We start from the raw sequence: 115,343 nt of genomic DNA on the forward strand, positions 1-115,343 counted from the left end.
CTGCAACTTATTATCACTCTGTTCTATTGCAGATTTGAGTTTAGAAATCTGCTGATCTTTCTCAGCCAAAGCAATCATCATCTCACTCTTTTTCTGAGTGGCAATATTCTCTAATTGCGTCTTGAGAACTTCGATTTCAGCCGAGAATGCACTCCTCAACTTTGTAAGTTCACTTTCCTTCTCACTCTTCAGCCGGTCAATCTCAGCGTCTTTGGCACCAAGTTCAAGTTCTTTCTTGGAGAGCTGGTGTTGGAAGGATTGTTCTGTCTTAGCAGTTGCTAAGGCTTGCTCTGCTTTATGCTGCTCGTGAAGTTCAGCTATACGCCGATCAATCTCCTCATTAAACTCCGTATTCTTAACCTGATTAACAATAGAAGCATAGTCTGCCTCGTCTACAGTAAAAACCTTGTGGCAGTTAGGGCATATTAATTCTTTCATGAATGTGATGTCTTTTGATATCTAAAAAGTCTACTTACAGAACTCAGAACTTAACTCTTTACTGTCATTCTTTGTCGCTCGTTATCTATCGACTTTCATTTTAGCATAGAATAAATAAGTCAAATGCGAATATACAAAATATTTTGCTTATTTTAGATGAATAAACAAGAAAAAACACAAACTGACTATTAATTTCTATAGTTTATTATCACTTTACGAATTAAAGTTCAATATTTATTACTCAGCTCCCCTTGTTTAATAAGAATGAAGAAGAGAATAACACAAAAGAATGACCATAAAATACGTTTTCTTAAAAGAATGGTACCCATGTGTATCCTCCTTCTTTTGAGAGACCAAAACGTGCAGAGGTGACATTTAGGCTCCCACAAAGATTTTGATTCAAAATCATAATAATCAAAGAAACCATTTTAATAATGTTTTATATAATAATTGAAGTCTGCTTTATTTTTAGGAGCTATATCACGCATTATAACCCCATACATTCCACTTGGAATTGGTGATTTCCAATAATCTAATCCCTTTTTCTTCAAGAAATTAACGACTTTCATTTTGTCTGTATATTCTTTAGAACCAATTGGATATATGCATTTACGTAGTTTATATAGAATGTCTACTTCAAAAGTGGAATAATCAGGCTTATCCAAGTCTATTTCTGTAAACTTTCTGCGATACTCTGCTCCTTTTTGCAGAAGATATAACATAATATCCATCCTACCATGAATCATACAATTTTCTATTGCACAACTTTCAGTAGTTGTTTCATAATTAATGTTTGCTCCTGCATCAACTAATAATTTAACTTTCTCAAAGGAGGAAAAAACAGCAGCACTTAAAGCAAATTCTCTCATTGGTACAATCTCTCCCAAACCATTCTCCTGAACTCCACAAGCTGTTGAATTTGGATTTCCTCCATATTTCAGTAATAAAGCAAGTATTTTACTTGAGGGTCTAGTAAAGCGACAAGCTAGTAACACAGCACTTTGTCCAAAGTATTTAGTGGAGTCATTATGTGCATTAGGATCAGCTCCCAGCTCTAATAATTTTTTAACGGATTCTATTTTATTAGTACGTGTTGCTAACATCAAAAGAGTCTGCTTGTACTTTGGATCTCGATAATCTACAGAAATATGCATCTGTAAAACTTGTTTAGAAATTTCTGTAGTATCTTCATCCTCAACAGCCTTTGCTAAAGACCATGCAGGCGTATATTTATACAACCTAAAATCATCTCCTAACATGTCGTTCACGTTAGGCTCGGTACACGAAGAACAAACAAACAATACTAAGAATAAAAGATGCCTCATATTTATAATAATTTATTGTGGGAAACCATGAAAGGAGTCTATGTACATACGTTGGTATAACTCATTTTTAGCTTTTATCTCATCTTTCATTAATTCAATGTCAGTCCGATAAAAATTTTGGATGCTATGCCCTAGAATCGCCCTTCTATTGAATCTATAGTGTGGAAAACCATCTGCACGGAGCCCAACTGACCGCTGAACCTTATGAAGTTCATCTTGCCAGTTTATATAAGCATCAATTCTTGGAAACTTTCTATTGAAAATAGTAAATGGACTTACCCATGCAGCATTAAATGTCATGGCACTACGTCCTGTTTTATATGCATTAGCTGCTGCTAGCCCCCCACCTAAACTGTGCCCCGTAAATGTAAGTTCGGAGTTACCAATCACTTGGGATATCTTTTCCGCATTCCTCATGGAAATATCATACTGCTCTGACTTTCCGATAATCTGCTTTATATTATTTTTCCAATCGTTCATTTCAGTAAAATCTGTTCCTGCAGTAGCATAAACATATTCCGTCTTCCCTTTATAAGTCCTTTCGTATATTGCAGACTTAAAACCAGAATCTTTATCTCTCAAAGTAATACCACTAATTGTCTTATTATATTTCGATAGATGCCAGCCACCTGTCAAGGTTACTTTCTCTGTACCATAAACATGTGCAGAAATTCTAGCAGCCTCTTCTTCTGTCGGTCTTTCTCCATTAGGGTCTATCAGTTTAATGGGATTCCCAAAACAATATGAATAAGAACCATCTTTTGGCATTTTTTCTATTTGTGGATCCACCCCATACCACAGACTCGTGACTGGGTTCATGTATCTTGCACCGTAATAGTACAGACCTGTTTCTTCATCGAACTCTTTGCCATTGAACTTATATGGCAGGTCTTCGGAGCTGCTATGCTCGTCAATCAACAGCTCACCATACGGCAGGTAAGCATCATACTGTGTGATGTTACCCTTATCATCGGTGATGTAAGATGTTGAGCCGAGGTGGTCACTGTGATAGAAGAAGGTTTCCTCCTTCGTTGTGTCATTAGGAATATAGCCATAACCAGCCTGTGGGTCATCAGGGTTGCTCGGGTCATTCCAGCTTACAGGTGGACCGGGGTTAGTATTCGGTGTGGTGTTGGGGCGTGGAGTCTGAATCCAACCCTGTGGCACATCGTGGTTACCGAGTGTGTCAATGATAGAGTTATATCCTCGCTTGGTATTCTCTGGATCACCATACGCACCCTTCATTGTAGGTACACCAGGGGCAATGCCCTGCTGCTTGTAATACGCTTCCTTCTGACGTTGGATTTGGTTCATACGTTCAGCATAGTCCTGCTGACCAGCCGTTACGTATGAGCCATTACGTCCATAAACGTTGTTGAACAGACCTGTTCCTATCCTTGAAGCAACTCGTTTGTCACCAATGAAGTAATGCTTCGTAAATCTGTTCTTGTTGACAGAGAGGATACTTGCAGGATAAAGTGTGAAGTTGTCTGTCTCGTGGAAGGTAATACCCTGTGGTGCACCATTGATATACACACCCTCCATCGTTCCGTAACTCTTCATGATACGTTCACCAGCAGCGTTGTAAGTATATCGACTTGTCTTGCCATTATCAGAAAGAACCATCAACCGATTATCCTCGTCCCAGTACATCTCACGGGTCGTATTGGTTGAGTCATTTGTTACCAGTGTTGGATTGCCGTTGGCATCATACGTGTAATGATCGTGACCAATCTGTGTTGGGGCCGTCGGGTGGTTACTGTCCTCATACTTATAAGCAAAGTTATAAGACTTAGCAGTTGTTGTTGAGTCCACTTTCTGTACCTTAGTGAGTGGTTCACTCATCCGTCCGAACGACATCACCATATCATACGATGCACGCTTAGCCTTACCGCTGGCATGAATAAGACGGTTCAGCTCATCATACTCATACGTATGCGAACTCCTTCCTCCCAGCTTCGCCTTGTTGAGCTTCGTCAGCGATGTTGGGTTGGCAGCATTCGTGATGCCGAGGATATTATCCACAGCATCATAACTATATCTGTTCTCCATCACAGTCTGACCATCCGCTGTAAGGTTCATCACCTGCAGACGTTCACGCTGCTTGTCGTAGGCATAGGTAGTCTCCGTGCCATTACCGAGTTTCGTATAGACCGTATAACCCTCCTTATCGTAACCTATCTTATCAACAATAAAACTTTCATGCCCACTTATTGCTCGCAAATCGATAAAAATCTATGACTTTCTTATAGAGGAAGATCAGGAGTTAGGATTATTGATTTATGCTTCGATACGAGTTTTATGTCAAAACTATTTCTTTTTTTTATTAAACTATCTCCTACCTGAACTGTATGTAGATCCCACTTTGAAGAAATACCTAATTTAAGAATCTGTCCCTTTCTATCGATACCATAAACATAATATTTGCGTGCTTCTTTCTTTATGCTCAAGACTTTCACACAATATGATTGCCCTTTAACGTATTGATTATAAGAGTTATTACTCAGATCATCTTGTTTAATAAAAATAAAAAAGAGAATAACACAGAACATTGGCCATAAAATACGTCTTCTTAAAAAAATGGTATCCATGTGCGTCCTCCTCCTTTTGACATATCAAACCTTGCTGGATTGGCATTTAGACTCACTCCATACGACCTTGAAAAATCAGTTTTATTATATCCATTTTCACCCTGTTCAGCACTTGTCCCATATAAAAGTCCCAAGTTTCCTACAGATAAACCTTTTGATATCCCAAGACCTCTATAACTATTAAATGAGTTTAAATCATTTTTATTTAGATTCTCATACATAACAAAATTTCCATATGCATTTGCATTGAGTATCTTTAAAGGATTTATACGACCTTTTTGGCTGAAAAAATCATATATATTTTCGGCATCTATCCCTCCAGAAATAGTTAAATATGGCGAGATTGCGCCTCCTCTCATTATGATTCCTACTTCAATCCCTACAGTTGAGCCTATAAAGGTTACATTGCCACCTACACCAAAGCTAATAGCATCAGCTTGTATAGGACCATATCCACCATCTGAATGTCTAAAATCACCGAAGAGATAATAACCGAAACTGTGATGGAACTTATAGTCTTTATCGCCAGTAACAATTACATCCTCCATTGGATGAGCAGAAAGAATATTCCCCTGATTATCACCAAACTTATAAATACCCTGTTCATCAAATAAATCCGCTGTATTTCCTAAGAATCTGCCACCTTTAGGAATAAACTCTATGTCTTCAGCCGAACTAACCCTTTCATCCCAATAAGTTTTCTTATCTACGGTTTCAACCCAGCCCATTCCATTTGGGTCAATTATTCTAATTGGATTTCCACCACCATATAGATAAGGGCTGGTCCACACATATTTTTCTGCCAAAGGATCCACACACATCCATCTTCCCAGCACAGCATCATAGTGGCGTGCACCATAATCATACCAATCCAATCCGTGCATACGGTCAAGTTCCTTACCGTTGTACTTGTAAGATTGTGCGCCTCCGCCTGTACTCTCACCCATCAGTCCACCAAAGGCATAGTAATGATTCACTTGCTCCACTTGTCCATGCTCATCTATCACTACACGGTTGTTTCCAAGGTGGTCCTGCAAGTAGTAATGGTATGTTGGAGTAGAATTTGCAAGTGTAATGTATCCCACGTCAGTAAGAATCTTGCTTAATTGTCCATTCTCATAAATCATATTTCCACAGTAATCGGTTTTCAGCGTTAAAGCCACATTAGTAGATTGAGGCGGAACGATGCTGCCCATAGGTACAAAGAGGTTAGTCTTCGAGGTTTTATAAGTGACAGAGAGTTTACGTCCTATCCGTCAAAAGAGTAATTGTTCTATTTGTTTGTATTTTAAATTATTAGTTTCTGCAAATATAAAAAACTAATTTTACAAATCAAAGTTTAAGACCTACTTTTATATTGCTATTTATTATTGACAGCCGACATACACTCCAACTAAATATTGCAAGTTAGTTTGGATTTACACTACTAATGTCTGAAATTGAAGGAGTTTATCAATTTATCATTTTACACATAGTATTATAACACGCAAATAATAAAACAACAAGAGGAATACCCTTGCGATATTCCTCTTGTTTCAGTGATTCGCATGGGGCTCGAACCCATGACCCCAACATTAAAAGTGTTGTGCTCTACCAACTGAGCTAGCGAATCTCCCTATGCTTTGATAAAAGCGAGTGCAAAGGTAACAAGATTTTCTGATAATTCCAAATTATTTATAACTTTTCTTGTATCTTTTTAGTTGAGAGATGCGTAAACTATGAAAAATATAAGTTTCTATATGATAGCTATGCGCTCTATGATAACATAAGGAGAAATAAAACTTCTCCTTATTTATGTCGCATTTATCAACTTTATTTCTAACTTTGTACTCTATCTAAGAACCCAATCCATAATTCTTTATAACAATGCACATCTATACACTCTATAAATCAAAATATTCATCTACCCTATTAGCTACTGCTTCTATGGCTACTTTTGGAGTATCGCTCCCAGTCAAGGCACAAAGAGAAAACCCACAACCCAACATTATCTTCTTCATGGTAGACGATATGGGGTGGCAAGACACATCCCTTCCTTTTGCAGACTCAATTACTGCCAATAATCGAAAGTACGACACACCAAATATGAAAAGACTCGCTGCAGAGGGTATGATGTTTACTGATGCTTATGCAACTCCTATCAGTTCACCATCAAGATGTAGCCTGATGACTGGCATGAACATGTCACGACACCGCGTAACGAATTGGACTTTACATCGTGACAAAATGACGGATGGGAAGCGAGAAGGTGTAACGCTACCAGATTGGAATTATAATGGCATTGCACAGAGCGGTAATGTGCCACACACAGCAAAAGCCACATCCTTTGTGCAACTACTGAAAGATGCGGGTTATCACACCATACATTGTGGGAAAGCACATTGGGGAGCTATTGACACACCAGGTGAGAATCCGCATCACTTCGGCTTTGACATAAATATTACGGGTACAGCAGCAGGAGGCTTAGCAACCTATTTAAGCGAACGTAATTATGGCTTCACAAAGGATGGGAAAGCCACATCACCATTTGCAATCCCAGGTTTAGAACGTTATTGGGGTACTGGAACCTTTGCAACAGAAGCTCTAACACAAGAGGCTATTGCATCCTTAGAGAAGGCAAAGAAATACAATCAACCTTTCTATCTCTATATGTCTCATTACGCTGTACACGTCCCCATCGACCGAGATATGCGTTTTTATCCTACCTATAGAGCACGTGGTCTTTCTGAGAAGGAAGCTGCTTATGCTTCGTTGGTTGCAGGAATGGATAAAAGTTTAGGAGACCTCATGGATTGGGTAGCTCAGGCTGGACTCGAGCGAGAAACGATTATCATCTTTATGAGTGATAATGGTGGACTTGCCTCGTCGTCGTATTGGCGAGATGGGGAACTTTACACACAAAATGCACCTCTCAAGAGTGGTAAAGGCTCGCTGTATGAAGGAGGTATAAGGGTACCCTTTATCGTAAAATGGAACAATGTAGTAAAACCAAATTCACGCTCTCATGCACCTATAATCATAGAGGACCTTTATCCGACTTTGCTCTCTATGGCAGGCATCAAAAACTACCGTGTACCACAGACTATCGATGGGCAGGATATCACATCTATCCTTCGTGGTAAACAACGAGGCTTTGAGAAGCGACAATTGATATGGAACTATCCTAATATATGGGATGGAGAAGGACTCGGTATCAGCCTTAATTGTGCTATTCGTGAGGGACAATGGAAATTGATTTATTCGTATCTTACAGGAAAGAAAGAGCTTTACAATCTATCAAGCGACCTATCAGAAAAGAATGATCTTAGTGCTTCACAGCCTCGACTCGTTACTCGACTCTTCCGACACCTAACATCTCGATTGCGTAAAATGAATGCACAAAAGCCTATTGTGGAGTATGAAAAGATAAAATAGGGGTTATGAATTTCCGCAGACACAAATTGTCTGTTACCTTAAAATTCATATTAACGAGTTGATTCTTATTGGTTTCCTGCTTGTTTTACCCAGATAAGTTAGTCAATATTTTATTATTATAAGAATCCTCTCATTCCATGTTTTGCTTTTGTGCCAATGCCCAACACCATTGGTGTTCATAGTAAACACCAATGGTGTTGAGCGTTAAACACAATGTAGTATACTATCAGTGTGAAAGTAACTTATTGTTTAAAAGAGGTTACACTACCAAATATTAGTAAATTAAAAACACTTACTTCCTAAGCTTCCATTGGAATGTACTACATGGTAATCCCACTTCGTTCACGAGATTAGCACGTGTGAAAGGTTGCCAGCCATAACGAACATAGAGTGGACGTGTTACAGACGACGACCTAACATGAATTGTGTTAGACGATGTTATCTGTGCTTCGGCTGGATAAAAGATACCATCAGCACCTGCTACCTCAAAGCCTATAAGACGACCACCCTTAGCAGACAATGATTTTGCATGCACAAACTGCAGTTCAAGTCCATTATCTTTCACAGAAACAGAATGACAGACAGGTCCCTCTGACTCTATCTTGTAATCATAACTATGACACAAAGCTTGTAAGCCAAGACGCTCGCCAACAGGCTTCTTATTTCTGTAATGCACGTCCAAAGAATCACCCACATCCGTTGTTACAGCCATCCAAGTATTACGCAACCTTGATGCCATACGACGTTGAGAGTCACGGAAACGTGGCCATGAAGGACGATTCAAGCTGGAGAGCTGTACAAAATAAAACGGCAGTTCAGCGTTATGGAAGAAATTGCGCCAACTCTTCTGCAACATAGGGAAGAGTCTTTCGTGAAGTTCTATATTGTGCGCATTAGACTCACCTTGATACCACACAACGCCCTTAATGCCATAACCCTTCAAAGGAAGCATGCCCGCCTCAAACATATAAGTAGGAGCATAAGGATGACGCTGCAATGGGTTCTTACTCACACTGATGTTCTGCAATGCTCGTTCACGTGCCCACTTCATACCGAAGTCGCCACGATACCAATCACGAAGAATGGCTGGCATACGCTGTTCCAAAGTCTGACGGTCAATCCATGACTCTGTTGTCGTTCCACCAACAGCATTACAGATAATACCTACAGGTACTTGTAAGCTGTCTGCTAACATCTTTCCAAAGTGATAAGCCACAGCTGAGAAGCCGCTCAATGACTCACGAGAGCAGTTACGCCACGGTCCAATACGGAGGTACTGATGACGATTTATTGAGTCGCAAGCACCAGCCGACCATGCTACAGCATTCGTTGGATAGATTGCAGACATATTAAAAAGATGTAAGCGAGTCTGACTGTCAGCCTCATCCAAGTCTTGCTCTTTGTTCAATGAAGCATTCACTGGCCATTCCATATTCGACTGACCAGAACAAAGCCATACCTCACCGACATATATTTCCTTAATAGTAAGTTTCTCCTTCTTCGTGCTAACCATTGCTTTATAAGGCCCTCCAGCCTTCTCAGCAGGAAAAGAAACCCTCCATTTTCCAGTTCCATCAGCCACAGATGAAAGCGTACGACCATTGAAGTTCACCTTAACAGTTTCGCCAGTATTTGCCTTTCCACGGAAAACAATAGGCTTGTTGCGCTGAACAACCATTCCGTCTGTGTACAACGGAGAAAGAGCAAGACCACCATAATTGCCTGTCAAGGCTCCATATACCGTATCAGCGATAATCTTCGCACCTTCAGCATTTGGATGAATAGCATCAGCAAGAAGGTCAGGACGGCTGTATAAAGGCGTATTCAAATCAATCAGTGAAACGCGCGTAGCTGTAGCCACTTGTCGTATATGCTTCTGAATCTGTGCATGCCAATCACGTGTACCACTCTCAAAACGAGGGTGACGATCAAAGATTGGCGTCATAAGACATATCCAAATCTTCGCCTTTGGATTTGCCTGACGAAAACTATCAATCAAACGAATATAATCTGCATTGAACTCCTCACTGTATTCTGGCCAATTACGTGGGTCGGTATCATTGAGTCCAAGATGGATAATAACAAGATCTGCCTTAAAATCCAATGCCTCCTTATACTCCTTCTGATTAACATAAGGACGATGTCCACGACGAAGCAACGTCGAACCAGAGTGTCCGAAGTTTCTGACTTCATAACTATCTCCTAACATCAACTGCAGTTGTGCTGGATAACAATTCTTCTCTCTGTCGACAATTGTCATTCCCCATGTCACACTATTTCCTACACATGCCACCTTAATTTTACCACCTGCAACAGCAGTTAAAACCATAAGGAGCAGTCCAAACAACAAGATTGTTCTTTTCTTCATAATCATTTATAAATGTAGTAATGGAAGATTTTGCTTTTTATTTAAAACTTAACTCACAGATAAGCTCCTTGCAAAGTTAACTATAATCTATGAATAAAGGAAATACTTTGGATAACAAAAGCCATTTCAACAATTAATATATCATACAAAAAAACAAAGAACAAGATAAATAATAATAGCTCACAACAATTCACATAACATTACAAACACACCTTAATTCAATATAAGAAAATTCTAAATTACTGAACCTTCAAACATCAAAAAATCGCTTTAAAACAAGAATATAGCATCCTTTTTCTTCAAAAAAAGATTTAATACAAACATGTGTTCGCACACATTTCAACAATGAAAAAAAAATCTACTAAAAGTTTGCATGGAATATGAAAATAACATATCTTTGTGGCTGTTATCCTGAAAACAATCTTTTACCTTTAAAAGACTAATACCTATTGAGTAAATAAAGCGATTCCCTGTGAAGGTCATCGCTTTTTCTTTTTATATCCCCTTACCATTGAAATAAGTTACCTTTACATACGATTAGCATATCAAGATGTTCCAAACATTGATATCTTTATCTTTAGTAAAGCCTAAAGAGAATTTCTATATAGTTGTTTATTGCATCGTATTTAGCCTCAACACCAGTGGTGCTTACCATGAGCACGATATGTGCGGGGCATTGACACAATATGTGCGGAACATTAGTACATCAGCAGAAAAGAATAAGAAAAGGATATGATAATATATAGTAATGAGCTAACCTATACAGTAAATGTTTGCCGAACAGCACTAATTGCTATCAACAAAAAAAGGAAGACATCTGTCCTGATGCCTTCCTTTTATTATATATAATGTATCTGAGAATATGCTTATTACATCATACCGCCCATACCTGGAGCAGCTGGCATAACTGGAGTATCCTCAACCTTGTCTACAATAAGACACTCAGTTGTCAAGAACATACCTGCAATTGAAGCTGCATTCTCAAGTGCAACACGAGATACCTTAGCAGGGTCGATAACACCTGCAGCACGAAGGTCCTCATAAACATCCTTGCGAGCATTGTAACCATAGTCACCCTTACCCTCACGAACATTATTAACTACTACGGCACCTTCACCACCAGCATTAGCGATAATCTGACGAAGAGGCTCCTCAATAGCACGACAAACGATATTGATACCTGTCTGCTCATCTGCATTCTCACCCTTAAGGTCCTTCAATGCTTCCTGAGCACGGATGTAAGTGGTACCACCACCAACAACTACACCCTCTTCCATTGCAGCACGAGTAGCGCAGAGTGCATCGTCAACGCGGTCCTTCTTCTCCTTCATCTCCACCTCAGAGTTAGCACCAACGTAGAGAACAGCAACACCACCAGAGAGCTTAGCCAAACGCTCCTGCAACTTCTCCTTATCGTATGAACTTGTTGAAGTCGCAATTTCGTTCTTAATCTGAGCTACACGATCCTTGATAGCTTCCTTCTCACCAGCACCATCAACGATAGTGGTGTTGTCCTTAGAGATAGTAACTTTCTTAGCTGTACCCAACATCTCAAGAGTTGCTTTATCCAAAGAAAGACCCTTCTCCTCGCTGATTACCACACCACCTGTCAACACAGCGATATCCTCAAGCATTGCTTTACGACGGTCGCCAAAGCCTGGAGCCTTAACAGCACAAATCTTCAAACCTGCACGAAGACGGTTTACAACCAATGTTGTCAATGCCTCAGAGTCTACGTCCTCAGCAATTACCAACAATGGACGACCACTCTCAGCAGCTGGCTGTAGAATTGGGAGGAAGTCCTTAACGTTTGAAATCTTCTTATCGTAGATGAGGATATATGGGTTCTCCATATCACATTCCATCTTATCTGTATCTGTTACAAAGTAACCAGAGAGATAGCCACGATCGAACTGCATACCCTCAACAACGCCGATACTTGTCTCACGAGTCTTGCTCTCTTCAATAGTGATAACGCCATCCTTAGATACCTTGCGCATAGCATCTGCAAGCAACTTACCGATTTCAGGATCGTTATTTGCACTTACAGTAGCAACCTGCTCAATCTTGTCGTAGTTATCACCAACAACTTCTGCTGTAGCTTTGATATGCTCAACCACCTTAGCTACAGCCTTGTCGATACCACGCTTGAGGTCCATTGGGTTTGCACCAGCTGTAACGTTCTTCAATCCTTCAGTAACAATAGCCTGTGTGAGGATAGTTGCTGTTGTTGTACCATCACCTGCATCGTCACCAGTCTTGCTTGCAACGCTCTTAACAAGCTGTGCACCTGCATTCTCAAAATTGTCCTCGAGCTCTACTTCCTTTGCAACGGTAACACCGTCCTTAGTAATCTGTGGAGCACCAAACTTCTTACCGATAACTACATTACGACCCTTAGGACCGAGCGTTACCTTCACTGCATTTGCCAACTGGTCTACACCACTCTTCAAGAGTTCACGTGCATCTGAATCGAATCTTATCTCTTTTGCCATTTTATATATTCCTTATTATGATTGTTTAATTATGCGTTGTTAGCTGTTCTTTTTTATCTTTTCTATGTATATATAGTTCTACAAGATACAATAGAATAGCCAAACTACAGCTATTTTAAGACCTTTTGATAGGAGAAGTGTTACTCAACAATTGCCAATACGTCGCTCTGGCGCATCATCAAATATTTCTCACCCTCATTCTCAAGCTCCGTACCAGCGTACTTACCATAGAGCACCTCATCGCCAACCTTGAGAATCATCTCCTCATCCTTGGTACCATTACCAACAGCAACCACCTTACCACGTTGTGGTTTTTCCTTGGCTGTGTCTGGGATGATAATACCACCAACTTTCTCTTCTGCCTGTGCTGGAAGCACGAGGACTCTGTCTGCTAAAGGTTTAATTGTCATAATTGTATATGTTTTAAGATTTTAATTATCAATTTGTTTACGACCTGCTAAGAAGTCGTTTCGCCTTACTTTATACGAAAACTATGCCAAACAGACTTACTGACAACTATAAGAATATTATCTGACAACCTGTCAGTTCTTCTTCTCAATTAGTCCATAAAACAAAATAAAGAATTATCTTTGCAAGAGATAAAGAAGTTGGTAAAACAAAAAAGGATTTACTATGAAGCAACTTACCAAGACTATAACAAATAAACTTCAAGCACTATCAGATGCGGAGAAGCGAGAGATATTCCCTAAGTTCTTTAAGGCTGGCAAAGGAGAATATGGTGAAGGCGACCGTTTTTTAGGTGTCACCGTACCCAATATTAGAGCTATTGCGAAGCAGCACAAAGACATTTCCTTAGCCGAGATACAAGAACTAATACAGTCTGAATGGCATGAAGTGCGCCTTTGCGCCTTAATCATTATGGTAGAGAAAAGTAAGAAGAAAGACTTGGCATTACACAAAGAGCTTTTCGATCTCTACCTCTCTCAAACCAAGCATATCAACAACTGGGACCTTGTTGACCTATCCTGTCGCTTCATCATAGGCGAATACTTGCTCGACAAGTCACGTGACATTCTTTACCAATTAGCTCAAAGTCCACTACTATGGGATAATCGTATCGCAATCGTATCAACATACGCATTTATTCGTAAAGGTCAATTAGAAGACACATACGCACTAAGCGACCTGATGATGCACCACCCACACGACCTCATGCACAAGGCTATTGGATGGATGCTTCGTGAAGCAGGGAAACGAGATTCAAAGCGTCTTTATGACTACGTTATGAGCCATCGAGCAGACATGCCCCGTACCATGCTACGTTATGCAATAGAGAAGTTCTCACCCAAAGAACGCGCTATTCTCATGAAACGTGCCTAACACTTCCCCACTCTATTACTCCCATTTGGATGCTAATCATACGGTCAGAGAGAGAGTAAAAACAACTCTTTTGTCATATTTTTTCACATACTCATTTTTAAAAGAGCACAAATTGCATTCAAATTAACGCCCAATTGACTTGCAAAAGATGCCCTTTTGAAGCCTAACTAACGCCCTTTTCAAACCCAAGTAAGCACCTTTTAAAATCCAACCCTGTAACTATCTAATAACAAGACAGTTATAAGAGCACTCAAAACAGTGTTTTTTGCTTATTTATAAAGATATAAGACAAGAAATAATGTAAACAAAATTCAAAACACCAAGAACATTATTACCTTTCAGAAAGCTAAAAAATAAGGGTACCTTTATATGACATAACACTTTGCAATATATACGATGCAGAGTACGAAAAGTTAGAAAGATAGACGAAGCATTGATAAGAAAATGAAAGATAGTATCAAGCATTACTATTCTGAATAAGAATGATAAATGTTAGAGTTTAACGAGTGATTTGAATTAAACTTGAAAAAGATAAAAACGAACAACATATTTAACTCTCATAATTCATAACACAAAATAATAATATATCCCATATTTTTCTTACCTTTGCATTCAGAACATAATATATAGTTTAACGATATAAAAAAGAAAATGAAACCTACGTTATTACTCCTTGCGGCAGGTATGGGAAGCCGCTACGGCGGGCTAAAGCAGCTCGACGAATTGGGTCCTAATGGCGAGACCATTATGGACTACTCTATCTATGATGCAATCCAAGCAGGATTTGGTAAGATTGTCTTTGTTATCCGTAAGGATTTCGAAGAGCAGTTCCGCAGCCAAGTTCTCTCAAAGTATGAGGGTCATATCCCTGCAGAACTTGTTTTCCAGAGCATCGATGCATTGCCAGAAGGATTCTCTGTACCAGAAGGTCGTGAGAAGCCATGGGGTACAAACCATGCTGTTTTGATGGCAAAGGATGTTATCAAAGAGCCTTTCTGCGTTATCAACTGTGACGACTTCTACAACCGTGACTGCTTCAAGGTTATTGGTAAGTTCCTTGCTGACCTCCCAGAGGGTGCAAGAGATAAATACGCAATGGTTGGTTTCCGCGTAGGTAACACACTGAGCGAGAATGGTACTGTTGCTCGTGGTATCTGCTCTACAGATGCTGAAGGAAACTTGACAACTGTTGTTGAGCGTACAGAGATTGAGCGTCGCGATGGCGAAATCAAGTATAAAGACGACAATGGTGAGTGGGTTGCTGTTAGTGAGAACACTCCTGTATCTATGAATGTATGGGGTTTCACACCAGACTACTTCGAGTACAGCGAGGCATACTTCAAGGAGTTCCTCTCTGATCCAAAGAATATGGAGAATAAGAAGTCTGAATATTTCATCCCATTGATGGTAAACAAGCTCATCAACGATGGTACATCTACCGTGAAGGTGCTTGACACTACCAGCAAGTGGTTTGGCGTAACATACGCTGCCGATCGTCAGAGCGTGGTTGACAAGATTCAGTCACTGGTCGACGATGGAACCTATCCAGCTAAATTGTTCTAATTCACAACCCCTGCCTGGGTATTATCTCCGCATACATTCTTCGGCATTTCAAGATGTAAGACGGGTATCCAGGCAGGGCTTTTTATTTCTCTCATCTCTACACACATCGGGTATAACAACCCAAACACCTTTCAAACACACACCAAAGCTGACAGCTATAATGGAATTAAACCTACTGAATCAAGAAGAAATTGCAACACTTCGCAATCTTCTCTCCAATGCAACAAACATCGTAATCTGTGCTCATAAGTCACCTGATGGCGACGCGACAGGTTCGTCACTGGCATGGATGCACTTTCTAAAACAGATTGGCAAGACCAACGTTAAGGTGTGTATGCCTGACGCTACACCCGACTTTCTGCATTGGCTACCGGGACATAATTCCGTTATTCGTTATGACAGACGACCAAAGGAGGTTGAGAAGGCGTTTAAGGAAGCAGACCTCGTTTGCTGTCTTGATTTCAACCAAAACTCACGTGTAGATGCAATGCAAGAGGTTTTGGAGTTCTCCACAGCCCCTCGCCTACTCATCGACCACCACTTAGAACCTGAAACAAACAACGCATTGACGGTTTCACATCCAGAAATGTCAAGTACATGTGAGATTGTCTTCCGCCTGATTAGTCAGTTAGATGGCTACGAGAAGATGACAACCCAATGTGCGTCCTGCATTTATTGTGGTATGATGACAGACACAGGTGGCTTCACCTATAATTCATCACGCCCAGAGATATTCTATATTATCGGTCAGCTTCTTGCAAAGAATATTGACAAGGACGAGATTTATAACCGTGTATTCCACAACTACTCCACCAATGCCCTCCGCCTCCGTGCACACATCATCCTCAACAAGATGAAGGTGATTGAGGAGTTGCACGCATCCTATTATACCGTAACAAAAGAAGAGATGGCACAGTTCCATTTTATCAAGGGAGATATGGAGGGACTTGTGAATATTCCACAGCAGATTAAAGGGCTCAAACTAAGTATCTCATTGCGAGAAGATACAGAGAAACCTAAGACCGTACTCGTGAGTCTTCGTTCTTGCAATGGGTTCCACTGTCAACCAATGGCAGCAAAGTTCTTCAATGGTGGCGGTCATGCTGACGCATCAGGTGGAAGACTAAATTGCACCATCGAGGAAGCTGAACAGATTGCCATTAAGGCGATACTATACTATAAAGAGGAGTTACAATAAGTAAAATCCTTTATTGTGAGAGTATAAACAACAATACACTTCATAGCTAAATCCACATTGGAAAGCTTATATTTATCAGGTTATGAATATATTAGAACTATCCCAAAAGCGTTTTTCAGTACGCAAATATAGTGACACACCAGTATCAGAAGAAGACTTACAATATATTCTTGAAGTGACACGTATGGCTCCATCAGCTGTCAATAAACAGCCATGGAAGTTTGTTGTTGTGAAGTCGGATGAGGCACGCAAGCAACTACAAGAATGCTACAACCGCGAATGGTTCAAGTCTGCACCACTCTACATCATTTGTATGCGCGAGGTTGACAAAAACTGGATACGCCAGGAAGATAACAAACAACATGGTGACATTGATGTTGCAATTGCTACAGAACACCTCTGCTTAGCTGCAACAGAGCGAGGCTTAGGCAGTTGTTGGGTTTGTAACTTTAATGTAGCCAAACTGAAGGAGACCTTTCCATATACAGGTTTTGAGCCTGTTGCCATCATTCCTATCGGTCACATAGCAGATGACTGCCCAACGAATGAGAAGAAACGGAAGACTTTGGAAGAAATTACAGACATCATATAATCTTTATAAAAGATTTCTGTTGTCTATTGAACATAAGCTGTATAGGTTGTTATTAGCATCTTATTCATATAATGTAATGACCATAACGAATCATTCTCCTTACTTTTAACTGATGTGCTAAGGCTCCGCACCTATGGTGCTAATGGTTCGCACCAATAGTGCTGACGCTCTGCACAACTCAATATGACGCCAGCATGAAAGTAAGATACTATTGACTTCTGGTTCAAAACTTAGCTTATAACATTCAAGCAGAGGGATTATCTGCATATAAACATCTTAATTCAACAATAAATTATGCGTATTTTTGGAAACATCATTTGGTGGATATTCGGCGGATTAGAGGCTGCTATCGGTTATTTTACAGGTAGTTTAGCACTTGCCATCACCATTATCGGCATACCAGCTGCAGTACAAACATTCAAGCTCGGACTCCTGTGCCTATGGCCTTTTGGCGCAGAAGTGAGAGAAGGAGAAAGTCTTTCAGGCTGTATCACCATTCCACTCAATATCATTTGGATTATCTTTGGTGGTTTATGGGCATGCTTAGCCCACATTCTCTTTGGTATCCTCCTTGCCATTACAATTATAGGTATTCCATTTGCCAAGCAACACTTCAAAATGGCTGGACTATCCCTTACACCTTTTGGCAAAGATGTTGAGCTTCATCTTTAAGTCTAAAGCCGAAAATAAAGACATTTCAAAATCATTTAAATTAAAATCATTTAAATTCTTGGTAGAACTATCAAAAGTCAGTATCTTTGGCAAAAACAAAAGAGAAAAGCCCATGATTACGCAAGACAATTTCAATCAGGAATACGCTGACCCTATAGAGGAACAGCAGATTCGACATTTCGTGTGCATGGAAATGGGGCGTCAGATACATAGATACATCAAAGCCATGCACGGCAGTAAACAACAGATGCTACGTTTTGAGGAGCATCTGAAAGACCTACCTATGAAGGAAAAGGAGGCTGCTATTGCACGATATATTGACTTAAACCGCAAGGCTATCAAGGGATTAGACATGAAGATTGTCTTAGCTCGTGCGATGGCAAACTACTCTGACACATTCGATTACCTCGTTACATTGGTCAACGATAAGAGAAAGATGGTGAAATATTTGAATCTTATCCGTGAGATATACATTCAGTATCATGAGGTAATCGAACGAAAAGGAAAGTTTGGTATCCTTGACCACAGAGGACGTACACTCGTTGAACCGAAGTATGAGTTCCTTCGTACTTGTTATGTCTATGTTGATGATTTGCGAACAATGCCACTCATAGCCCAATTGGATGGTAAGCTTGGCTTGATACTTCCTGATGGGAAAGACACCATTGTAGCACCTTTCATCTATGACAGTATAACGTTAAGGGACGAACCACCTTACTTCGAAGCAAAGAAAGGAAGCAAGAAGATTCTGCTTAACACAGATGGAGAAGAGCAATAAAACAAAGAAAAGAGCTGTAACTGCCAATGCCGTTACAGCTCTTTTAATATTACAATAAAATATGATTTAAATCTTCTTCAGCAAAGCAGCCAAACCCTGAAGTTGCTCCTGCCACATAGCAATCTTGCTATTCACCTTGTCAATATCAACCCCCTGATTCAGTTCTGGAGAATCACGCTGCTGCTGCAATAGGCTGATATACTGATTAACCAGTGCCATCTTCGCCTTAACAGTCTTCTTCTTTGGATAGCCACGCTTGTCAACTTCGCGCTGATACTGCTCAGATATATCGTTGATACGCTGACCACACTCTTCATACTGGCTCAACCACTGCTGGTAAGCTGCGCTATTCTGCTTGTTCTCAAACTGTGTACTGTTTGCAGATTCACCTATCTGCTCGTATGAGCTCTGTGCCATACTCATCATTGGGAGGGCCATCAGAGCAATAACCAATAATTTCTTAACTCTCATAATTGTGTTCTTTTAAAATATAATATCGGCTGCAAATATAAAGTAAATATCAGAAAGAACCAAAGTTTTTTTGTAATTTTGCATATTACTATTCGTCCTTTAAATCTCTTTTAAGAGTCTGTAAGGATAAATGTAGAATAAAGTTGATAATTATGAATAAATATATTGAGGTAAAAGGGGCTAAGGTTAACAACCTAAAGGATATAGATGTAAAAATCCCTCAAGGCCAGTTTGTTGCCGTTACTGGTGTATCAGGTTCGGGCAAGTCATCGCTTGCTTTCGACACACTTTATGCTGAAGGGCAACGCAGATATGTGGAAAGTCTTTCAGCTTATGCCCGTCAGTTCTTAGGCAGAATGTCTAAGCCTGAGGTCGATTTCATCAAAGGACTCCCCCCTGCTATCGCTATTGAGCAAAAGGTTATCTCACGTAATCCACGCTCAACGGTGGGTACTTCTACCGAAATATACGAATACCTCCGTCTTCTCTATGCTCGTATAGGTAGGACTTTTAGTCCTGTTTCTGGCGAAGAGGTAAAGCATCATTCTGTTGAAGATGTCATTGAGAAAGTGATGTCGTACTCAGAAGGTACAAAATTCTGTATTCTTGCTCCTCTACACATCGTTGAAGGACGAAGCGTACAGAACCAACTTGAGATGGAGATGCAGGAAGGTTATGCACGTATCTATGTAGATAATGACTTTATCCGCATAGAAGACTGGCTTGAACAAAACCCTGCTAATGATGACAATAAAAGCACGGCAAAGGATAAAGCAAAGAATATCTATCTCGTTATTGACCGTTTGTCAGTTGACAACTCCAAAGATACACTGACCCGACTCACTGACTCTTGCGAGACAGCTTTCTATGAGGGTGACGGCTATATGCAACTGATGATTCTACCAGCCAAGCTTACTTATGACTTTTCAACACGCTTTGAAGCTGACGGCATACGCTTTGAAGAACCGAACGATAATATGTTTTCGTTCAATTCTCCCCTCGGTGCTTGCCCTACTTGTGAGGGTTTTGGTCGCGTCATCGGTGTCGATGAGAAATTAGTTATCCCAGACTCCTCTCTTTCTGTCTATGATGGTTGCGTACAATGTTGGCATGGTGAGAAGATGGCAACATGGAAAGATGAGTTCTGCAGACGTGCAGCAAAAGACAACTTCCCTATCTTCAAGCCTTATTTTGAACTAACTAAAGCTGAGAAGGAAAGCCTTTGGAAGGGTCTACCAAGCGACAGAAAGAAAGACATTCACGATCGTATCTGCATTGATACTTTCTTCCAAATGTTGAAAGAAAACCAATACAAGATTCAATACCGCGTCATGCTCAGTCGTTATCGTGGTAAAACTGTTTGTCCTGACTGCCACGGTACGAAGCTAAAGAAGGAGGCAACTTGGGTCAAGATAGGCGGTATGGCTATTACCGAGCTCGTTGATATGTCAGTCATTAATCTTAAGCAATGGTTTGACAAACTGGAATTAACAGAGCATGAACAGGAAGTTAGTAAGCGATTGATGACCGAAATAACAAGTCGTCTGCAGTTCCTTTTAGACGTAGGATTGGGCTATCTCACTCTTAACCGCCAATCAAACTCATTGAGTGGTGGTGAGAGTCAACGCATCAATCTCACAACTTCCCTTGGTTCTTCCCTCGTTGGTTCACTCTATATACTTGACGAACCTTCCATTGGTTTGCACAGTCGAGATACCGACCGCCTCATTCATGTACTGAAGGAACTTCAAGCATTAGGAAACACGGTGGTTGTTGTGGAACATGATGAGGAAATCATGCGTGCTGCTGACTACCTGATTGACGTTGGACCAGATGCAGGTCGACTTGGTGGTGAGATTGTGTTCGAAGGTAAAGTATCTGATATCAAGCGAATAGAGGGAGATATTAAAGAGAAGAAAAATACTCAATCACTGCAATTACTGGAGCAGTATCCTCATTCATATACCATCAAATATCTCACAGGAACGGAAGTTATCAACACACCTACAAGTCGACGTCCTTGGAATATGGCAATAGAATTGAAAGGGGCACGCATGAACAACCTTAAAGGTGTTGACGTAAAGTTCCCTCTGAATGTCTTTACTGTAGTGACAGGAGTCAGTGGTAGCGGAAAGTCTTCCCTTGTGAAAGGTATTCTCTACCCTGCTCTCAAACGTCATTTGGATGAGGTTGCCGACACACCAGGTGAATATTCTTCTATCGGTGGTGACTGGAAACAGATTAAACACGTGGAGTTTGTAGATCAGAACCCTATCGGTAAGAGTACACGCTCTAATCCTGCAACCTACGTGAAAGCATACGACGAAATCAGAAAGCTATTTGCAGATCAGCAATTATCTAAGCAGATGGGCTTCACACCACAATATTTCTCATTCAACACAGAAGGTGGTCGCTGTGAAGAATGTAAGGGTGCAGGTGTCATTACGGTAGAGATGCAATTTATGGCAGACCTCGTTCTTGAATGTGAAGAATGTCACGGACAACGCTTTAAGCGTGAGATACTCGACGTGCAGTTCCAAGGAAAGAATATCAACGACATTCTGAATATGACCGTATCTGAGGCTATTCAATTCTTCGGTGAGCATAAGCGCAAAGCAATTATAAACAGATTGAAGCCTTTAGAGGATGTAGGTCTTGGTTATATCAAGCTCGGACAAAGTTCTTCTACCCTATCTGGCGGTGAGAATCAGCGTGTGAAACTCGCTTACTTCATCGGACAGGAACAGCAAGAACCAACGCTTTTCATCTTTGACGAGCCAACAACGGGTCTGCATTTCCACGATATCCAGCGTCTACTCCATGCTTTCAATGCGCTCATTGAACGTGGACATACGATATTGGTTATTGAACATAATCTCGATGTCATCAAATGTGCTGACCATGTCATCGACCTTGGTCCTGATGGTGGAGACAAGGGTGGAAGCCTCGTAATAGCTGCTACACCAGAAGAGGTGGCTCGCTGCAAGGAGAGTTTGACGGGTAAGTATTTAGCTGAAAAACTAAAGTAAGTAAACCTTATAGACTGGAAGGGTAAGTCCCTTAACAAAATACGCTATCCTTGTTTAGGGTAGCGTAACTCTTTTCTAACAATAAACGTCACTCGTTCTAACAATATATTGTTAGGCGTTTAGTGCTTAGCACCATTAGTGCGAACGCTCCGCACAACATGTGCGGAGCGTTCGCACATTATGTGTTAGGCTACAACACGTTGATAAGAGGATAAAAAGAAGGAAGGATTATCACCCTTATAATAAAAGAGTAAGACGCTAAACAACTTACTTATATGGTAGAGATATTGGTCATTCAAATATGATTACATGATAAAAGGCTGAACTCAAAGAAAGAGTTCAGCCTTTTATTATATTATAAAATCTTATTCCGTGAGGGGCTACCTTTATGCAACCTTCTCCAAACGCTTCATCATAAGGAACATGAAGCCAGCAGAGAGAAGACAAAGTACAATAAAGACAGACCATACAATTGTCAGAGGTATGTCGTTCCACAAGAAACCACCAACGCTGACAAGCAGGTTACCGATAGCTGTAGCAACAAACCATCCACCCATCATTGTACCCTTATACTTTGGAGGAGCAACCTTACTAACGAAGCTGATACCCATAGGACTAAGCAACAACTCACCAAAAGTAAGAATAAGATAGGTGCCAATCAACCAGTTACCAGAAGCAAATGGAACAGTCTCGCCTGCAGCCTTTGCAGCATCCTGCTCGTTAGGAGTAAGCAAACCACGTGATGCCAAAACCATAAGCAAGTAAGCACTACCTGCGATAATCATACCGTAAGCAATCTTACGAGGCGCTGTTGGTTCCTTACCTTTAGCTGCTAAAGCACCAAAGATTGCCATACTGACAGGTGTCAAAGCTACTACATAGAATGGATTAAACTGCTGGAAAATAGGAGCACTAACATCAACAGGACCACCGATGTTATGATACTTATAAACCAATACTCCTACGGCTGCAAGGAATACAACAGTAGAAATCAGCTTAGCCTTAGAAGTTTTACTCTGGAAGAATGACATTAGACTGTAAATCATGAAGATAATCATCACAAGGTTGATTACATCAAATGCCATTGTTTGCACACCCTCTGACTTTGGACTAACAAACTCATCGGCGAAGAAAGTCAGTGTTAGACCATTCTGATGGAACGACATCCAGAAGAAGATAACGACAGCAAAAACAAGACAAAGAGCAACAATACGCTCCTTAGTTTGCTGTGGAGTAAGCTCTTCTGCTGCAACTGTTGTATCAGTTTTCTTACTCTTACCTGCACCAGCTTCTACATGCTTAAAAGTGCTACGGAAAGCGTAGTAAATCATCATTGACACGATCAATGACACACAAGCAACTGCAAAAGAGAAATGGTAGGCATCATTACCAGAATAACCAAGCGAATGCTCAGCCCATTCCTTAATTCTCACAGCTGCTGTAGGAGCAAAGAGTGCACCAATGTTGATTGCCATGTAGAAGATAGAGAAACCTGAATCGCGCTTTGCTGACAGTTCTGGTGCATCATAAAGATTACCCACCATCACCTGTAGGTTACCCTTGAACAAGCCTGTTCCAAGACTAACAAGTAGCAAAGCACCAAACATTGCTGCATAGCCCATTACTCCTCCACCCAATGGGATAGACAAGAATAGATAGCCCGCAAACATGACGATAATACCAATAGTCACCATCTTTCCATAGCCAAACTTGTCGGCCATGATACCACCGACCAATGGCAAGAAGTAAACTAAGGCAAGGAAAACACCATAAATCAAGCCAGCTGTATCACCAGATAACCCGAAATTGGCTCTTAAAAATAAAGAAAAAACAGCTATCATGGTATAATAGCCGAAACGCTCACCAGTATTGGCTAATGCCAATGCGTACAGTGCTTTAGGTTGGTTCTCAAACATAATGATAAAATTATAGGTTAATTATTACTTTGTTTTTACAATGTCAAAAAGGTAGGTAGCCTTGACAACAATATTGCTATAATTAGACTTACCGAAATAGTCTTTCTTTGAACTTCCATAGATATTACCCAATCCATAGTAATAGCGGGCTTCAAGTAAGAAATGACCTACATGACGATTACTATACTCCATACCTAAGCCAGCGGCAATACCATAGTCTAACTTTTTCTCAACAGGCATTGACTCCTGTGCTATTATTGGATTACTGCGCCCTGTTCCATCAGTAGCAAGGTTAGGAATATCATAGTTTTTAGAAGTAGACTCTCCAAGATAGAGTCCTAATTGTGGACCAGCTTGAAAGAAAAAGTTAAAGCCATTCTGCTCACGTCCCCATGCAAGGTGTGCAAAGACAGGAATCTGAACGTAGTTAACAGTACGTGAATACTCTTCAGTCAACCCATTAGAATTAATTACTGGCTGATCTGTTCCTGTCAAAATCTTCTCCTTCCATCCAACGGAAGCATAGTTCACCTCACCATAGATAGAACAGATAGTATTGAAATACTTTTCACACACATAACGTATACTTAATCCTCCCGTGAAGTCACCATGCATGGATTGTCTTACACTCGGAGTGAAACCTACGTTAGAGAGTACGTAACCACCATTTACACCAATGGCAAAGTCGTTACGATGGTCACCTACTTGCGCAGCTACTGTCAATGGCAACGCAAGTAGGATAATAGCTAATATTCTTGAGATTTTATTCTTCATCTTTTGGATAAGATACTCTTCTTCTGTTTAATAGACAAGATTCTCCATTGTCTGGTCTGTCTTGAAGTGAACCAGTTGGAAGTTGTCATTGATATATCCGCCCTGTCCTACACGTATAAAGTTATAACGTGTCTGCAATGGACGATACTTAACTTCTGCAGCAGTACCCTTGAAATTCTTGCCGTTTGCCTTCAAACCACGTACGAAGAACTGTGCTTGATCATAACCAGTAAGTGCCATACGAGGGATATACTGTCTTGACATAGGCTCACCATACTGCTCTGTGTACTTTTCTTCTAACTCCTTTGTCTTATCCGCAGCCTTATTATAATAATAGGTAGATGGGATATAAGTGTTATACTTGAAGTACTGGTCAAGGTTATAATCTTGGTAAACAAACCACTGGTTGTAACCATAAAGGCTGATAGCTAAGCCTGGACGGGCCTTCTTCAGCTGAGCCAACTTAGCGAAAACCTCATTCAACTGTGGGCTTTTCTCAGAATTAAGAATCACAACATTTGGTCGAGTTGCATCAAAATGCTTAGAGAAATCAGCATTAGATGACTTTGAACTTGTAAGACTATACTTAATCTTCTGTAAGTCAAGTTGCTTTCTCAAACTTGTAGTAAAGTCGCCTACCTGACTTGTTTCATCCTTACAATTAACAAAAATAGGGTGATGTGATTTCTGGAAACGCTCCAAGAAAGCAGCTATAGCCTTATTTGTCAGCGAAGCCTCTGTCTGATATACTTGGAAAATATTAGGATTTGTTTCTACATCATTGCCTGATATTGAGAAAGGAATAACAAGTTTAATATCATACGCACGACAAAAATCAGCCAATGGCTTTACCTGCTCTGAATAAAGAGGACCAAAGATAACATCTAACTTTGAAGCATTTGGCTCAAGCAAGGTATTACGAATATCAGCACCCTTAGGTACATTCCAAGCGTGTACTTCTGTATTAATCCCCTCAGTCTTCATCTGATTAAGAGCTAATAATACACCACGATAGAACTCTACCATACGTTTTCCATCACCATCTTGGTTATGCAAAGGTAGCATGATACCAACACGAATAGCGTTCACAGTCTTTGCAGGAGCCTGAGCAGCAGTAGGCTTTGACGCAGCCTTCTTATCCGTCTTACCTTTTACAGAACCATCTGGAAGGAAGTCGCCCTCCTTTGAGTAAGGAACAAAGATTAGGTCACCTTTCTTCAGTTCATAACCTGCCTGCTTCATTGTTGGGTTAGCATCAAGAAGCTGTGGGATTGTTACACCATATTCTTTAGCAATACCAAAGATAGTTTCTTTACGTTTTACTTTATGTTGATCACGCCATTGAACACTTTGTGCCAATACGCTATAACTAAAAGTCATAGCAAAAAATAACATAAGGTATTTTAAATAATTTCTCATAAACATACTTTTGTTTTCAATCAGTAACAAATTACAACTGCAAATATACAAAAGAAATCTGTAATCAAAAGATGTAGAATGATAAAAAACACAAAAACGCTTATAGCATATCATTTATTATTGCCAAATAAAGCATTCCTATATATGTTTTCTATAATCTCTTATTATATATTAATTTACAGTATCTATTACCATTTCCTACCATTATGTTTCATGGTGATAGTGCTTAGCACCAGTGGTGCGGAGGGCAAACACCAATGGTGCGAAGGGTAAGCACCAATAGTGCGGACTATAAACAAAAAGCTATTATGAGTTGCATTTCACCTTAATATTAGATTATCTGGAAGAAGAAAAATTCCTACTCCCAAATCTTTGCAGCAAGTTTAACAAATTCAACCTTACCATCTATATAATCAGCAAAATACTCTACAGCAGGTACACCATCAGGAAGATTACATGAACCACAACCACCACATGCAGGTGATTTACAATGAAAACGTTCTTGAATGAACTCAATACGCTCCTCTCGATCTGAAAATTCAATTTGTGGTGCTAACATTTAATCAATGATTAGTTTAATATGTATTTTATATCCTTATTGTTTTTGTGATGCAAACTTACATAAAATAATCGACATATAATGAAATTATTACAAAAGATTCACCAACAGTTTACAAAGCCGTTTAATAAAACATGCTTTAACTGTGTAAAGAACTCCAATTTCAACAAATGAGGGTGATCATATTCCTCAACGACTTCGTGCTGCCATACAGTATGAAAAGGGATATGAGCAGCCCAGCCACCAAGTTTTAACACAGGTTCTATGTCCGAACGAAAAGAGTTTCCCACCATCAATAGTTGGTCAACATCAATAGAATATCGATCACACAACTGATGATAAGACTTTTCTGTCTTATCTGAAACAACAATAATATTATCAAAGTATGGACTTAAGCCAGAACGATGAAACTTATTCTCTTGATCAAGTAGTTCACCTTTCGTAAAGACAACTAAATGATACTTTCCTGTATCATGCAAGACTTTCAATGTTTCTTCAACGCCATCCATTGGCCTTCCTGGTAACTCGAGAAGTCCTTTGCCTAAATCTATAATCTTCTTAACCTCCTTTGCTTTTAGCTTTCCTTCACTTACCTCTATTGCATTCTCCAATAGTGACAACAAAAAAGCCTTACTACCGTAACCCAAAAGTGGCATATTTGCCGTTTCAACAGCAAAAAGAGCTTTGGAGACTTCATCAGCCGAAGCATAAGGCTTAAGAACCTCACAATACTCTTTCTCTACTGCCTCAAAATATGTTTGACACTCCCATAAGGTATCGTCTGCATCAAAGGCTATCAATGATATATCTTTCATAACTTTATTATTTCCACCTGCAAAATTACATTATTTATATATGTGAAGCAAATAACAATCATAAAATAACTTTATATATTTAACCAAGTATCTCATCCCTAAAAAACTTCTTCACAAACATATCTTAGTAGATGTAATAAAAGAATAGTTTAGTAAACATCTTAAATGATTCTTTTTTTAGGTACAAGAACATCTAAATAAAAAAAATATTTCATCGAGTGAAATAAACTTCAACACCTTATGCCACCAACGTTTCACAATTAAAAGCACAGATAATTAGTAATTTATCCAATATTTTTTAGCTCAATTATTCTTTGCCAAATGAATAGTTTTATATAAATTTGCATCAGAAAGTTTATCAAAATGGAAAACTTTATAAACAACAAATTAAAAAAAGTTATCCAAAACTGAAAACTTTTGCTTTACTTTAGTGTATTAGAATCACACTCTCTAAAAATAATATCGTAAGAAAATTAAACTCCTAAAAATATTAATTCAACAATGGAAATAAAGAATTTTACAATCACAAAACGTGATGGGTCAAAGGATCGATTCTCCCTCGACAAAATTATGAATGCAATCCTCAAGGCATTCGAAAGTGTCAACGAGCCTACCGACTTGGGTACATTATCAAAAATCATTGCTAACTTGAATATCCAAAACGACATCAAGGTAGAGGATATTCAAAATCAGGTAGAGTTAGCACTTATGAAAGAAGGATATTATCATGTAGCAAAGAGTTTCATTGTCTATCGCCAGCAGCACACAGAAGATCGTGAGACACTTGAAAAGATGAAATTCCTCTCAGACTATTGTGTAGCCTCTAACGCAGCAACGGGCTCAAAATTTGATGCTAACGCCAATGTTGAACACAAGAATATTGCTACCCTTATCGGCGAACTTCCAAAGCAAGGCTTTATTCGTCTCAACCGTAGACTACTTGTTGATCGTATTAAGAAAATGTATGGTAAAGACTTGGCTGATGAATACATCGACCTCCTTAACCACCATTTTATATATAAGAATGATGAGACTAACCTCGCAAACTATTGCGCTTCAATCACCATGTATCCTTGGCTGATTGGCGGTACAACCTCTATTGGAGGCAACTCTACAGCACCAACCAATCTTAAGAGTTTCTGTGGAGGATTTATCAACATGGTATTCATGGTTTCTTCTATGCTTGCTGGTGCCTGCGCAACACCAGAGTTCCTTATGTATATGAATTACTTTATACAAAAAGAATATGGTGAAGACTACTGGAAGCGTGCTAATGAAGTAGTTGATCTCAGCCTTAGAAAACGTTCAATAGACAAGGTAATTACTGATTATTTTGAGCAAATAGTCTATTCGCTCAACCAGCCTACAGGTGCTCGCAACTATCAAGCTGTATTCTGGAACATATCATATTACGACCGACCATACTTCGAGTCTCTCTTTGGAAACTTCTATTTCCCAGATGGTTCACAGCCTGACTGGGAGAGTCTTTCTTGGTTACAAAAACGCTTTATGACTTGGTTCAATCAAGAGCGTCTGAAGACTGTTCTCACTTTCCCTGTTGAAACAATGGCATTATTAGCCGAGGATGGTGATTGTAAGGATAAGGAATGGGGTGACTTTACTGCTAAGATGTATTCTGAAGGACATAGTTTCTTCACATATATGAGCAATAATGCTGACTCACTCAGTTCATGCTGCCGTCTGCGTAACGAGATTCAAGACAATGGTTTCTCTTATACGCTCGGTGCTGGTGGCGTCTCAACAGGCTCGAAGAGTGTATTGACTATCAATCTCAACCGCTGTATTCAGTATGCAGTCAATAATAACCTTGATTATAAGGAGTATCTAACCCACATCATCGAATTGTGCCATAAGGTTCAATTAGCATACAATGAAAACCTTAAGGAGTTGCTGCGTAATCACATGTTACCACTCTTTGATGCTGGATATATTAACATTGACCGCCAATACCTCACAATTGGTATCAATGGTCTTGTAGAAGCAGCAGAGTTCATGGGACTTGACATCACACCTAATGAGGAGTATAAGAAGTTTGTACAGACCGTACTTGGATTGATAGAAACACAGAATAAGGCCTTCCGTACAAAGGAAGCTATGTTCAACTGCGAGATGATTCCTGCAGAGAATGTAGGTGTAAAGCATGCTAAATGGGACTCCGAAGATGGGTATTTTGTTCCACGCAGCTGCTATAACAGCTATTTCTATCGCGTTGAGGATAACTCGCTGACAATTCTCGACAAGTTCAAACTGCACGGAGCACCTTATATAGAACACCTAACGGGTGGTTCTGCTCTTCACATGAACCTTGAGGAGCACCTCTCTGAAACACAGTATCGACAGTTGCTGCGTGTAGCTGCACAAGAGGGGTGTAACTACTTCACATTCAACATTCCTAACACGGTATGCAACGACTGTGGTCATATTGACAAACGATATATACACGAATGTCCACATTGCCAGTCTAAAAATGTTGATTACCTCACCCGTATCATCGGCTACATGAAACGTGTTAGCAACTTCTCAGCACCTCGCCAAGAAGAAGCACACCGCCGTTTCTATGCTGGAGAAGATAAATATACAGTTAAGACCACAAAGGAGAAATTATATAAGGAAGTGATTACTGAAACCAAGAACGCATAACAGACATTATAGTAAAAACGCTTTAACTTACGAATAGGATTGACAGACTTCACGTCTAATACCTTAGAATCATTTACGGACACACGCTTATGTGTGTCCGTATTTGTTTAAATTCCTCTTCATAGATTTCATACTGCAACATTCAAAAATAAATCCAGGTATCCACAAAACCACTTATTTGACACACAACACTGTTAAAAAACTCACCCTAAAATGGGATGAGGTATATGGACACACTGCATAACTTCAGTTAGTCATGTGTTAAAAGTCAATGGATATGAGAACGACAAGCAAAAGGAAATGAGAAAAGGCCCGTGCTTTAAGGGGGGGATTTCAGTTATTTACTATTTCTGGTTTCTTGGATTCCCATCTATGATGATGTCATCGTTTGATATGCTCTTCGATGTGCGTTTCACCTTATCATGCAGCTTTCCTATACGCAGGCTGACGTTTATACCGAAGCTGCGATAGTCACGTCTTACATTCGTAAAGCGATTTGTAAAGTCGGCAGTTTCGGTAAGCTGTTCTATACGCAAATCATTTTGGAACAGATTATTTCCATAGACGGTCACCGTCAGCCTGTCGTCTTTCAAGAAAGAACGAATCAGCATAAGACGGTACATCATGGAGCCTTCGGTATACCCTTGCAGATTTAAGCTTCGGCTGTTCAGCGAACAACCTGCCACCATTCTCAACCTCCACGGTAGGTTCTTCTGTAAATTGACCGAAAGACTGCTTGAATATCCATTATTATGCTGTCCCAGCTGTGAACTTTTAAGATTGGTATATGCTCCGTTTGCATTGACATTCAAGGTGGCGCTCCCAGAGAGTGCCCACCGGATGTAAAGGTTCAGATAAACATTACTTCTCTTGAGCAGATTGCCATACGTGGAGATAAGGGTGGCATCTTCTCCTGTTATTATATTGTCGGTCAGGGAGACAGGATTACCCCAATAGGAGTAGCCGATGATGCCACGATCCTGTAAGTCGAGTCCTGCCGTCATGTTTATTCCAAAGCGCCGGGCAAACGAGTTGAACGAGAGGCTCAGGTTATGCGAGGATGATGTGGTCAGGTCAGGGTTTCCTGTCTTGATGACTGTAGGATTCGTCCGGTCTACATAGGGATTCAGATTCCAGATGTTGGGGCGTGATATGCGCATGGCATAAGAGAACGTGAGCATCCGTGTCTCCCCTATACGGTAGCCGATTGACAAGGAAGGGACCACGTTATCGAATTGCGCACCGAAACTTTCATAACGCGTCAGGAGGTTATCTTCAGGATAGCTTACTTTCTGCGAAGAATGCTCATAACGCAATCCCATCTTTCCTGATATTTGCTTGTGCTGTATGGCATATTCCGCATATGCGGATGAAATGTCGGTCTTCTGCCTGTAAGAAAGAGACGGACTCTGGTCTTCCGCAAAAGGTTCTTCCGTACCTGCCGTTCTTGTAGCTTCGACATTGTCACTCTTATGGTTGCGATGGATGTATTTAGCCCCCACACTCCATGTATGCTTTCCACCTCTGGTTACGGTATAGTCTATCTGACTGGTATGTTCGTCCATATGCAGATCGGACGTGGTACACAGGTCCTTGAAACTTAAATCCGGTGTCTGGCCTTTTTGCCAGTAATAAAGGCTGGAGGACATAACGGTGGAAGGTACTGCTGAAAAGCGATACGACAGCGTTATGACACCGCCATGTCTGCCAAACGTGTGCTGGTAATCGATTCCTGCGTACAGGCTATTAATTCGATTGCGTGACGCATGCTCATTATCGAAGCTGTATCTATGCCCACCATTGCCGTCGTACATATCAGTGTGCATGTCCGTCCGGCTTTTCCCTGTGTAGTTCTCTACTCCTGCCGTCATACTGATCAAGTGGCGGCTGTCAAACTCATAGCTGCCGCCCAATTCCATGAAATGGGCGGGTGCCTTGACCTGATAATCAGAGTAGGAGTGCATCTGTCCTGCTGCCGACAGCGTTTTACCTGTGCGTTCCGTCTCCTGCCATGCCTTGGGTGGTTTGGAATAGCTTACTCCGTCCGTGAATGAAAAAGTTAATTTCCCGACCTTAGCCAGTCCTGACACGTTTGCACTTTGTGCTATATTCATTACTCCCACGCCCAGACTGACGTTGTAGCCTTCCAGCTTCGAACTGCCTAACGTAATGATGTTGAGTATCCCTGCCACGCCCTCCGCATCATATTTGGCACCGGGATTCGTAATGACTTCTATCTTCCTGACGGTCGAAGCGGGGATGGTCCTCATCATCTCCGTGGGCTTGTTGCTCATCATGGTGTTTGGCTTTCCGTTCACATATACCTTAAAATCAGTACTGCCCTTTACTTTCACGACATCATTCCCCTCTACCGTAACCATAGGCACCTTCCGCAGCATTTCCAACAGCGTCATGCTCCTGCTGTCGGGATCATCGGCTGCATGATAGATTATCCTATCGAGCTCTGCCTTTATCAGCGGACGTGAGGCACTGACCTGTACCTCCTTCAGATGTACGATAGAGTCTCTCATCTGACTGAGGGTGTCATTGCGAGTCTGTGCAGAGGCACCCCCCGTACTGGCTATGTACAGCAGCATGAATATCAGCCCTACTGTCCGGCTTTCAAATATTCTCGTCTTCATTCTTCCATGGTTTTTGATACATGAAACTCAAAAGTGTTACTGCCTAATAGTCCCAGACCATCGGTACCCTCCACGACTCCTATAAACTGCGTATTGATGTCAGATGTCCAAAATGGCACGATGGCATCTCCGTTCTTGTCAGTCAGAACAGAGGGACTCCATAGCAATGTATTCCGCGCATCGGGTAGCGAGGACAGCATCTCCACGGAATCGGGCGTATAGAACTCGCGTTGGCCATAGTAGCCCTTGACACGCGTGATGTTATTCATACGGAGCAATTCCTCATCGGTGTAGATAGGACCCTCATACTTTATGTCCTCGACATCTTTGACGATCCATATTCCCTGTGTATTAGGTTCGTATTTTATAATCCGATACATCTTTCCGATAACGGGTTTCCTCCGAACATTTAAAGTATCTCTACTATGTTGAGCACATTGGACAGGTGCTCTTTCATCTCCCATTAAGTGGGAATATCCCTCTTTGTAGTTTTCTAAAAAGCCGTGTTTGCAGACCCATGGGCCTAAATTTATATTTACCAGGCTATCCAGCCTCCCCATGAACTTATCCCTGAAGGGAATCCTGCGCTTCCTGGTGACAAGTACCTCGTTCAGCAGCACTGTCCCTGTCTGGGTTGTGACAAGCTCCGCGTCTTTCTTTTCTTTCTCGACATTGTTCAAATAAGATTGGTATGATTTTTTCGACTTCCTTATGGAGTCTATCAGTACCGTACCATCCGAGAGCGTCAGATGTGGCTTGAACTCTTTTCCCAGAAGTGGCTTGATATAGACATATCCACCCCGAAGTGTATTCATGACAGACACGGGAACAGAGAAGTTGCCCACGGAATCGGTCCATAGGAACTGACTATCCCCGGAAGGTCCGAACACCTGAATCACCTGCTCACCTCCGTTGGTGGTATTTCTTTTCATCTTACGACTTCCCACGGTTTCTCTTCCGATGATGCTGTCACATAGGAATGGTTTCCCATGATAGTCCTTCCGACTTTCCTGCCAGGTATACCGCCGCCACCCTTGCGTAAGAAGCAACAGGTCCAAAGCATGCAATCTGTCCGGGTTATTCCGGTCGAAGTAGTAGGCGGGGTGATGAATATTACCACGTATCTGGGTTGAGAGTAAATTATAGGACAGCATCGTTTCCCGGTAGGCTTGGCTCATGTAAGCTTTGTCAAAGATACTCACGCATATTTCTGCCTGTACCGGTTTTCCCTCGGAATCGGTCACATGTATCCTTACTTTACCTTTATCACGGCGTGAATAGACTTCTTTCGACGGACGAGCTGTTATCGCCAGCTGTTTATCAGGCAAGACATAGAACAACCTTTCAGCTACCGGACGCTGCTGCTCATCGTAAAGGGTTGCCTCGGCAATTCCCTGTCCGATAAACTCGCTCGTAGGCAAAGTGATGATGAGGCTATCCCGAAGTATGCCTTTGGCCCGACAACAGGGCACATTACGCATCTGCACAAATAGAGTTATACGACGGGGCATGCTTCCCTTGGGCTGCCTCACCGAGAACACAACATTTTTCCTGTCTGTGTGTTCCAAATGCATTACCATGCCCGAACGGAGAGATGTGGGAAGAGGAAACTCTTGCCCATTGGTTAGTTGTACCGTGTAGCGGATTCCTTCTTGAGGGACGAACGAAAAGAGCCCCATTCCGTCATGATAGCTTTCTATGTCCAATATCCTCGCTCCATTTTCACATAGCCAGCCATTCAAGGGGGCAGGCATACCTTGGTTGTCTGTTGTCTTAAATGCAACATAGTTTTTTATACCCTGAACCAGATAGCCCCCCTCTGGATACAAGCCAAGTCTGATGTTATCTCTCTGCTGTATAGCTTTCGTGTCTTGTGGTTTCTGTTTGTCGATTCGGTCAACAACCCATATTTTTTGAGGAAAGATGGCTTCTGTGCTGTCTGCATAGAACGAAGACTGAGTATATCCTTCCACCCGGTATTCCCCAGTATTCCATTTCTCCCCGATGAAAACGTGTCCCTCAGCCCGCCCACCGGAAATCGGATATTTCTCATTCCACACAAGACTGTCGGTGGAATCATAGATTCTCAGAAAGAGAGTCCGGCTCCTATTCGACAGTGTTAAAAAGGAGCGGTCGAACAGCCATGCTTTGAACCACATATCTTCACCTGTCTCATAGACTCCCTTGCTAAAGAGCATGTATGGCTGGTCCTGAGGCAGTACCGAATGGATTACCTCCAAGTCTTGTGCAGTATCCGGTTGATTCTGACCGAATACAGTTAGGAAGAACGGACCAAACAGGAGAAATACTCCAAGATTTCTACAGGTTCTCATAGGATGCTTCTTACAATTATGAAGCAGGGAGGGCGAACGCACCCCCTGCTAAAATAAGATTACTTGTATGGATCGCATTCACGATACTCCACTGCGAACACACAGATTCCAGGACCATTCAGACATTTTCCGCTTGCAGAACAGTCTGAGCCTTGAACACACTCTGCATTCACCTCGGTCGTACTTACAAGATCATCCAGGCTAATTCCTGAATAAGACTTTACCTTCCCATTTAGGGTAGCTAAGGATATTGCCACTATTGAACAGAATGCAATACCAAGACTTAGAAGTTTTTTCTTCATAATTAATTGTCTAAAGTTTCCCATCATAATAAATAGATAGAGAAATAACAGTTTATCGAATTTTCTTTGTAAATTAGTAATCGCTAAACAACTGATTTTAAAGACAAGACAACAAAATTATTATGGAAGCAAAAATAAAGAAAATAAGTGAGTTATCCAAACGTTTGAGTGTTAAAACTCGAGTAAGTGATGATTTATTTCATCTTTTTGGCAAGTTTAGCATCGGTCACCTGTTATCTCGCCTGTCATTACAGATGACACCATGCTTAGGAAGAGTGGCGTGAGAAAGGAAGATATCAGTCGTGTTTTCGACAATATAAAAGACAGGTGCGTATTGAGCTACAAACTGCTATTTCGTGCATTCTTTGACAGCAAGACAACTATACCCTGTGATTTTTCACTGCATCAAGAAAAGGGGAAAAGGGAAACTAAGCAGTAGCTCGGATTAGGAGATTTTCAAGCTTGCTACTTTAATAGCCAGATAGTCGATGCAACGCAGTGTTACCTTATATATACTGTCATGTTTTGGAAAAGAGATTCACAGAATATCAAACCATGGAAGAACTCTTTTCGGATATGGAGGTTCAGAGCATTTATGTTACGATTCAATTTGATAATCTCGGCATACTGCTGGCTGACAGTTTCACGCAACAATCGCATCTCTTCCTTCATGTCTTGTAATACTTTTGATATGTCCGTAACTTGCTCTTTCATAGGTATAAAGGTACAAAGAAAATCTGAAATACGCAAGAAAAATGAACATCTTTATAGTCTTTATACGAAGATTTTAGAGGAAAAAAATATAACCAGGTTAATACCGCTGAATAGTTACTTATCCCCTTAAAGCTTCTAACTGTGGAACTGTAATAACTCCCCTACTCATTGTCAGCAGCCCATCACGTTGTAAAGCGTTAAGCATACGAGAAACATTTAGACGGCTTTGATGTAATTCTTGAGCAAGATCTTCCATCCTTATTTTCAAAACCTTATGACCAGCTTGTGTGAGACAACGAAGACGAAGAAAGTTAATAAATTGTTGACGAATATCACTGGGTTGTTGCCTCCACGGAATATGACTCATTCGCTGTGCCTGCATGGAAATACTATTAAGAAGATTAAGTCGGAATATCAGATAATAATCAAGTAGCCGTAAGACCTCTGACTTATCCAACGATAGCAGGCTACAATCTGTCTGTGCGATAAAATCTTTTGTATAACGCTGCATAAGTCCAAAGAGGTGTTCTGGCTGAATCACAGCCGGCGCAGACATTTCTTCTTCTATACGATACCGATAGTTATCTGCATGACTAACTACGCGAAGTGTACCACTCATAAGGAAAAAAAGTTGTGTACATTTATCTTCAGTGCTCACAAGCGGTTTATCAGCTACCAACTTATGAAAACCAAACTTCGTTTGCCCCACAATATCAGACAATTCATCCGTACTAATACCGATGAAGAGTGGCAGTTCAAGAAGTTTATCGTAGAGCTGAAGCATAACATATAAAAATATTATATAGCCGCCTTTTTAAAAAGAAAGCGGCTATATAGTTTATTCTACTATCTTGCCTTCCATCGAAGCACTATACCATACACGTAAATTACCTTTCGCATCAGAATAAATGAAGTATGCCATCAACTCTGGATGACGATCAAGTAGTTTACGTGCTTTCTCGATACCCATTACCATAAACGAGGTTGCATAAGCATCTGCTGTAGCACAATTATTTGCTAAGACTGTTGCAGAAAGAAGTGAATGCTGCACAGGATAACCTGTTTTAGGGTCAATAGTATGAGCATATTTCTTTCCACCCTTGTAATAGAAATTACGGTAGTTACCACTCGTTGCCATTGCCTTATCTGTAACATTCAAAACCGTCTGTATCTCTTGATTAACCTTCACACTATCATCCGTTGGCTTTGTTACGCCTATCTTCCAAGGCAGTCGCTGCTCACTATTTCCCATCGTAACAATCTCACCACCAATCTCAACCATGAAGTTTTTAATACCATTACGACGTAAGAAACGTGCAACAATATCTGAGCCATAACCTTTAGCTATAGCGGAACAATCGAGCATAACGCGTTTATCTGTCTTTTGAATTGTATTACCAACAAGCTTTACTTTATTATATCCTACAACTTGACGTAAGCTATCTATTGCTTGCTTAGAAGGATGTTGCCCCGTCTTAAAACCAAAGCCCCACATATTGACCATTGGAGCAACTGTGATATCAAAAGCACCATCAGTTTCCTTTGAGATTGTTTCAGCAAGTGTAAATACCTCTCTAAACATTTCATTCACTTTCACCGGCTTGTTTTGATTAATCTGTGAAATCAACGAATTAGCTTCAAAAGTTGAGAAAGTCTGATTTACCTTCATCAACTCTGCCTCAATCTGCGGCTGAAGGTCTTCATTACTTTGATAGGTAATATTATAAACTGTACCAAAGATAAATCCCTTATTATGCTGATAAGGCATTGAGTGCTGACAACGGACAATAGCTATTGAACCGATAATCAACACAAGAAGAAAAGGTATTTGCCAATATAGTTTTTTCTTATTCATATAATATTTTAATTTATTAAGAGTTAAGAGTAAGTTAGAATCAGAAGATATTAGTATTTACAATTGGGACGCTCAAGTAATACGTCCGTAAGTTATAACTATTAAAAGGTACTACAACAAGTATCTCTCTATCTTCTAAACAACTATCTCATTATAGTTCAAAGAGTACATTAAAGGTTGCTCCAAGTTGTGACGAACCGCCACGACCATATCCAGGAACATACCAAGCTTCACCTATTTCGCCCATCTTATGAGCTATGCGGAGTTTGTACCGAACGCTCCATCCCATACGAATAGGTCCTAAAATCTTTGCATCAACACTGCCAACGAGTTCTGCCCATAGTTGACTTCCTTTATTACCAATAGCACCATAAGAGCTTTGTGTTCCCCAAATAGGATCAGCAAGTCCAGGACTAAGAACATCATACTTGAACGAAGTATAGCCTACTCTACCACCCACTAAAAAGCGATAATCGTCATGCTTATTCTTAAGCATATTGAAGTCACAGCCTACTCGTCCATAAGGTGCACTCGTCTTAAAGTTTGTTCCAGTTGTTTCATCAGTCTTATCAGCCTGTCCTACACCTGCTTCAACGACAGGAAAGTATCTATCCTTAATATTTACACGCAGCAAAGCTTCATACTGACCGTATGACGCAAGCCAACGCATAGCTGGTCCGACGAGATCTGTACCCACTGCCACTCCCTTAAAGAAAGGGATGCTATCCTCCTTCATCTTTGACAAAGAAGGTTGGCGTTGCGCATTAGCTGTAGCTGGATACAGCAGGAATAATGCATTAAGGATTAGTAAAAGTGATAAGTATATGTTCTTTCGTACCATCATAATCAACGTTAGGATTATTGATTTCAACCTGACTCACACGTGTACCCTTTGCCGATACGGCCGTAAGGGTATGAAAGAATGTTGGCGGACAGTCAACACTCTCAAAATGACTAATATTCGTTTTTGATACTGTAACTGTATCAACTGTTGTTACCCCCGCCTTACTTGTGAAGACAAAGCGCAACTTGTCACTATCTCCACTATAGCTCATTGGCAAAGTAAACTTCGTGGTATTAACTTGCTTATTCAGTAACACTGTATCGGTTTTATTCTCACGTATTGCCGAGATAGTAAGTGTGTCGCGTAAGGTATCACCTTGTACAACATAGTTTGCCCATACACCATTAGTCACAGGACAGTCAATGTCTGAACAAGAACCCATCCAAGTTACTCCACCAAGAAGAAGAGTAAACAAGAAGGTTTTACTTACTATATGTCTAATCTTGCTATAGTTCATTTTCCTATTGATTTCTATAAATAAAGCAACGTCCGTAGATAATATCTACACAAGTATTTATATCTCCCCCATCAAACATAATGTACAAAGAAACACCTTTATAGCCTTTATCCATCATAGGCTATAGAGGGAGAATATTCCCTTAGAATTCTTTCTCAACCTGATAGTCATTCCTTCGCGGATTACTACGACTAATAAGGTCGCCAATAAAACCAGCAAGGAAGAGCTGTGTACCCAGTACCATCGCAACAAGTGCAATAAAGAAGGATGCATGGTTAGAAAGCAAGTCACCATAAACACCATTCACGAGCATAATAATCTTCTCTACAATCAGCCAAAGGAAGGCTATAAAACCAATGAAGAACATAAACGACCCCATCAATCCAAAGACATGCATTGGTTTCTTACCAAAGTTCGTGAGGAACCAAAGCGTCAACAAGTCAAGATAACCATTGAAGAAACGATTGATACCAAACTTTGACGTACCATACTTACGTGCCTGATGCTGTACGACCTTCTCACCTATGCGTGCAAAACCTGCCTCTTTAGCAAGATAAGGGATATAACGGTGCATCTCACCATACACTTCAATATTCTTCACTACATCACGACGATAGGCTTTCAAACCACAGTTGAAATCATGCAAATTGTGTACACCACTAATCTTACGTGCCGTAGCATTGAAAAGCTTTGTAGGTATAGTCTTCGTCAATGGGTCATAACGTTTCTGCTTATAACCACTGACAAGGTCATACTTCTCCTCCATTATCATACGATAAAGCTCTGGTATCTCGTCAGGAGAATCCTGTAAATCAGCATCCATCGTAATAACAACATCTCCCTGAGCAGCATTAAAGCCACAATAGAGCGCAGGACTCTTACCGTAGTTACGACGGAACTTAATAGCATGAACATGCTCAGCATCCTTATGATGTAACTCTTCAATAACATCCCAGCTCCTGTCTTTAGAGCCGTCATTGACAAAGATAATTTCATACGTGAAACCGTTGGCGTTCATCACGCGCTGAATCCACGCGTGTAATTCTGGTAGACTTTCTTCCTCATTGTAAAGAGGAATAATTACTGATATATCCATATTCTGAATTAGGAGTTTTCAATTAGAGATGAGAAGTTTATTAAATTCAAGTTTATAACGTCTGCCTCTTGACTTTCTTAGACATAATAGCTGCAATAAACAGTGAGCACAAACCACCTAACATTACAGCAGTAACAAAAGTACTTGAAGCCAATGAATATGGCTGAAAAGCCTCTGGCAATGCAGTAATAAACTGGTCGTATGAAACACCTATAGCCGCAAGAGTACTTTTACCCTCATTGGTGGAATAGATATTAGTAACCATCATGACTAATTTCCCATTATCAAGATAGTGCATATAGAGCCATTGCAACAAACTAAAAATAATTGCTGCATTAAAAAACACACGTACACAATAGAAAAGACTACGACGGAAAGAGATAACTCCGTTACGTCCTTCCTCACGAAATATCTTCAGTCGATAAGCAACAAAAAAAGGTGTTGATAGTGAGAGTAGAAAACTAAATTGTGCCAAAACTGGCAGAACGGTTATACCCAACAAGCAAGCGAAACTTGCTGCCCAAATAATAGCAAGATAAATACCATCATAACGAGTATAAGCTGTCAACTGTTTAAAATCTTCATAAATCATGATACAAAAGTACGGATTATTTATTATAAATAATGTAGTACTCCGTCAAATTTATGATTTTTTGTTAAAAACAGAAAAAGTTTTGATTTCTCTTTGCTGGTATTAAATTAATTCTGTATCTTTGCACTCGCTTTAACAGAAATGGTAAAGTATTAGACGGGCAAGTCTCTTACGACCAGCTCCCTTTGAATCCCCCAGGACGGGAACGTAGCAAGGGCAGAAGGTTGTAGCGGTGCGATAGGAATCGCTTGTCCACCCCGCCTCTTTAGCTCAGTTGGCCAGAGCACGTGATTTGTAATCTCGGGGTCGTTGGTTCGAATCCGACAAGAGGCTCGAATTAATAGAATGACTAAGAACACAGAAGAAGGTATGTCGTGAGGCATACCTTTTTGCGTTTTAGGCTATTACATAGTTTATATATTTACAAAGAGAAAACATCTAACAAATTACCATGTGCAGTATGACTATCTTGTCTCACATACAAAAATACAACTATATCACTATGATAATTCTAATTTCTTTTTGCTGTCACATTTAACACTTCTTGTAAATGCACTAAGAATCAGCAATTTAAGAGTAATATTCACATGACAGAAGTGACAGGAGTTCATGTCTCTTAAACAACATGTAGCAGTTATCAATAGTGCTTGTAGCAGTGTTTGCTATCCTTTAAATTCTACAAACTCAATTTAAATAAATATAAAAGAATAATAAATTTACTTTTTTTTCTGCAGAACTCTATCGCAATCTACGAAAAATTAGTAGATTTACGGCGCATTTGAAATATTGCAGTATGTTATTATGTAACAAACAACATTTGTGAAAGTAAAACAAAAAAAAAGCATTATAAATTTTATATGAAAAAATTATCTATTCAAGAAGAAGCAATTATGCAAAAAGTGTGGAAGCTAAAAAAATGTACGGTAACAGAGATTCTAAAGGAACTCCCTGAACCTACACCTCCTTACACCACAGTAGCTTCTGTTATGAGGAATCTTAAACAAAAAGGGTACATATCCCAAGAAAAGCAGGGCATTGCATACAGTTATTTACCAGCCATAGAGGAAGAGGAGTATAAGCATCGTTTTATGAGAGGATTTGTACATGACTACTTCAAAGATTCATTTAAAGAGATGGTATGTTTCTTTGCCAAGGAGGAGGATCTATCGTTTAAAGATTTGGTAGACATTATTCGTGAAATAGAGAAAGGAAAAGAGTAATACTATGATATTATAGCTATCTGTATTAAAGATAATGTATAAAAAATATTTGGATTATGCTTTCATACCTTGTTGAAATAAACATTATTACCATCTTTTTGTATGGTTTTTATCGCCTATTCTTTACTAATGACACTTTCTTTAGCTGGCGAAGATTTATGTTGTTGAATATATACCTTATAGCTTTATTAGTCCCTTTTGCTGATTTTAGTAATTGGATTAGTATTCGCGAGGCTACTCAAAATATGGCTAATACGTATGCAGAAACAGTCTTGTCAGAAGCTCCTGCTCCTCCATCCAAAGTCACGGTGCTGTCATGGAACACTATACTTTTGTGGATATATATGGGTGGTGTTTGTACCTTTCTATTACGCTTTATAATTCAACTCATTGGAATATACAGATTAGCAAAAAAAACAGAGATAAGTATCATTAAAGGGCTTAAGATACACATTATCGAGAAAAATGGGAGCCCCTTTTCTTTCTTCCAGTGGATTTTTGTTAATCGAGAAGTACTGTATGAATCACAACTACAAGAGATATTAATTCACGAACAGTGTCATGTAGAACAGAAGCATTCCATAGATGTAATGCTATCAGAATTATTTACTATCTTATGTTGGTTCAATCCTTTTGCATGGTTGTTAAAAAGAGAAATCAGACTCAATCTTGAATACCTTGCAGATTTTCATGTTGTGCAAGTAGGATATAATCAAAAAAGCTACCAATATCACTTGTTGGGGATGACTTATCATAAAAAGACACCTACTATTCTAAATAATTTCAATGTTTTACTTCTTAAAAAGCGTATAAAAATGATGAACAAACGTAGATCAAGAGCAATAGTAAAGGCAAAATATACCCTTCTTATTCCAGTAATAGCTACACTATTAGTCGTCAAAAATATTGAGAGTGTAGCGCACTCATTAGTATCAAACAAAATTGTAAATAATGAAGTAATTGTACCTGTTAATACAAAAGCATACAATGTACATCAAAAGAAACTAATTTTCACATCAAAGACCTCAAAAGGAAATACTATTAAGAAAGACAAAAAACAAGCACATAAGGTGTCACATGATAGAATAAATACGATTATCGAACAAAAAGCTATAAATAATACTGCTCCGAGTAATGTAATCAAAGATTCTCATGTTGACATAAAAGATTCAGAATTACCAGAGAAGAATAGTACTAATGTGCGTATATATAATGTCTCTTTTGTTATTGATGCAAAGGGTTCAGTTTCGTCCCAGAGTGTAACGCATACAAAAGACACTTTATATAATCAGAAGGATTTACAAGAAATAGAAAGAATGTCAAAAGACAAACCTGATAACACCAAAAATAAGACTATAAAAGCTGTATATAATCTTCCTATTTCTTTTAAGTTATAGTAACTATTATATCGATCCTCTTTAGCCCAATTTACATTGGTCTAAAGAGGTGATTAAAATAATCAAACATACTCTTCTATTATAAAAACATGAATATGAAAAACCTAAAATGGGCACAAGTTGTCTTACTTGCTTTATTAATATTACTACCAAAACAAATATTAGCTTATCAAAAAGCAATATTGCTTCCCCCAACGCGAAATTATACTATTCATGGTCGTATTGTAGACTCTTTTACAAACCTCCCTATATCAAATGTTAAACTAACTTTACTATCAGCAGATAGTACAGTAATAGATACATGTCGCACCTTTATATGGAACGACAAAGCTGTTCATCCCGACTCCTATTTCTATATGCAAAAGAATTTGAGTGAGGGAAAATACATTTTTAAAATAGAACATCCTGATTATTTTACAACTTTTGTCGACAAAGAACTACTATTCAAAAGTAGAAATACAAGCATTGACATGCAAGACATTCCCATCAAGAGAAAAGGAATGGAAAATAAAGAGCATATGTTAGGCGAGATTGTTGTTAAGAGTACAAAAATTAAGATGGTTATGAAGGGTGATACTATTATATATAATGCAGATGCCTTCAATCTCCCTCAGGGAAGTATGCTTGATGCGCTAATCAGACAATTACCAGGCGCTACACTTAATAGTAATGGCGAAATATTCATTAATGGTCGAAAATTAGATTATCTTACACTTAACGGCAAAGATTTCTTCAAGGGAAATAACAAACAATTAATAGACAATTTGCCAAACTATACTGTTAAAAATCTAAAGGTTTTTGAAAAAAGTACTGATAGAAGTCAGGCTATGGGTGTTGATATTGATAAGAAAGACTACATCATGGATATCTCACTAAAGAAAAAATATGAAAAAACTTTTATAGCTAACTTTGATATAGCTGGTGGTACGAACAGCAGGTATGCAACCAAAGCTTTCGGATTATATTTCACTCCACGATTGCAGTTATCTATTTTCTCAAATATTAATAATGTGAATGAAGACCGCAAACCTGGAGAAAAGGGAGATTGGGATCCAACTAAACTACCAAACGGTCAGGTTATACAAAAAACAGTAGGTCTTAACGCTGCTGTTAGCAATGAAAAAAACACATTTGAAAATAATATATCTACAAGTTTCTCGTGGAGAGATACACATAATATCAGTCAAATTATAGCTGAATCTTTCTTAAATGGGGGAAACAACTTTAGTCGTAGCATCTCAGATGTTAAATCCAAGAACTTTATTTATGACTTTCAAAATAATTTAAAGATTTCAAAACCCATTTTCCTAAAATCAACTATAAGATTAAATTACAATAAATTTGATAATTGGGGATCTGTCCGTTCAGCACGCTTCAATGCAGACCCATCACCAATAGGTAGTACAGAAGCAATATTAGATACAATATTTTCCTCTTCCAGAAACAGACTTGTAAATGATTTTGGCGTAAACCGATTGTCTTCTAAAACATATGGATTCGGTCATTCACTTACAACTTTCGCCAATGTTAATGCATATAAACAGTTGCCATCTGGTGATCGTATATCAGCATTGATAGAAGGTGACTATTTAAATACTGCAAATTCAATGTTCAACAATTACCAGTTGAAGTACTTAAAAAGCAATGCTATAAATGATTATCGCAATCGATATGACAACACTCCATCTTATTCCTACAATTATCGTGTAGGACCACAATATACATTCGTGATTCCTAATGGATTTAGACTTTTCACAGGATATCAATATCAGCAAAAAGGAAGTTACCGAAACAACCAAAAATACAGATTAGACAAACTATACAAATGGCAGGAAGAAAATCACGCTCTTGGCAGTTTACCTTCTTCACGTGATTCACTCCTACTCGCATTAGATGCTAACAATAGTTACAAAGGATATTATATAAGTAAACAAAATTCGGTTTCACTCGGATTTGGTTGTTCAAAATCTAAGAATCACAACAATGTTTTTTTCAATACAAACGTGTTTGTTGGTTACAAAAGTGAAAAACTTGACTATCGCAATTCATTGCTAAACACTTCTATCCAACAATATAATTGGGTTTCAGAATTGTCTCTAAATATGGGATTTACAATAAACAAATACAGTTTTTACGGAACTATGACTTCGAAAATGGAAACTCCAAACCTTTACTCAAAAATTACCCGATCTGACAATTCCAATCCTTTAGCTATCTCTTTAGGTAATCCGAATTTGAAAAATAGTAGAAAAACAGATATATCTTTAACCTTTAGTGATAACAACAATAGGCGATTTAAGCTGCCAATGGCATTTATAAATATCAATATTAATCAGAATGCTGTTGCTAATGGATTTACTTACAATCCTACAACGGGTGTATATACATATAAACCACAGAATGTTAAGGGAAACTGGTATGGCAATATTGGATTATATGATACTTTTCCATTAGATAATAAAAACAACTTCACATTAGTAAACGCTATTGTCTATAGTTACAACCACAATGTAGACTTCACAGGAGTAACAGGTCAAACAGAAAGTATGTTGAGTAAAGTGAATAACCATTGGTTAGAGGATAACCTATCGTTAAATTATCAAAAAGGTGGATTGACCTGTAGCTTGGTTGGCGAAATGAAATGGAGATATGCTAATAGCAGACGTGAAAATTTCTCAACTATTCGTACCTTGGATTTTAATTATGGTATGTTAGGTTCATACAAATTTAATTTTGGATTAGAAACAGGTATGGATCTTAAGATGTTTAGCCGCCACGGTTATTCAGATTCTCTTATAAATGCGAATGATTTAATTTGTAACGTATACATTAGTAAGAGTTTCGCTAAAGGGAAACTGGCAGCCAAACTTGAAGGGTACGATATATTTCATCAACTCAAGAACATAAGTTATGAGATAAATGGGCAAGGAAAAACCGAGACAAGATTTAATGCTATTCCAAATTACTTAATGTTGCATCTCATTTATAAAATGAACATAAGTGGGAAAAAATGAAATTAGTCGTTACTTAAAAAATATATTTCAGCGTGAAGTTTCTAAAAATAACTTCACGCTGTTTTTTTGATAAACCAAGACCTCTACAAAAGTCTTCATTAACTTCTTTCTCACATACAAAAATACAACTATATCACTATGATAATTTTAATTTCTTTTTGCTGTCACTTTTAACACTTCGCATAAACATACTACAAATCAATGGATTAGAAGTATATTTCGTATGACAGGAGTGACAGGAAATGTTATTTTAAAGAAATTACGTTATTATACAAAACAGAAATATAATCTGGAAATGAGAATCCAAAATTATACCACAGAATCATGCTCGTTAAAATATTAAGGAACTGGCTCCACATTGACTATAAAGCTTATCCATAAACCCATTACACTCCTTATTGAGAATGGAACACAATAATCCTCTTTATAAACATGCGAAGGGTAAACACATATTGTGCGGAGGCTCAACACACATGGTGTGAACAGCAAGTACCAATCGCTTGGAAAGCTTATAGTCTTCCGTCCAACCTACTATACTTAAAGTAGAAAGAACTGTTTACATATTACTCTGTTGTAAAAGAAAAAACAAACCACAACTGATGATATACTGACAAAGTTATAGGAATAAAAAAGACTCTCAAGATTGAGAGTCTTTTGAGGTGCCTAGCGGAATCGAACCGCTCTCCATGGTTTTGCAGACCATTGCCTAACCTCCCGGCCCAAGCACCATTCTATTACAAACCATTATTGTGATTTGCGAGTGCAAAGATAATCAAATAATTCGGTTTAACCAAACAATTCAGAAACTTTTTTCAATAAACATTGTGTAAACTCTTCTCTATAAAAGAATCTAATAAGTTTTCACAAATATTGGGTGAAAAGATGATATAAACAATTCTATTGACAAATTTCTTCCTTGAAACTATTTAAAGCAAACAGGCTTTTTACGTCCTGCCAGTTTCTGCTTTTCCTTCAATTGGTCGTGCATAGCACATCCAGAGCATCCATGACACGGGTCACCTGCTGCTCGAAACGATTGCCATGTACGATAAACCACATAACCGATAGCTGATAGTAGCACTACAGCTAATACAATATATTGCCACATAAATTCCTCCTTTATACTTTTCAAACAGGCGTATCGGTAGTATCTTCAGTAAAAAGATCTTCTGCCACGTTCATCTCGTCATCATCAAACCACTTTGACAACTTCTCATGTGCCTGCTTCTTCATATCATCATCAACAGAAGACCACACTTTGTTTAACGCATAAAGTAAAACACCAAGGTCGTCTGAAAGTCCTGCAATAGGAATTGCATCAGGTACTGCGTCAAGTGGTGAGATAAGATAACCCAGCGCACCAATGATAATAGCCTTATCCTTAAGCGATACTTTATCACTCTGCATCAAATAATACAAAAGCAATGCCACATATACCAACTTAGCACCAGCACGCTTTGCAATACGCTGTATTTTATCAAAGAAACCCTGTTGGGTAAACTTATCTTTATATTTCTGTAAATCAGATAATTCCATATTACAATTAAGTTATTAATAAAATTTACTTGAAAGCCATCACACGGTCCACATAAGCCTTCGCTTCAGGATAATCTTGATTAGCTCGACGAATCTTCTTACGCACCAAGATCTTCATCATTATTCTATAAAGAAGGAAGAGTACCAAGCCAATACCAATAGCTACCAGAACATTCAAAAAGCCCTTAAAAGGGAGTGAATCGTCTGGAAATGCCGACATAATTAATATTGGTAAACACAAAAGGAAACCGGCAATCGTATAGCGTGAACGCTCAGTACCCTCACTATCCAAGGCCGCCTGATAATCGAAGAGATAATTAGAAAGGTCTTCTTCACTAACATTATCTGGCAACTGAGGGAATCCAGCCTCATCCTTATGATTTCTGATTCTATTTTCTACTCTGTGTTGAAAATCGTCCAACACGGTTACATATCGTTCTTCTAAATCTTTCATGACTATCCAAAGTTTTTTTATTAGTAAAGGCCACACCCTAATTCCCTTCATAATTCTAAAGAGAATGTGAGAAGGTGAGCGTGTATGAAAGAAAAATAAAACAGTGTTCCTATAAGCCGGGTTCTGTTTCTTCCTCATCTTTCGATAATAGGAAGATGCCTGTCATTTATCTATATTACAAGTCACCTTGCAATTAAAGCATTCTACCCTCCGTTGTGCTTACGCTTGGGCGGGCTACCCTCAAACAACGGTATACATGAACTTGCAGCTCCTGAACGGCACAGCCAGACGATTACCCGCCTGCTGGTAGTCTCTTACACCACCTTCTCATCCTTACCACACATTACTGTGTGGCGGTTATTTTCTTCTACCTACATCTACTGTCACCAATAGCTTCTATTTTCGGAAGCAGGATGCCCTATGCTGCCCGGACTTTCCTCTCGCACCCATTACAGATGCCAGCGACAGAGCCGGAACACTGCCTTATCAAAATGCAAAGATAATGGAAAACATGGAAAAGCCAAAATATTTCATTGATAATCTAAACTTAGCAAAGAAAAGAGATAATATAAGAGGTATGAAAGAAGTTATAATGTAAACGTAAACACATCGACATAAAATAGCTAAGACAACATAGACACGTATCAAGCAATAAAACAAGATTCTTATAGTTACCTTTAAACCTAATAAACCTATACTTATCAGGTTATAAAACAATACTTTACACATACCAGAGAACACTTTCACAAAATTATTTTCATGAAAAGAAATAATTATTATCATGAAAATAAATATTTCCACTCGTGAAAATAATTATTTCTTTTCATGAAAATAAGTACAGCATATAGTAGATTTAAAGCCTCTGCCGCACCTTTAAGAGTTTTAAATATTAAATAACACCATCAATAAAAGGCTCCAACACAGAGTGAGAGAACATAATCCACATGACATTATGACTTATGTTTTCTTTCATTTTGTCAGTTTGAAAAAATATAAAAGCTACAAATAGAAATAAAAGGCATTTACGAACTAAACAAATGTAAAACTTTTCTCGTTTAAGACTAATAGTCGTTAAGGATTAATTTTCAAATGTTAAAATCGGATAAAGATAACTGACAAAATGTCGGTTTTAGGAAATTTGCACCTATATTTGCATCTGAGAATATGTCAGCGAGACATTTACAAATAATGACGGCTTGACACATATAAACGTAATTAACGAACAAATAATTAAGAATATGAAGAATTTATCAAAGTATTTGGCAGGCGCAGCGTGTGTTACAGCCCTCGCCTTTTCTACTGGAGCCTTCATCAAAGTGTATGCTGCTGAAGCACCTGTTGTAGCTCCTGGTCAGCCTGTTGACCTTACATACGCAGCTGAGAAAGCCCTTCCTGCTGTCGTTCACATTAAGTATGTACAGAATTCTAAGACACAGACCGTTGAAGTTCAAGATGACCCATTTGGTGGTTTCTTCGATCCATTTGGCTTCTTTGGAAATCCTAACCAAGGTAATGGCTCACGTCGCCAGCAAGTTCAGACTCCTAAGAAGGAGGCTACAGGTAGTGGTGTAATCATTTCATCTGATGGTTATATCGTAACAAATAATCACGTTGTTGAGGGTGCTGACGAGTTAACTATCACACTGAATGACAACCGTGAGTTCTCTGCTCGCATCGTTGGAACAGACAAGCAGACTGACCTTGCACTTTTGAAGGTTAATGCAACCAACCTCCCTACCCTCCCTGTAGGTGACTCAGACAAATTAAAGGTAGGTGAATGGGTAATTGCTGTAGGTAACCCTTATAACCTCAATAACACAGTAACTGCTGGTATCGTTAGTGCTAAGTCACGTGGCTTAGGTGCTACACGCAATGGTATCGAGAGTTTTATTCAGACCGACGCAGCTATCAACCAGGGTAACTCTGGTGGTGCATTGGTTAACACTCAGGGCGAGTTGGTTGGTATCAATGCAATGCTTTACTCGCAGACTGGTGCATATAGTGGTTACGGATTTGCTATCCCTACAACTATCATGAACAAGGTTGTTGATGATATTAAGAAGTATGGTAGCGTACAGCGTGTAATGCTCGGCATCCAAGGTGGTGACGTTTTGAACTTCATCAACGCACAGAAGGAAGAAGGCAAGAACGTTGACCTCGGTACAAACGAAGGTGTTTACGTTAGTGAGGTATCTGAGGAAGGCAATGGTGCAGCCTTAGGTTTGGCAAAGGGTGATGTTATCACTAAGTTCGACGGACAGAAGGTAACACGTATGTCTGAGCTTCAGCAGGCACTCAACAGCAAGCGTCCTGGAGATAAGGCTACAGTAACCTTCATCCGTAACAAGAAGGAAGTTTCAAAGACTATCACGCTGAAAAATGCTCAGGGTACGACAAAGGTAATTGAACAAGCAGACATTGATGTTCTCGGTGGTCAGTTCCGTCCAGTACAAGATGCCCTTAAGAAGCAGCTGAACATTAACTATGGTCTTGAAGTACTGAAGGTTAACAATGGAGCTTTGAAGGCTGCTGGAATCAATCGTGGTTTCATCATCCAGAATGTAAATGAGACCATGGTGAAGAGTATTGACGACCTGCAGAATATCGTTAAGAAGGCATCAACCAGCAAAGACCCAGTTCTCTATGTTCAGGGTATCTATCCAACTGGTAAGAAGGCTTACTTCGCTATCCCTCTTGCGGACTAATAGCTAATATCTTTCAGCAAAGAAGCTGACATCATAAAAATCCTCCATTCTTGGTTTTCACACACAAGAATGGGGGATTTTCTTTTGATAAATACTCCTATTTCTGCCCTATAAACACGACATCATAACCATTGAAAAATCGAAATAAACCTCATCTAATCAAACTAAAAGACATTGTATAAACATGGAGGGAAGACGCAACCATGACGAAACTATAAACCACCTATCAATTAAGAAGAAACAGTCAAAAGACTAAAAACTTAATACACAACACAAAATCATTATAGATTCTTATGTGAGTTTTTTACTTTTTTATTTGTTTAACTCATTGAATTTGTGTAAATTTGCCATCACTTAAAATAATGCTAAGCACATGAGACAATTGAAAATCACAAAATCGATTACGAATCGAGAGAGTGCTTCTCTCGATAAGTATCTGCAGGAGATCGGTCACGAAGAAATGATCAGTATTGAAGAAGAAGTTGAGCTCGCTCAAAAAATCCGAAATGGTGATCGAAAAGCTTTAGAACGTCTGACAAAAGCTAACCTGCGCTTCGTTGTCTCTGTCGCAAAGCAGTATCAAAACCAGGGACTATCTCTGCCTGACCTTATCAACGAAGGTAACGTTGGATTAATCAAAGCAGCAGAGAAGTTTGACGAGACCCGTGGATTCAAGTTTATCTCATACGCTGTATGGTGGATAAGACAAAGTATCTTGCAAGCAATAGCAGAACAAAGTCGTATCATTAGGCTACCACTCAATCAAGTAAGTTCTGTCAACAAAATCAATAAGATATTGACACAGTTTGAACAAGAGAATGAACGCCGCCCAAGTATTGATGAGATAGCACAGAACACTGATATACCAGAAGACAAGATTGTTGATGCAATGAAGGTTAATTCACATCATGTCTCGGTAGATGCTCCGTTCTATGACGACGAACAAAGTAGCTTGCTGGATGTCATCCCTAATGATAACACGCCATCAACCGACAAGGAGCTGGTTGAAGAGAGTCTACGTGAAGAAATCGGAAGAGCCTTACAGATTCTTGAAGATAGAGAGAAGATGGTAATCGAGGCTTATTTCGGAATAAACCAACGCGAAATGACGCTGGAAGAGATAGGAAGTAAATACAATCTCACACGTGAACGGGTAAGACAGATTAAAGAAAAAGCAATAAGACGCCTACGCCAACAAACCAACAGTAAGGTATTGAAGGCTTATTTAGGACAATAACATTAACATTGTAAGATATTAATTTAAGATGAAATTACGTCAGGTATTAATCATAGCAGTACTCCTGCTGGGATGGGTAAATAGTGGTAACGCAAAAGGATACAAGCCTGCAAAGGTTTATATGTTTGGTTTTGCAGCCTCTTTTAATGATTCAACGGTTTATATGACCAATATTCAGAAAGTGGATGCCTACCTTGCCAACGATCGTACAAACTTCCTTGCTAATCGCGAGGACTATTCATACCAGCTCCGCTATTATCTTCAGAATAATGGTTTAGTAAGCTACCCAACCTGCGTTACGATGTATGCTGAGAATGAGAATAAGGCTATGAAGAAGTTCGTAGCTTTGAAAAATAAATACGAAAAGGGTAAGAAGAAGTATGTTGTTAAGTCTATCTCTGATGCAGAGTTTAGCTATAAGACGATAACACCAGACAGTTATACTTCAAGCGAAGAGACACAAGAGAATACAAAAACTGCAGTGAAGTCAAAGTAAGCAGAGAAACTAAAGATGGAAATAAATAACTTCAGAATAGCTGACTTTGATATACAGATTATCTTCCGCGAGACAGATGTCAACGGAATGCACTTGCTGAGTTCTTTCGAACCTTTTAGAATCAAGGAGGTTTCGGAGAATATCTTTTTTCGATTAACAGTTGACGATACGCTTCGTCCTATCCCAAAGGAAAGGAGACAGCGTATCCGTGCTTTTGATACAGGCAATGGTGATACGATCGTTGATCGTGTTGACGATGGTAGCTATCAATATATTATCAAAGACATCAATGGCTCTGACTGCTGTCTACTACAGAGCAATAAGGATTTTTCCGATTGTCGTTGTGCACTCAATGGCAACACAAATATGCGTACCTTTGGACTAAACAATGCATTGATGCTCATCTTTGCCTTTGCTGGTGCACTTAAACAAACTTTGCTAATTCATGCTTCTCTTGTTCGTAACAACGGGTATGGCTATGCCTTCATTGCCAAGAGTGGAACAGGTAAGTCAACACAGGTTAGTATGTGGTTACGTTATATTCCTGGTAGTGACCTCATGAATGATGATAATCCTATCGTCAGAATCATTGATGGTGAAACATGGATATATGGTAGTCCATGGAGTGGCAAAACTCCATGTTATCGTAATGTCAAGGCCCGATTAGGTGCTATCACACGTATTGACCGTGCCACAACAAACTCCATTGAGAAGCCTAATCCTATTGCAGCGTTCGCTTCACTCCTCCCCTCTTGCTCCAGCATGAAGTGGGATTCTGATATTTACAATGGCGTTTGTAATACGATTACAAAGATTGTAGAAACTGGAAGAATATTTACGTTACATTGTCTACCTAATCAGGAAGCGGCAGAAGTCTGCTATCAAACCGTAACGAAAAGATAAGACTTATGTCAAAGACTGTACTTACTACTTCTGAAATCCAGTTTGCTAATGCTGAGTTTCTACCAGAAGTTGTCAAGATGTTGAATGAAGGACATACTGTAACATTACGCCTTCGTGGCTATTCTATGCGCCCTTTCCTTGAAAACGACCGAGACAAGGCTTTGTTGGTAAAGCCTACAACGATAAAGGTTGGCGACCCTGTCTTAGCAGAGATAACTCCCCGACACTTCGTCTTACATCGTATAGACAGAATAGAGGGTGACAACGTAACTTTAAGAGGCGATGGCAACCTTGGTGTTGAGTATTGCAAGAAGGAGAATATTGTTGGAGCAGTCATTGGTTTCTACCGGAAAGGACGGAAAGAAATAGATGCTACAGATGCTTGGAAATGGAAGATTTATAGTTTTATTTGGACTCGACTTCTCCCTCTCCGAAGATATCTATTAGGCATTTACAGACGTATTTGGATTCCAATCTTTGGTACCATCTAATGGAACATTAAAAGAAAGATAACAATATAAACTATCAATAAGAATGAAAGTAAAGAATGGTTTCAACCTCCGTGAAGTATGCGGAGAACGTATCATCGTTGCAGAAGGAGATGAAAATATTGACTTCAGCAATATAATTTCTATGAACGAAAGTTCTGCATACTTATGGGAAGAGGTGCAGAAGATGGATTCTTTTACAGTAGATAACCTCGTAGAGTTAATCTGCAATCAATATGAAATTGACGAGGATACAGCTCGCAAGGATGCAACAATGCTTGCTGCTCAATGGGGCACTGCAGGTATCATTGAGGGTGAGGACATTCCTGCAGACGCTTCTGCTCTTAAAAAAGAAACGGTCTCTGAGGAAGATAAATCTACACACCTCGAAACAGCTACAAGTGAGGAGAAGCCTAAAAAGAAAGGCTTCTTTGAGCGTCTCTTTGGTTAAGGAGCATGATAAAATGAGGTTCTTCCGTTAAATGTGTGGATGCTTTTCGTATAGCTTTAACGGAAAAACCGAGGTTATTCATTAAACAAAAATAAAGTCAAAACTGTCAATTGTCTATTCTATTATCATCCTCCAACACCGCACCTTTTTTTCATTTTAATACTTCAAAAATGTAGATAAGATTCTGAAAAATCATTACATAATTTAGAATAAAATATGGTTCATCCGACATTTCGAGTGATACGGCAGTTATGCAGTGCATAGAGTCTTAGTGTAAAGTACCTCTCATCCCTGAATCCATACGCATTTCGTTTCATTACTTTAATCTTGTTATTGATGCCTTCGACTTTTCCTGTTGATAGATGGCAATCGTACCAGGCAAGGATTCCTTTCTTATAGGTTTTCACAATAACAGCCATTTTCTGTAGTTGGGCTATCTTACTTTGTTCAGCCTGCCTTATCCAGTCATCAAGCACTTTTTCTGCCATGTCTTTCGTGGGTTGCGACCATATCTGACGCAGTTGTTCCTTCAAATAGTATGCTTTTGACAATGGCTCATTCATAGCTAAAGCATTCTCAAGCCTTGTCTTGTGCTGTTTATCAAAGATGTCCTCACCATTGCCGAGTAGCAGATACCTTGTTCCTTTGAGTACTTTACGCTTATTTATATCTATAAACCTTACGTCTGATATCGTCAAGTTTCTCGTTCATTAACTTCACTACATGGAAATGATCAAACAGATGTACTGCATCGGGACAGTTCTCCATAACAGAGGCTATGAAAGCCGCAGACAGGTCTGTTGCCACATGTTTTATCTTTATATTCTTACGTTTGACTTTCCGCCAGAATTTCTTCAGAGCTTTCGTACCCTTTCCTTCGCCAACATAGATTACCCTGCCACTGTCCAAATCCACGACTATTGTCTTATAGACATGTCCTTTTTTAACAGCAAACTCATCTATACCAATATTCTCTACACCATCTAAAGATGGAGGGCTATAATGACGCTCAAGGTAAGAGGAGTGTATTTCCTTTACCGTATCCCATGATACACCCAGATGATTCGATACATCCTGAAGCGTCATACCACGAAGTAAATCTACTACATACTTGGCAAAGCGATGAGTATAGCTGCGACTGCCGGTAGCAAAGGGAATATTCTCCTGCTGGTCGAAATCACATTCCTTACATTTATAGCGTTGCACCTTCATGCGGATAGTTACTCGCTTGCCACCTATGGGAAGTCCAATAAAGTCCCGCAGGCGATATCCGTTTTTCACAACAGAGCGAGCCCCACAACAAGGGCAACATCTTATTCGCTCTTTTGCTTGTACATGCAAAATAATTCTATTACCTTTGTATTCTTCACAAGTGCATTCGTGGGTGTAAAGACCCCCAAGCATGATATAGGAAACTGCTGTTCATCTTTGTACATTTGTTTGTGCTTATTCAAATATACAATATTTACAGCGGTTTCTTTTTTATTTTATCTATTTTATCACTCCAAATTCCTGAAGAACCACTAATTGGTACAATCTCTCCCAAACCATTCTCCTGAACTCCACAAGCTATTAAATTTGGGTCTCCTCCATACTTCAGTAATAAAGCAAGTATTTTACTTGAAGGTCTAGTAAAGCGACAAGCCAGTAACACAGCACTTTGTCCAAAGTATTTAGTGGAGTCATCATGTGCATTAGGATCAGCTCCCAGCTCTAATAATTTTTTAACGGATTCTATTTTATTAGTACTTGTTGCTAACATCAAAAGAGTCTGCTTGTACTTTGGATCTCGATAATCTACAGAAATATGCATCTGTAAAACTTGTTTAGAAATCTCTGTAGTATCTTCATCTTCAACAGCCTTTGCTAAAGACCATGCAGGCGTATATTTATACAACCTAAAATCATCTCCTAACATGTCGTTCACGTTAGGCTCGGTACACGAAGAACAAACAAACAATACTAAGAATAAAAGATGCTTCATATTTATAATAATTTTATTCTTTATATCTTAAAATACTTCCTATAAGTAAAATGAAAAAGCTTTCCATCTGTAGTTTTTTGAGAGTACTTATTTATAAGTTATACGTACGCTATCTACATAATATACATGGGGAAAAGGTTCCTTTATCAAGCATCGTACTACGATATGATTAATAACGGAGTCCCCGTAAATCTGATATAGGCTATCTGATTCTTGAGATGTTGGGATTCTTTGCTTACTTCCTTTACATTCTATTCTAAATCCACTACTTGCCCCCCTTCCTCCAGAACCCGTTGGAATATAATACAATACTGGGAGTTGTTTGGTGAGATAACCTTTCAAACTTCTGCTTCTCAAATCGCATATGCTATAAAAGACAAACCAGACTGCAAAAAACGCACAACCTACAACATAAGAGTAGTAATGCAGTTTATTCTTTATTTTAAGTATTATATAAGAAAATAAAAGAATCAAAATGTTTAATGATATCATATAGAAATATGTATCTATAATGACATTCGCTCCCATATAGAGTAGTATCCACAGCCCTGCTAAGGCCAAGAAACACCAAGTAGCTTCTTCCTTTAATATTTTTTTTAGATTCATCATCTCTTATTTTTTTTATAAATTACACTTCCTACCTTTGATCCTGCATTCGTCCCTATACTATTAAAGAACCTTCTGGTATAGACTTTTCTCCTCATAAAACCTGCATGGATTGTAGCCTTTTTCAAATTGGCTTCGTAATTCGGACGCATAAAATTACTACCACGATGAGCCTTATGTCTATTCAACGTAACCTTAGCATCCTTAACAGCCTTCTTAGCACTTGAAAAAGAATCTTCCAGTTTTTTTGATAATTTACCCAATCCTGCTTCTGCTAGAGAACCAACAAGTGCTGAGAAAAAAACGTCTTTAAAATCAACTTCGCTTAGAGATTTTTCCTTCCATGCTTCAGCAGTGACGCCCGATACCATATTAACAGCTGTATTTACCAAATTCTTGGCAAGATTAGAATTTCCAATTTTAATAGATGATAGTTTCTTTATTAATTTTGTTGTAGAAGCACCAGAGACAACGAGGGACATAACTCCAACAACAACTGTATCTTTTCCCGCACCTTCCCAATCAATCTGGCTATAGGCTCGTTGTACATTTCCACCATTATTAATTAAGTTCTCAACAAAATTTGCACCTGCTGAAAAAACAAAAGTACCTACACCTTCTGTTATTGCGGACACAAAGTCTTGTCCATCTGTGTCCACCAATTTTATTGGGTTATTCAACGTATGTACAAATCCGCTCGTTGTGACATAGTTTTCCGCCAACGGATCCACTCCATACCAAAGACTTGTAATAGGGTTCAAGTACATTACACCATAATAGTACAAGCTAGTTTCATCATCGAACTGCTTGCCATTGAACTTATACGGCAGGTCTTCACTGCTGCTGTACTCATCAACTAACAGTTCACCATACGGCAAGTAAGCATCATATTGTGTGATATTGGCTTTATCATCTGTGATGTAGGACGTTGAGCCGAGGTGATCACTGTGATAGAAGAAGGTCTCTTCTTTCGTTGTGTCGTTTGGAATATATCCATAACCAGCCTGCGGGTCATCAGGGTTACTTGGTGCGTCTATCACCAACAACTTATGTAATGATGATTGGTATAGTTTAGTTATACAATGAGAATCAAGGGTGTTTAGCACCCTTAATCAATAGTATTAAACACCTTTGGGTGACAGTGTTAAACACCCTTGGAATGAGGTGCGATATACCAACGAAAGAAATTTATTTGACGCTGTACTATTCATACACATAACGGTTGATGTAGCTATTGAAGTCCAATTTTCGGTAGCCATCTGACCGGAAGGTAGGCATAGTTGAGATAATACTTATTTATATTCAGCAAAGCAAAAATTCTTATTTATGTGGTATTGCTTTTTATATTTCTTTCCTTTGTATTATGGAAGAAAAATACCTATATCAATTAGCCAAATTCGTTTTACTAGGCGATGTCTTACATTATTTCTCTATTGTTAATATAGAGTCTAATAGTTCTTTGTTACGCATTTATCTTGATGAGAAGATGGAGAAAGAACTTTCCGATGATCTTCATTTTGAATCAAAAGGCTTTATGGAAGCTGTCGAGGTGACAGACTTTCCGATTCGTGACCATAAGGTTATTTTGGTTCTTCGTCGACGTCGCTGGATAGATATTCGTACAGGTAAGAGTTTCTCTCTTCCCTTGCAGATTGATATTACAGCCTCCGGCACTCGTTATTCCAAAGAGTTCGGAGCTTTTTTAAAAGAAACGTATGGAGACATCCCCAGTGACCTGCCGTACGCTTGAGGAATTCTATCATATCAATGGACGTAGTTTTGAGAAACAATACAAGGAAACACTAAGTGGTTACAGGTCCTGGGATCAGGTGTCTCATGCTCAGAAGTGGCTTCTCTTTGAGGATAATATTGGTAAGAATATAGCAATAGACGAGACATCCTTGTCCAATGGTGAACTCTATACGATTATCACTAATAGGGACAAACACGGCAAGCAAGGATGTCTTGTAGCCATTGTTGCTGGAACCAAATCCTTGGATGTCTGCAAGGTATTGGATAAGATAGATGAAAAGAAACGGGAAACCGTAGAAGAGGTCACCTTGGACTTATCCGATAGTATGCGTAAGATTGTAAGGCATTGTTTTCCAAAGGCTAAACGAGTGATTGATCGCTTTCATATACAGAAACTTGCAAGTGATGCCGTGCAACAGATGAGAATAGAGTATCGCTGGGCAGCTTTACAGCAAGCAAATGACGAGAAAGAGAATGCGAAGTTAGAAAAGATAGCATATCAACCACTGACTTTTGAAAATGGAGATACACGTAGTGAACTGCTGGTAAGAAGTAGGTACCTGTTGTTCAAATCATCAGAGAAATGGACTGATGAATAGAAGCTAAGAGCCAAAATACTGTTCAGAGAATATCCTGACATTAAGAAGGCTTACGGTTTATCACATTCGCTAAGAATGATTTTTGCTAAGAATACTATCAAAGATGCAGCCAGACTATCATTGGCAAAATGGTATAATAACGTCGCAGAAGCTGGCTTTCATTCCTTTAATGTCATTGCTGCAACTTTCTACGAGCATTACGAAGACATACTTAACTTTTATATTAACAGATCTACAAACGCTGCTGCGGAATCCTTCAATGCAAAAATAAAACTATTTAGGGCTAACTTAAGAGGAGTTGTAGATAAAAGTTTCTTTCTTTTTAGGCTTGCTAAACTATATGCGTATCCACACTGAATATCTACTGACCCGGTTTCTTTTTTATTTTATCTATTTTATCACTCCAAATTCTTGAAGAACCTAAAATATTTATAAATAAAGACAAAAATACGTGTAAAAAGTAAGTTTACAACTGACAGAAAATCAGTTGGTTATAAAGTCGTGCAAGAAAAGGTGCTTAATTGGACTTCAAAAGGGCGTTAGTAACACTCCAAAAGAGCATCTATTGCAAGCCTATTAGGCGTCTTTTAGAAGCCAAAAGAGCATATAATGATTTTGAGTTGCGCAAAAATAGTTTACAAATATCGGCTGATAAGGGAACAAGTTGTTTGTAGAAGACAGAAAGGCATGCTAATGGATAGACATCTTTTTATTTGGCTTTTCTACATTATATCTTGTAGTTTATCCCTTTTATATATACCTAATGGATATATCTATCCATTTAACGCAAGAACCTAAAAAGGGAGGGCATCAAATGATACACTCCCTTTTATATTAATTTCTGAATACTAAGCCCTCACCGAAGCTGTCGATGATGACAGGCTTGTCACGATTAACAGTACCTGCAAGTAATGACTTACTGAGGTCGTTCAATACGTAACGTTGGATAGCTCGCTTGACAGGACGCGCACCGAACTCTGGGTCGTAGCCAACATCTGAAAGATAATTGATGGCTGGGTCGGTCCACTGAAGTGCAATACCCTGTGGCTCTAACATATCCTTAACTCTCTCAAGCTGCAGACGAACAACATCGCCAATTTGCTCTTTTGTCAATGGCAAGAACATGATAGTCTCATCGATACGGTTGAGGAACTCAGGACGAATAGTCTTCTTCAGCATATCCATTACCGCAACTTTTGCCTTGTCGATTACTTCCTCACGATTAGTATCGTTAAGATGTTCAAACTGTTGCTGGATATATTGTGAACCAAGATTAGACGTCATGATGATAATCGTATTCTTGAAGTTCACTGTTCGTCCCTTATTATCTGTCAGATGACCATCGTCCAACACCTGCAAAAGAATGTTGAATACGTCTGGATGTGCCTTCTCAATCTCATCAAAGAGTACGACAGAGTAAGGCTTGCGACGTACAGCTTCGGTCAACTGACCACCCTCGTCATAGCCTACATATCCAGGAGGAGCACCGATGAGTCGAGTTACACTGAACTTCTCTTGATACTCACTCATATCAATTCGGGTCATCATAGACTCGTCATTGAAGAGATAATCAGCCAATGCCTTTGCCAACTCAGTCTTACCAGTACCCGTTGTACCTAAGAAGATGAAGGAAGCAATAGGCTTCTTTGGGTCTTGCAAGCCAGCACGTGAGCGACGAACAGCATCTGCCACGGCAGTGATAGCCTCGTCTTGACCGATGACACGCTTGTGCAATTCATCCTCCAAGTGGAGCAGTTTATCCTTCTCACTCTGTAACATTCGTGTGACAGGAATACCTGTCCAACGGCTCACAACCTCAGCGATATCATCTGCTGTAACCTCCTCGCGCACCATTGCTTGCCCATCTTGCGTAGCTTGCAACTGCTGTTGGATGTTCTTGATATCATCTTCTAATTGCTTTAGTCGTGAGTATCTAATCTCGGCAACACGCTCGTAATTACCCTCACGTTCAGCACGATCAGCCTCGTATTTGAGCTGTTCGATCTCTTGTTTGTCCTGCTGAATCTTGTTTACCAATCCACGTTCTCCTTCCCACTTAGCGCGGAAGCCATGTTCCTGCTCTTTGAGTTCAGCAATCTCCTTGTCGAGTTGTGCAATCTTTTCTGTGTCGTTCTCGCGCTTGATAGCCTCACGCTCAATCTCAAGCTGCTTCAATCTACGACTGATTTCATCCAACTCCTCTGGTACAGAGTCACGTTCCATACGCAGTTTTGCAGCAGCCTCATCCATCAAGTCGATAGCCTTATCTGGCAAGAAACGGTCTGAAATATAACGCTCAGAAAGCTTAACAGCTGCGATACAAGCATCGTCCTGAATACGTACCTTGTGATGGTTCTCATAACGTTCCTTCAATCCACGAAGGATAGAGATAGCATCCAACTCGTCTGGTTCATCTACTAATACGGTTTGGAAACGACGTTCAAGCGCCTTATCTTTCTCAAAATACTTCTGATATTCATTCAGTGTTGTTGCACCGATAGCTCTCAATTCGCCACGTGCTAAAGCTGGTTTAAGGATGTTTGCAGCATCCATGGCACCTTCGCCACCACCTGCACCAACAAGTGTGTGAATCTCGTCAATGAAGAGAATGATATTACCATCAGCCTGCATTACTTCCTTAACAACACTCTTAAGACGCTCTTCGAACTCACCTTTATATTTAGCACCAGCCAACATCGCACCCATATCCAGCGAGTAGAGTTGCTTGTCCTTTAAGTTTTCTGGTACATCACCACGAACGATTCTCTCTGCTAAACCCTCAACGATAGCCGTCTTACCAGTACCTGGCTCACCAATGAGAATAGGGTTATTCTTTGTACGACGAGAAAGAATCTGTAATACTCTACGAATCTCCTCATCACGACCAATCACTGGGTCAAGTTTTCCAGCACGAGCATCTTCTATAAGATTACGTGCATATTTCTGTAATGACTGATAGTTTTCATCACCGCTTTGCGACTGTACCTTCTGACCTTGTCTAAGATCATTGATTGCAGCTGTCATTTCTTTCTCTGTACATCCCGCATCTTTCAATATACGGCTTGCAGTTGAGTTCACTGCAAGTAGGGCAAGCAGCATTGGCTCGATACTAACGAATTCATCCCCCATCTTCTGCGAGATATCCAATGTACGCTGCATCACCTGATTGGTCTCAGAAGAGAGGTAAGGCTCACCACCAGATACTTTTGGTAAGTGGCTCATCTCATTCTGGATAGCACTCTCCACAGCTTGTGCATTGACACCAATCTTCTGGAAAACGTAATTTGTTACGTCCTTTCCTTTATCCAATACACCAGCTAATATGTGTATTGGCTCAATGGTCTGCTGTCCATTTCGCTGTGCTATGTTTATCGCACTTTGAACAGCTTCTTGTGCTTTAATTGTAAATTTCTCAAATGTCATATTCAAATCTCCTTCCTATAGCTCCTTTACCCTTATAATAGGCTTCGGAACTTGTTCTTATTTTTTGTTTCTATTGCCTATATCTCAAACCTTGTGCCTATATGTGTTTTATGTCAATTTGTCGCTTATTTCGGACAAATTGTCAGCTGCATGCTTCTTAAAAAGGGAGGTGGGGAGGTGGGGAACGTGTTTTTCAATGTTCAGTTCTCTTGGTGTTTACAGTTTATAAATGCGCAGATATAAATAAGTATGCCCCAAAGAATATAGAAAAACCTTTCGTAAGGCATATCTGTTTGTTGCTTCCAAAGATAAAGCAAGGATATAATTATAACTAAAAGACTGAATCTATTGTTTGTTCATTTTTACATAAGCTTCACTGTTGCTGGGGTTACTTCTTTGATAATAAACGGTGATAGTGTCACCAATCTGCAGACTTTTATATTCTCCATATTGTTTACTCTTACCTTCATAGGTCTTCTCATCTACGTTATATGAATAGGAGTAGTAAGGAGTTGCGCGAATTTTATAAAGCTTGTTGACTACACCTTTAGTGTAAGCTGGGTCTTCAGTTATCTTGCTACTCGTCCATAAATGGTATAATGAGATTCCTAACAGTGCGATAACAATATAGGCTATTGATAGTTGATACTTTCTTTTCATTTGTCAGATTGAGCTTTATTATTCAACTTCTCCTTCATATAGTTATGAAGACGATGTGTAAACTCATAGTTTTTTAGTCCCCATTTTGGTGCTATGAGGAGGTCGGGAGGACTCTGGCTGACAAAGCGTTCGAGTACAAGGTCGGGGCGGAGAAGGCTAATGTAGTCTGCAATGAGCTTGATATACTCTTCAACCGTATAAAGATGAAATGGCTTTTCTGCGTACATCTTTGCAAGACGAGTTCCACGAATAATCTGTAACTGATGAATCTTCAGTGTTGTTAAAGGGAGAGATGAAATGATAGGTGCTTGTCTTAAACTCTCTTTTGCATCTTCGCCAGGTAGTCCGAGTATGATATGTGCACCGACACGAATACCACGTCGGGCAGTCTCTTCAATAGCTTTACGTGCACAAGCAAAGTCATGCCCACGATTAACCAGTCGTAATGTCTCATCATTGCAGGTCTCTACACCATACTCAACGATGAGGAATGTTCGGTGATTCAGTTCTTCAAAGTAGTCTAAGAGGTCGTCATTAATACAATCGGGACGTGTACCGATAACGAGTCCAACCACATCCTCCACAGCAAGTGCTTCCTCATAGAGCTTTTTAATATGGTCATTAGTGCCGTAAGTGTTGGTGTATGCTTGGAAATAAGCAAGATATTTCATTTCAGGATACTTACCCGAGAAGAATCTTTTGCCATCCTCAAGCTGTTGGGTTACACTCTTTCCATTATCGCAATAGGCTGGGTTGAACGTCTGGTTGTTACAGTAGAAACAACCGCCACGCCCAATCCTTCCGTCTCGGTTAGGACAGGTAAAGCCAGCGTTAACCGATATCTTCTGTACTTTATAAGGGAACTGAGAGCGCAACCAGTTCCCGAAATCGCAATAATATTGTTCCATTCTTTTGCAAATATACGGAATATTTTATATTTTTGTGCTGTTAAAACTTGAATTTATGAAACGTATATTACTTCTGTGTGCAACAGTGCTAACCGCACTTCAGTTGATGGCTGGAGAACCTATCTCTTTGAAAGACATTACCAATGGCACTTTTGCAACTAAGCGTATCTCGGGTGTTAATCCTCTAAAAGGAACTTCGGAGTATGCACAAATCTCGTCTGATGGTCGTCAGGTGGTTAAGTATTCTTTTCAAACTGGTAACTCTACAGGGGTTATCTTTGACCTTGCTGATGCAAAAGGCGAGCAATTAAGTTCCTTTGATGATTATCAGATTTCTGCTGATGGTAGCCGACTACTGTTACAGACAAATACTAATCGTATTTACCGTCGTTCGTTCACAGCAAACTTTTATCTCTATGATGTAAAGACAAAACAGTTGAAGAAACTGTCAAAAGATGGCTCTGAGCAGATTCCTACCTTCTCTCCAGATGGTCGTCAGATTGCTTATGTTTATCAGAATAACATCTATATTACAGATGGAGAGAATGTAAAGCAGGTTACTACGGACGGCGAGTTTAATAAGATTATCAATGGTTTACCTGACTGGGTAAACGAAGAGGAGTTCGGCTTTAATAATGCGCTTGCTTGGAGTGCAGATAGTAAGACGCTAAGTTGGATTAGATATGACGAAAGTGAGGTAAAGAGTTTTACCTTACAGTTCTATAAAGGTGCTTATCCTACATTTGATATGTTTGATACCTATCCTGGTGATTACAGCTACAAATATCCAAAGGCTGGTGAAGCAAACTCAAAGGTGAGTGCATGGTCTTACAATTTGAGCGATGGTGCTGTACGTAAGTATGATTTACCATTAGCGGCAGATGGATATATTCCACGCATTAAGTCTACCTTTGATGCAAATCGTATTATCCTTTATACAATGAATCGTCATCAGGACGAGTTGAACCTCTATGCAGCTAACCCTCTTACAGGTGCTTGTAAGTTGCTGATTAAGGAGAGTGTGCCTAAGTATGTAAAGGAAGAAGCTATGGAAGGTATCAGCATCATGAAGGATTATATTCTTGTTCCTTCTGATCGTGATGGCTATATGCATCTTTACTTGTATAATAAGGATGGAAAGCTTTTACGTCAGATTGACAAGGGTAATTATGACGTAACAGAAATCTATGGTTATGATGAGAAGACAGGAAATACCTACTTCCAAGCAGCAGCACGTAAGCCAATGCAGCGTGAGATATATGTTGCAGATAAGTCGGGTAAGTTGACTTGTCTTTCTACTCGTGCGGGATGGAATGTTGCTTCGTTCTCTGGTGATTATAAGTATTTCCTCAATACATGGAGTGATAGCAACCACCCATACGTATTTGCTATCTATGATAACAAAGGTAAGGAGGTGCGTGAGGTGCTTAATAATAATGAACTGCAGGAAAAGTTGGCAAAGTATGGCAACACTGGTGTTGAGTTCTTTACATTTACAACCTCTGAGGGTGTGAAACTTAATGGCTGGATGGTGAAACCTGCTAACTTCGATGCAACGAAGAAGTATCCTGTTATTATGCACCAATATAGTGGTCCGGGTAGTCAGCAGGTCGTTGACAACTGGAGCGTTGGCTCTATGGGTAGTGGTGCGATGTATGATTACTACTTGACACAGAAAGGCTATATCGTCGTTACTGTTGATGGTCGTGGTACTGGTGCACGTGGTGCAGAGTTTGAGAAGTGTACTTATTTGAAGCTTGGCGATTTGGAATCAAAGGACCAGACCGAAGCTGCATTGTGGTTGGGCAAGCAAAGTTATGTTGATGCTTCACGTATTGGTATATGGGGGTGGAGCTTTGGTGGCTTCAATACATTGATGAGTATGAGTGAGGGACGTAATGCCTTTAAGGCTGGTGTGGCAATTGCTCCACCAACAGATTGGCGCTATTACGATACTGTTTATACAGAGCGCTATATGCGTACGCCACAAGAGAATGCTGCGGGTTATGCTATTAATCCAATTAACCGTGCAGAGAAGCTTCATGGTAAGCTTTTAGTATGTCATGGTTTGGTAGATGATAATGTTCATCCACAGAATGCTTTTGAATACTCTGAGGCTTTAGTACAAGCAGATAAGGACTTCAAGGAGAACCTCTATACTAATCGTAACCATGGTATTTATGGTGGTAACACACGTAATCACCTACTGAGACAGGTTGCTGAATGGTTTATTGAGAATCTGTAATAGGCGTTGATAAAAGACCTATGCTGTTTACGAAGCACTCTCATGTATAAGTGAATCATGCGTGTCTTACTACATATTATTATGATGATAAGGGTCTTTTAACTCATCTTTTACTGATGTGTTAATACCCAGCACATAGTGTGCGGATGCTTAACACGTCATGTGCGGATGGTAAACACCAATGGTGTTGAATGCTTAGTGCAGTGAAATATGTTGTTAGTATGTAACAAATTATTGGTAGAAACGAGTTGTTCTATCAAAGATTTGTAAATTAAAGGTGATGTCGTATGAGCGAGTATATTATACAAAGTTCTATCAGATAGTACTAATAAAGAAAAAACTCGGACACTGAATTGATATAATCAGTGTCCGAGTTTTTTATGTATAATTCATTTTATCGCTCCATAAATAGTAAGTATCCTTATTTTACCTTTACGGTAATATTACGTTTTAATCCTTCAAATTTAACTCGCTTAACTGCTGAGCCTTTAAACAAACGTTGATATTCTTCTATAGTTAGGTTATGCCATTTCTCTTTGCTCATACAGAGAAGCTCTGGTTTAGGTTGGAGGGCTGGTTCTGTATTAGGTGTAGCAAAGCGATTCCAAGGGCAAGCTGTCTGACATCGATCACAACCATAGATGGTATCACCCATGTGGTTTTTTGCTTCATCAGATAACTCTCCTCGATTTTCTATCAACTGATATGATAGACAGCGTTCGGCATGGAAATCTTCATTAGGGATGATAGCTCGGGTTGGGCAGGCATCAATACATCGATGGCAGTTTCCACAGCGGTTAGACATAGGTTCATCATACACATCAACATCAAAGGGTAAGAAAATCTCACCCAGGAAGAACATTGAACCTGCATGTGGAATTATGAGTTGGTGATTACGTCCCACCCATCCAAGTCCAGCCTTTTGTGCCCAGTAGCGTTCAAGAACTGGGGCTGTGTCGCAGAAGCAACGTATTGAAGGTTCTTCCCCTTCTTTTTGTTGAGGGAGTTGCCATCGTTCTGTTATTTGCATAGCTAACTCTCTCATCTTTTGCTTCATCAGGTCATGATAATCCTGACCGAGTGCATAGGCTGCTATCTGGTACTCACCTTCAGGCATTTGTTGAGCTGGGGCATAGTTTAGAGCGAGCGATACGATACTACGAACACCAGGAACAAGGAGGCGTGGATCAAGGCGTTTCTCCAAGTAGTTTGTCATATATGCCATTGACGCCTCTTCTCCGTTTTCTAACCATCTACGATATTTCTGTGCTATTTCTTCGTCTACAGGTGCAGCTTTTGCTATTCCACAAGCAAAGAATCCCATAGAGCGAGCCAAGGACTTAATAGTGGATGACTGAACAACTGTGGAATTCTCTTTATGCATAATGGGATTGAAAGTGTCTATTGATGACATAAGATGAGATTAAGAGCCTTTTCATGCATCTTACGTTGTAAGTACAAAAGGCTTGGAAAGATAGTATTCAATAGTAAAATACCATATTACACCAGAAGGTGGTTACCCTTTTATTTCAAATATTATTGAGATATGATAGTTAATTCTTAAAAAGTTTCAGCTGGGTCATCAGGGAATACTTTGAACTCATAGCCTTGATCTTTAAGCCATTGCAATGACTCTGGAAGCGCTGTGCGAAGCTTGTCAATACTTTTTAGAGAATCATGGAAGGTAATGATCGAACCATTACGCGTATATCGCTTAATATTGTTTACAACGTCTGCAGCTGTTAACCATTTAGAATAATCACGTGTTACAAGGTCCCACATTACAACGCGATAGTTCTGTTTTACCCACCAATATACTGTATGACGTAACCATCCGTGAGGAGGACGAAAGTAAGGGGTTTTGAGTAGGGCATCAGCCTTAGTTACATCTACGGCATAGGTTAAAGTCCAGTGTCTGAAAGAACCAAGGTGATGATAGGTATGATTACCTACCTTATGTCCACGCCGTATCACTTCCTCATAGATTTCAGGATGTTTCCTTACATTATCAGCAACCATGAAGAACATGGCTTTTGCGTTGAATTGGTCAAGTATGTCGAGAATAAGAGGCGTAGCCTCAGGTATTGGTCCATCATCAAAGGTGAGATAGACGGAATGGTCGTTCTTATCCATACGCCAAAGAGCGTGTGGATAAAAGATACGTAGCCAGCGTGCAGGTTGTTCTATTAGCATATTATTCGATACATCCCCTAAAGCTCTTCTCAAAGATAGAGAAAGGAGCAGTTTATCCTTTATTCTTACCCAATTCTATCCAACTACTGTGTCTATTAGCCAAAGATTATAGAGGGATAGGATAAAGTAAAAAGCCAGAGTTTGGCTGTCTTTTAGGACAACCAGATTCTGGCTTTTAGTTTTAAATATCTGTATAGGATTTCAATAATCCTACATCAATGCACCACCTCGATTTTCAAATCTTGCAAAGAGATTTTGAAGTTGAGCTGCATGTTTGTTAGCCCATGCATTATCAATCTTTTCATTTTCATTGACAAGATTCATCATAATCTGGAAATTCTTCTTACATTCACTCTGTGACATATTGAAGAGACGAGGATTAAGACTCAAATAGTAGTTAACATACTGAAGAGAAATCTTCCACAACTCATCATACATCTTGCGTGCCTTATCCTTCTGACCCAGCAATGCGTAAGCACGTGCAATGTCACTTGAACCGCTCATGTAGTTGATAGGTACATTATAGTTAGGAATTTCCTTCTCGACCTTCTGCAGTACCTTCAATGCTTTTGCATTTTCACCCTTTGCAATGAGGTGGAGTGCAAGCTCAGCCATTTCACGACGATGTGTATAGCACATACGAGCTACAGTCTCATCGATGTAGAGTCCTGGCTTGCTGAGACCGCCCCACTTGAAGCGATTCATCATCACATCGTATGTCTTCTCTGTATCGAAGTTACGCATGTTGAGCCCAAGTGAGTTTGGATCAGCCATTGTTGAGAATGGAGTGATACGATTAACAAGGCCTTCCTGAATGAAGTTCTCGCCTAAGTTCATGAAGTTCTCTGCACCAACAGTTACTGCTACATAGAGAGGACGTGTCCAGTTACAGTTAGCAATCATTTCAAGCATCATTAAGTCATTCTTATACAATGCTTGCTTTCCTGCCAATGAGATAACCATGCGGTCTGGAATTGAATCACCAGGACGCATCATACCACTGCGACGTACAGCCTCCTTATCGATAGTCATGTAGATTGTATCGGTAGGGATAACATGTGTATCAGCATTCTTTGAGCGTACCCAATACTTGAGAATATTCTTCAGCTCAAATGGGTCGTCACCAAACTGTGCCTTTGCAGAGGCTGGGTCCTGCTGATAGAACTCTCTAATCTGCTGCTTGAACTCTGGTTGAATCTGAACATACTCATTTGTACCACTTACATAGTCAAGGCGTGGCCATGAGATAGGTACACTTGGTGAGTTGTATGCAGGACGGCGCATTTGGTCGATGTACCAGTCTGTCTGTAGATAAGAAAGGTTGCAGACACGTGTATCCGTGCGTACTCCCTCAACTTCCTGATTGTACCAAAGTGGGAAGGTGTCGTTATCACCATTAGTGAAGATAATTGGATTACCCTCCTGCTGTAATGAGTTAAGGTAATTCTGACCAAAGTCACGGCAAGTATATCGGCCTGAACGATCGTGGTCGTCCCATGTCTGAGATGCCATCTGGATAGGAACAAGCAGACAGGCAAGCGAAATTACAGATGCAGACAATACTGGTGCAACCTTCAGTTTACGTGCCCAGTCGTAAAGTGCTAATACACCTAATCCGCACCAGATAGCGTATGCATAGAATGAAGCAGCATAAGCATAGTCACGCTCACGTGGCTGACTTGGGGTCTGATTCAGATAGATTACGATAGCAAGACCTGTCATAAAGAACAGGAAGAAAACAACCCAGAACTGCTGTATACCACGCTTTCCACGCCATGCCTGCCAGAAAAGACCAAGCAGACCGAGTAATAATGGTAGACAATAGAATACATTGTGTCCCTTGTTTGTTTTCAACTCATCTGGTAACAAGTTCTGGTCACCATAGAGAGCATTATCAATAAATGAGATACCAGTAATCCAATTACCATGCTCTGGCTCACCATTACCTTGTATATCATTCTGACGTCCTGCAAAGTTCCACATAAAATAGCGCCAGTACATGAAGTTACACTGGTAAGAAAGGAAGAACTTCATGTTTTCCCATTGTGTAGGTATCTTCACACCATCAACATCATGTCCTGTGATACCACCCATCCACTGTTCGTAAAGACCTGCGTAGCTTGGGTTGTGCATGCGTGGGAAGAACATATTCTGCTCAAATACCTGTGTTGCCTTATGACGAACAATGAAGTAAGAATCCTTCTCGTCCTTAGAACTTTTCTCTTTGCGCTGATAGACGGGGGCACCCTCATCAAACTTATAGTGCATTCCATCTTCTGCAACAGCAGGCTGACTTGAATATGCCTGTCCGTAGAGCAATGGACGGTCACCATACTGATCACGACTCAGATAACTACCCAAAGTAAAGATATCCTCAGGTGAGTTCTGGTCCATTGGTGGGTTTGCTGTTGAACGAATAACGATTACAGCGTACGAAGAATAGCCGATAAACAACATCAGCATACAAAGTAGGGCTGTATTCTTTATACGTGAAGAAACAAGTGCAACGCGCTGTTTCTTACCATCCTTGTTAAATGGACGCTGCCACTGGAGCAGTACATAAACAATCGCAAGTACAACAAGACCTGTAAAGAATGCTGTCCAGCCATAGCCATAGAAAGGAATACCAATCAGTGCAAAAGCAGCTAAGAAAGCTATATTCTGACGGTGTGAACTCTTATCTTGATATGTCTCATAAATACCCCAAACAAAAGAAGCGATGAGTAAAGCTATATATACTATCGTACCTGTGTTGAATGGCATACCAAGTGTGTTTGTAAAGAACAACTCAAACCATCCGCCTACAGTGATAATACCAGGAACAACGCCATAAAGAACAGCTGCTACAAGGATTACAGAGAGGAGCAATGCAAAGAGTGAACCCTTCAAGTTTGCATCTGGTACCTTCTTATAATAGTAAACCAATGCGATAGCTGGAATACAAAGGAGGTTGAGCAGGTGCACACCAATAGATAGACCTGTCATATAGGTAATCAATACCAACCATCGGTCGGAATGTGGTTTATCAGCATTGTCTTCCCACTTCAAGATAAGCCAGAATACAACAGCTGTAAAGGCTGATGAATAGGCATATACCTCACCCTCAACGGCAGAGAACCAGAATGTGTCACTGAATGTGTAAATCAGTGCACCGACAAGGCCTGCACCCTCGATAGCGATGGTTTTTGCAAGTGATGGAGCTTCTCCATCACGTACAATCAGACGACGCGAGAGATGAGTGATAGTCCAGAAAAGGAACATGATACACGTTGCAGAAAGCAATGCGCTCATAGTGTTGACCATACGTGCTACCTCTGTTGGGTCGCTTGCAAAATGTGAGAAGAGATTGGCTGTAAGCATGAAGAACGGTGCCCCAGGAGGGTGTCCAATCTCCAGTTTATAGCCTGTTGTAATGAATTCGGGACAGTCCCAGAAACTGGCTGTCGGTTCAATTGTGGAACAATAAACGAAAGCTGCAATAAAGAATGCAAGCCATCCGACGATGTTGTCCACCAGTCTGAATTGTTTCATTTATACAATTAAATTTTACTGTCTACTCATCTTTGTTGGATAAGCAGAGATTTTTATTTCGAAATAATCAGTGCAAAGATAATAATATTAATCAAAAGAACAGAATGACAAGGGAGAAATTATAATAAAATGAGAGGAAAAGAAGTTTTCTTCTATTAAATACATTTTATTTTTTATTTGCTGTCACTTTTAACATTGCAAGTAAACTCACTGTAAACTAACGCATTAGCAAACAACTTTGAATGATAGTAGTGACAGCAACTTTGTTCTGAAATAATAGCTTATACTGAATGTGAATTACATTTGGGTATCACTAAGCATTCAAAAAGTTTTGAGAGAAATGAAAATGAAATCAATATTACACTAAAAGTCAGATAAATAAAATAAGTTACCAATAACAAATATCTATGACACTACAAACAAGCTAAAAAGTAACATTTGTTCCCACTTTCAAACTTGGCACCAACTTTGTTATACTTATCATAGAAAGATAAAACAAAGTATTATAAATTAAATAAAGGAGATAAAAACATGGCTAAGGTAGAAAAAGGAATTATTTTCACTTCAAACAATGTAATTGACTATGCAGAAGGTGGTGTAGTAAGTAAGGAATTAGTACATAGTAATGCAGGAAGTGTAACCTTATTTAGCTTCGATGCTGGTCAGGGACTTTCAGAACATACAGCACCATTCGATGCCTTCATTCAGGTTGTTGATGGAAAGATGGAACTAACCGTTGAAAATGTTAAGCATGTAATCAATGCTGGAGAAAGCTTTATCATTCCAAGTGGTGCACCTCACTCTGTAAATGCACCTGAGAGATTCAAGATGATCATTACTATGATTAGAGGGTAAGGTAATGAGTTAACGAGGTGACAAGTAAACAAGGTACTTGACATAATATATTAAGAACTGATAGTTAACAAGTTACTTAATAAATAAAATTATACGAACTTATTAGTTGATAAATAAAACGAGTTGACAAGTTGCAATGAGTAAAAGGAATTAAATCCTTTCTATCAAGCAACTTGTCAACTCGTTTACATATCAACTTGTTAACTTACCGAATCGTCAACTATCTTCTACTTTACAATAGTTTGATAATCCTTCTCAAATGAACGAGGATGACGGCCGATTAAAACTGTATTCAACAAGCAGTTAGCAACCAGTTCTTCGTTTGTAAGATCAACCTTTGGTTCTTTCTTGACTTCCTTGCCAAGAAGAACTTCCCAAGGACCATTAAAATCATGATCATCAGCACCAAAGAACATCTCATTTGTATCAGGGTCCTCCATCAACTGATAGCGAATCTGCTTCTTCGATGCTACAGGATTAAGCGTTAGCAATAAATTGTATGCATTACCAAACTGCGCACGTAAATGGCGACCTTTAGGAAACATAAGTCCTATCTGAGGATAAATCTCATCAAACTCGTAAGCTTGAAATAATTCTTTTAGCTTCATATATAATGTTGTAATATATTGTCAATTAATGCTTTCTACACATTATAGTAATAATGCGTGTAAGCAGCAAACAAACTATTGTAAATGCAAAGTTACATTATTTTTTTGATACACTTGCAAGTTAGAACATTAATTCGTATATTTGCAGCGTATCACTAACCAGGGATTAGTTTGTTGAAAATGACTCCCTATAAACATTCAATACACATGAGAAGAGACCAAGAAATTTTTGACCTTATTGAGATGGAACACAAGCGCCAGCTCAAAGGTATGGAGCTGATTGCATCAGAGAATTTCGTCAGTGACGAAGTAATGCAAGCCATGGGATCTTACCTAACTAACAAGTATGCAGAAGGTTATCCTGGCAAACGCTACTACGGTGGTTGCCAAGTGGTTGACCAAGTTGAAACGCTTGCTATTGAGCGTGTTAAGCAGCTCTTTGGTGCTGAATATGCCAACGTACAGCCTCACTCTGGCGCACAGGCTAACCAAGCTGTGTTGCTTGCCGTATTAAAGCCAGGCGACACCTTTATGGGACTCGACCTTGACCAGGGTGGTCATCTCTCTCATGGTAGTGAGGTGAATACATCTGGTATTCTTTATAACCATGTAGGCTATACGCTGAATCCCGAGACAGGTCGTGTTGACTATGACGAGATGGAGCGTCTTGCACGTGAACACAAACCAAAGCTTATCATCGGTGGTGGTTCTGCGTACAGCCGTGAGTGGGATTATAAACGTATGCGCCAGATTGCTGACGAGGTTGGTGCTTTGCTGCTGATTGACATGGCTCACCCTGCTGGTCTTATCGCTGCAGGTCTACTCGATAACCCTGTTAAATATGCACATATTGTTACTACAACAACCCACAAGACACTTCGTGGTCCTCGTGGTGGCATTATCCTTATGGGCAAGGACTTCGATAACCCTTGGGGCTTGACAACTAAGAAAGGCGAATTGAAACCAATGTCTATGCTCTTTAATTCTGCTGTATTCCCTGGAAACCAGGGTGGACCATTGGAGCATGTAATTGCAGCTAAGGCTGTAGGCTTCGGTGAGAACCTTCTGCCAAGTTGGAAGGAATATGCTATGCAGGTGAAGAAGAATGCTTCTGTTCTCGCTCAGGCACTTGTTGAGAAAGGCTTTAGCATTGTTAGCGGTGGCACAGACAACCACTCTATGCTCCTTGACCTACGTCAGAAGTATCCAGACCTTACTGGTAAGGTTGCTGAGAATGCACTTGTTGCTGCTGACATCACAGCCAACAAGAACAAGGTACCATACGATGAGCGTTCTGCGTTCCAGACCAGCGGTCTGCGCCTTGGAACAGCTGCTATGACAACACGTGGTTGTAAGGAAGATATGATGCTACTCTGTGCAGATCTCATTGACGAGGTATTATCAGATCCAGAGAACGATCAGGTTATCAAGCGCGTACGTGAGAAAGTGAATGAGACTATGAAGGATTATCCTCTCTTCGCTTACTAAGTATAAGACATACAAAAGATACTATACACAAAAGAGGTGTGCCAATTATTTGGTACACCTCTTTTCATAAAAGCTTTCCAGTAACCCGCATTATCGATTAGTACATTAGATAATCATTATAACGAGCATAATATCCATCCAAAACTCCCATATTCAATTACTATATTATTGCTCAGCACACATCGTGTTGAGGCTCAGCACACGTCGTGCTATTGGTAAACACCAATAGTGCTAAGCACTAAACACAACACAAGATGTTAGCAAAATCTGATATACCAAACGGCTTATGTGTTCTCAGAGCAATACTGAGATAACACATAAGCCGTGTTATGTTTTTTTAAAATATAATCTCATTCAAGAGAATGAAAAACAAAACTTATATTCCCCTACTCTCCCGTATAGAATTTAATAAGCTTTGTAAGTCCTAAATTGCAAGCAGGACAGAATTCAGGATGCATATTCGTACGCATACGGCAGTCTGGGTATGCACGATAAACACCATGCTGTGAATAACCAGCAGGCTCGTAAGCACCTACTTTCCACTTATCATGATGCGCATTAGCTTTATCAAGATCAGCTGGCTGGGGAGTTGGAACTGGTGTCTTCTTATTGATAAGATTCTCCCATTTTCCATGGAAATCAACTAAGGTCGTGAGGTTAGGTTCCCAAGGCTCTACGTCAGTTGGATACATATTAATCTGCTCCTTTTCGTATGCATATTCGTCGCCCAAACCAGCAAAAGAATGACCAAACTCATGTACAACTACTGGCTTAAAATAAGGGTTACGCACCATAGAAAGGTTGTAAGAGTTTAAAATACCACCGCCACCATACTTCTCGGTATTAACAAGAACGATAATATGCTCATAAGGTGTACCAGCCAGCCAATCGTGCAACTCCTTTAGATGCAGCGTTGTCAAATAGCGATCACTATAGAATGTATCAAAATGTGAATGAAGAGCCGTATTCTTCCAAATACCCTTTGAAGGTTCTGACGTACCACTTTCCATAGATGGTGACTTAACAGCTACAACATTAAAGCGTTGACGCAATGACTTAAATGGCTCATGCGCAAAAAGAGCTTCATTAGCAGTGCGACAGTCTTCTATAAAGTTTGCCATCTCCGCTTCTGTATATCCCTCCGCAATATATGCAATATGAATACAACGTGTAGTATCTGCCGCCTTCTGCAATGTTTCATAAGGTGTAACAGAACGCTCACCAATGTGTCGGATAAGAATATCCTTTGGATTAACCGTATGACTCATAGACACTGTCACCTCGCGACGATTATTTCGTAGTTCAACAGTAATATCTACAGAGTCCTTTGGAAAAGGAACAAGAAAAACATTCTCAAAAGACTTCTGTGAAGGCTTCTGTGCTTCATCATTTGTAAGCCACTCTTGAAAAAGCGTTGAGAAAGAGTTACGATAGATAACCTTTTGCGTACGATGGTCACGAACAATAACCTGCCCATTTCCTTCAACAGGTACCTCAGCCAATCGTTCATGTTTACCATACCAACGTGGAATACGTGACAGCTCATCTACAGCAATAGTCTGTTGCTTTGCATTACCCGCAAAGATGTAATCGAGTCGCAAGGTTGCATCCTCAAAATAATGATTAAAATCCTGTGCAGCAGCAGTCAATGTGACAGCCAATAACAAGAGAGTAATAATTTTTCTCATAAGGCTATATTAAATTAGATTTTTATACTACGATATAGTAAATAAGTAAAGAGGAAGGCATTTATGTAAATTTATGCCGATACTCCATAATGTGATTATAGTGCATTAAATATTGAATACAAAGTTATCAATAATAATGAAAAAGACAAAACTTAATAACATAATTCACTACTTTAAACACATAAAACTTAAAACAATAGATTATAAAGAACTAACTCTATCAAAGTAAAGTCTTTATTAATAAAACTAACAATATAATTTACTTTTCTTATAACCAAATTATATATGTAAGTTCCAAAACGAAGTGCGAGTTCTTTAAACTCGTTTTGTAATTTTGCACTTGCTGGTTGGCTCTGCGTATATCGCATTACAACAAAACTAATAACAAAATCATAAATCAAAAATTTGGCTGTTTGTTTTTTTTGATGTAACTTTGCAACGCAATACCGCCGATATGGCTCAGTTGGTAGAGCAACGCATTCGTAATGCGTAGGTCCCCGGTTCGAGTCCGGGTATCGGCTCCATTTGCGGAATTAGCACATCGGTAGTGCACGGGCTTCCCAAGCCTGGGAGGCGGGTTCGATTCCCGTATTCCGCTCACCGATATTATAAGATATAAAATAAGGACAACTCTTATGAGTTGTCCTTATTTATTTACCATATAATCAATAGTTATAAGGAATTGAGTTATATAACATTATACCCTCCCCCATTAACTAAAAATGACTAATCCCAACTTTTAACTTCAACAACATTATAATCAATGTACTTCTTGTCAACGACGATAATAAAAAATGGTTGTGTAAAGAAAGTCTGCTCCTTACCTTGTTCTAACTTATATTCCAAAACAAGATGCTTCTTCTTTAAAGTCAATGAAAGAGGAGCCAAAACTGTTTTACGGTTTGTTTGTGGGAAAATATAAGCAATTGCAAAGTTCTTATTAAAATCAATTTTAGTAGGTTCACCATCCTTACCCATAAAAGCAGCTTCACCAAACTCCTTTGCAAGAGTTTCCTGTGAAGTTATTTTCTTTATTATAGGCTTGGTTTCATCACCAATATGAAAGTAATTACGAGCTTCTGTATAACTTACTATATTAGATTTCCCCACTACCGTTTTATGTGTGCCACATGATGATAACAACAACATTGTAGCTGCAAAAGCAAGCAAAAGTTTCTTCATCATAATATAATTATAATCAAATATTTTTATAAACACAATACTTCACTAAGTTGAAATGCAAGAGATACTTAAGTAATAATGACATCAATTGCAACTGACATTTTCCCAATAATATCTGTCAGCAAACACAAAAGTAATTAAATTATGTCATATTATCACTTTTGAAGGATTAAAATTAGTTAATTTAATACATGGCACAACTTTTGTAGGCAAAAGAGTGTGCAAAGACAGATTTTATGCACTAAATTATTAACAAAAAAGAAGATAAAAATGGCACATGGACATGATGTTCTCCACATGATGGAGGGTAATAGTTATGAAACAAAAGAAGATTTAGTAAAAGCAATTATCGAACGTTTCGGTGTAGAAGAGAAATTCCACACTTGTTCTGTAGATGGTATGAACGCTGAAGAATTGGTAGATTTCTTGACAGAACGTGGTAAGTTTATGCCTGCAAAGGGAGGTTTCACTGTTGATACAACTAAGATTTGTAATCACTAAACGCCGAAACTCTGTCAAGGTAATATTATAATAAACTTTTAGAGTTTAAATTTAAGACATTTGATTATGATTAAAATTTATGGAATGAATACTTGTCCAGACTGTATCGCAGTTGACAAGCACGTAGAAGGTGACAATCGCTATGAAGTAATAGAAATTGGTTCACATATTAAGTATTTGAAGGAATTCCTTCGTCTTCGTGATAACAACGCTGTATTTGACGAGGCAAAGAAGTACGGCTATGCTGGCGTACCTTGTTTTGTACTTGAGGATGGTACAGTAACACTATCACCAGAAGAAGCTGGTATCAACCTTAACGATGCCCCTGCAGCAGCTTCTTGCCGTCTTGATGGTTCTGGCTGCTAATAAAATAGATAGAATAAAATTAAAGCCCTCGACAATTCGTGGAAATAACTTCATGAATTGCGAGGGCTTTCTCTATTTATATATATTACTGACATATATCAGAATTACTAATGAACTTGCAAAATAAAAAAGCACCCCATATAGGAGTGCTTTCTATGATAATTCAAATAAATTCAAACTTTACTTTGCATAAGCAACAGAACGTATCTCACGAATTACCGTAATCTTAACCTGACCAGGGTAAGTCATCTCATTCTGAATCTTCTCTGCAATTTCAGAACTGAGCTTCTCACTTTCGGCGTCATCCATCTTGTCAGCACCAACGATAACACGAAGTTCGCGACCAGCCTGAATAGCGTAAGTCTTAGTTACACCTGGATAGCTCATTGCAATTGCTTCAAGGTCATTCAGACGCTTAATATAAGCTTCTACAATCTCACGACGAGCACCTGGACGAGCACCAGAAATAGCGTCACACACCTGTACAATTGGTGCAAGAAGTGTAGTCATCTCTATCTCATCATGGTGAGCAGCAATCGCATTGCAAATATCTGGTTTCTCCTTATACTTCTCAGCAATCTTACCACCATAAAGTGCGTGTGGTAAATCGGTCTCCTCATCTGGCACTTTACCGATATCATGCAACAATCCTGCACGCTTTGCCTTCTTTGGATTCAAGCCTAACTCACTTGCCATAACAGCACAAAGATTGGCTGTCTCACGAGCATGCTGCAAAAGATTCTGACCGTATGAAGAACGATATTTCATCTTACCTACAATACGAATCAATTCTGGGTGAAGACCATGAATACCAAGATCGATAGCTGTACGTTTACCGGTTTCAATAATCTCATTATCAAGTTGCTTCTTAACCTTAGCAACCACTTCTTCGATACGTGCTGGGTGAATACGTCCGTCAGCAACAAGCTGATGCAGTGCCAAACGACAAATCTCACGACGAACTGGGTCAAAAGCAGAGATTACAATAGCCTCTGGTGTATCATCAACTACTATTTCAACACCTGTTGCCGCCTCTAAAGCACGAATATTACGACCTTCACGACCAATAATACGTCCCTTAACCTCATCACTATCAATGTGGAATACACTTACAGAGTTCTCAATAGCAGTTTCAGTAGCAACACGCTGAATGGTCTGAATAACTATTCTCTTAGCCTGCTGATTCGCATTAAGTTTTGCTTCGTCAACAATCTCATTAATGTAAGATGCTGCATCAAGTTTTGCTTGATCTTTCAAACTCTCTATCAAACGCTTCTTTGCTTCTTCAGAGCTAAGACCTGAGAGTTCTTCAAGTTTCATTCGCTCCTGCTCCTGCATCTTCTCAAGATCCTGCTGCTTTATCTGCAGTAGCTTCTTCTCATTATCTACACGCTGCTGCTGCTGCTCTACATCTTGCTTACGACGATTAAGTTCATCCTGACGTTGATTCAACGCAACTTCACGCTGTTTCAAGCGGTTTTCACCCTGCTGTATCTTCAGCGTACGCTGCTGAACTTCTTTCTCAAGTTCACTTTTCTTGTTGAGAAATTTCTCTTTAACTTCAAGAAGTTTCTTTTCTTTAATTACCTCTGCAGCTTTCTCTGCTTTTTCCATTGTATCTTTGTATTTTCCAGTTAAAATATAACGGAAAATAGCAAATCCACCAGCACATCCAGCCGTAAGACATACCACAGCTATTATAACTGTTACTATTGGACTCATTGATTCTTTTTATGATTTAAATTAAATATTCTCGCTATTTCTTCAGTGTATCTTCAATTTCTGAAGTGAGTTTACTGAGAATATCATTAAATGGAGCCGTATCATTACGTACACCTTCTTTCTTATATCGCAATGCAATGTCAAGCATAGCCATATATATAATGTCCTTATCCCCCTTCTTACCTTTAAAAAGAGTTGAATAAGTATTGATAGTGTCGGTAATAAGCTTGGCTGCCGAACGATAATACTCCTCATCCTCTCGTGGAACATTTACGGATAGTTCTGCATCATAGACATGCAATCTTATATGTAGCTTATCGTCTGCCATTATATTCTGTTTTATTTCTCACTTAGAAGTGTGATACACTTATTTACATCTCGGATGAGCTTAGCAACCCGCTTTTGTGCGGTTTCCATATCACCATCCGTAACTTCAAGCATTTTAGCCATCTTCAACGAATTATAATCAGCTTCTGCCTGAGATAACTCTTCTTGCAGTTGCTTTATCTCCTGCTCACGCTGATCAACGAGCGCATACAATTCGTCATTCTCCTTCTTCAGTGCTTCATACTGAAGAATCATCTGACGTACACGCGTCGCAAACGTATTCAGAATCTTCTCATTTGCATTCATAGCTAATCTATTCGTTTTGGCTACAAAATTACATTAAAGTTTCTATTTAAGCAAATATATGATTAATTATTTTGACTCTACTTCATCAGCAGGCCTTGGCTCTTTCTTTGCAAGTGACACTACTTGATAAACGAAGTCTGTCGTCCACTTACGACTAAATCCGAGACGTTGATTATACTGACGAACAGACATAACAGCCTTTATAACACCTGGGTCAGAGAAACTATTTTTATCGTAAATGTCATTTACAGTCTTCTCTGTCATTGTATAGATAGCTTTCTTTAAAAAGCCTGGAACACGCAACTTAAACTTCATTAAATTACCCACAAGCATCATTAAGTCTTGCGTGAAACCTTGAAACTGATAAAGATAAGGCTGAATATCTTGCATCTTCTTACAATTCTTTTTGATGCTCGCATCTATCTCATCAAAGAAGTTATCATCAACATTATAAATATTTTTCATAGTTTTACGCACACTTGCTTTTTCACCAAGTCCCAGTTTATTATTCAATGTTGGAACACGGAAAGTCTGCTTGTATGTACGTAGATCTGGAAGCATTGCTAAATTATTGATACCCAAACGAGTTGCAAGTACTGCTTGAAAGTAAACTCGAACAAGTGTCATATAATCCTCCATACCACCAGTCTTTGACTGTGCAGCATCATTCTTTCCAAAGAGTTTTGATAAGAATCCCATATCTTTTGTTTAAAGTTTTAAAGTTATTAAGATGAACTTTTTATTTTTACTCGATTGCAAAGTTAATAAAAAAACATGAAATTCACCTATTAAGTAAATGATTTCTCATTTTCACAGCTTTTAATTAAATTAAATTTATTACCTTTGCAATCAAAGATAGCAATATTGCAAATGAAAGCGTGTAACGACAAATACTTAACGAAAGGATTGGGTTCCCTCAATAACTTTGTTATCTTGAGCATAACCCATTTGCCATCTGTGCTTGCACTTATAGCACATAGGTTAGAAAACATCCATAAGAATTTGACGCTTGAATATATAAAATAAGCAATAACTACTAATTTAAAAACAGATATTCAAACCACACTATTATGAAAGGAATAGTTCTCGCAGGCGGTTCAGGTACACGCCTCTACCCTATCACTAAAGGAATAAGCAAACAGCTTATACCAATTTACGATAAGCCTATGATTTACTATCCAGTATCAGTATTGATGCTGGCTGGAATTAAAGAGATTCTGATTATCTCTACGCCATTTGACTTACCAGGATTTAAGCGTCTGTTAGGAGATGGAAGTAGTTTTGGAGTACGCTTTGAATATGCAGAACAACCATCACCAGATGGTCTTGCACAGGCTTTTATCATTGGCGAAGAATTTATCGGCAATGATTCTGTTTGCTTGGTTCTGGGGGATAACATTTTCTACGGAGCAGGCTTTAGTTCTTTATTGCGTAATAGTGTGCAGATGGCTGAAAAGGAAAATAAGGCAACTGTATTTGGCTATTACGTAAATGACCCAGAAAGATATGGTGTTGCAGAATTTGATGAGACAGGCAAATGTCTTAGCATAGAAGAAAAACCAGAACATCCAAAGAGTAACTATGCTGTCGTAGGACTTTATTTCTACCCAAATAGTGTTGTTGAGATTGCAAAGAATATTAAACCATCTCCAAGAGGGGAACTTGAGATTACAACTGTTAATCAGTGCTATCTTAAAGAAGACAACTTAATGGTACAAACGTTACAGCGTGGTTTCGCTTGGCTTGATACTGGCACGCATGATAGTTTGGCAGAGGCAAGTACATTTATAGAGTGTATAGAGAAACGACAAGGACTTAAGGTTGCATGCTTAGAAGAAATAGCATATAAAAAAGGCTGGATAACTACAGAGAAGCTTCGTGAAGAAGCACAGCCAATGATTAAGAATAACTATGGTAAATATCTCCTTCAGCTTGCTGAAGAGAAAAAGTAAGATAAATAATCCTTTACTGAATAATAAGAAAAGTAATAAATATGGAAGAAACAACTAAATTAGAACAAGGGAAGGAACTGGAAGTTCACGAAGGTAACTCCTCCTTTGATTTTGCCACCCTTTATCGAACCATCGTACTCAACTGGTACTGGTTCGTATTGTCATTGATTATTTTCGGAAGTTTAGGAGCTATCTATCTTAGATATGCTACACCTATGTATCAGTCTGCAGCAAAGTTGCTGATTAAGGACGAAAATAATAGCAATAGACGTGGTTCCTCTTTGCAAAACATGTCAAACCTCGGTATCATCTCAAACTCAACTGGTATTGATAATGAGATGGAGATTTTGACATCACACTCTATTGCAGAAGATGCTATTAGAGACTTGAAGTTATATGTTAACTATTCAACAAAGGGAAGAGTAAAGGATATTATCCTTTACCGTGACCAGCCTCTTAACGTTGATATTGATCAGGCTCATCGTGAAAGATTGAATGCTCCTATTAACTTGAGCATCACCAAGGATAGCTTGACTTATATTGTTAATGGAACATACTATGTACCTACTAACGATAACTCAAGCGAAGGTCCTTACTCTATCAATAGAAAATTTACAAGTCTTCCTGCAACGATAGCTACTCGTGCCGGAATCATCACTATCAGTCCAAATAATGGACATTCAATGAAGAACGCACAAATTCTTAATGTTACCATTCTCTCTCCAAGAATGGCAGCTAACAAGTATGCGAGCGAACTTCAGGTTACACAGACAGCAAAGTCTACCTCTATTGCTCAGTTACAGCTTACAGACGAAGTTCCACAGCGTTCTCTTGATTATCTCAAGCAGTTAGCAATTGTATATAATCGTCAGGCAAATGAGGATAAGAATACCATTGCACTTCGTACAGATAAGTTCATTAATGACCGTTTAAGTAAGATTAATGCAGAACTTGGTAAGACCGAAGGAGAGTTGCAGAACTATAAGCAGCAGAATGGTATTGTTGAGTTGAAGATGAATGCAGGTAATTCTGTTGCAAACCAGAATAGCTCAGAATTGAAACTTGCTGAAGTTGAAACACAGATTGAATTGTTCAATACGATTGCAAGAGAGGTTGAAAGTTCATCTCGCAATCTTTCTCAGGTTATTCCTTCTAATGTAGGTTTGGACGACCAGAGTTCTACTTCTTTGATTAACAAGTACAACGAGTTAGTTCTTGAGCGTAATCGTTTACTCCGCAGTGCATCTGAAAGTTCTCCTGTAGTAGAACCACTTACAGCTCAGATTCGCGAGTTAAATGGTAACATACGTCGTGCAATTTCAGCTGCACGTCAAAACTTACAGATTCAGCGTGATGCAGTTTCTGCACAAGTTAATAAGTTCAATGAGCAAGTTGCTGAGACTCCACAGCAGGAACGTATGCTGACTCAGATTGACCGTCAGCAGGAAGTTAAGTCTGGTCTTTATCTTATGTTGCTTCAGAAGCGTGAGGAAAATAATATCTCTTTAGCAGCGACAGCCGATAAGGGTAAGCTCATTGATGACCCACAGCTGATTGGTAAGATTAGTCCTAAGTCTACATCAATCATGCTGATTGCTTTACTGATTGGTTTAGCACTTCCAGTATTGGTAATCCTTATCTTACAATTCTTCCGCTATAAGATTGAAGGTCATGATGACGTTGCACGCCTTACCAAATTACCAATTATCGCTGACGTTGCTATTGCAAGTAACAAGGCGAAGGGTAAAGCTGATATCGTTGTACATGAGAACCAGAACAACCAGATGGAAGAAATCTTCCGTTCAATGCGTACCAACCTCCAGTTTATGTTGAAGGAAGGTCAGAAAGTTGTACTCTTCACTTCATCTACTTCTGGTGAAGGTAAGACTTTTAACGCTGCAAACCTTTCTGTTAGTTTCGGCCTCTTAGGAAAGAAAGTTATCTTAGTTGGTCTTGATATTCGTCGTCCACGTTTGGCAGAACTTTTCGGTATCAATGATCACAAGCATGGTATTACAAACCTTCTTGTAAAGGATAACCCAACAATAGAGGACTTGCAGGAGCAGATTTTGCCTTCAGGAGTTAATAAGAACTTGGATCTCCTCATGGCTGGTCCTATTCCTCCAAACCCTGCAGAGCTTATCGCTCGTAATTCATTAGATACTATTATTAACTTCTTGAAAGAGAAGTATGATTATATCATGATTGATACCGCTCCAGTCGGTCTTGTTACGGATACTCTTCAGATTGCACGTGTTGCTGATGCATCTATTTATATGTGTCGTGCAGACTACACACCAAAGTCAAGTTTCAACTTGATTAATGCGCTTGCAAACGAAAAGAAGTTCCCTAACATGGCAATCGTTCTTAACGGTATTGACATGTCTAAGAGAAAGTATAGCTATTACTATGGCTATGGTGGTTACGGTAAGTATGGTAGATATGGTAGAGCAAGCTACGGTACAAGCTATGGACAGTATGGAAACTATGGCAATTATGGTAACTATGCTAACAGCCACTATGGTAATAAGCACGATGACTCTATAAAGAGATAAACTCAAAATCAAGAGAAAAATTCTTAACAGACAATGATTATTGCAGTTGATTTCGATGGAACCATCGTAGAACATAGATATCCAAAAATCGGTAGCGAAATTCCTTTCGCTACCGATACACTTAAAATGCTGATTAAAGACGGTCACCAACTTATCTTATGGAGCGTCAGAGAAGGCGAATTACTTCAAGAGGCTGTTGATTGGTGTCATGAACGTGGTGTAGATTTCTGGGCAGTAAACAAAGACTATCCTGAAGAGGAAAAAGAGAAGAATAATCATTTTTCCAGAAAATTGAAGGTAGAAATGTTTATTGACGATCGCAACCTTGGCGGTTTACCAGATTGGGGAACTATCTATCAGATGATAACCAACAATGAAACATGGGAAAGCCGTAACTTTGCACATCGGTCATTTGAAGAACATGAACCGCCTAAGAAAAAACATTGGTGGAACTTCTAATACAAAAAAAGATACTCTGAAAAGAGTATCTTTTTTTTTATTAAAGAATTTAGTTCGGCAACTTCTTTTCAAGCAAAGCACCCACAAGTATTTTGCTATATGACATAGTTACTTGGCAAAAACTATTCTTTCTAAAAATGTATTGGTGCCCAGCACGTATTGTGCGGATGCTAAACACAACGTGTGCGGAGCCTCCAAACCTTGTAAATAATCCTTATAAAAGGTGTAACCTCCTACAGTAGAAGAGTGATAGAGACAACAGCATTTCTATTAAAAGCGTAATGTTGCCTAACATAAGTGCGAAATTGTCAGTTTCAAAAAACAACGTATAGTATAATATATAAATTGAGTTCTAACAGACTACTATCATCTAAAGCGTCTCTTTAAAGTTTTCCTGCTTCTCCAAGATAACTATCCTTAAAACCAAGGAAGTAAAGAACACCATCCAAACCGATAGTAGTAATATTTTGTTCAGCAGTTGCTTGTACACGTGGCTTAGCATGAAAAGCTATTCCCAAACCAGCTTCAGCAAGCATTGGAAGGTCATTAGCACCATCACCGACAGCTATAGTTTGTGCAAGATTCACCTTTTCAACCTGAGCTAATAACTTTAATAGCTCAGCCTTACGTTTACCATCAACTATCTCACCCAAATAACGACCTGTAAGCTTATTATTCTCATCTATTTCGAGTTCATTAGCATAAACGTAATCAATACCATATTTACGCTGCAGATACTCTCCAAAGTAAGTGAATCCACCACTTAAAATCGCAATCTTATATCCACACTGCTTCAATACTGTCATCAAGCGATCAACACCTTCTGTAATAGGCATTGTTTCAGCAATATCCTTCATAACGTTAGCATCAAGACCTTTCAACAAAGCAACACGTTCTCTAAAGCTTTCCTTAAAGTCAATTTCACCGCGCATAGCTCGCTCAGTTATTTCAGCAACCTGTTTACCAACACCTGCACGCTTTGCCAATTCATCAATACATTCTGTTTGAATGAGCGTAGAATCCATATCAAAGCATATAAGACGACGCATACGTCTGTACATATTGTCTTTCTGCAAAGAGAAGTCAATACCCTGCTCATGACTCATCTGCATAAGGTCAGCCTGCATCTGACTATAATCTTTTGGATTACCGCGCAGTGAGAATTCAATACACGCTCTCACATTCTGATTTCGTTTGCGTATACTCTGACGACCTGTCAAACGAAGAATTGAATCAATATTTATGCCTTGCTCAGTAATTACCCGAGTTGTTTCCTCAATATTGCGTGCTGACAATGACCTTCCTATAATAGTAAGAATATATCTATTCTTTCCTTGTCTATCAACCCAATCCTCATATTCATCATCAGGTACTGGTGCAAATCCTATATTTACACCAAGTTCAGTAGCCTTAAATAAGAGTTCTTTCATTACTTGCCCTGCACCTTTCTCATCAATACGAATAAGGATACCAAGCGACAAAGTAGAATGTATATCAGCCTGACCAATATCTAAAACATGAGCATTATAACGTGCAAGAATAGACATCACAGCCGTTGTCAAACCTGGTCTATCTTGTCCGGTTATACGAATAAGTATTAGTTCTTCTTGTTTTACCTTAGATTCTTTCATAATAAGTTCTTTATAAATGCAAAAGTAATCAATTCTAACGAAGTAAACAAATGTTGAGTATCATTTACTTTATACTATCTATTCCTCTTAATAAGAAATATCTCAAAAAATGCGAATAAAGTTATACGCAAAAGAGAATACCATACTCAACTTTAACCCAAGCACTATATATACAAAAAAAGAATGCACTTAAACTCAAAGAGTAAGTGCATTCTAAATCAGTCATAAAATATATAATCTAATACGCATACAACTTAGTTGTACCAAATTTCACCACCAAGCGTTTGATTAGCATCGGTGCGTTCTTTACTGTTTTGATTCTCGAAATCATAATCTTCGAAGAAATCATGTGTTTTGTTTTCTTTCATGTTCATTGCCTCCTGTTAATTAGACTAATTGGTAAATATATTGTGTTATCCGCTAAATAACTGATACAAATATAAGTAAAATGAAAATAAAAATCAAGCCATACAGTAAATAAAAATTGAAAATTAGATATTTTTTAATGCATAACAAATATTTTTGTAATATAATATGCATCTTTAATCACAAAAGCAATTATACTCGAATAAAAAATACTATAACATGAAAAAGAAATATACTTAATGCCAAATATAAGTTAGAATATACTTTGAAGTACATTCACATTTAAATTCAAGAATAACATTACGATTAAGATTAGTTACCAATCTTAACTGTGGATCAACTTTGATATCTTTTAAAGCTAAATGCTCCGAAGAAAAGAGTTTATACATAGCTTCTTTAGCACACCAAGCGATAAGCTTATCAGTAATATTAGTAAACTCTTCATCAACTCTAAGGAAACGCGATGATATGCGACTTACTCTATCAGAAATATATTCAATATCGATTCCTACTTCATATTCACGAGAAAGAATAACAGCAACATAACCAAGAGTATGCGATATACTAACATGATATCCTTCAATAATCGGTTTACCATCCTCATTATGGCCTACCAAAGGTTGGTACCCTAACATTTCTGTTAGAACACGCCGCACCCCATCCTTCTCTGCTTGACGACCACCTTCTATATCGAGCAAGCCAATGGCTACTTTACCTTCTGCCTCATTCGTTATTCGTACCACAGACTGTAACCTTCACTTTACTAATACGACGCTCTTCAATAGCTAAAACCTCAAACTTGTAGTTTTTATATATTAGCATCTCATGCACTGCAGGGAAGTCACCCTTAATTTCCAAGAGTAAACCTGCCAAAGAATCAGCATCGCCTTCAATTTCATCAAACTCATCGTCAGGAAGATTTAGAATCTTAGAAAAGTCTTTTAAAAGAGTTTTTCCCTCAAAGATATAGATATTTGAACCTAACTTAGTATAGTTACGCTCTTCTTCATCAAATTCATCATTAATCTCACCTACAATTTCTTCAAGGATATCCTCTAATGTTACAATACCACTCGTACCACCAAATTCATCAACTACAATAGCTATATGAACCTTATTCTCTTGAAAATCACGTAAAAGATCATCAATCTTCTTCGTCTCAGGTACAAAATAAGGTGGACGTATCAAGCTCTGCCACCTAAAATTTATAGGCTTTGAGAGATGAGGTAAAAGGTCTTTAATATAAAGAACACCACGTATGTTATCCTGATTATCTTGATAAACAGGAATACGAGAGTAGTTATTTTCTACAATGCACTTCAAAACATCTTCGTATGAACATCGAATATCCAAGTCAACAATATCTTGACGAGAAGTCATTACTTCCTTAGCTGTCTCATCACCAAAACGGATAATACCCTGAAGCATCCCCTGCTCGTCCTTAATATCATTCTTATCCGTAAGCTCCAAAGCCTGTTCAAGGTCATCAACAGACAATTGACGACTCTCCTTCTGTACTACCTTTTCTGCAAAAGCACCACTTTTCAATAGTACTGTTTCAATAGGCCAAAATAGTCTACGAAAGAAAACAATACCTTTTACACCGCTCCTACAAAAAGCCAATGGGCTTCTTCTACTATAAACCTTTGGAATAATCTCACCAAAGAGTAAAAGCAAAAAAGTCAATAGAATGGTTACACAAAGAAACTGCAACCACTCTTCCTTAAATGTAAACAGACTGGAAAAGATATAATTACATAGCATAATAATAGCCACATTGACAAGATTATTCGTTATAAGAATTGTTGCCAATGTACGCTCACTATCATCTCTTAGTTGTTGGATAAGTCTATCTGACGCATTTTTATCTGGATCAAGCGACTCTATATCTGTTGGAGATAAACTAAAAAAAGCTATCTCTGATGCACTTGCAAAACCTGACAGAAATAGTAGAGAAACTGCCAATAGAAATGCTATAACAACACTAAAATCTATTGGATTAACACTTATATAAGAAGAAAAATCTACTAAAAAACTATCCATTAAAAAGGTAAATTAGAATCATCTGCAGCATCAGTAGCACTATCGTCTACTTTCTCTCCAGAAATACTTTCAGTTTTACGGGATGCGGAAAGCCATTCAAGGTTGTCACCATAAATCTCTGTAACATAACGACGCATACCTTTCTTATCATCATAAGTACGATAACGTACACGTCCCTCAATATAAAGTTTATCACCTTTATGAATATATTTCTCGGCATACTTTGCCAATGCTTTAAAAAGTACAATATTATGCCAATCAGTATGATCAGGCACAACTGTGCCGTTAGGAAGTGTATATCCACGCTCCGTAGTAGCCAATGTAAAGGAGGCTACACATTGATCTGCATCATAATAATGTATCTCTGGCTCACGACCAACATTGCCAATCAACATTACTTTATTCATAAAAGAGCAATAACAAAAAGGCATGCGAAATTACTTCCACATACCTAAATATCTAAACTTAAAATTCTTACCTTTAGCTGATGGGAACTGACTTCTATTATCTACCCTATCCTTCAAATACTCAACAATACGATTATAACAATCCCATCCAGACACAGCCTTACACTGTGCTACAAAATGAGTATCACGATATTCATGCTTACCTGAAGTAGGAATCAAAACAACACGTTTGAAATCGAGTTCGCCTTCATACCATCCTTCGCGTTCCTCATTGAGATGCATAATAGCAGGATTATCCTTACGTGCCATTCCATCAACAGCAGGACGAAGAGCTTTTTTCTGCTTAAAATCCATCATAGTAGCAGCCTCTGTCTTTATCACAATAAAATAAACACGAGGACGTACTTTATAACGTTTTGGATAGAAAACATCGTTGGAAGCATAATTTCTAATATCATCTTCCAAATCAGGAGTGAGCTGAATGTCAGGAATAGAACTTAGAAAATCTAAAGCTTCCTCAACATTATGTACTAATACTTCATTATCGAAATATCGCAAATATAAATTCATAAAGAAATTGCTATGTATGTTTCTCTAAAAAAAAGAGCGGCAAACGAGGCTCGAACTCGCGACCCCGACCTTGGCAAGGTCGTGCTCTACCAACTGAGCTATTGCCGCATTTAATATTGTAAGTAACTACTTACTTTAAAATTCTATGTGAAGAGGAGGAGACTCGAACTCCCACGAAACAATTTTCACTACCCCCTCAAAGTAGCGCGTCTACCAATTCCGCCACCTCTCCAGCATATACATAATATTCTGTTTTAAAAGTGCCCAGAACAGGACTCGAACCTGCACGTCGTGAAACACACGCACCTGAAACGTGCGCGTCTACCAATTCCGCCACCTGGGCATAACTTAGAAGAAAACTTCTAAATAATTCAGAATATCAAAGAGCGGCAAACGAGGCTCGAACTCGCGACCCCGACCTTGGCAAGGTCGTGCTCTACCAACTGAGCTATTGCCGCATTTAACGTCTCTCTTTCTCTAAAGAGTTAGACAAAAAGTCGGGGTGACAGGATTCGAACCTGCGACCGCCTGATCCCAAACCAGATGCGCTACCGAGCTGCGCTACACCCCGTTGCATATTCATTAGTGATTGACTCATTTCTGAATTGCGAGTGCAAAGGTACTATATATTTCCGACACCTCCAAACTTTTCCATGTTTTTTTTCAATAAAGATCACCCATTTTATGATAAAATCTGTACCAGAAAAGCCTATAACAACCGCAAAGTTTTTGATAAACAAGCAATTACAAAAAGAAACAGCCACAAAGAAAAAAATGAGGAAAATACATTATTCTGTACTACTACATATAAAATCAAATCTCAATTATATAATAACAGATGTATAACAACTAATTATTATTTCTCATTTGACCACTAAAAAAACGACAAACATTATATATTAAGCTAACAAAATAGCCTCTACGAATAACCTTACAAGCGTCTATTCCAAATTATTTTCATGAAAAATAAATGATTTTCTTCATGAAAATAACTATTTTACTTCATTAAAAGAATATATCAGAAACAATATCTAACACGCAAAAACTATCAAAATCTTAGATAAAGAATATCTTATTAAACCTTTATATGCCTAACAAAGAATATTAACCCACTCTTTCTTGTTTCCTTCCAGAATAATTAACAACAACCTACCCCCCTCATCAACCATATATATAAAGTGTAAAACAAAAAACGAAGGGATTACTCTATAAGAATAATCCCTTCGTTTCTTTACTATTATAATCCTTTTTATATAGGAAGTATATACAACTTACTTAATAATACCCTGCGCTTTAAAAATCTTAGTCAACGCTTGAACACCACGTTCAACCTGCTCCTCTGTATGAGTAGCCATTAATGCAAAGCGCACCAAAGTATCCTGTGGAGCACATGCTGGAGGAATTACTGGGTTAATAAATACACCAGCCTCATACGCCAACTTAGTTACCACGAAAGTCTTTTCAATATCACGTACATAAAGAGGAATAATTGGACTCTCTGTATCGCCAATCTCAAAGCCCTCTTCTCTGAAACGCTTCAAAGCATAGTTAGTTACCTTCCACAACTGCTCCAAACGTTCTGGCTCCTGCTCAAGAATATGAAGTGCCTCCAACGCTGCTGCTGTTGCAGCTGGCGCATTACTTGCTGAGAAGATATATGTACGGCAAGTATGACGAAGATAGTTGATAGTATCTTTATCACCAGCAATAAAACCACCAATTGATGCCAAACTCTTAGAGAAAGTACCCATGATAAGGTCAACCTCGTCTGTCAAACCGAAATGATCACAAACACCTCTACCCTGACGTCCGAAAACACCTAAACCATGCGCCTCATCAACCATGATTGAGCAATTATACTTATGCTTCAACTCAACAATTGCTGGCAAATTAGCCAAGTCACCCTCCATAGAGAAGACGCCATCAACAACAATCAGCTTTACAGCCTCTTGAGGAAGTCTCTGGAGAACACGCTCCAAATCTTCCATATCATTGTGCTTATAGCGAAGTTGAGTTGCAAAACTCAAACGACGTCCATCAACGATACTTGCGTGATCACGGTCATCACAGATAACATAGTCACCACGTCCTACTACAACAGAGAGGACACCAGCATTTACAGAGAAACCTGTTGAAAAAACAAGCGCCTCATCCTTGCCTTCAAAAGCAGCAAGCTCTTTCTCCAACTGAACATGAAGATCGAGTGTACCATTTAAGAAACGACTTCCGGCACAACCTGAGCCATACTTTTCAAGAGCGAGCTGAGCAGCTTTAATTACACGTGGATCATTTGGCAAACCTGTGTAGGCATTAGAGCCAAACATAAGAATCTCGTTGCCATCAATATCTGTAACTTCTGTTCCTTGCTTACTTGTAATCTCACGGAAGTATGGATAAACACCAGCATCCATAAACTTCTGTGGCTCGCGGTAGCTTTTGTACTTGTCTTGTAACTGTCCCATTATTTTTTAATATGGTGTAGTCATTAAACTACTTAAATATTATTTTCAGGCTGCAAAGATACTAAATTAGAATGACAAAATGGTCTTTTTGATTAGAAAAGTGATTTTTAAACATTTTTACTCTCATATATCCACGACATAACCGATAAATATGTAACTTTGTGCAAATAAAAACCATACGCTGATTATTTGGCACAATGAATAAGAAAAAAATTGTTTTTATCCTAAACCCTATATCGGGTACTGTGAGTAAGGCTGGTATTCCTGACCTCATTGAAGAACGACTCGATAAAGATAAGTTTGACTATCGCATTGCAGAAACACAACATGCTGGTCACGCAACTGAACTTGCACGGGAAGCTGTGGAAGAAGGGGTAGATGTTGTCGTTGCCGTAGGCGGAGATGGTACTGTTAATGAGGTTGGAAGGTCACTTATCAATACTAAGTCAGCAATGGGCATACTCCCTTGTGGCTCTGGAAATGGACTTGCAAGGCATCTAAACCTACCGATGAACCTAAAGAAATGCGTTGACATTTTAAACTACTATGATGTTAAATCGCTTGACTATGGTATCATCAACGATCACCCTTTCTTCTGTACTTGTGGAATGGGTTTCGATGCTTTCATTTCTATGAAATTTGCAGAGGCAGGGAAACGTGGACCTATCACTTATATGCAGAAAGTTCTTGAAGAAGGATTAAGCTATGAGCCAGAAACCTACGTCATAGAAGATAAGGATGGTACACATCGTTATAAAGCTTTCCTCGTATCAGCAGCCAATGCCTCACAATATGGTAACAATGCATATATCGCTCCACAAGCATCTATGAGTGATGGCTTGTTGGATATTATCATCATGGAACCATTTGACCTCATTGAAGCCCCACAGGTTGCGATTGAACTTTTCAACAAGACCTTGGATAAGAATCTAAAAATTAAGACTTTCAGAGCCAAGCATATTCATATACACCGCAAGAAGGAGGGCGTTATCCATTACGATGGTGACCCTATTACATCTGGTGCTGATGTAGACATCTCTGTTGTACCAAAGGGAATTAACATTATTGTAAACCCTAAGGGAGGAAAAGATTGCAGACAACCAAATATGTTGCAAACTGCCTTTTCTGAAATATTCTACAACATTGACTTGATGAGACAAGACCTTACCAAACAAAGTAGAAAGGTGCAGGCTATCAATAAAAATATACTGCGCAAACTGAATATATAAACTCCCAACCCAGACGAATGAGCTTTACTTTCAAGCAATTTCACATCACTGACGATCACACGGCCATGAAGGTCGGGACAGATGGCGTATTGCTTGGAGCCTGGGCAAAAGGCGGGCTAAAAATCCTTGACATAGGAACAGGTACGGGACTCATTGCCCTTATGATGGCGCAACGCTTTCCATCAGCCCAAATTGATGCTATTGAGATCGACAAGGGCGCGCTTGAAGATGCACGTTTTAATGTTTCACAGTCTCCATTTAATGATAGAATAAATATTCTCAATATTTCCTTACAAGATTATACTCCATGCAGTGTAATCCAAGAGGAAGGTATTTACGATGCAATTGTATGCAACCCACCTTACTTTATTAATTCATTAAAAAATCCTTTACAACAAAGAACAACTGCAAGACATACAGACTCCCTCTCTCACCAAGAGCTTATCTATCATTCTAAAAGACTTCTTAAACCCAACGGAAGCCTATCCATTATTATCCCTTCTAACAACAAAGATATACTTGAAGCAGAAGCTATATTTAACGGATTATCAATACTAAAAATAACAAACATTAAAACAAAATCTTCAAAACCAGCTAAACGCTGCTTAATAGAGTTCGGGAAGGATATTACCACAGAATGTAAGATAGAAGAACAAGTACTAAACGACGATATGGGAGCACGCACAATGTGGTATAAAAATCTTACACAAGCATTCTATATTAAGTAAGTAAGATGGCGACAAAGTACAAGGCAAAAATTAACTTTCAGTAAAGAAACGTATTTGAAGACATTACTATCCAAAAACACATTAACAGATAAGTAAGAAATTAAGTGTTTACTGTAGCTTATTACATTTACAATAATAAGCTTACTCACTAACTTTTATTAGGCTAAAGAGGCTCAGCACACATGGTGCGGAGGCCTAACACCAATGGTGCGAAGCATCAACACCAAATGTGCGGAGTATAAATACCCTACTATTTGTTACCTATTTCTTACGCAGATAACCCCACCTTTTTACAAGATAACTAATTAAAGCACAATTATTCTTTTAGTCTTTCGGTTTTATTTTGTAACTTTGCAAGCTAAAAGTAGGTATAAAAGAACTTTATGAAACAAAATAGCTCTATACAAATGATTACTGATTACGAAGGTGACATGCCAAACTTGGACGTACAAGTTGATGGCGAAATCCCAATTTTCGTAACCCGTAACCTCGTTATGTTCCCAGGAATTCTCTCTCCTATCCTCGTTGGTAGAAAGCCAACGCTGGCTCTTGTAAAGCACTTGGAGGAGAATCCGAACACTATAATAGCGATTGTAAGTCAGAAAGATAGCAACATTAATGACCCACAGATAGATGACGTCTATACGACAGGTATCTATGCACGTTTCGTTCGTGCCTTTGATATGCCTGGCAATTACGAGGGTAACAACCGCACGGTCATCTTGCAGGGACTTGGCAAGTGTAAGATAAAGGAAATCACAGCTGTAGAACCCTACATGAAGGGATACACCGTTGCATTACCAGAAGAAGCTGAACCAAAGAGAGACAAGGAATTCTCTACGGCTGTTGAGGATATGAAGATGGTTGCAAAGGAGTATATCCATGGTAGCGATGACATCCCAGATGACACACAGTTTGCACTCGACAATATCAATAATCCTGTTGTCGCAGTGAATTATGTGTGCTCAACCATGCCATTCCCTGTAACAGACAAGATTCAGATGTTAGAAGAAAGTTCTATCAAGGATCGTCTGTTTACCTTGATGAAGGTGCTGAATCGTGAAATTCAGTTCCAGCATCTCCGCCAGGACATACGTTCAAAAACACGTGAGGATCTTGATGAGCAGCAGCGTGAATACTTCCTACATCAGCAGATTAAAAACATTAAGGAAGAATTGGGTGATGGCGATTCTGCACCTGATAAGAAAGAACTACTTGAAAAGGCTAAGAACAAGAAGTGGTCAGAAGATATTGCTAAGATATTCCAAAAGGAATTGGATAAGCTCGAAACCCTAAACCCACAAAGTCCTGATTATAGCGTGCAGGTGAATTACCTGCAAACGATGGTCAGCCTACCATGGAATGAATATACCAAAGACGACCTTGACTTGAAACGTGCAAAGCGTATTCTTGACAAGGATCACTATGGTATGGAGAAGGTGAAGGAACGTATCCTTGAATATATTGCAGTCCTTCAGTTGCGTGGCAATTTGAAGTCGCCTATCCTCTGCCTTTATGGTCCTCCGGGTGTTGGTAAGACCAGTTTGGGTAAGAGTATTGCTGAAGCAATGAAGCGCAAATACGTGCGTATGTCTCTCGGTGGTCTCCATGACGAATCAGAAATCAGAGGACATCGTAAGACTTACATTGGTGCTATGCCTGGACGCATCATCAAGAATATTCAGAAGGCAGGTTCATCAAATCCTGTATTCATTCTTGACGAGATTGATAAGGTTACTCAGAACACTGTTAATGGCGACCCTTCATCAGCCTTATTGGAGGTACTTGACCCTGAGCAGAACAACGCTTTCCATGATAATTATCTGGATATGGACTATGACTTGTCAAAGGTATTGTTCATAGCTACAGCAAACGACCTTAATACAATCCCACGTCCACTACTCGACCGTATGGAACTTATTGAGGTTTCAGGTTACATCACGGAAGAAAAGGTTGAGATAGCAAAGCGCCACCTCGTACCAAAAGAACTCGAAAATACGGGTTTAGACCAGTTAGAAGAGAAACCAAAGTTTGCCAAGGCAACGTTGGAGAAGATTATTGAAAGCTATACTCGTGAAAGTGGTGTGCGTCAACTTGAGAAGCAAATCAACAAGGCTATGCGCAAGTTGGCTTTCAAGCAGGCTATGGACAAGCAACTTCCTTATACGAAGATTACTCCAGATAAACTGGAAGACTTGTTAGGTAAGCCTCCATTCACACGTGATATCTATCAGGGCAACAAATATGCTGGTGTGGTAACAGGTCTTGCATGGACCAGTGTTGGTGGTGAGATTCTCTTTATTGAAACCTCTCTTTCTAAGGGTAAAGCGGGTAAGTTAACACTGACCGGTAACCTTGGTGACGTCATGAAAGAGTCTGCTGTCATTGCATTAGAATATGTTAAGGCACATATCAGCGCATTGAACGTAGATTATCGTATCTTTGAACAGTGGAACATCCATATCCACGTACCAGAAGGAGCAACTCCAAAGGATGGTCCTTCTGCTGGTATAACGATTGCAACGAGTATTGCTTCAGCCCTCACACAGCGTAAGGTGCGTAAGAACACTGCTATGACGGGCGAGATAACCCTTCGTGGTAAGGTTCTCCCCGTGGGTGGTATCAAGGAGAAGATACTTGCTGCGAAACGTGCAGGAATTACTGATATCGTAATGTGTTCAGAGAATAAAAAGGACGTAGAAGAAATCCCAGAGGTTTACCGTAAGGGACTTCAATTCCACTTCGTTGAGAACATTCAGCAGGTATGGGACTTTGCTTTGACCGATGAAAAGGTTGAGCACCCTGTAGACTTTACTATTGTTGAAGAAAAGAAGGAGGAAACAAAATAATGACATTTGAACTTCAGCATACAGACAACGCCAGTGATGCCCGCACAGGTATCATCACAACCGACCATGGACAGATAAAGACTCCTATCTTTATGCCTGTTGGTACTGTCGGTTCTGTTAAGGGTGTACACTTTGAGGAGTTGCGAAAACAGGTCAAGGCTCAGATTATCTTGGGTAATACTTATCACCTTTACCTGCGTCCGGGACTTGATATCATCAAGGCTGCAGGTGGCCTGCATGGTTTCAATGGTTGGGATCGTCCAATCCTGACAGACTCTGGTGGTTTCCAAGTTTTCTCATTGACAGGTATTCGTAAACTGTCAGAAGAGGGCTGTGAGTTCAGAAGTCACATTGATGGTTCTAAGCATATCTTCACACCAGAGAACGTTATGGACACCGAGAGAATCATTGGTGCCGATATAATGATGGCTTTCGATGAATGTCCTCCAGGACAGAGTGATTACCAATATGCCAAAAAGAGTTTGGAAATGACACAGCGTTGGCTTGACCGTTGTATCAAACGATTCAACGAAACAGAGCCACTCTATGGTCATAACCAGAGTCTCTTCCCTATCGTTCAGGGCTGTACATACAAGGACCTGCGACGTGAAGCGGCAAAGTTTGTGGCTGATAAGGGTGCAGATGGTAATGCCATCGGCGGTTTGGCAGTAGGTGAACCAACAGAGGTGATGTATGAGATGATTGAGGTTGTCAATGAGATTCTTCCAAAAGACAAGCCTCGTTACCTGATGGGAGTTGGTACACCACAGAACATTCTGGAAGCTATTGAGCGCGGTGTGGATATGTTCGACTGTGTTATGCCTACCCGTAATGGTCGTAATGCAATGCTCTTCACCTACAATGGTACGATGAACATGAAGAATAAGAAGTGGGAAAACGATTTCTCACCGATTGATCCAGATGGCTGTGATATTGATGTTGTCACAAGTAAGGCCTATCTCCATCATCTCTTCAAAGCAGGAGAATTGCTCGCAATGCAGATTGCCAGCATCCATAACCTTGCGTTCTATCTCCGTCTCGTAACGGATGCACGTACACATATTGAGCAGGGTGACTTCGTACAGTGGAAAGCCTCTGTCATTGAACAGTTAGGAAGAAGAATTTAAGAAGAAACCAAATGAGTAAGGTTAAAGAGATTGTTGATAAAGTTAAGAAACTGATTAACCATTTCGGGCAACGTGTTTTTGCACGCTTTCCTGTCTTAAAGAAGGTAGGACATCTACTTCAGATGCTCTCTCCTTCCCGTTATATCGGTATTCTGGACTGGTACATCATTAAGAAGTTCATAGGTACATACATCTACGCTATCTTATTGATTATCTCTATTGCTATTGTGTTCGACTTCAATGAGAACCTCTCTAAGTTCACACAATATCATGCCCCATGGCGAGCAATCATCTTTGATTACTACGCCAACTTCGTCCCTTACTATTCCAATCTCTTCTCACCACTATTCGTATTCATTGCAGTAATCTTCTTTACTTCTAAACTGGCGGGTAATTCTGAGATTATATCAATGATGGCAGCAGGCATGTCTATCAGACGACTGATGCGCCCTTACATGATATCATGTATTCTCATTGCTGGCTTAACATTCTATCTTAACAGCTTTGTGATACCTCATGGGACTGTTATTCGCCAAAACTTTGAGTCTCTCTATCGTAATTCTAAAAAGAACACATCGGCAGAGAACGTACAACTGTTTGTTGCAAAGAATACTACCGCTTATATTCAGCATTACGACGACCAGTATAAACGGGGCTATGGATTCTCACTTGTAAAGACTAAAAACAAGAAGATTGTCAGCCACATGACTGCAATGGAGATTCAGTATGATACGGTTGCAGACACAAAGTATCATTGGAAGGTAAGTAACTGGAAGATACGTACACTCAAAGGATTAAAGGAGCATATCCAAAGTGGAGCCTCTAAGGACACCGTTCTACTCATGGAACCAACTGATCTTGTCTACTCTAAAGGTCAACAGGAGACCTTTACATCCCCAGAGCTATTGGACTATATCTCCAAGCAGACCAGCCGTGGTTCTGGTAATGTGGTACAGTATGAAGTTGAGTTCCACAAACGAATAGCGATGTCGTTCTCGTCTTTCATCCTAACTATCATTGGTCTCTCCCTCTCTTCTCGCAAGCGAAAAGGTGGAATGGGACTTTATCTTGGAATCGGTTTAGCATTGAGTTTCGGCTATATCATGCTCCAGACCGTTTCAGCAACCTTTGCTATTCAGGCTGACACACCGCCTATATTGGCAGCATGGATACCAAACATTATCTTTGCTATCATCGCCTACTTCTGCTATAGACATGCACCAAGTTAATAAGGCGAATAAAACAAAAGTAAAAACTACCCTCATTGAAGAAGGGCAAAACAGTAAAATATGTATTTTGAAGATTTAGATTTAAACGATAACGTACTTGACGCACTATATGACATGCGTTTTGATGAATGTACTCCAGTTCAGGAGAAGTGCATTCCCGAAATATTAAAAGGACACGATGTATTAGGTGTTGCCCAGACTGGAACGGGTAAAACAGCGGCTTACCTCCTTCCAGTTCTTTCTAAGTTAGCTGATGGCGGCTATCCAGAATCAGCAATTAATTGTGTCATCATGTCGCCTACACGCGAGTTAGCACAGCAGATTGACCAAGGTATGCAGGGCTTTGCCTACTATCTTGATGGTGTATCTTGTGTTGCTGTCTATGGCGGTAATGATGGTAATAGATATGACCAAGAGTTGAAGAGTCTCGCACTCGGAGCTGATGTTGTGATTGCAACACCAGGCCGCTTTATATCACATATCTCGCTCGGAAACGTAGACTTGTCGAAGGTAAGCATCTTTATCCTCGACGAAGCTGACCGTATGCTCGACATGGGTTTTGCTGATGACATTATGACTATTGCAAAGAAATTGCCTGCAACTTGTCAGACAATTATGTTCTCTGCTACAATGCCTGCAAAAATTGAAGAACTTGCGAAGACATTGCTAAAGAATCCTGTTGAGATTAAACTCGCTGTAAGTAAACCAGCAGAGAAGATTCAGCAGACAGCATACGTATGCTATGAAACCCAGAAGATGGGTATAATCAAGGATATCTTCAAGGCTGGAGATCTCAAGCGTGTCATTATCTTCTCTGGTTCAAAACAGAAGGTAAAGCAGATTGCAGCATCGCTTAATCGTATGCACATCAACTGTGGTGAGATGCATTCTGACCTTGATCAAGAACAGCGTAACGATGTTATGTTCAAGTTCAAGAGCGGCCAAATTGACGTATTGGTTGCAACTGATATCGTTTCACGCGGTATTGATATCGACGATATTGCAATGGTCATCAACTATGATGTTCCTCACGATGCTGAGGATTACGTACACCGCATCGGTCGTACAGCACGTGCTGACCGTGACGGAAAGGCGATTACCTTTGTAAACGAAGATGATATTTACTTCTTCCAGCAGATTGAAACGTTCTTAGAGAAGGAGATTGAGAAGGCGCAACTACCTGCAGAACTTGGCGAAGGTCCTGAATACAAGAGCAACGGAAAACCTAAGAAGGGGGGCAATAGTGCGAAGAGCCGTCGCCGTAAGGATCGTGACCATCAGAGTCATAAGGACAAGAAACAAGGAAACAATAAGCAGCGCAACAGACGTCCTGCACCGCAGACACAGAACAACGCTGACGAGAACAACGCTAAACCACAGGAGCGTAAGACTGGAAACAAACAGAACCATAGACCTCAAAAGCAGCAAGATAACAATCCTGCAGCAACTGAGGGTAAACCAGTAAACAAGAAGAATAATCGTCAGAATAAGGGTAAGCAGCAGGAGCGTCAGCCAAAAGCAGACAACGAGAAGCGCAATGACAGAAAACCTGCTAACAATAAAGGTAATGCTGAGAACACTGCCAACCAGCAGAATAAAAAATCAAACAACAAGCGTAAGAAGCGTAACAACCGCCAGCGTACACCAGAAGACAAGTCTGTAAGAAGGAGTACGAAATATGATATTCGCGAGGAGTTGCCATCAACATCCAACAACGAATCAGGCTTGAAGGCTCTTATTAAAAAACCTCTGAAGTGGCTTCGTGGACTCGGTAAGAAATAAAGTGAGTATGTTTACACATTATTGTATAATGCCCATAATCCCAAACAAGGATTATGGGCATTGTTATATCGCTATCAAACCTTTATAGTATTATACGCATAAAACATAGTTTTTACTCATATCAGTTTATTAAACCTAAACAGATTGTATGCTATTATCGAATAGCGTGTTTGTTTTTGCAACAAAGACGTTGCACACTATTTCGAGTTACATAACCTGCCAAGAACTCTATTTATCTACGAAATTAATAAAAGAAGAAGTCTTCAAACGCTCAAAAAGGAATACCCTTCTTCATTACTAAGCCTTATTAATCAATATATCAGGAGCCCCATGCGACAGATTATGTGGCTAAAGAAAATAGTAATACTCCTCCGCACCATTAGTGCTTACCCTCCGCACAACATGTGCGGAGCGTTCGCACATAATGTACTAAACATTAAAATGTATGGAGAAGATTTGTAAAAATGAAAAAAGCAACCTCACTTAAAATATTAAATAAGTCAAACAGACTTATCCGACTTGTAATGTAGTAATTATACGTTGAAGATAAGAAACTGTAGCAAAGAGGCTTTTATCAAGATTAATTTTCCTGTCACTACTGTCATCATCTATGTATAGATAACTATTTAGTTTACAAACACTTGTACGAAATGTTAAAAGTGACAGCAACATGAATTATAAAAAATAGTGTAAAAAGATAAGATCTTTACGTATATGTAACACCAATAATACGTTCTTCATGCTACAAAAGGAAAACAGGTAATCTACTAAAGTAGATAGAGAGTAGTTAATGACTTATTTACACCATAATCAAATATTTTGCAACAAAAAGATAGTTATCCAAGCAAAAATCGCTATCTTTGCAACATAAACAAGCGTAATTATAAAAACAAAACATTTCAGGGTAAATAATAAAAACAACTATTTATGAAAGCAACAGAAGTCGTAGAGAGATTAAAGCAGCGTTTTCCAAATGAGCCAGAGTATATTCAGGCTGTTTCGCAGGTATTAGACACTATTGAAGATGAGTACAACCGACACCCAGGTTTCGATCAGGCTAATCTCATTGAGCGACTCTGTGTACCAGACAGAATCATAAAGTTCCGTGTAAACTGGGTTGATGACAAGGGAAATGTACAAACCAATATGGGTTTCCGCGTACAGCATAACAATACTATTGGTCCTTATAAGGGTGGACTCCGCTTTCATGCATCAGTAAACGAGTCTATCTTGAAGTTCCTTGCTTTTGAGCAGACATTCAAAAACTCACTGACAACACTCCCAATGGGTGGTGCTAAGGGTGGTTCAGACTTCTCTCCTCGAGGCAAGTCAAATGCTGAGGTAATGCGTTTCTGTCAGGCTTTCATGAGAGAATTGTGGAATTACATTGGTCCTGATTGTGACGTTCCTGCTGGTGACATCGGTGTTGGTGGACGTGAAGTTGGCTATATGTTTGGACAATACAAGAAACTGACAAACCAGTTTGTAGGAATCCTTACAGGTAAAGGTCAGGAGTTCGGTGGTTCGCTCATCCGTCCAGAAGCAACGGGATATGGTAATGTATACTTCTTGCAGAACATGCTTAAGACTCGTAACATTGACCTCAAAGGTAAGACCGTGCTCGTTTCTGGCTCTGGTAATGTAGCGCAGTACACGATTGAGAAACTTCTTGAATTAGGTGCAAAACCTCTGACTTGTTCTGATTCTGATGGCTATATCTACGACCCAGATGGTATAGACGAGGAGAAACTCGCCTATATCATGGAACTCAAGAATATTGAGCGTGGGCGTATTCGCGAGTATGCAGAGAAGTATAACGTGAAGTATGTTGCGGGAGGAAGACCATGGTCTGAGAAGGCTGACATCGCAACTCCATGTGCCACACAGAACGAAATAAACGGAGAAGCAGCTGCTGAACTCGTAAAGAATGGTGTCATTGCCGTGACAGAAGGTGCTAATATGCCTTCTACCCCAGAGGCTGTAAAGATATTCCAAGAAGCAAAGGTACTCTATTGTCCAGGTAAAGCAAGCAACGCTGGTGGTGTAGCAGTATCAGGACTTGAGATGAGTCAAAACTCTGGACGCTTGAAGTGGAGCCGTGAAGAGGTTGATGAGAAGCTTCATCAGATTATGGATGACATCCATGCAAACTGCGTAAAGTATGGTACCGAGGCAGATGGATACATCAATTATGTAAAGGGTGCTAATGTTGCAGGCTTCATCAAGGTGGCAAAAGCAATGATGGCGCAAGGTGTTATTTAACCCTACCCTACTTATTATTATCTGAAAATAAAAGACAGGAGCACACAGCTTAAACCATTATAAAGGGTTTAGCTTGTGTGCTCCTGATATTCTTGCAATAATATACATTAATAAAGCTACGTATCTGAAAAACAAAGACTATTATCAAACGATTTTTATATCTACGCTAAAATACACTCTTCTACATCTCAAATTAACCCACAAAAGAGACTTTGAAAGACACGAAAACATAACAAAACAAGTTCGTTTATTTCCGTATAATTTAGTACTTTTGCAGCTGAATTAAAAATAAAGTTATGAAACTTTCAACAATATTACTTTCCATCATGTTAGGACTCAGTTCTTCAACTATGGCACAACAGAAAGATATTACCATCAAACTTATCGAAACAACTGATGTGCATGGTTCTTTCTTTCCATACGATTTTATCACTCGAAAGCCTAAGAGTGGTTCTATGGCAAGAGTCTATACATTAGTAGAAGAGCTGCGTAAGAAGGATGGGAAAGACAATGTCTATTTATTGGATAATGGTGATATCCTACAAGGTCAGCCTATCTCCTACTACTATAATTACGTCGCACCAGAGAAGACTAACATCGCTGCAAGCGTGCTTAATTATATGGGGTACGATGTTGCAACGGTTGGAAACCACGATATTGAGACAGGACACGAAGTATATGACAAGTGGTTTAAGGAACTTAACTTCCCTATTCTTGGTGCAAACATTATCGACACAAAGACCAATAAACCTTATATTCTACCTTATTATACTATCAAGAAAAAGAATGGTATAAAGGTATGTGTCATAGGTATGTTGACTCCAGCTATACCTAACTGGTTGAAAGAGAGCATTTGGAGTGGTCTACGCTTTGAAGAAATGGTCTCTTGTGCCAAGCGAACTATGGCAGAAGTGAAGACGATAGAAAAGCCAGACGTTATTGTTGGTTTGTTCCATTCTGGCTGGGATGGCGGTATAAAGACTGCAGACTATGATGAAGATGCATCTAAGAAAGTAGCCCAAGAAGTACCAGGTTTTGATGTTGTTTTCTTCGGTCATGACCACACTCCACATAGTTCTATCGAAAAGAATAGTATAGGTAAAGACGTCATTTGTCTGGACCCAGCTAACAATGCACAACGGGTAGCGATAGCAACATTGACTCTTAGACCTAAGACTATCAAAGGGAAACGTCAATATACTGTGACGAAAGCAACTGGAGAACTCGTTGACGTGAAGGATCTCAAGGCTAACGAAGCTTTTATTCAACATTTCCAACCAGAGATTGATGCTGTAAAAACATGGAGCGAGCAGGTAATCGGAAGATTTGAAAATACTATCTATTCAAAAGATAGTTACTTCGGCAACTCTGCTTTCAACGACCTTATCCTCAACTTGGAGTTGGAGATTACTAAGGCAGATATTGCTTTCAATGCACCTTTATTATTCAACGCATCTATCGAGGCTGGTCCTATCACAGTTGCTGATATGTTCAATCTTTATAAGTATGAGAACAATCTATGTACCATGCGTCTGACTGGTAAAGAGATTCGTAAGCATCTTGAGATGAGTTATGATCTGTGGTGTAACACGATGAAAAGTCCTGAAGACCATCTACTTTTGCTCTCTAATACACAGAATGATGCACAACGTTTGGGTTTTAAGAACTTCTCATTCAACTTCGATTCTGCAGCAGGCATAGATTATGAAGTGGATGTCACAAAGCCTAATGGTGAAAAGGTTCGTATCCTTCGCATGAGTAATGGAGAACCATTTGATGAGAATAAGTGGTACACAGTAGCAGTTAATAGCTATCGTGCTAATGGTGGTGGCGAGTTATTAACCAAGGGTGCTGGAATCCCACGTGACTCTTTGAAGAGTCGAATCATTTGGGAGAGTCCTAAGGATCAGCGCCATTATCTAATGGAAGAAATAAAGAAAGCTGGTGTCATGAATCCACAGCCAAACCACAACTGGAAATTTGTTCCAGAAGCATGGACCGTTCCTGCCGCTGCACGTGACCGCAAACTTCTTTTTGGAGAATAAACAAGAAAGAAGTAGTTGTTACTTTAAAAGAACTAACACAATTAAAGGTTAGAGTTCAAGATTAAAAGAATTAGGCAAAGTATTAAAGCTGAGACTGATGAAGAAGTTCTGGTTTGTTTTCTGCAAAACAGATATCATGCTTAAGAAAGAGAGTGAACATTATACCATTCCACTTTCTGAAGAGCCCCCAGTAGCACTACATCCCTGGACACATGTACTGAATGTTACTCCTATGGAGGATGGTACAGAGGTCAAGACGGTCATGATAGATCAACCAATTACAGACAATCCTCAGTATGAGATGTGTGGCTTACGTCCATCCTTCTACTACCTTTCCAAGGAACTTTATCTCAAAGCTGGTAAGTGTCACGAACTACTTTACTGGGATAATAACACTAAGTTCTGTGGCGTTTGTGGTGCTCCGATGAAGATGCACACGGATATCTCAAAACGTTGTACGAACTGTGGGAAAGAGGTTTGGCCACAATTGGCAACAGCAGTTATCGTCCTTGTACACCGAGGGGATGAAGTTCTTTTGGTTCATGCACGTAACTTCAAGACCGACTTCTATGGACTTGTAGCAGGCTTTGTAGAAACAGGTGAGACACTCGAAGAAGCTGTACACCGTGAAGTAGAAGAAGAAACTGGTATTAAAATAAAAAACATTCGCTACTTTGGTTCACAACCTTGGCCCTACCCTTGCGGCCTGATGATAGGCTTCAATGCTGATTATGCAAGTGGAGATCTTCATTTACAGCGCAGTGAAATATCAAAAGGAGCTTGGTTTACGAAAGACAACCTACCAACCATTCCTGAGCCTTTATCAATAGCACGAATGATTCTTGACGATTGGATAAATAAAAAATCAATATAAACTAAAGAGTATTTAAACCTTAAAACAATGATGACTTTCTTAGAAAAAGCCCTCGGATTTGATCCCAAATCTATGAAACTCCGCACGGAAATTATTGCTGGAGCAACAACATTCTTAACAATGAGCTATATCTTAGCTGTCAACCCAAGTATTCTTGCAAGTACTGGTATGGACAAGGGAGCACTCTTCACCGGTACAGCACTTGCTTCTGCTATTGCCACATTACTGTTGGCATTTATGGCAAAGCTTCCCTTTGCACAGGCACCATCTATGGGTCTTAACGCCTTTTTTGCTTATACGCTCTGTGTATCATTGGGATTCACATGGCAGCAGTCACTTGCTATCATGCTCATTGAGGGTGTTTTCTTTATCGCAATTACATTTTTCAACGTGCGAGAGATGATTCTCAATGCCATCCCAACTAATCTACGCTATGCCATATCGGCAGGTATCGGTATGTTCATTGCCTTTATCGGCCTAAAGAATGCTAATATTATCGTTGACAACCAAGCTACTCTCGTTGGTCTTGGAGCCTTCACTCCTACCTGTATTCTTGGTATTATCGCTATTTTGATTAGTGGTGCACTCATGGCAAGAAACGTTAAAGGATCTCTATTCTGGGGTATTATCATCACAACACTCATTGGTATTCCAATGGGAGTAACAGTTTTTCCAGACAATTGGATACCAGTATCTGCCCCACAAGATATCAGTCCTATCTTCTGTAAGTTTGATTTCTCATCCTTGATGAACCTCAAAACCATATTGGTAGTCTTCTCACTGCTCTTGATTAACATCTTTGACACTATCGGTACACTGATGGGCTTAGCTGACAAGACAGGTATCGTTAAGCCAAATGGCGACATTCCTCACGTTAAAGAAGCTATGATGAGTGATGCTATTGGTACAACTTGTGGTGCTATGTTGGGTAGCTCAACACTGACAACATACGTTGAGAGTGCCAGTGGTATTGCAGAAGGTGGTCGTTCTGGTGTAACAGCATTTACAGTAGGTATCTTCTTCATCATCGCCCTCTTCCTCTCTCCTATCTTCCTGCTCATCCCAAGTGCAGCAACAAGTGGAGCTTTGGTTATGGTAGGCGTACTGATGATAGACTCTGTGAAGAAAATCGACCTTCAGGATATCACAGAATCATTCCCAGCCTTCATCACAATGATTACAATGGTACTTTGCTACTCTATTGCTGATGGTATCTGTTTGGGAATCCTCGCTTATGTATTCATGAAGACTTTCACACGCCAGTGGAAAGATTTAAACTGGACACTGATAGTACTGGCAGTACTCTTTGTCTTGAACTTTATTAAGAGCTAAAATAAAATATATTATTTAACAAGCATCTCCCTATGAGACATAAAGTTACTCATAGGGAGTTTTTATTTAACTCACCATAAAATATCAACTCTAAAAGAACATTTCTTTGTCATATAAAGAAAAAGAAGAAAAAACCTTGATAAAGTTTGCACAGTTAAAATAAAATGACTACTTTTGCAACCGCTTACGAAAAGTAAGGGCGTTTAGCTCAGCTGGTTTAGAGCATCTGCCTTACAAGCAGAGGGTCGGCGGTTCGAATCCGTCAACGCCCACCACCTTGGGTAGTTTCCAGAGTGGCCAAATGGGGCAGACTGTAAATCTGCTGCTTCTAGCTTCGGTGGTTCGAATCCATCACTACCCACAAAAGAGTTGTAATCAGATGATTGCAACTCTTTTGCTTTTTATATCCACTAACATTTAATAAACGGGGGAGTCCTAAACTGGCTCAGTAGAAAACCCAGACAAAGCATCTCCATGTACATTGTTTTTAACAGACAAAATACTTATTTCCTTTGCAGAAATTCAACTATAATACTATAAGTAGTTTTAGTTTTATGTTACTGTCACTTTTAACATTTCTCATAAACATACTATAAATAAGGTAGTTATAAACACCTCTCGAATGAAAGCAGTGACAGGAAATTTTATTTTAAAGAAATTAAATTATTATAGTAAACAAAATATAAACACAAAGTTAACAAGCAAAATGTTTACAAAAATCTGCATATTCCAAAATATGGTGTGATAAGCTAAAGCTATTACATAATAAGGCACACAGAGAAGCAGAGAGGACGAAGCTTAAAGTAACAGTGGAGAAGACGATAACACAAAGAGCAACAGTGGTTTTCCACACAGATTAAAATGACTTATAAATATTGTTAGAGCTAAGCCATTTTATTGTGATTTTAAGAGAGATACACCTCACTTTACCAAAAATAATATCGTATGAAGTTTTACAATCTCTAAGCGAATGCGCTATTACCAATTACAAAGAGGTGCCGCAGTGAGAGAATATGCTAATTAAGTTTTAGCAGATAAAATCCATATTATTATCCTGCTCAGACAGATAGATTTACTTGTTTGTATGGGAAAAATTGTGTAAATTTGCACGATTATACATTTTTCAAGGTAACATCAAACGAACTATTAGAATGAAACAATATAAATTTAGAATATTTGGTGTGCTGCTGTCTATGTTTCTATCTTCTATAACATGGGCACAGAATTGCCAACCTTCAGGTAAATATACCGATGCAAATGGTGAGACCAACACAATTGCAGCAGGTGATACTTATGTTGGATCGGCTCCTTTGACGATTGCGTTTTCAGCTAATCCACCTACAATAAAGGATGCTGCCACAAATTACGAATGGCATTTCTTCAATCAACAGAATCCTCGCTCGGCTTTTCTTATCCGTTATGATGAGAACACCGAATATACCTTCACAGAGGCTGGAACGACGAGAGTGGTACTTTATGAAATACTGAATGGTGACACCACACGCTACAATGCTATCAGTTTCTCCATCAGTGAGAGTAGTCTACAAATGCCTAATGCCTTCTCACCGAATGGAGATGGTATCAATGATGTCTATCGTGCAAAGCCTGGATATAAGAGTATTGTAGAGTTTAAAGCAATCATCTTTAACCGTTGGGGACAAAAGATATACGAATGGAATGACCCTGCTGGTGGTTGGGATGGCAAGTATAAAGGCAAAGATGTTGCTCAAGGAACTTACTTTGTCAATGTAACCGCTAAAGGAGCTGACGGCAAAGAGTTCCGCATTCGACGAGATGTCAACCTACTCAGAGGTTACACACAGTCGACAAGGTGATGCTAAGTGGGTGATGGGTGATGAATGATAGGTGGTAATGAATTGTGATTTACATCATTTCTTACCATCAAGAAAACCATTGACACGGAGGAAATCCTCAACACTAAACATTCAACACCAAACACCCAACCCCTATCAATCAACAATTCATAAACACCCAACTTTCAACACCAAACACCCAACAACCCCATGAATGAGAAAATAGAAGTCTTCGGCGCCAGAGTACATAATCTGAAGAATGTAGACATAACTATCCCACGCAACTCACTTACCGTCTTCACTGGACTATCTGGTTCAGGAAAGAGTTCACTTGCTTTCGACACTATTTTTGCCGAAGGTCAGCGTCGCTATATTGAAACCTTCTCTGCTTACGCACGCAACTTCCTTGGAAACATGGAGCGTCCTGAGGTAGATAAGATTACAGGACTATCCCCTGTCATCTCGATTGAACAGAAGACAACAAATAAAAATCCTCGCTCTACTGTCGGTACAACTACAGAGATATACGATTATCTCCGTCTACTCTTTGCTCGTGCAGGTGAAGCATACTCTTATATGAGCGGTGAAAAGATGGTGAAATACACTGAGGAGAAAGTGGTGGATATGATTATGTCTGATTATCAAGACCGCAAGATATATATTCTCTCGCCACTTGTTCGCAACCGTAAAGGTCACTATCGTGAACTCTTTGAGCAGATGCGACGCAAGGGATACTTGTATATTCGTGTCGATGGAAAGGTACAAGAGCTTACACGTGGTATGAAAGTTGACCGTTACAAGAACCATAACATCGAGGTTGTTATCGACAAGATGAAACTCGGTGGTACGGAGAATAGCACACTACGTGAGCGTTTGGCAAAGACCATTTCAACTGCAATGAAGCAGGGAGAAGGCTTAATTATGATTCTTGATAACGAACGAAATGAAGCCAAATACTTCTCTAAACGACTGATGGACCCAGTTACGGGCATTGCTTATAAAGACCCTGCGCCAAACATCTTCTCATTCAACTCACCCGAAGGAGCCTGCCCTCAGTGTAAAGGTTTGGGTGTCATCGATGAGATTGACTTGAAGAAAGTGATTCCAGATGACAAACAAGACATCCATAGTGGTGCAATAGTTCCTTTAGGAAAATACAAGAACCAGATGATTTTCTGGCAGATAGACGCTCTCTTAAAGAAGCATAATTGCGACCTTAAGACTCCTGTCAAGGATATACCTAAGGAAGCTATGGATGAGGTTTTGTATGGTTCTTTGGAGAAGTTGAAGATTGCTAAAGAACTTGTACATACCACCTCCGATTACTTTGTGTCCTTTGATGGTATCATTAAGTATCTACGTACTGTTATGGAGAACGATGACTCCTCAGCAGGAAAGAAGTGGGCAGACCAATTTATAGCCGAAGCTCAATGTCCAGAATGTCATGGTCATCGTTTGAATCGCGAGGCTTTATCGTATAAAATATGGGATAAAAACATTGCGGATCTTGCAGAAATGGACATCACCGAGCTGAAAGACTGGGTTGACCATGTTGAGGAACACATGAGCGAGAAGCAGCGTACTATCGCCGTTGAAATCATAAAAGAGATTCGTAAACGTATAAACTTTCTACTCGATGTAGGCCTTGACTACCTTGCCTTAAACCGTCAAAGTGCCACGCTATCTGGTGGTGAGAGTCAACGTATTCGACTTGCTACACAGATAGGCTCACAACTTGTCAACGTGCTATACATCCTCGACGAGCCTTCTATCGGTCTTCATCAACGCGATAACGAGCGACTCATAAACTCTCTGAAAGAGTTACGTGACATGGGAAATACGGTTATCGTTGTTGAACACGACGAAGACATGATGCGTGCTGCTGATTGGATTGTAGACATTGGACCAAAAGCTGGACGCAAAGGTGGCGAGGTTGTATTCCAAGGTAAACCCGAGGATATGCTTAAGACACACACGCTCACAGCACAATATCTGAACGGTGAACGTGCCATTGAGCTTCCTAAGGAGCGCAGAGAAGGAAATGGAAAGACCATCCAACTCACTGGTTGTAAGGGTAATAACCTAAAAGATGTGAACGTAACCTTCCCACTTGGCGAACTAATTGTAGTCACTGGCGTGTCTGGTTCTGGAAAGAGTACACTCATCAATGAGACATTACAGCCTATACTTTCACAACACTTCTATCGCTCTCTGAAACGTCCTATGCCTTACGGAAAGATTGAAGGCATTAATAACATTGATAAGGTGGTGAACGTTGACCAAAGTCCTATCGGCCGTACACCGCGCAGTAACCCTGCTACATACACGGGTGTGTTCTCTGATATCCGCCAACTCTTCGTCAATCTTCCCGAAGCTAAGATTCGTGGTTACAAGCCAGGCCGATTCTCTTTCAATGTGAAGGGAGGTCGCTGTGAGACATGTGGCGGTAATGGATACAAAACCATTGAAATGAACTTTCTACCCGATGTGATGGTACCTTGTGAGGTCTGCCATGGTAAACGATATAATCGTGAGACCTTAGAAGTACGTTTCAAGGGAAAATCAATAGCCGATGTGCTCGACATGACTGTCAATATGGCTGTAGAATTCTTTGAGAATGTACCACAGATTCTGCCAAAGATAAAAGCATTACAAGATGTAGGCTTGGGCTATATCAAGCTTGGACAAAGTTCCACTACCCTCTCTGGCGGTGAAAGTCAGCGTGTTAAGTTGGCAACCGAACTTGCAAAGCGTGACACTGGTAAGACACTTTACATCCTTGATGAGCCTACTACTGGTCTTCATTTTGAAGATATACGTATCTTGATGGACGTACTACAGAAGCTTGTTGACCGTGGCAACACCGTTATCATCATCGAACACAACCTCGATGTTATCAAACTTGCAGACTACATCATTGACATGGGACCTGAAGGTGGTCGTGGTGGTGGTCGTATGTTAGGCTGTGGAACACCAGAGGTTGTGGCAAAGAATAAGGAAAGCTATACTTCCCGCTTTCTTGCAAAAGCATTAAAATAAGATATTCCCTATTGGCAAGAGAGAAAGAGTTTTCAATTCTTTTCTTTGGATAATTGATAAATTAGTCCTAAATTTGCCAAAGTACAGTAGTAGAGGACAGCTATACAACGATACAGATTGTCCCCCCTACTTCACTATCCAGCTAAAAATTAAAACATTGTCTATATCACCTAAAATTATGGATAAAAAAGAATACTTGCGTTCATGGGCTGAAACCTACAAGAACGACCTTACAAACAACATTATGCCTTTCTGGTTGAACCATGGTTGGGACAAGGAGAATGGCGGTATATACACTTGTCTGAATCGTGATGGTTCATTGATGGACACAACCAAGTCGGTGTGGTTCCAAGGTCGATGGGCTTTCATCTGTGCTTTTGCTTACAACAATGTAGAGAAGAATCAGGAATGGCTTGAGGCATCTAAGTCTGCCATCGACTTCATTGAGAAGCATTGCTTTGACGAGGATGGACACATGTATTTTGAGGT

88 protein-coding genes, 12 tRNA genes, 2 other RNA genes and 3 pseudogenes (2 of these 105 running past the window's edge) are annotated in these 115,343 nt (G+C 39.4%); 48 read left to right on the plus strand and 57 right to left on the minus strand.

Annotation, left to right across the window (positions count from 1 at the left end; genetic code table 11):
• The 5 genes from PMEL_RS03715 to PMEL_RS03740 form a co-directional block, all read right to left on the minus strand.
• Positions 1–438, minus strand: the beginning of a protein-coding gene (locus PMEL_RS03715; RefSeq protein ID WP_120174031.1) for a DUF2130 domain-containing protein. It extends 957 nt beyond the left edge of the window; 438 of the gene's 1,395 nt are visible here — the first part of the coding sequence; it begins with the start codon at positions 436–438; its stop codon lies off the left edge, out of view.
• Positions 439–866: 428 nt separating this feature from the next.
• Positions 867–1,697 (minus strand): ankyrin repeat domain-containing protein, encoded by an 831-nt coding sequence (locus tag PMEL_RS03720; protein WP_231999356.1) that lies wholly within the window; start codon positions 1,695–1,697, stop codon positions 867–869.
• A 78-nt stretch (positions 1,698–1,775) separates the two neighbouring features.
• Complete coding sequence (locus tag PMEL_RS12320; protein WP_231999404.1) at positions 1,776–3,416, minus strand: RHS repeat domain-containing protein; 1,641 nt, start codon at positions 3,414–3,416, stop codon at positions 1,776–1,778.
• Between the two features lie 919 nt (positions 3,417–4,335).
• On the minus strand, positions 4,336–5,550 hold the full coding sequence (locus PMEL_RS12560; protein WP_120174034.1) for an RHS repeat domain-containing protein: 1,215 nt from the start codon (positions 5,548–5,550) through the stop codon (positions 4,336–4,338).
• Positions 5,551–5,893: 343 nt separating this feature from the next.
• A tRNA-Lys gene (locus tag PMEL_RS03740) sits at positions 5,894–5,966 on the minus strand.
• A 254-nt stretch (positions 5,967–6,220) separates the two neighbouring features.
• Here PMEL_RS03740 and PMEL_RS03745 point away from each other — a divergent pair.
• On the plus strand, positions 6,221–7,768 hold the full coding sequence (locus PMEL_RS03745; protein WP_120174035.1) for a sulfatase: 1,548 nt from the start codon (positions 6,221–6,223) through the stop codon (positions 7,766–7,768).
• 292 nt (positions 7,769–8,060) lie between these two features.
• Here PMEL_RS03745 and PMEL_RS03750 read toward each other — a convergent pair whose 3' ends face one another.
• The 3 genes from PMEL_RS03750 to PMEL_RS03760 all read right to left on the minus strand — a co-directional run bounded on the left by PMEL_RS03750 (position 8,061) and on the right by PMEL_RS03760 (position 13,041).
• Positions 8,061–10,142: a GDSL-type esterase/lipase family protein gene (locus PMEL_RS03750; protein ID WP_120174036.1), complete on the minus strand. Its 2,082-nt coding sequence runs from the start codon at positions 10,140–10,142 to the stop codon at positions 8,061–8,063.
• A gap of 863 nt (positions 10,143–11,005) precedes the next feature.
• Positions 11,006–12,631 carry a chaperonin GroEL gene (groL, locus tag PMEL_RS03755; RefSeq protein WP_120174037.1) on the minus strand — a complete coding sequence of 542 codons (1,626 nt, stop codon included), beginning with the start codon at positions 12,629–12,631 and terminating at the stop codon, positions 11,006–11,008.
• A gap of 140 nt (positions 12,632–12,771) precedes the next feature.
• Positions 12,772–13,041, minus strand: coding sequence for a co-chaperone GroES (locus PMEL_RS03760; RefSeq protein ID WP_120174038.1), 270 nt, complete (start codon positions 13,039–13,041; stop codon positions 12,772–12,774).
• A 223-nt stretch (positions 13,042–13,264) separates the two neighbouring features.
• On the opposite strand from PMEL_RS03760, the gene PMEL_RS03765 reads away from it, so the two are divergent.
• The 6 genes from PMEL_RS03765 to PMEL_RS03790 all read left to right on the plus strand — a co-directional run bounded on the left by PMEL_RS03765 (position 13,265) and on the right by PMEL_RS03790 (position 18,775).
• The gene (locus tag PMEL_RS03765; protein ID WP_120174039.1) at positions 13,265–13,972 is read left to right on the plus strand and encodes a DNA alkylation repair protein; all 708 of its coding nucleotides are present in this window, start codon (positions 13,265–13,267) and stop codon (positions 13,970–13,972) included.
• Positions 13,973–14,623: 651 nt separating this feature from the next.
• Positions 14,624–15,535 carry a sugar phosphate nucleotidyltransferase gene (locus PMEL_RS03770; RefSeq protein WP_120174040.1) on the plus strand — a complete coding sequence of 304 codons (912 nt, stop codon included), beginning with the start codon at positions 14,624–14,626 and terminating at the stop codon, positions 15,533–15,535.
• Positions 15,536–15,695: 160 nt separating this feature from the next.
• On the plus strand, positions 15,696–16,733 hold the full coding sequence (locus PMEL_RS03775; RefSeq protein ID WP_120174041.1) for a DHH family phosphoesterase: 1,038 nt from the start codon (positions 15,696–15,698) through the stop codon (positions 16,731–16,733).
• An 82-nt stretch (positions 16,734–16,815) separates the two neighbouring features.
• On the plus strand, positions 16,816–17,325 hold the full coding sequence (locus PMEL_RS03780) for a nitroreductase family protein (RefSeq protein ID WP_120174042.1): 510 nt from the start codon (positions 16,816–16,818) through the stop codon (positions 17,323–17,325).
• Between the two features lie 294 nt (positions 17,326–17,619).
• Positions 17,620–17,997: a YccF domain-containing protein gene (locus PMEL_RS03785; RefSeq protein ID WP_120174043.1), complete on the plus strand. Its 378-nt coding sequence runs from the start codon at positions 17,620–17,622 to the stop codon at positions 17,995–17,997.
• A 112-nt stretch (positions 17,998–18,109) separates the two neighbouring features.
• A complete protein-coding gene (locus PMEL_RS03790; protein WP_120174044.1) occupies positions 18,110–18,775 on the plus strand; it encodes a hypothetical protein in 666 nt (221 codons plus the stop codon).
• Between the two features lie 66 nt (positions 18,776–18,841).
• On the opposite strand, the gene PMEL_RS03795 is transcribed toward PMEL_RS03790, so the two are convergent.
• Complete coding sequence (locus PMEL_RS03795) at positions 18,842–19,246, minus strand: hypothetical protein (RefSeq protein WP_120174045.1); 405 nt, start codon at positions 19,244–19,246, stop codon at positions 18,842–18,844.
• Between the two features lie 152 nt (positions 19,247–19,398).
• Here PMEL_RS03795 and uvrA (PMEL_RS03800) point away from each other — a divergent pair, with 152 nt between their 5' ends.
• A complete protein-coding gene (gene uvrA, locus PMEL_RS03800; protein WP_120174046.1) occupies positions 19,399–22,275 on the plus strand; it encodes an excinuclease ABC subunit UvrA in 2,877 nt (958 codons plus the stop codon).
• 386 nt (positions 22,276–22,661) lie between these two features.
• On the opposite strand, the gene PMEL_RS03805 is transcribed toward uvrA (PMEL_RS03800), so the two are convergent.
• The 5 genes from PMEL_RS03805 to PMEL_RS03825 all read right to left on the minus strand — a co-directional run bounded on the left by PMEL_RS03805 (position 22,662) and on the right by PMEL_RS03825 (position 27,758).
• Positions 22,662–24,191: a peptide MFS transporter gene (locus tag PMEL_RS03805; RefSeq protein ID WP_120174047.1), complete on the minus strand. Its 1,530-nt coding sequence runs from the start codon at positions 24,189–24,191 to the stop codon at positions 22,662–22,664.
• 24 nt (positions 24,192–24,215) lie between these two features.
• Entirely contained in the window at positions 24,216–24,965 is a 750-nt protein-coding gene (locus PMEL_RS03810; RefSeq protein WP_120174048.1) for a porin family protein, read from the minus strand.
• A 27-nt stretch (positions 24,966–24,992) separates the two neighbouring features.
• The gene (locus tag PMEL_RS03815; protein ID WP_120174625.1) at positions 24,993–26,384 is read right to left on the minus strand and encodes a LysM peptidoglycan-binding domain-containing protein; all 1,392 of its coding nucleotides are present in this window, start codon (positions 26,382–26,384) and stop codon (positions 24,993–24,995) included.
• A gap of 358 nt (positions 26,385–26,742) precedes the next feature.
• Positions 26,743–26,943, minus strand: a complete 201-nt coding sequence (locus PMEL_RS03820) for a hypothetical protein (protein ID WP_120174049.1) — start codon at positions 26,941–26,943, stop codon at positions 26,743–26,745.
• Positions 26,944–27,044: 101 nt separating this feature from the next.
• Positions 27,045–27,758 carry an HAD family hydrolase gene (locus tag PMEL_RS03825; protein WP_120174050.1) on the minus strand — a complete coding sequence of 238 codons (714 nt, stop codon included), beginning with the start codon at positions 27,756–27,758 and terminating at the stop codon, positions 27,045–27,047.
• Positions 27,759–28,259: 501 nt separating this feature from the next.
• On the opposite strand from PMEL_RS03825, the gene nrdD reads away from it, so the two are divergent.
• Positions 28,260–30,419 (plus strand): anaerobic ribonucleoside-triphosphate reductase, encoded by a 2,160-nt coding sequence (gene nrdD / locus PMEL_RS03830; protein ID WP_120174051.1) that lies wholly within the window; start codon positions 28,260–28,262, stop codon positions 30,417–30,419.
• Positions 30,420–30,763: 344 nt separating this feature from the next.
• On the opposite strand, the gene PMEL_RS12525 is transcribed toward nrdD, so the two are convergent.
• Genes PMEL_RS12525 through PMEL_RS03845 form a run of 3 tightly spaced genes read right to left on the minus strand, consistent with a single transcriptional unit; the run spans position 30,764 to position 35,696 of the window.
• Complete coding sequence (locus tag PMEL_RS12525; protein ID WP_120174052.1) at positions 30,764–33,061, minus strand: outer membrane beta-barrel family protein; 2,298 nt, start codon at positions 33,059–33,061, stop codon at positions 30,764–30,766.
• Positions 33,058–35,394: a hypothetical protein gene (locus tag PMEL_RS03840; protein ID WP_120174053.1), complete on the minus strand. Its 2,337-nt coding sequence runs from the start codon at positions 35,392–35,394 to the stop codon at positions 33,058–33,060. Before PMEL_RS03840 ends, PMEL_RS12525 begins: the two co-directional genes overlap by 4 nt.
• A 59-nt stretch (positions 35,395–35,453) precedes the next feature.
• Positions 35,454–35,696 (minus strand): hypothetical protein, encoded by a 243-nt coding sequence (locus PMEL_RS03845; RefSeq protein ID WP_120174054.1) that lies wholly within the window; start codon positions 35,694–35,696, stop codon positions 35,454–35,456.
• Between the two features lie 122 nt (positions 35,697–35,818).
• On the opposite strand from PMEL_RS03845, the pseudogene PMEL_RS03850 reads away from it, so the two are divergent.
• Positions 35,819–36,120 (plus strand): annotated as a pseudogene (locus PMEL_RS03850) (IS4 family transposase); the annotation flags it as partial.
• Positions 36,121–36,197: 77 nt separating this feature from the next.
• On the opposite strand, the gene PMEL_RS03855 reads toward PMEL_RS03850, so the two are convergent.
• The 7 genes from PMEL_RS03855 to PMEL_RS03885 all read right to left on the minus strand — a co-directional run bounded on the left by PMEL_RS03855 (position 36,198) and on the right by PMEL_RS03885 (position 41,254).
• Positions 36,198–36,410, minus strand: coding sequence for a hypothetical protein (locus PMEL_RS03855; RefSeq protein WP_231999357.1), 213 nt, complete (start codon positions 36,408–36,410; stop codon positions 36,198–36,200).
• 118 nt (positions 36,411–36,528) lie between these two features.
• On the minus strand, positions 36,529–37,194 hold the full coding sequence (locus PMEL_RS03860) for a Crp/Fnr family transcriptional regulator (protein WP_120174055.1): 666 nt from the start codon (positions 37,192–37,194) through the stop codon (positions 36,529–36,531).
• A gap of 54 nt (positions 37,195–37,248) precedes the next feature.
• The gene (locus PMEL_RS03865; RefSeq protein WP_120174056.1) at positions 37,249–38,265 is read right to left on the minus strand and encodes an FAD:protein FMN transferase; all 1,017 of its coding nucleotides are present in this window, start codon (positions 38,263–38,265) and stop codon (positions 37,249–37,251) included.
• A gap of 151 nt (positions 38,266–38,416) precedes the next feature.
• The gene (locus tag PMEL_RS03870) at positions 38,417–39,109 is read right to left on the minus strand and encodes a DUF6048 family protein (RefSeq protein ID WP_120174057.1); all 693 of its coding nucleotides are present in this window, start codon (positions 39,107–39,109) and stop codon (positions 38,417–38,419) included.
• The gene (locus tag PMEL_RS03875; protein ID WP_120174058.1) at positions 39,063–39,566 is read right to left on the minus strand and encodes a DUF6452 family protein; all 504 of its coding nucleotides are present in this window, start codon (positions 39,564–39,566) and stop codon (positions 39,063–39,065) included. The genes PMEL_RS03870 and PMEL_RS03875 overlap by 47 nt, the downstream gene beginning before the upstream one ends.
• A 142-nt stretch (positions 39,567–39,708) precedes the next feature.
• On the minus strand, positions 39,709–40,662 hold the full coding sequence (locus PMEL_RS03880) for a glycosyltransferase family 2 protein (RefSeq protein WP_120174059.1): 954 nt from the start codon (positions 40,660–40,662) through the stop codon (positions 39,709–39,711).
• Positions 40,663–40,714: 52 nt separating this feature from the next.
• Positions 40,715–41,254, minus strand: a complete 540-nt coding sequence (locus PMEL_RS03885) for a DUF4199 domain-containing protein (RefSeq protein ID WP_120174060.1) — start codon at positions 41,252–41,254, stop codon at positions 40,715–40,717.
• Between the two features lie 158 nt (positions 41,255–41,412).
• Here PMEL_RS03885 and ffs point away from each other — a divergent pair.
• The 5 genes from ffs to PMEL_RS03910 all read left to right on the plus strand — a co-directional run bounded on the left by ffs (position 41,413) and on the right by PMEL_RS03910 (position 46,885).
• Positions 41,413–41,509, plus strand: an RNA gene (gene ffs, locus PMEL_RS03890) — signal recognition particle sRNA small type.
• A gap of 4 nt (positions 41,510–41,513) precedes the next feature.
• A tRNA-Thr gene (locus PMEL_RS03895) sits at positions 41,514–41,587 on the plus strand.
• 524 nt (positions 41,588–42,111) lie between these two features.
• On the plus strand, positions 42,112–42,474 hold the full coding sequence (locus tag PMEL_RS03900; RefSeq protein ID WP_120174061.1) for a BlaI/MecI/CopY family transcriptional regulator: 363 nt from the start codon (positions 42,112–42,114) through the stop codon (positions 42,472–42,474).
• Positions 42,475–42,530: 56 nt separating this feature from the next.
• On the plus strand, positions 42,531–43,871 hold the full coding sequence (locus PMEL_RS03905; protein WP_120174062.1) for a M56 family metallopeptidase: 1,341 nt from the start codon (positions 42,531–42,533) through the stop codon (positions 43,869–43,871).
• Positions 43,872–43,966: 95 nt separating this feature from the next.
• Positions 43,967–46,885, plus strand: a complete 2,919-nt coding sequence (locus PMEL_RS03910) for a hypothetical protein (RefSeq protein WP_120174626.1) — start codon at positions 43,967–43,969, stop codon at positions 46,883–46,885.
• 657 nt (positions 46,886–47,542) lie between these two features.
• On the opposite strand, the gene PMEL_RS03915 is transcribed toward PMEL_RS03910, so the two are convergent.
• The 5 genes from PMEL_RS03915 to rnpB all read right to left on the minus strand — a co-directional run bounded on the left by PMEL_RS03915 (position 47,543) and on the right by rnpB (position 49,357).
• Positions 47,543–47,613, minus strand: a tRNA-Cys gene (locus PMEL_RS03915).
• Between the two features lie 194 nt (positions 47,614–47,807).
• The gene (locus tag PMEL_RS03920; protein WP_120174627.1) at positions 47,808–47,993 is read right to left on the minus strand and encodes a FeoB-associated Cys-rich membrane protein; all 186 of its coding nucleotides are present in this window, start codon (positions 47,991–47,993) and stop codon (positions 47,808–47,810) included.
• Between the two features lie 20 nt (positions 47,994–48,013).
• Complete coding sequence (locus PMEL_RS03925) at positions 48,014–48,421, minus strand: YkvA family protein (RefSeq protein WP_120174063.1); 408 nt, start codon at positions 48,419–48,421, stop codon at positions 48,014–48,016.
• A 25-nt stretch (positions 48,422–48,446) separates the two neighbouring features.
• A complete protein-coding gene (locus PMEL_RS03930) occupies positions 48,447–48,875 on the minus strand; it encodes a hypothetical protein (RefSeq protein ID WP_120174064.1) in 429 nt (142 codons plus the stop codon).
• Positions 48,876–48,971: 96 nt separating this feature from the next.
• An RNA gene (rnpB, locus tag PMEL_RS03935) (RNase P RNA component class A) lies at positions 48,972–49,357 on the minus strand.
• 756 nt (positions 49,358–50,113) lie between these two features.
• Between rnpB and PMEL_RS03940 the strand changes: the two genes are divergently transcribed.
• The 6 genes from PMEL_RS03940 to PMEL_RS03965 all read left to right on the plus strand — a co-directional run bounded on the left by PMEL_RS03940 (position 50,114) and on the right by PMEL_RS03965 (position 55,155).
• Entirely contained in the window at positions 50,114–51,580 is a 1,467-nt protein-coding gene (locus PMEL_RS03940) for a trypsin-like peptidase domain-containing protein (protein ID WP_120174065.1), read from the plus strand.
• Between the two features lie 373 nt (positions 51,581–51,953).
• Positions 51,954–52,817: an RNA polymerase sigma factor RpoD/SigA gene (locus PMEL_RS03945; protein WP_120174066.1), complete on the plus strand. Its 864-nt coding sequence runs from the start codon at positions 51,954–51,956 to the stop codon at positions 52,815–52,817.
• Positions 52,818–52,845: 28 nt separating this feature from the next.
• On the plus strand, positions 52,846–53,313 hold the full coding sequence (locus tag PMEL_RS03950) for a hypothetical protein (protein WP_120174067.1): 468 nt from the start codon (positions 52,846–52,848) through the stop codon (positions 53,311–53,313).
• Positions 53,314–53,328: 15 nt separating this feature from the next.
• A complete protein-coding gene (locus PMEL_RS03955) occupies positions 53,329–54,216 on the plus strand; it encodes a hypothetical protein (protein WP_120174068.1) in 888 nt (295 codons plus the stop codon).
• Between the two features lie 5 nt (positions 54,217–54,221).
• Entirely contained in the window at positions 54,222–54,707 is a 486-nt protein-coding gene (locus PMEL_RS03960) for a S24/S26 family peptidase (RefSeq protein WP_120174069.1), read from the plus strand.
• 43 nt (positions 54,708–54,750) lie between these two features.
• Positions 54,751–55,155, plus strand: a complete 405-nt coding sequence (locus PMEL_RS03965) for a PqqD family protein (protein WP_120174070.1) — start codon at positions 54,751–54,753, stop codon at positions 55,153–55,155.
• A 221-nt stretch (positions 55,156–55,376) separates the two neighbouring features.
• Here PMEL_RS03965 and PMEL_RS12465 read toward each other — a convergent pair whose 3' ends face one another.
• The 4 genes and pseudogenes from PMEL_RS12465 to PMEL_RS03990 form a co-directional block, all read right to left on the minus strand.
• Complete coding sequence (locus tag PMEL_RS12465; protein ID WP_120174071.1) at positions 55,377–55,853, minus strand: transposase; 477 nt, start codon at positions 55,851–55,853, stop codon at positions 55,377–55,379.
• Positions 55,816–56,436, minus strand: coding sequence for an ISL3 family transposase (locus PMEL_RS12470; RefSeq protein ID WP_262697053.1), 621 nt, complete (start codon positions 56,434–56,436; stop codon positions 55,816–55,818). The genes PMEL_RS12465 and PMEL_RS12470 overlap by 38 nt, the downstream gene beginning before the upstream one ends.
• 184 nt (positions 56,437–56,620) lie before the next feature.
• Positions 56,621–57,139 (minus strand): ankyrin repeat domain-containing protein, encoded by a 519-nt coding sequence (locus tag PMEL_RS03980; protein WP_231999359.1) that lies wholly within the window; start codon positions 57,137–57,139, stop codon positions 56,621–56,623.
• 1,247 nt (positions 57,140–58,386) lie between these two features.
• Positions 58,387–58,773: pseudogene (locus PMEL_RS03990) on the minus strand (RHS repeat-associated core domain-containing protein); the annotation flags it as partial.
• 335 nt (positions 58,774–59,108) lie between these two features.
• Between PMEL_RS03990 and PMEL_RS03995 the strand changes: the two are divergent.
• Together PMEL_RS03995 and PMEL_RS04000 are read left to right on the plus strand one after the other, a co-directional pair.
• Positions 59,109–59,495 carry a hypothetical protein gene (locus PMEL_RS03995; protein WP_120174074.1) on the plus strand — a complete coding sequence of 129 codons (387 nt, stop codon included), beginning with the start codon at positions 59,109–59,111 and terminating at the stop codon, positions 59,493–59,495.
• Positions 59,461–60,453 (plus strand): annotated as a pseudogene (locus tag PMEL_RS04000) (ISL3 family transposase). The gene PMEL_RS03995 and the pseudogene PMEL_RS04000 overlap by 35 nt, the downstream one beginning before the upstream one ends.
• Before the next feature lie 477 nt (positions 60,454–60,930).
• On the opposite strand, the gene clpB reads toward PMEL_RS04000, so the two are convergent.
• The 3 genes from clpB to PMEL_RS04015 all read right to left on the minus strand — a co-directional run bounded on the left by clpB (position 60,931) and on the right by PMEL_RS04015 (position 65,087).
• A complete protein-coding gene (gene clpB / locus PMEL_RS04005) occupies positions 60,931–63,519 on the minus strand; it encodes an ATP-dependent chaperone ClpB (protein ID WP_120174075.1) in 2,589 nt (862 codons plus the stop codon).
• A gap of 345 nt (positions 63,520–63,864) precedes the next feature.
• Positions 63,865–64,179: a hypothetical protein gene (locus tag PMEL_RS04010; RefSeq protein ID WP_120174076.1), complete on the minus strand. Its 315-nt coding sequence runs from the start codon at positions 64,177–64,179 to the stop codon at positions 63,865–63,867.
• Positions 64,176–65,087 carry a TIGR01212 family radical SAM protein gene (locus tag PMEL_RS04015; protein WP_120174077.1) on the minus strand — a complete coding sequence of 304 codons (912 nt, stop codon included), beginning with the start codon at positions 65,085–65,087 and terminating at the stop codon, positions 64,176–64,178. The genes PMEL_RS04010 and PMEL_RS04015 overlap by 4 nt, the downstream gene beginning before the upstream one ends.
• Positions 65,088–65,142: 55 nt before the next feature.
• On the opposite strand from PMEL_RS04015, the gene PMEL_RS04020 reads away from it, so the two are divergent.
• Positions 65,143–67,332: a S9 family peptidase gene (locus PMEL_RS04020; RefSeq protein WP_172586744.1), complete on the plus strand. Its 2,190-nt coding sequence runs from the start codon at positions 65,143–65,145 to the stop codon at positions 67,330–67,332.
• A gap of 421 nt (positions 67,333–67,753) precedes the next feature.
• Here PMEL_RS04020 and queG read toward each other — a convergent pair whose 3' ends face one another.
• From queG to PMEL_RS04035, 3 genes are all read right to left on the minus strand, one after another.
• Entirely contained in the window at positions 67,754–68,716 is a 963-nt protein-coding gene (gene queG, locus PMEL_RS04025; protein ID WP_410524632.1) for a tRNA epoxyqueuosine(34) reductase QueG, read from the minus strand.
• Between the two features lie 176 nt (positions 68,717–68,892).
• On the minus strand, positions 68,893–69,525 hold the full coding sequence (locus tag PMEL_RS04030) for a polysaccharide deacetylase family protein (protein ID WP_120174079.1): 633 nt from the start codon (positions 69,523–69,525) through the stop codon (positions 68,893–68,895).
• A 210-nt stretch (positions 69,526–69,735) separates the two neighbouring features.
• Positions 69,736–73,056 carry a DUF2723 domain-containing protein gene (locus PMEL_RS04035; RefSeq protein ID WP_120174080.1) on the minus strand — a complete coding sequence of 1,107 codons (3,321 nt, stop codon included), beginning with the start codon at positions 73,054–73,056 and terminating at the stop codon, positions 69,736–69,738.
• 531 nt (positions 73,057–73,587) lie between these two features.
• Here PMEL_RS04035 and PMEL_RS04040 point away from each other — a divergent pair.
• Entirely contained in the window at positions 73,588–73,911 is a 324-nt protein-coding gene (locus PMEL_RS04040) for a cupin domain-containing protein (protein ID WP_120174081.1), read from the plus strand.
• A gap of 227 nt (positions 73,912–74,138) precedes the next feature.
• On the opposite strand, the gene PMEL_RS04045 is transcribed toward PMEL_RS04040, so the two are convergent.
• Positions 74,139–74,519, minus strand: coding sequence for a hypothetical protein (locus tag PMEL_RS04045; RefSeq protein WP_120174082.1), 381 nt, complete (start codon positions 74,517–74,519; stop codon positions 74,139–74,141).
• 207 nt (positions 74,520–74,726) lie between these two features.
• Between PMEL_RS04045 and glyA the strand changes: the two genes are divergently transcribed.
• Positions 74,727–76,007 (plus strand): serine hydroxymethyltransferase, encoded by a 1,281-nt coding sequence (gene glyA, locus PMEL_RS04050; RefSeq protein ID WP_120174629.1) that lies wholly within the window; start codon positions 74,727–74,729, stop codon positions 76,005–76,007.
• 386 nt (positions 76,008–76,393) lie between these two features.
• Here the strand turns inward: glyA and PMEL_RS04055 are convergent, their stop codons facing one another.
• The gene (locus PMEL_RS04055; protein WP_120174083.1) at positions 76,394–77,695 is read right to left on the minus strand and encodes a M64 family metallopeptidase; all 1,302 of its coding nucleotides are present in this window, start codon (positions 77,693–77,695) and stop codon (positions 76,394–76,396) included.
• 448 nt (positions 77,696–78,143) lie between these two features.
• On the opposite strand from PMEL_RS04055, the gene PMEL_RS04065 reads away from it, so the two are divergent.
• Positions 78,144–78,219, plus strand: a tRNA-Thr gene (locus tag PMEL_RS04065).
• A gap of 3 nt (positions 78,220–78,222) precedes the next feature.
• Positions 78,223–78,293 (plus strand) — tRNA-Gly (locus PMEL_RS04070).
• 128 nt (positions 78,294–78,421) lie between these two features.
• On the opposite strand, the gene PMEL_RS04075 is transcribed toward PMEL_RS04070, so the two are convergent.
• A complete protein-coding gene (locus PMEL_RS04075; protein WP_120174085.1) occupies positions 78,422–78,880 on the minus strand; it encodes a hypothetical protein in 459 nt (152 codons plus the stop codon).
• A gap of 267 nt (positions 78,881–79,147) precedes the next feature.
• On the opposite strand from PMEL_RS04075, the gene PMEL_RS04080 reads away from it, so the two are divergent.
• Together PMEL_RS04080 and PMEL_RS04085 are read left to right on the plus strand one after the other, a co-directional pair.
• The gene (locus PMEL_RS04080; protein ID WP_120174086.1) at positions 79,148–79,378 is read left to right on the plus strand and encodes a YecH family metal-binding protein; all 231 of its coding nucleotides are present in this window, start codon (positions 79,148–79,150) and stop codon (positions 79,376–79,378) included.
• A gap of 66 nt (positions 79,379–79,444) precedes the next feature.
• The gene (locus PMEL_RS04085) at positions 79,445–79,744 is read left to right on the plus strand and encodes a glutaredoxin-related protein (protein ID WP_120174087.1); all 300 of its coding nucleotides are present in this window, start codon (positions 79,445–79,447) and stop codon (positions 79,742–79,744) included.
• Between the two features lie 180 nt (positions 79,745–79,924).
• On the opposite strand, the gene rny is transcribed toward PMEL_RS04085, so the two are convergent.
• The 4 genes from rny to PMEL_RS04105 form a co-directional block, all read right to left on the minus strand.
• Positions 79,925–81,466, minus strand: a complete 1,542-nt coding sequence (gene rny, locus PMEL_RS04090) for a ribonuclease Y (protein ID WP_120174088.1) — start codon at positions 81,464–81,466, stop codon at positions 79,925–79,927.
• A 34-nt stretch (positions 81,467–81,500) separates the two neighbouring features.
• The gene (locus PMEL_RS04095; RefSeq protein WP_120174089.1) at positions 81,501–81,794 is read right to left on the minus strand and encodes a cell division protein ZapA; all 294 of its coding nucleotides are present in this window, start codon (positions 81,792–81,794) and stop codon (positions 81,501–81,503) included.
• 11 nt (positions 81,795–81,805) lie between these two features.
• Positions 81,806–82,099 (minus strand): hypothetical protein, encoded by a 294-nt coding sequence (locus PMEL_RS04100; protein WP_120174090.1) that lies wholly within the window; start codon positions 82,097–82,099, stop codon positions 81,806–81,808.
• Positions 82,100–82,165: 66 nt separating this feature from the next.
• Positions 82,166–82,798 carry a hypothetical protein gene (locus tag PMEL_RS04105; RefSeq protein WP_120174091.1) on the minus strand — a complete coding sequence of 211 codons (633 nt, stop codon included), beginning with the start codon at positions 82,796–82,798 and terminating at the stop codon, positions 82,166–82,168.
• A 371-nt stretch (positions 82,799–83,169) separates the two neighbouring features.
• Between PMEL_RS04105 and rfbA the strand changes: the two genes are divergently transcribed.
• The 3 genes from rfbA to PMEL_RS04120 are packed head-to-tail and all read left to right on the plus strand — an operon-like array spanning position 83,170 to position 87,065.
• On the plus strand, positions 83,170–84,051 hold the full coding sequence (rfbA, locus tag PMEL_RS04110) for a glucose-1-phosphate thymidylyltransferase RfbA (protein WP_120174092.1): 882 nt from the start codon (positions 83,170–83,172) through the stop codon (positions 84,049–84,051).
• Positions 84,052–84,092: 41 nt separating this feature from the next.
• Positions 84,093–86,606, plus strand: a complete 2,514-nt coding sequence (locus PMEL_RS04115; protein WP_120174093.1) for a GumC family protein — start codon at positions 84,093–84,095, stop codon at positions 86,604–86,606.
• A gap of 33 nt (positions 86,607–86,639) precedes the next feature.
• Positions 86,640–87,065, plus strand: a complete 426-nt coding sequence (locus PMEL_RS04120; RefSeq protein WP_120174094.1) for a BT0820 family HAD-type phosphatase — start codon at positions 86,640–86,642, stop codon at positions 87,063–87,065.
• Positions 87,066–87,448: 383 nt separating this feature from the next.
• Here the strand turns inward: PMEL_RS04120 and serB are convergent, their stop codons facing one another.
• The 11 genes from serB to spt form a co-directional block, all read right to left on the minus strand.
• Positions 87,449–88,696, minus strand: coding sequence for a phosphoserine phosphatase SerB (gene serB / locus PMEL_RS04125; protein ID WP_120174095.1), 1,248 nt, complete (start codon positions 88,694–88,696; stop codon positions 87,449–87,451).
• 602 nt (positions 88,697–89,298) lie between these two features.
• Positions 89,299–89,805 (minus strand): 4'-phosphopantetheinyl transferase family protein, encoded by a 507-nt coding sequence (locus PMEL_RS04130; protein WP_120174096.1) that lies wholly within the window; start codon positions 89,803–89,805, stop codon positions 89,299–89,301.
• A complete protein-coding gene (gldE, locus tag PMEL_RS04135; RefSeq protein ID WP_120174097.1) occupies positions 89,786–91,105 on the minus strand; it encodes a gliding motility-associated protein GldE in 1,320 nt (439 codons plus the stop codon). The genes PMEL_RS04130 and gldE overlap by 20 nt, the downstream gene beginning before the upstream one ends.
• Positions 91,105–91,512: a single-stranded DNA-binding protein gene (locus tag PMEL_RS04140; RefSeq protein WP_172586745.1), complete on the minus strand. Its 408-nt coding sequence runs from the start codon at positions 91,510–91,512 to the stop codon at positions 91,105–91,107. Before PMEL_RS04140 ends, gldE begins: the two co-directional genes overlap by 1 nt.
• 30 nt (positions 91,513–91,542) lie before the next feature.
• Complete coding sequence (locus PMEL_RS04145; protein WP_120174099.1) at positions 91,543–92,082, minus strand: hypothetical protein; 540 nt, start codon at positions 92,080–92,082, stop codon at positions 91,543–91,545.
• A gap of 35 nt (positions 92,083–92,117) precedes the next feature.
• Positions 92,118–92,190 (minus strand) — tRNA-Gly (locus PMEL_RS04150).
• A 40-nt stretch (positions 92,191–92,230) separates the two neighbouring features.
• Positions 92,231–92,314, minus strand: a tRNA-Leu gene (locus tag PMEL_RS04155).
• Positions 92,315–92,343: 29 nt separating this feature from the next.
• Positions 92,344–92,425: transfer RNA gene (locus tag PMEL_RS04160), tRNA-Leu, on the minus strand.
• Positions 92,426–92,467: 42 nt separating this feature from the next.
• A tRNA-Gly gene (locus PMEL_RS04165) sits at positions 92,468–92,540 on the minus strand.
• A 39-nt stretch (positions 92,541–92,579) separates the two neighbouring features.
• Positions 92,580–92,653, minus strand: a tRNA-Pro gene (locus PMEL_RS04170).
• Positions 92,654–93,353: 700 nt separating this feature from the next.
• Positions 93,354–94,544: a serine palmitoyltransferase gene (gene spt / locus PMEL_RS04175; RefSeq protein WP_120174100.1), complete on the minus strand. Its 1,191-nt coding sequence runs from the start codon at positions 94,542–94,544 to the stop codon at positions 93,354–93,356.
• A 197-nt stretch (positions 94,545–94,741) separates the two neighbouring features.
• Between spt and PMEL_RS04180 the strand changes: the two genes are divergently transcribed.
• The 15 genes from PMEL_RS04180 to PMEL_RS04250 form a co-directional block, all read left to right on the plus strand.
• Positions 94,742–95,773 (plus strand): diacylglycerol/lipid kinase family protein, encoded by a 1,032-nt coding sequence (locus PMEL_RS04180; protein ID WP_120174101.1) that lies wholly within the window; start codon positions 94,742–94,744, stop codon positions 95,771–95,773.
• A gap of 17 nt (positions 95,774–95,790) precedes the next feature.
• Positions 95,791–96,501 (plus strand): tRNA1(Val) (adenine(37)-N6)-methyltransferase, encoded by a 711-nt coding sequence (locus PMEL_RS04185; RefSeq protein ID WP_120174102.1) that lies wholly within the window; start codon positions 95,791–95,793, stop codon positions 96,499–96,501.
• Between the two features lie 383 nt (positions 96,502–96,884).
• A complete protein-coding gene (gene lon, locus PMEL_RS04190; RefSeq protein ID WP_120174103.1) occupies positions 96,885–99,350 on the plus strand; it encodes an endopeptidase La in 2,466 nt (821 codons plus the stop codon).
• Complete coding sequence (gene tgt / locus PMEL_RS04195; protein ID WP_120174104.1) at positions 99,350–100,477, plus strand: tRNA guanosine(34) transglycosylase Tgt; 1,128 nt, start codon at positions 99,350–99,352, stop codon at positions 100,475–100,477. The genes lon and tgt overlap by 1 nt, the downstream gene beginning before the upstream one ends.
• A gap of 11 nt (positions 100,478–100,488) precedes the next feature.
• Positions 100,489–101,706: an LptF/LptG family permease gene (locus PMEL_RS04200; protein ID WP_120174105.1), complete on the plus strand. Its 1,218-nt coding sequence runs from the start codon at positions 100,489–100,491 to the stop codon at positions 101,704–101,706.
• A gap of 60 nt (positions 101,707–101,766) precedes the next feature.
• The gene (locus PMEL_RS04205; RefSeq protein ID WP_120174106.1) at positions 101,767–103,488 is read left to right on the plus strand and encodes a DEAD/DEAH box helicase; all 1,722 of its coding nucleotides are present in this window, start codon (positions 101,767–101,769) and stop codon (positions 103,486–103,488) included.
• 927 nt (positions 103,489–104,415) lie between these two features.
• Positions 104,416–105,750 carry an NADP-specific glutamate dehydrogenase gene (locus tag PMEL_RS04210; RefSeq protein ID WP_120174107.1) on the plus strand — a complete coding sequence of 445 codons (1,335 nt, stop codon included), beginning with the start codon at positions 104,416–104,418 and terminating at the stop codon, positions 105,748–105,750.
• 296 nt (positions 105,751–106,046) lie between these two features.
• Positions 106,047–107,795, plus strand: coding sequence for a bifunctional metallophosphatase/5'-nucleotidase (locus PMEL_RS04215; protein ID WP_120174108.1), 1,749 nt, complete (start codon positions 106,047–106,049; stop codon positions 107,793–107,795).
• 97 nt (positions 107,796–107,892) lie between these two features.
• Positions 107,893–108,669: an NAD(+) diphosphatase gene (gene nudC / locus PMEL_RS04220; protein WP_120174109.1), complete on the plus strand. Its 777-nt coding sequence runs from the start codon at positions 107,893–107,895 to the stop codon at positions 108,667–108,669.
• Between the two features lie 30 nt (positions 108,670–108,699).
• Positions 108,700–110,001, plus strand: a complete 1,302-nt coding sequence (locus PMEL_RS04225) for an NCS2 family permease (protein WP_120174630.1) — start codon at positions 108,700–108,702, stop codon at positions 109,999–110,001.
• A gap of 197 nt (positions 110,002–110,198) precedes the next feature.
• Positions 110,199–110,276, plus strand: a tRNA-Val gene (locus PMEL_RS04230).
• Positions 110,277–110,280: 4 nt separating this feature from the next.
• A tRNA-Tyr gene (locus PMEL_RS04235) sits at positions 110,281–110,362 on the plus strand.
• 790 nt (positions 110,363–111,152) lie between these two features.
• Positions 111,153–111,836 carry a gliding motility-associated C-terminal domain-containing protein gene (locus tag PMEL_RS04240; RefSeq protein WP_120174110.1) on the plus strand — a complete coding sequence of 228 codons (684 nt, stop codon included), beginning with the start codon at positions 111,153–111,155 and terminating at the stop codon, positions 111,834–111,836.
• A 189-nt stretch (positions 111,837–112,025) separates the two neighbouring features.
• On the plus strand, positions 112,026–114,854 hold the full coding sequence (gene uvrA / locus PMEL_RS04245; protein ID WP_120174111.1) for an excinuclease ABC subunit UvrA: 2,829 nt from the start codon (positions 112,026–112,028) through the stop codon (positions 114,852–114,854).
• Between the two features lie 178 nt (positions 114,855–115,032).
• Positions 115,033–115,343 carry the 5' end (the start) of an AGE family epimerase/isomerase gene (locus PMEL_RS04250; protein WP_120174112.1) on the plus strand. 877 nt of this gene lie beyond the right edge of the window, so only the first 311 of its 1,188 coding nucleotides appear in the window; its start codon is at positions 115,033–115,035; its stop codon lies off the right edge, out of view.

Source organism: Prevotella melaninogenica (assembly GCF_003609775.1).
Lineage (GTDB): Bacteria > Bacteroidota > Bacteroidia > Bacteroidales > Bacteroidaceae > Prevotella > Prevotella melaninogenica_A.

Bases quoted from the DNA above. Each gene is read 5' to 3' on its own strand.
- PMEL_RS03720 (WP_231999356.1), bottom strand. From the start codon at position 1,697: ATGTTAGGAGATGATTTTAGGTTGTATAAATATACGCCTGCATGGTCT.
- PMEL_RS12320 (WP_231999404.1), bottom strand. From the start codon at position 3,416: ATGTACTGGGACGAGGATAATCGGTTGATGGTTCTTTCTGATAATGGC.
- PMEL_RS12560 (WP_120174034.1), bottom strand. From the start codon at position 5,550: ATGGGCAGCATCGTTCCGCCTCAATCTACTAATGTGGCTTTAACGCTG.
- PMEL_RS03745 (WP_120174035.1), top strand. From the start codon at position 6,221: ATGCACATCTATACACTCTATAAATCAAAATATTCATCTACCCTATTA.
- PMEL_RS03750 (WP_120174036.1), bottom strand. From the start codon at position 10,142: ATGATTATGAAGAAAAGAACAATCTTGTTGTTTGGACTGCTCCTTATG.
- groL (WP_120174037.1), bottom strand. From the start codon at position 12,631: ATGGCAAAAGAGATAAGATTCGATTCAGATGCACGTGAACTCTTGAAG.
- PMEL_RS03760 (WP_120174038.1), bottom strand. From the start codon at position 13,041: ATGACAATTAAACCTTTAGCAGACAGAGTCCTCGTGCTTCCAGCACAG.
- PMEL_RS03765 (WP_120174039.1), top strand. From the start codon at position 13,265: ATGAAGCAACTTACCAAGACTATAACAAATAAACTTCAAGCACTATCA.
- PMEL_RS03770 (WP_120174040.1), top strand. From the start codon at position 14,624: ATGAAACCTACGTTATTACTCCTTGCGGCAGGTATGGGAAGCCGCTAC.
- PMEL_RS03775 (WP_120174041.1), top strand. From the start codon at position 15,696: ATGGAATTAAACCTACTGAATCAAGAAGAAATTGCAACACTTCGCAAT.
- PMEL_RS03780 (WP_120174042.1), top strand. From the start codon at position 16,816: ATGAATATATTAGAACTATCCCAAAAGCGTTTTTCAGTACGCAAATAT.
- PMEL_RS03785 (WP_120174043.1), top strand. From the start codon at position 17,620: ATGCGTATTTTTGGAAACATCATTTGGTGGATATTCGGCGGATTAGAG.
- PMEL_RS03790 (WP_120174044.1), top strand. From the start codon at position 18,110: ATGATTACGCAAGACAATTTCAATCAGGAATACGCTGACCCTATAGAG.
- PMEL_RS03795 (WP_120174045.1), bottom strand. From the start codon at position 19,246: ATGAGAGTTAAGAAATTATTGGTTATTGCTCTGATGGCCCTCCCAATG.
- uvrA (WP_120174046.1), top strand. From the start codon at position 19,399: ATGAATAAATATATTGAGGTAAAAGGGGCTAAGGTTAACAACCTAAAG.
- PMEL_RS03805 (WP_120174047.1), bottom strand. From the start codon at position 24,191: ATGTTTGAGAACCAACCTAAAGCACTGTACGCATTGGCATTAGCCAAT.
- PMEL_RS03810 (WP_120174048.1), bottom strand. From the start codon at position 24,965: ATGAAGAATAAAATCTCAAGAATATTAGCTATTATCCTACTTGCGTTG.
- PMEL_RS03815 (WP_120174625.1), bottom strand. From the start codon at position 26,384: ATGAGAAATTATTTAAAATACCTTATGTTATTTTTTGCTATGACTTTT.
- PMEL_RS03820 (WP_120174049.1), bottom strand. From the start codon at position 26,943: ATGTTAGCACCACAAATTGAATTTTCAGATCGAGAGGAGCGTATTGAG.
- PMEL_RS03825 (WP_120174050.1), bottom strand. From the start codon at position 27,758: ATGAAAGATATATCATTGATAGCCTTTGATGCAGACGATACCTTATGG.
- nrdD (WP_120174051.1), top strand. From the start codon at position 28,260: ATGGAAATAAAGAATTTTACAATCACAAAACGTGATGGGTCAAAGGAT.
- PMEL_RS12525 (WP_120174052.1), bottom strand. From the start codon at position 33,061: ATGAAGACGAGAATATTTGAAAGCCGGACAGTAGGGCTGATATTCATG.
- PMEL_RS03840 (WP_120174053.1), bottom strand. From the start codon at position 35,394: ATGAGAACCTGTAGAAATCTTGGAGTATTTCTCCTGTTTGGTCCGTTC.
- PMEL_RS03845 (WP_120174054.1), bottom strand. From the start codon at position 35,696: ATGAAGAAAAAACTTCTAAGTCTTGGTATTGCATTCTGTTCAATAGTG.
- PMEL_RS03855 (WP_231999357.1), bottom strand. From the start codon at position 36,410: ATGAAAGAGCAAGTTACGGACATATCAAAAGTATTACAAGACATGAAG.
- PMEL_RS03860 (WP_120174055.1), bottom strand. From the start codon at position 37,194: ATGCTTCAGCTCTACGATAAACTTCTTGAACTGCCACTCTTCATCGGT.
- PMEL_RS03865 (WP_120174056.1), bottom strand. From the start codon at position 38,265: ATGAATAAGAAAAAACTATATTGGCAAATACCTTTTCTTCTTGTGTTG.
- PMEL_RS03870 (WP_120174057.1), bottom strand. From the start codon at position 39,109: ATGATGGTACGAAAGAACATATACTTATCACTTTTACTAATCCTTAAT.
- PMEL_RS03875 (WP_120174058.1), bottom strand. From the start codon at position 39,566: ATGAACTATAGCAAGATTAGACATATAGTAAGTAAAACCTTCTTGTTT.
- PMEL_RS03880 (WP_120174059.1), bottom strand. From the start codon at position 40,662: ATGGATATATCAGTAATTATTCCTCTTTACAATGAGGAAGAAAGTCTA.
- PMEL_RS03885 (WP_120174060.1), bottom strand. From the start codon at position 41,254: ATGATTTATGAAGATTTTAAACAGTTGACAGCTTATACTCGTTATGAT.
- PMEL_RS03900 (WP_120174061.1), top strand. From the start codon at position 42,112: ATGAAAAAATTATCTATTCAAGAAGAAGCAATTATGCAAAAAGTGTGG.
- PMEL_RS03905 (WP_120174062.1), top strand. From the start codon at position 42,531: ATGCTTTCATACCTTGTTGAAATAAACATTATTACCATCTTTTTGTAT.
- PMEL_RS03910 (WP_120174626.1), top strand. From the start codon at position 43,967: ATGAAAAACCTAAAATGGGCACAAGTTGTCTTACTTGCTTTATTAATA.
- PMEL_RS03920 (WP_120174627.1), bottom strand. From the start codon at position 47,993: ATGTGGCAATATATTGTATTAGCTGTAGTGCTACTATCAGCTATCGGT.
- PMEL_RS03925 (WP_120174063.1), bottom strand. From the start codon at position 48,421: ATGGAATTATCTGATTTACAGAAATATAAAGATAAGTTTACCCAACAG.
- PMEL_RS03930 (WP_120174064.1), bottom strand. From the start codon at position 48,875: ATGAAAGATTTAGAAGAACGATATGTAACCGTGTTGGACGATTTTCAA.
- PMEL_RS03940 (WP_120174065.1), top strand. From the start codon at position 50,114: ATGAAGAATTTATCAAAGTATTTGGCAGGCGCAGCGTGTGTTACAGCC.
- PMEL_RS03945 (WP_120174066.1), top strand. From the start codon at position 51,954: ATGAGACAATTGAAAATCACAAAATCGATTACGAATCGAGAGAGTGCT.
- PMEL_RS03950 (WP_120174067.1), top strand. From the start codon at position 52,846: ATGAAATTACGTCAGGTATTAATCATAGCAGTACTCCTGCTGGGATGG.
- PMEL_RS03955 (WP_120174068.1), top strand. From the start codon at position 53,329: ATGGAAATAAATAACTTCAGAATAGCTGACTTTGATATACAGATTATC.
- PMEL_RS03960 (WP_120174069.1), top strand. From the start codon at position 54,222: ATGTCAAAGACTGTACTTACTACTTCTGAAATCCAGTTTGCTAATGCT.
- PMEL_RS03965 (WP_120174070.1), top strand. From the start codon at position 54,751: ATGAAAGTAAAGAATGGTTTCAACCTCCGTGAAGTATGCGGAGAACGT.
- PMEL_RS03980 (WP_231999359.1), bottom strand. From the start codon at position 57,139: ATGAAGCATCTTTTATTCTTAGTATTGTTTGTTTGTTCTTCGTGTACC.
- PMEL_RS03995 (WP_120174074.1), top strand. From the start codon at position 59,109: ATGGAAGAAAAATACCTATATCAATTAGCCAAATTCGTTTTACTAGGC.
- clpB (WP_120174075.1), bottom strand. From the start codon at position 63,519: ATGACATTTGAGAAATTTACAATTAAAGCACAAGAAGCTGTTCAAAGT.
- PMEL_RS04010 (WP_120174076.1), bottom strand. From the start codon at position 64,179: ATGAAAAGAAAGTATCAACTATCAATAGCCTATATTGTTATCGCACTG.
- PMEL_RS04015 (WP_120174077.1), bottom strand. From the start codon at position 65,087: ATGGAACAATATTATTGCGATTTCGGGAACTGGTTGCGCTCTCAGTTC.
- PMEL_RS04020 (WP_172586744.1), top strand. From the start codon at position 65,143: ATGAAACGTATATTACTTCTGTGTGCAACAGTGCTAACCGCACTTCAG.
- queG (WP_410524632.1), bottom strand. From the start codon at position 68,716: ATGCATAAAGAGAATTCCACAGTTGTTCAGTCATCCACTATTAAGTCC.
- PMEL_RS04030 (WP_120174079.1), bottom strand. From the start codon at position 69,525: ATGCTAATAGAACAACCTGCACGCTGGCTACGTATCTTTTATCCACAC.
- PMEL_RS04035 (WP_120174080.1), bottom strand. From the start codon at position 73,056: ATGAAACAATTCAGACTGGTGGACAACATCGTCGGATGGCTTGCATTC.
- PMEL_RS04040 (WP_120174081.1), top strand. From the start codon at position 73,588: ATGGCTAAGGTAGAAAAAGGAATTATTTTCACTTCAAACAATGTAATT.
- PMEL_RS04045 (WP_120174082.1), bottom strand. From the start codon at position 74,519: ATGAAGCTAAAAGAATTATTTCAAGCTTACGAGTTTGATGAGATTTAT.
- glyA (WP_120174629.1), top strand. From the start codon at position 74,727: ATGAGAAGAGACCAAGAAATTTTTGACCTTATTGAGATGGAACACAAG.
- PMEL_RS04055 (WP_120174083.1), bottom strand. From the start codon at position 77,695: ATGAGAAAAATTATTACTCTCTTGTTATTGGCTGTCACATTGACTGCT.
- PMEL_RS04075 (WP_120174085.1), bottom strand. From the start codon at position 78,880: ATGATGAAGAAACTTTTGCTTGCTTTTGCAGCTACAATGTTGTTGTTA.
- PMEL_RS04080 (WP_120174086.1), top strand. From the start codon at position 79,148: ATGGCACATGGACATGATGTTCTCCACATGATGGAGGGTAATAGTTAT.
- PMEL_RS04085 (WP_120174087.1), top strand. From the start codon at position 79,445: ATGATTAAAATTTATGGAATGAATACTTGTCCAGACTGTATCGCAGTT.
- rny (WP_120174088.1), bottom strand. From the start codon at position 81,466: ATGAGTCCAATAGTAACAGTTATAATAGCTGTGGTATGTCTTACGGCT.
- PMEL_RS04095 (WP_120174089.1), bottom strand. From the start codon at position 81,794: ATGGCAGACGATAAGCTACATATAAGATTGCATGTCTATGATGCAGAA.
- PMEL_RS04100 (WP_120174090.1), bottom strand. From the start codon at position 82,099: ATGAATGCAAATGAGAAGATTCTGAATACGTTTGCGACGCGTGTACGT.
- PMEL_RS04105 (WP_120174091.1), bottom strand. From the start codon at position 82,798: ATGGGATTCTTATCAAAACTCTTTGGAAAGAATGATGCTGCACAGTCA.
- rfbA (WP_120174092.1), top strand. From the start codon at position 83,170: ATGAAAGGAATAGTTCTCGCAGGCGGTTCAGGTACACGCCTCTACCCT.
- PMEL_RS04115 (WP_120174093.1), top strand. From the start codon at position 84,093: ATGGAAGAAACAACTAAATTAGAACAAGGGAAGGAACTGGAAGTTCAC.
- PMEL_RS04120 (WP_120174094.1), top strand. From the start codon at position 86,640: ATGATTATTGCAGTTGATTTCGATGGAACCATCGTAGAACATAGATAT.
- serB (WP_120174095.1), bottom strand. From the start codon at position 88,696: ATGAAAGAATCTAAGGTAAAACAAGAAGAACTAATACTTATTCGTATA.
- gldE (WP_120174097.1), bottom strand. From the start codon at position 91,105: ATGGATAGTTTTTTAGTAGATTTTTCTTCTTATATAAGTGTTAATCCA.
- PMEL_RS04140 (WP_172586745.1), bottom strand. From the start codon at position 91,512: ATGAATAAAGTAATGTTGATTGGCAATGTTGGTCGTGAGCCAGAGATA.
- PMEL_RS04145 (WP_120174099.1), bottom strand. From the start codon at position 92,082: ATGAATTTATATTTGCGATATTTCGATAATGAAGTATTAGTACATAAT.
- spt (WP_120174100.1), bottom strand. From the start codon at position 94,544: ATGGGACAGTTACAAGACAAGTACAAAAGCTACCGCGAGCCACAGAAG.
- PMEL_RS04180 (WP_120174101.1), top strand. From the start codon at position 94,742: ATGAATAAGAAAAAAATTGTTTTTATCCTAAACCCTATATCGGGTACT.
- PMEL_RS04185 (WP_120174102.1), top strand. From the start codon at position 95,791: ATGAGCTTTACTTTCAAGCAATTTCACATCACTGACGATCACACGGCC.
- lon (WP_120174103.1), top strand. From the start codon at position 96,885: ATGAAACAAAATAGCTCTATACAAATGATTACTGATTACGAAGGTGAC.
- tgt (WP_120174104.1), top strand. From the start codon at position 99,350: ATGACATTTGAACTTCAGCATACAGACAACGCCAGTGATGCCCGCACA.
- PMEL_RS04200 (WP_120174105.1), top strand. From the start codon at position 100,489: ATGAGTAAGGTTAAAGAGATTGTTGATAAAGTTAAGAAACTGATTAAC.
- PMEL_RS04205 (WP_120174106.1), top strand. From the start codon at position 101,767: ATGTATTTTGAAGATTTAGATTTAAACGATAACGTACTTGACGCACTA.
- PMEL_RS04210 (WP_120174107.1), top strand. From the start codon at position 104,416: ATGAAAGCAACAGAAGTCGTAGAGAGATTAAAGCAGCGTTTTCCAAAT.
- PMEL_RS04215 (WP_120174108.1), top strand. From the start codon at position 106,047: ATGAAACTTTCAACAATATTACTTTCCATCATGTTAGGACTCAGTTCT.
- nudC (WP_120174109.1), top strand. From the start codon at position 107,893: ATGAAGAAGTTCTGGTTTGTTTTCTGCAAAACAGATATCATGCTTAAG.
- PMEL_RS04225 (WP_120174630.1), top strand. From the start codon at position 108,700: ATGACTTTCTTAGAAAAAGCCCTCGGATTTGATCCCAAATCTATGAAA.
- PMEL_RS04240 (WP_120174110.1), top strand. From the start codon at position 111,153: ATGAAACAATATAAATTTAGAATATTTGGTGTGCTGCTGTCTATGTTT.
- uvrA (WP_120174111.1), top strand. From the start codon at position 112,026: ATGAATGAGAAAATAGAAGTCTTCGGCGCCAGAGTACATAATCTGAAG.